The sequence below is a fragment of the Pseudomonas sp. P65(2024) genome (assembly GCF_057480955.1).
The window spans coordinates 165602-254329 of sequence record NZ_JBLIYX010000006.1 but is presented as its reverse complement, the minus strand read 5'-3'; the positions used below and the strand labels follow the sequence as shown (position 1 = coordinate 254329).

83 protein-coding genes and 1 pseudogene (1 of these 84 running past the window's edge) are annotated in these 88728 nt (G+C 64.4%); 66 read left to right on the top strand and 18 right to left on the bottom strand.

The window, feature by feature from the left end:
- Positions 1–830: 830 nt before the first annotated feature.
- Positions 831–1472, bottom strand: coding sequence for a TetR/AcrR family transcriptional regulator (locus AC25MA_RS11915; RefSeq protein ID WP_062361408.1), 642 nt, complete (start codon positions 1470–1472; stop codon positions 831–833).
- 171 nt (positions 1473–1643) lie between these two features.
- Here AC25MA_RS11915 and AC25MA_RS11910 point away from each other — a divergent pair, with 171 nt between their 5' ends.
- Entirely contained in the window at positions 1644–2744 is a 1101-nt protein-coding gene (locus AC25MA_RS11910; protein WP_062361406.1) for an efflux RND transporter periplasmic adaptor subunit, read from the top strand.
- 6 nt (positions 2745–2750) lie between these two features.
- The gene (locus tag AC25MA_RS11905) at positions 2751–5816 is read left to right on the top strand and encodes an efflux RND transporter permease subunit (RefSeq protein ID WP_062361404.1); all 3066 of its coding nucleotides are present in this window, start codon (positions 2751–2753) and stop codon (positions 5814–5816) included.
- 66 nt (positions 5817–5882) lie between these two features.
- Here the strand turns inward: AC25MA_RS11905 and AC25MA_RS11900 are convergent, their stop codons facing one another.
- Together AC25MA_RS11900 and plsB are read right to left on the bottom strand one after the other, a co-directional pair.
- Positions 5883–6572, bottom strand: coding sequence for a DUF4197 domain-containing protein (locus tag AC25MA_RS11900; protein WP_028690693.1), 690 nt, complete (start codon positions 6570–6572; stop codon positions 5883–5885).
- A 65-nt stretch (positions 6573–6637) separates the two neighbouring features.
- Positions 6638–9127: a glycerol-3-phosphate 1-O-acyltransferase PlsB gene (gene plsB, locus AC25MA_RS11895; protein WP_028690692.1), complete on the bottom strand. Its 2490-nt coding sequence runs from the start codon at positions 9125–9127 to the stop codon at positions 6638–6640.
- A 228-nt stretch (positions 9128–9355) separates the two neighbouring features.
- Between plsB and AC25MA_RS11890 the strand changes: the two genes are divergently transcribed.
- On the top strand, positions 9356–9565 hold the full coding sequence (locus AC25MA_RS11890) for a cold-shock protein (protein WP_011535295.1): 210 nt from the start codon (positions 9356–9358) through the stop codon (positions 9563–9565).
- A gap of 64 nt (positions 9566–9629) precedes the next feature.
- Here the strand turns inward: AC25MA_RS11890 and AC25MA_RS11885 are convergent, their stop codons facing one another.
- The 4 genes from AC25MA_RS11885 to AC25MA_RS11870 all read right to left on the bottom strand — a co-directional run bounded on the left by AC25MA_RS11885 (position 9630) and on the right by AC25MA_RS11870 (position 14779).
- A complete protein-coding gene (locus tag AC25MA_RS11885) occupies positions 9630–10007 on the bottom strand; it encodes a hypothetical protein (RefSeq protein ID WP_028690691.1) in 378 nt (125 codons plus the stop codon).
- A 17-nt stretch (positions 10008–10024) separates the two neighbouring features.
- Positions 10025–10837, bottom strand: a complete 813-nt coding sequence (locus AC25MA_RS11880) for a putative RNA methyltransferase (protein WP_028690690.1) — start codon at positions 10835–10837, stop codon at positions 10025–10027.
- The gene (dapE, locus tag AC25MA_RS11875; RefSeq protein ID WP_028690689.1) at positions 10837–11988 is read right to left on the bottom strand and encodes a succinyl-diaminopimelate desuccinylase; all 1152 of its coding nucleotides are present in this window, start codon (positions 11986–11988) and stop codon (positions 10837–10839) included. The genes AC25MA_RS11880 and dapE overlap by 1 nt, the downstream gene beginning before the upstream one ends.
- A gap of 199 nt (positions 11989–12187) precedes the next feature.
- On the bottom strand, positions 12188–14779 hold the full coding sequence (locus AC25MA_RS11870) for a glycosyltransferase (RefSeq protein ID WP_028690688.1): 2592 nt from the start codon (positions 14777–14779) through the stop codon (positions 12188–12190).
- Between the two features lie 287 nt (positions 14780–15066).
- Here AC25MA_RS11870 and tcdA point away from each other — a divergent pair, with 287 nt between their 5' ends.
- The gene (tcdA, locus tag AC25MA_RS11865) at positions 15067–15876 is read left to right on the top strand and encodes a tRNA cyclic N6-threonylcarbamoyladenosine(37) synthase TcdA (RefSeq protein ID WP_062361401.1); all 810 of its coding nucleotides are present in this window, start codon (positions 15067–15069) and stop codon (positions 15874–15876) included.
- A gap of 39 nt (positions 15877–15915) precedes the next feature.
- Here the strand turns inward: tcdA and AC25MA_RS11860 are convergent, their stop codons facing one another.
- From AC25MA_RS11860 to AC25MA_RS11845, 4 genes are all read right to left on the bottom strand, one after another.
- A complete protein-coding gene (locus AC25MA_RS11860; protein ID WP_062361399.1) occupies positions 15916–16326 on the bottom strand; it encodes a SufE family protein in 411 nt (136 codons plus the stop codon).
- The gene (locus tag AC25MA_RS11855) at positions 16323–17528 is read right to left on the bottom strand and encodes a cysteine desulfurase (protein ID WP_186596857.1); all 1206 of its coding nucleotides are present in this window, start codon (positions 17526–17528) and stop codon (positions 16323–16325) included. Before AC25MA_RS11855 ends, AC25MA_RS11860 begins: the two co-directional genes overlap by 4 nt.
- Before the next feature lie 91 nt (positions 17529–17619).
- Positions 17620–18654, bottom strand: a complete 1035-nt coding sequence (gene dapD / locus AC25MA_RS11850) for a 2,3,4,5-tetrahydropyridine-2,6-dicarboxylate N-succinyltransferase (RefSeq protein ID WP_028690684.1) — start codon at positions 18652–18654, stop codon at positions 17620–17622.
- 42 nt (positions 18655–18696) lie between these two features.
- On the bottom strand, positions 18697–19044 hold the full coding sequence (locus AC25MA_RS11845; protein WP_028690683.1) for an ArsC family reductase: 348 nt from the start codon (positions 19042–19044) through the stop codon (positions 18697–18699).
- Between the two features lie 280 nt (positions 19045–19324).
- Between AC25MA_RS11845 and AC25MA_RS11840 the strand changes: the two genes are divergently transcribed.
- Positions 19325–20971, top strand: a complete 1647-nt coding sequence (locus AC25MA_RS11840) for a Na+/H+ antiporter (RefSeq protein WP_028690682.1) — start codon at positions 19325–19327, stop codon at positions 20969–20971.
- Here AC25MA_RS11840 and AC25MA_RS11835 read toward each other — a convergent pair whose 3' ends face one another.
- The 4 genes from AC25MA_RS11835 to map all read right to left on the bottom strand — a co-directional run bounded on the left by AC25MA_RS11835 (position 20972) and on the right by map (position 26555).
- The gene (locus tag AC25MA_RS11835; protein WP_051555671.1) at positions 20972–21709 is read right to left on the bottom strand and encodes a zinc metalloprotease; all 738 of its coding nucleotides are present in this window, start codon (positions 21707–21709) and stop codon (positions 20972–20974) included.
- Positions 21710–21829: 120 nt separating this feature from the next.
- Entirely contained in the window at positions 21830–23023 is a 1194-nt protein-coding gene (gene dapC / locus AC25MA_RS11830) for a succinyldiaminopimelate transaminase (RefSeq protein WP_028690681.1), read from the bottom strand.
- Positions 23024–23044: 21 nt separating this feature from the next.
- On the bottom strand, positions 23045–25747 hold the full coding sequence (locus AC25MA_RS11825; RefSeq protein ID WP_028690680.1) for a [protein-PII] uridylyltransferase: 2703 nt from the start codon (positions 25745–25747) through the stop codon (positions 23045–23047).
- Positions 25748–25772: 25 nt separating this feature from the next.
- Positions 25773–26555: a type I methionyl aminopeptidase gene (gene map / locus AC25MA_RS11820; RefSeq protein WP_028690679.1), complete on the bottom strand. Its 783-nt coding sequence runs from the start codon at positions 26553–26555 to the stop codon at positions 25773–25775.
- 348 nt (positions 26556–26903) lie between these two features.
- Here map and rpsB point away from each other — a divergent pair, with 348 nt between their 5' ends.
- From rpsB to ispD, 23 genes are all read left to right on the top strand, one after another.
- A complete protein-coding gene (rpsB, locus tag AC25MA_RS11815; protein ID WP_028690678.1) occupies positions 26904–27641 on the top strand; it encodes a 30S ribosomal protein S2 in 738 nt (245 codons plus the stop codon).
- Between the two features lie 185 nt (positions 27642–27826).
- On the top strand, positions 27827–28690 hold the full coding sequence (gene tsf, locus AC25MA_RS11810) for a translation elongation factor Ts (protein ID WP_028690677.1): 864 nt from the start codon (positions 27827–27829) through the stop codon (positions 28688–28690).
- A 177-nt stretch (positions 28691–28867) separates the two neighbouring features.
- Positions 28868–29611 carry a UMP kinase gene (gene pyrH / locus AC25MA_RS11805; protein WP_028690676.1) on the top strand — a complete coding sequence of 248 codons (744 nt, stop codon included), beginning with the start codon at positions 28868–28870 and terminating at the stop codon, positions 29609–29611.
- Entirely contained in the window at positions 29608–30165 is a 558-nt protein-coding gene (gene frr / locus AC25MA_RS11800) for a ribosome recycling factor (RefSeq protein WP_028690675.1), read from the top strand. The genes pyrH and frr overlap by 4 nt, the downstream gene beginning before the upstream one ends.
- A 19-nt stretch (positions 30166–30184) precedes the next feature.
- Positions 30185–30940 (top strand): polyprenyl diphosphate synthase, encoded by a 756-nt coding sequence (uppS, locus tag AC25MA_RS11795; RefSeq protein ID WP_028690674.1) that lies wholly within the window; start codon positions 30185–30187, stop codon positions 30938–30940.
- A complete protein-coding gene (locus AC25MA_RS11790) occupies positions 30940–31755 on the top strand; it encodes a phosphatidate cytidylyltransferase (RefSeq protein ID WP_028690673.1) in 816 nt (271 codons plus the stop codon). The genes uppS and AC25MA_RS11790 overlap by 1 nt, the downstream gene beginning before the upstream one ends.
- Positions 31752–32942, top strand: a complete 1191-nt coding sequence (ispC, locus tag AC25MA_RS11785; RefSeq protein ID WP_349738513.1) for a 1-deoxy-D-xylulose-5-phosphate reductoisomerase — start codon at positions 31752–31754, stop codon at positions 32940–32942. The genes AC25MA_RS11790 and ispC overlap by 4 nt, the downstream gene beginning before the upstream one ends.
- A 42-nt stretch (positions 32943–32984) precedes the next feature.
- Entirely contained in the window at positions 32985–34337 is a 1353-nt protein-coding gene (gene rseP / locus AC25MA_RS11780) for a sigma E protease regulator RseP (RefSeq protein ID WP_197865754.1), read from the top strand.
- 76 nt (positions 34338–34413) lie between these two features.
- Positions 34414–36774, top strand: a complete 2361-nt coding sequence (bamA, locus tag AC25MA_RS11775; protein WP_028690670.1) for an outer membrane protein assembly factor BamA — start codon at positions 34414–34416, stop codon at positions 36772–36774.
- Between the two features lie 44 nt (positions 36775–36818).
- On the top strand, positions 36819–37322 hold the full coding sequence (locus AC25MA_RS11770; RefSeq protein ID WP_028690669.1) for an OmpH/Skp family outer membrane protein: 504 nt from the start codon (positions 36819–36821) through the stop codon (positions 37320–37322).
- A 1-nt stretch (position 37323) separates the two neighbouring features.
- On the top strand, positions 37324–38379 hold the full coding sequence (lpxD, locus tag AC25MA_RS11765; RefSeq protein ID WP_028690668.1) for a UDP-3-O-(3-hydroxymyristoyl)glucosamine N-acyltransferase: 1056 nt from the start codon (positions 37324–37326) through the stop codon (positions 38377–38379).
- 112 nt (positions 38380–38491) lie between these two features.
- Positions 38492–38932 (top strand): 3-hydroxyacyl-ACP dehydratase FabZ, encoded by a 441-nt coding sequence (gene fabZ / locus AC25MA_RS11760; RefSeq protein WP_003252314.1) that lies wholly within the window; start codon positions 38492–38494, stop codon positions 38930–38932.
- Positions 38929–39705, top strand: a complete 777-nt coding sequence (gene lpxA, locus AC25MA_RS11755) for an acyl-ACP--UDP-N-acetylglucosamine O-acyltransferase (RefSeq protein ID WP_028690667.1) — start codon at positions 38929–38931, stop codon at positions 39703–39705. The genes fabZ and lpxA overlap by 4 nt, the downstream gene beginning before the upstream one ends.
- A gap of 1 nt (position 39706) precedes the next feature.
- Positions 39707–40834 carry a lipid-A-disaccharide synthase gene (gene lpxB, locus AC25MA_RS11750; protein ID WP_028690666.1) on the top strand — a complete coding sequence of 376 codons (1128 nt, stop codon included), beginning with the start codon at positions 39707–39709 and terminating at the stop codon, positions 40832–40834.
- A gap of 1 nt (position 40835) precedes the next feature.
- Positions 40836–41459: a ribonuclease HII gene (gene rnhB / locus AC25MA_RS11745; RefSeq protein WP_069016708.1), complete on the top strand. Its 624-nt coding sequence runs from the start codon at positions 40836–40838 to the stop codon at positions 41457–41459.
- A 183-nt stretch (positions 41460–41642) separates the two neighbouring features.
- Entirely contained in the window at positions 41643–45167 is a 3525-nt protein-coding gene (gene dnaE / locus AC25MA_RS11740; RefSeq protein WP_062361385.1) for a DNA polymerase III subunit alpha, read from the top strand.
- 105 nt (positions 45168–45272) lie between these two features.
- Complete coding sequence (locus AC25MA_RS11735) at positions 45273–46220, top strand: acetyl-CoA carboxylase carboxyltransferase subunit alpha (RefSeq protein ID WP_028690663.1); 948 nt, start codon at positions 45273–45275, stop codon at positions 46218–46220.
- 157 nt (positions 46221–46377) lie between these two features.
- Entirely contained in the window at positions 46378–47661 is a 1284-nt protein-coding gene (tilS, locus tag AC25MA_RS11730) for a tRNA lysidine(34) synthetase TilS (RefSeq protein ID WP_028690662.1), read from the top strand.
- A 270-nt stretch (positions 47662–47931) separates the two neighbouring features.
- The gene (gene pyrG / locus AC25MA_RS11725; protein WP_028690661.1) at positions 47932–49560 is read left to right on the top strand and encodes a CTP synthase; all 1629 of its coding nucleotides are present in this window, start codon (positions 47932–47934) and stop codon (positions 49558–49560) included.
- Between the two features lie 3 nt (positions 49561–49563).
- Positions 49564–50409 (top strand): 3-deoxy-8-phosphooctulonate synthase, encoded by an 846-nt coding sequence (gene kdsA / locus AC25MA_RS11720; RefSeq protein ID WP_028690660.1) that lies wholly within the window; start codon positions 49564–49566, stop codon positions 50407–50409.
- Between the two features lie 152 nt (positions 50410–50561).
- Complete coding sequence (gene eno, locus AC25MA_RS11715; RefSeq protein ID WP_028690659.1) at positions 50562–51851, top strand: phosphopyruvate hydratase; 1290 nt, start codon at positions 50562–50564, stop codon at positions 51849–51851.
- 157 nt (positions 51852–52008) lie between these two features.
- Positions 52009–52290 (top strand): cell division protein FtsB, encoded by a 282-nt coding sequence (gene ftsB, locus AC25MA_RS11710; RefSeq protein WP_011535259.1) that lies wholly within the window; start codon positions 52009–52011, stop codon positions 52288–52290.
- Positions 52287–52994, top strand: a complete 708-nt coding sequence (ispD, locus tag AC25MA_RS11705) for a 2-C-methyl-D-erythritol 4-phosphate cytidylyltransferase (RefSeq protein ID WP_028690658.1) — start codon at positions 52287–52289, stop codon at positions 52992–52994. Before ftsB ends, ispD begins: the two co-directional genes overlap by 4 nt.
- Here ispD and AC25MA_RS11700 read toward each other — a convergent pair.
- Positions 52933–53901, bottom strand: coding sequence for a LysR substrate-binding domain-containing protein (locus tag AC25MA_RS11700; protein ID WP_028690657.1), 969 nt, complete (start codon positions 53899–53901; stop codon positions 52933–52935). The two genes, ispD and AC25MA_RS11700, sit on opposite strands and share 62 nt — an antisense overlap.
- A 108-nt stretch (positions 53902–54009) precedes the next feature.
- Between AC25MA_RS11700 and AC25MA_RS11695 the strand changes: the two genes are divergently transcribed.
- From AC25MA_RS11695 to rpoS, 8 genes are all read left to right on the top strand, one after another.
- Positions 54010–55122: an S-(hydroxymethyl)glutathione dehydrogenase/class III alcohol dehydrogenase gene (locus AC25MA_RS11695; RefSeq protein ID WP_016712915.1), complete on the top strand. Its 1113-nt coding sequence runs from the start codon at positions 54010–54012 to the stop codon at positions 55120–55122.
- 10 nt (positions 55123–55132) lie between these two features.
- Positions 55133–55981, top strand: coding sequence for an S-formylglutathione hydrolase (fghA, locus tag AC25MA_RS11690; protein ID WP_028690656.1), 849 nt, complete (start codon positions 55133–55135; stop codon positions 55979–55981).
- Positions 55982–56092: 111 nt separating this feature from the next.
- On the top strand, positions 56093–56566 hold the full coding sequence (gene ispF, locus AC25MA_RS11685; protein ID WP_028690655.1) for a 2-C-methyl-D-erythritol 2,4-cyclodiphosphate synthase: 474 nt from the start codon (positions 56093–56095) through the stop codon (positions 56564–56566).
- The gene (truD, locus tag AC25MA_RS11680) at positions 56563–57621 is read left to right on the top strand and encodes a tRNA pseudouridine(13) synthase TruD (protein ID WP_028690654.1); all 1059 of its coding nucleotides are present in this window, start codon (positions 56563–56565) and stop codon (positions 57619–57621) included. The genes ispF and truD overlap by 4 nt, the downstream gene beginning before the upstream one ends.
- On the top strand, positions 57609–58358 hold the full coding sequence (gene surE, locus AC25MA_RS11675) for a 5'/3'-nucleotidase SurE (RefSeq protein ID WP_028690653.1): 750 nt from the start codon (positions 57609–57611) through the stop codon (positions 58356–58358). Before truD ends, surE begins: the two co-directional genes overlap by 13 nt.
- 38 nt (positions 58359–58396) lie before the next feature.
- Complete coding sequence (locus AC25MA_RS11670) at positions 58397–59035, top strand: protein-L-isoaspartate(D-aspartate) O-methyltransferase (RefSeq protein ID WP_162175259.1); 639 nt, start codon at positions 58397–58399, stop codon at positions 59033–59035.
- Between the two features lie 184 nt (positions 59036–59219).
- Positions 59220–60074, top strand: a complete 855-nt coding sequence (locus AC25MA_RS11665; RefSeq protein WP_062361375.1) for a peptidoglycan DD-metalloendopeptidase family protein — start codon at positions 59220–59222, stop codon at positions 60072–60074.
- Between the two features lie 105 nt (positions 60075–60179).
- Positions 60180–61187 carry an RNA polymerase sigma factor RpoS gene (gene rpoS / locus AC25MA_RS11660; protein ID WP_011535249.1) on the top strand — a complete coding sequence of 336 codons (1008 nt, stop codon included), beginning with the start codon at positions 60180–60182 and terminating at the stop codon, positions 61185–61187.
- Between the two features lie 545 nt (positions 61188–61732).
- On the opposite strand, the gene fdxA is transcribed toward rpoS, so the two are convergent.
- Positions 61733–62056, bottom strand: a complete 324-nt coding sequence (fdxA, locus tag AC25MA_RS11655; protein WP_028690650.1) for a ferredoxin FdxA — start codon at positions 62054–62056, stop codon at positions 61733–61735.
- Positions 62057–62196: 140 nt separating this feature from the next.
- Positions 62197–64770: a DNA mismatch repair protein MutS gene (gene mutS / locus AC25MA_RS11650; protein WP_069016707.1), complete on the bottom strand. Its 2574-nt coding sequence runs from the start codon at positions 64768–64770 to the stop codon at positions 62197–62199.
- A 152-nt stretch (positions 64771–64922) separates the two neighbouring features.
- Here mutS and AC25MA_RS11645 point away from each other — a divergent pair, with 152 nt between their 5' ends.
- The 30 genes and pseudogenes from AC25MA_RS11645 to AC25MA_RS11500 all read left to right on the top strand — a co-directional run.
- Positions 64923–65669, top strand: a complete 747-nt coding sequence (locus tag AC25MA_RS11645; protein WP_081791564.1) for a LexA family transcriptional regulator — start codon at positions 64923–64925, stop codon at positions 65667–65669.
- A 463-nt stretch (positions 65670–66132) separates the two neighbouring features.
- A complete protein-coding gene (locus AC25MA_RS11640; protein ID WP_028690647.1) occupies positions 66133–66480 on the top strand; it encodes a phage holin family protein in 348 nt (115 codons plus the stop codon).
- A gap of 25 nt (positions 66481–66505) precedes the next feature.
- Positions 66506–66694: a zinc finger domain-containing protein gene (locus AC25MA_RS11635; RefSeq protein ID WP_028690646.1), complete on the top strand. Its 189-nt coding sequence runs from the start codon at positions 66506–66508 to the stop codon at positions 66692–66694.
- Positions 66695–66704: 10 nt separating this feature from the next.
- Positions 66705–67535, top strand: a complete 831-nt coding sequence (locus AC25MA_RS11630; protein ID WP_486972040.1) for a putidacin L1 family lectin-like bacteriocin — start codon at positions 66705–66707, stop codon at positions 67533–67535.
- Between the two features lie 62 nt (positions 67536–67597).
- Positions 67598–68095 carry a hypothetical protein gene (locus AC25MA_RS11625; RefSeq protein ID WP_028690644.1) on the top strand — a complete coding sequence of 166 codons (498 nt, stop codon included), beginning with the start codon at positions 67598–67600 and terminating at the stop codon, positions 68093–68095.
- On the top strand, positions 68092–68652 hold the full coding sequence (locus tag AC25MA_RS11620) for a phage baseplate assembly protein V (protein ID WP_486972039.1): 561 nt from the start codon (positions 68092–68094) through the stop codon (positions 68650–68652). The genes AC25MA_RS11625 and AC25MA_RS11620 overlap by 4 nt, the downstream gene beginning before the upstream one ends.
- A gap of 248 nt (positions 68653–68900) precedes the next feature.
- Entirely contained in the window at positions 68901–69233 is a 333-nt protein-coding gene (locus tag AC25MA_RS11615; RefSeq protein WP_028690642.1) for a hypothetical protein, read from the top strand.
- 103 nt (positions 69234–69336) lie between these two features.
- The gene (locus AC25MA_RS11610) at positions 69337–69663 is read left to right on the top strand and encodes a GPW/gp25 family protein (RefSeq protein WP_028690641.1); all 327 of its coding nucleotides are present in this window, start codon (positions 69337–69339) and stop codon (positions 69661–69663) included.
- The gene (locus AC25MA_RS11605) at positions 69660–70541 is read left to right on the top strand and encodes a baseplate assembly protein (protein WP_069016704.1); all 882 of its coding nucleotides are present in this window, start codon (positions 69660–69662) and stop codon (positions 70539–70541) included. The genes AC25MA_RS11610 and AC25MA_RS11605 overlap by 4 nt, the downstream gene beginning before the upstream one ends.
- Position 70542: 1 nt before the next feature.
- Positions 70543–71151: a phage tail protein I gene (locus tag AC25MA_RS11600; RefSeq protein WP_028690639.1), complete on the top strand. Its 609-nt coding sequence runs from the start codon at positions 70543–70545 to the stop codon at positions 71149–71151.
- Positions 71144–72196, top strand: a pseudogene (locus AC25MA_RS11595) (phage tail protein); the annotation flags it as partial. The gene AC25MA_RS11600 and the pseudogene AC25MA_RS11595, both read left to right, overlap by 8 nt.
- A 363-nt stretch (positions 72197–72559) precedes the next feature.
- Complete coding sequence (locus tag AC25MA_RS11590; protein ID WP_371349836.1) at positions 72560–73801, top strand: gp53-like domain-containing protein; 1242 nt, start codon at positions 72560–72562, stop codon at positions 73799–73801.
- Between the two features lie 11 nt (positions 73802–73812).
- A complete protein-coding gene (locus tag AC25MA_RS11585) occupies positions 73813–74235 on the top strand; it encodes a tail fiber assembly protein (protein ID WP_186596885.1) in 423 nt (140 codons plus the stop codon).
- 102 nt (positions 74236–74337) lie between these two features.
- Entirely contained in the window at positions 74338–75504 is a 1167-nt protein-coding gene (locus AC25MA_RS11580; protein ID WP_069016700.1) for a phage tail sheath subtilisin-like domain-containing protein, read from the top strand.
- Between the two features lie 13 nt (positions 75505–75517).
- Positions 75518–76027 carry a phage major tail tube protein gene (locus tag AC25MA_RS11575; protein WP_023628885.1) on the top strand — a complete coding sequence of 170 codons (510 nt, stop codon included), beginning with the start codon at positions 75518–75520 and terminating at the stop codon, positions 76025–76027.
- Positions 76028–76039: 12 nt separating this feature from the next.
- Entirely contained in the window at positions 76040–76342 is a 303-nt protein-coding gene (locus AC25MA_RS11570) for a phage tail assembly protein (RefSeq protein ID WP_028690637.1), read from the top strand.
- Positions 76343–76467: 125 nt separating this feature from the next.
- Positions 76468–78756, top strand: a complete 2289-nt coding sequence (locus AC25MA_RS11565) for a hypothetical protein (RefSeq protein WP_028690636.1) — start codon at positions 76468–76470, stop codon at positions 78754–78756.
- Between the two features lie 9 nt (positions 78757–78765).
- Entirely contained in the window at positions 78766–79611 is an 846-nt protein-coding gene (locus AC25MA_RS11560; protein WP_028690635.1) for a phage tail protein, read from the top strand.
- Positions 79586–79792, top strand: coding sequence for a tail protein X (locus AC25MA_RS11555; protein ID WP_028690634.1), 207 nt, complete (start codon positions 79586–79588; stop codon positions 79790–79792). The genes AC25MA_RS11560 and AC25MA_RS11555 overlap by 26 nt, the downstream gene beginning before the upstream one ends.
- 15 nt (positions 79793–79807) lie before the next feature.
- Positions 79808–80842 (top strand): phage late control D family protein, encoded by a 1035-nt coding sequence (locus AC25MA_RS11550; RefSeq protein ID WP_028690633.1) that lies wholly within the window; start codon positions 79808–79810, stop codon positions 80840–80842.
- Positions 80843–81015: 173 nt separating this feature from the next.
- Positions 81016–81603, top strand: coding sequence for a phage tail terminator protein (locus tag AC25MA_RS11545; protein WP_028690632.1), 588 nt, complete (start codon positions 81016–81018; stop codon positions 81601–81603).
- Positions 81600–81782, top strand: a complete 183-nt coding sequence (locus AC25MA_RS11540) for a DUF2635 domain-containing protein (protein WP_028690631.1) — start codon at positions 81600–81602, stop codon at positions 81780–81782. The genes AC25MA_RS11545 and AC25MA_RS11540 overlap by 4 nt, the downstream gene beginning before the upstream one ends.
- Positions 81782–83278: a phage tail sheath subtilisin-like domain-containing protein gene (locus AC25MA_RS11535; RefSeq protein ID WP_486972038.1), complete on the top strand. Its 1497-nt coding sequence runs from the start codon at positions 81782–81784 to the stop codon at positions 83276–83278. Before AC25MA_RS11540 ends, AC25MA_RS11535 begins: the two co-directional genes overlap by 1 nt.
- A gap of 63 nt (positions 83279–83341) precedes the next feature.
- Positions 83342–83689, top strand: a complete 348-nt coding sequence (locus tag AC25MA_RS11530; RefSeq protein ID WP_011535205.1) for a phage tail tube protein — start codon at positions 83342–83344, stop codon at positions 83687–83689.
- The gene (locus AC25MA_RS11525; protein ID WP_028690629.1) at positions 83686–83982 is read left to right on the top strand and encodes a phage tail assembly protein; all 297 of its coding nucleotides are present in this window, start codon (positions 83686–83688) and stop codon (positions 83980–83982) included. Before AC25MA_RS11530 ends, AC25MA_RS11525 begins: the two co-directional genes overlap by 4 nt.
- 130 nt (positions 83983–84112) lie before the next feature.
- Positions 84113–85747 carry a phage tail tape measure protein gene (locus AC25MA_RS11520; RefSeq protein ID WP_486972037.1) on the top strand — a complete coding sequence of 545 codons (1635 nt, stop codon included), beginning with the start codon at positions 84113–84115 and terminating at the stop codon, positions 85745–85747.
- Positions 85737–87038 carry a DNA circularization protein gene (locus AC25MA_RS11515; protein ID WP_486972036.1) on the top strand — a complete coding sequence of 434 codons (1302 nt, stop codon included), beginning with the start codon at positions 85737–85739 and terminating at the stop codon, positions 87036–87038. Before AC25MA_RS11520 ends, AC25MA_RS11515 begins: the two co-directional genes overlap by 11 nt.
- A gap of 3 nt (positions 87039–87041) precedes the next feature.
- On the top strand, positions 87042–88097 hold the full coding sequence (locus tag AC25MA_RS11510; RefSeq protein WP_028690626.1) for a phage baseplate assembly protein: 1056 nt from the start codon (positions 87042–87044) through the stop codon (positions 88095–88097).
- Between the two features lie 24 nt (positions 88098–88121).
- Positions 88122–88622 carry a phage baseplate assembly protein V gene (locus AC25MA_RS11505; protein ID WP_028690625.1) on the top strand — a complete coding sequence of 167 codons (501 nt, stop codon included), beginning with the start codon at positions 88122–88124 and terminating at the stop codon, positions 88620–88622.
- A protein-coding gene (locus AC25MA_RS11500) for a phage GP46 family protein (RefSeq protein ID WP_028690624.1) crosses the window boundary here: on the top strand, positions 88619–88728 show its 5' portion. The gene runs 289 nt beyond the window's last position; only the first 110 of its 399 coding nucleotides appear in the window; its start codon is at positions 88619–88621; its stop codon lies off the right edge, out of view. Before AC25MA_RS11505 ends, AC25MA_RS11500 begins: the two co-directional genes overlap by 4 nt.

The following is an 88728-nucleotide window of genomic DNA, read 5'->3' as shown; positions in this document are numbered from 1 at the left end:
GGGATGCGAGCCCAATAGACGCCGGATAGATTGAAGCAAGCCATCCATTCCATCTGATGAACAGTATTGCAAAAAATGGGGTGACCATAGATTGGTCTTGGCCAAAGTAACCAAAGCCGTTGCGCTCCATTCATCCGGCCCTGCGCTTCGCTCCGGGTTCCCTCACTCCGGCCTTGCTCCCGGGAGGGCCGCGCTGCAGGGCCCATCCTGGGCCCCAGCGCTTGACGGGCATCCATGGCCGTCACCTCCCTCCGCAAGACCTCCGTTCGGCCTCCTGAAGTCGCGAAGTTACGGGCGGCGCCTGGGTTGGCGCAGCTGTCGCTAGTTGCAGCTTAATTAATCTTTCGATCGCATCGCGGGGCAAGCCCGCTCCCACCCAACAGTCGACGTTATATATAATCCTGTAGGAGCGGGCTCGCCCCGCGGAAGGGCTGGAATAGCCAATGCATAATGAACTGTAAAACAACTAACTTCGCATTTCTTGCTCTTGCTCTTGCTCTTGCTTCTAAGCGCGCGATAGTCCAGGCGCCGCCAATTGCGACTTCAGGAGGCCGAGCGGAGTTCTTGCGGAGGGAGGTGACGGCCATGGATGGCCGTCAAGCGCTGCGCCCCAGGATGGGGCGTTCAGCGCGGTCCTCCCGGGAGCAAGAACGGAGCGAGGGAACCCCGAAGCGAAGCGTAGGGGCCGGATGAACGGAGCGGAACGGTTTTGCCTACTTTTGCCAAGAAAAAAGTAGGCCGCCGTAAGGGCGGAAAGGTGACTAAATGTCGTTATCTTCTACGAATGCGCATAAAAAAATCAAAACAATCACCCCGAACCCGAGCCCGAACTACCCCCGAAAAGCCCGAACAAAAACCCCAACAGCCTCCCGCACATGCGCCTCAGCCTCATCCCCACTCAGCGCCTGCGCGCACCCCAGCAACAACCGATAATCCGGCGCCCCCTTCACCAGGCAGAAGAAATGCTCCGCCGCCCGCAACGGGTTGTCGATCCGCAGCAACCCCCGCTGGTCGACACAGTGCAGCAGCGCCGCCATCCCGGCCATCACCCGCTTCGGCCCCGCCTCGTAGAAATACTGCCCAAACCCCGGATCCTGGCTGCCGAGGGCAAAGATCAGGCGACTCAGCTTGACCGCCTCGTCACTGCTGATGAGCGCCTGGAACCCCCGGGCAATGTTCAGCAGCACATCCTCCACCGCCACCCCTTCCGGATACTCGAACATCAAGTCAGGCAACTGGTTCTGGCAGGTGGCCATGACCGCCGCGCCGAACAGCGTCTGCTTGTCGGTGAAATGGCTGTAGACGGTGAGTTTGGAAACACCTGCCGCCGCCGCGACCGCATCCATGCTGGTGTTGGCATAGCCAAGGCTGAGGAACAGGTGCTTGGCGGCTTCGAGAATGGCCTCGCGCTTGGCCAGGTCCTTGGGCCGGCCTGGGCCGATGGGTGCGTCGTTGGACATGAGGGACCGCATTCAATGTGAAAGAGGCACATCTTACCGGGTCGAGAAGGTGTCGGCTGCAGCATCCGTCGCAACACTATTATGGATTTTCTCTAACGCGCCCGCTTCCCCGGCCAGGTTCGCTGACTTAATATACTCGCCAGTATAAATATTCGATGCGCCCTCTGCCAAAGGTCATTCATCATGTTGCGTCGTGCGTTGTCCCTCGCTCTGCCGGCAGCCGCCGTGCTTCTGCTCTCCGCTTGCGGCCAGGAGGCCGCTTCACCTGTCGCGCCGCGCCCGGCGCTGGTGGTCCAGCCGCACCCCGCGCAGGCCTCGGCCGACAGCTATCCAGGCGAGGTGCGCGCGCGCTTTGAACCCGAACTGGCGTTTCGCATTGGCGGCAAGGTCAGCAAGCGCTTGGTGGAAGAGGGGCAGCGGGTCAAGGCCGAGCAGCCGCTGGCCGAACTCGATCCCCAGGACGTGCGCCTGCAACTGGAGGCCAACCGCGCCCAGCTGGCGGCGGCCGAGGCCAACCTGGCGCTGGTGCGCGCCGAGCGCGACCGCTACCAGAAGCTACTGGGCCGGCAGATGGTCAGCCGCTCCCAGTTCGACAACGCCGAGAACCTCTACCGTGCCGGCCAGGCGCGGCTGAAGCAGGCCAAGGCCGAGTTCGAAGTGGCCGGCAACCAGGCCGAGTACGCGGTGCTGCGCGCGCCCCAGGCCGGGGTGATTGCCAAGCGCCAGGTCGAGGTGGGCCAGGTAGTGGCCGCCGGGCAGACCGTGTTCACCCTCGCCGCCGACGGTGAGCGCGAAGTGGCCATCGGCTTGCCCGAGCAGCAGTTCGCCCGCTTTGCCGTCGGCCAGGCGGTGAGCGTGGAACTGTGGTCGCATCCTGACCGGCGTTTCGAGGGACTGATTCGCGAGCTCTCTCCGGCGGCGGACCCACGTTCGCGGACCTTTGCCGCACGCATCGCCTTCACCTCCAATGCCACGCCGGCCGAGCTCGGCCAGAGCGCCCGGGTGTTCATCGATCATGCCGAACGCTCGCCACTGGCGGTGCCGCTCTCGGCGGTGACCGCAGAGGCCGGGCAGGCCTATGTCTGGCGGGTCGGCAAGGATAATCGCCTGGAGCGTGCGCAGGTGCGCCTGGGCGCCTATGGCGCCGACAGCGTGCCGGTGCTCGAAGGACTGCAGCCCGGCGACTGGGTGGTCGCCGCGGGCGGTCATGTTCTGCGCGAAGGGCAACAGGTGCGGCCTGTGGACCGCAGCAATCGTGAAGTGAACCTGGCGGCCAAGGAGTAAGTCCCGATGGGTTTCAACCTTTCCGCCTGGGCGCTGCGCAATCGCCAGATCGTGTTGTTCCTGATGATCCTGCTGGCGGCGATCGGCGCCATGTCTTACACCAAGCTGGGGCAGAGCGAAGATCCACCCTTCACCTTCAAGGCCATGGTCATCCGCACCCTGTGGCCCGGGGCGACCGCCGAGGAAGTGTCGCGCCAGGTCACCGAGCGCATCGAGAAGAAGCTGATGGAGACCGGCGAGTACGAGCGGATCGTCTCGTTCTCGCGGCCCGGTGAGTCCCAGGTCACCTTCATGGCCCGTGACTCGATGCATTCCGCGGATATTCCCGAGCTGTGGTACCAGATCCGCAAGAAAGTCGCGGACATCAAGCACACCCTGCCGCCCGAGGCGCAGGGGCCGTTCTTCAACGACGAGTTCGGCACCACCTTCGGCAACATCTATGCCCTGACCGGCGCCGGCTTCGACTATGCCGTGCTCAAGGACTACGCCGACCGTATCCAGATCCAATTGCAGCGGGTCAAGGACGTGGGCAAGGTCGAGTTGATCGGCCTGCAGGACGAGAAGGTCTGGATCGAACTGTCCAACGTCAAGCTGGCCACCCTGGGCGTGCCGTTGGCCGCCGTGCAGCAGGCGCTGCGCGAGCAGAACGCGGTAAGTACAGCGGGCTTCTTCGAAACCGCAAGCGAGCGCCTGCAACTGCGGGTCAGCGGGCGCTTCGACAGCGTCGAGCAGATTCGCCAGTTCCCCATCCGCGTCGGTGACCGCACCTTCCGCATCAGCGATGTCGCCGACGTGCAGCGCGGTTTCAACGACCCACCCGCGCCGCGCATGCGCTTCATGGGCGAGGATGCCATCGGCCTGGCGGTGTCGATGAAGAACGGCGGTGACATCCTGGTGCTCGGCAAGGCCCTGGAAGCCGAGTTCGCCCGCCTGGCGCAGAGCCTGCCGGCGGGCATGGAGCTGCGCAAGGTGTCCGACCAGCCGGCGGCGGTGAAGGCCGGGGTCGGCGAGTTCGTGCAGGTGCTGATCGAGGCACTGGCGATTGTCCTGCTGGTGAGCTTCTTCTCCCTGGGCCTGCGTACCGGCCTGGTAGTGGCGCTGGCGATCCCACTGGTACTGGCCATGACTTTCGCCGCCATGCACTACTTTGGCATCGGCCTGCACAAGATCTCGCTGGGGGCGCTGGTACTGGCCCTGGGGCTGCTGGTGGACGACGCGATCATCGCGGTGGAGATGATGGCGATCAAGATGGAGCAGGGCTACGACCGGCTCAAGGCGGCGAGCTACGCCTGGACCAGTACCGCGTTCCCGATGCTCACCGGCACCCTGATCACCGCCGCCGGTTTCCTGCCGATCGCCACGGCGGCTTCGAGCACGGGGGAGTACACCCGCTCGATCTTCCAGGTGGTGACCATTGCCCTGCTGACCTCCTGGGTCGCCGCGGTGGTGTTCGTGCCTTACCTGGGCGAGCGCCTGTTGCCGGACCTGGCCAAGCTTCACGCGGCCCGCCATGGCGCCGACGGGCATGCCCCCGACCCCTATGCCACGCCGTTCTACCAGCGCGTCAGGCGGGTGGTGGAGTGGTGCGTGCGGCGGCGCAAGACGGTGATCGTGCTGACCATCGCCGCGTTCGTCGGCAGCATCCTGCTGTTCCGTTTTGTGCCGCAGCAATTCTTCCCGGCCTCCGGCCGGCCGGAGCTGATGGTCGACCTGAAACTGGCCGAAGGCGCTTCGCTGAACAACACCGCCGAACGGGTCAAGCAGCTGGAGGCGCTGCTCAAGCAGCAGGACGGCATCGCCAACTATGTCGCCTACGTCGGCACTGGCTCGCCGCGCTTCTACCTGCCGCTGGACCAGCAACTGCCGGCGGCGAGCTTTGCCCAGTTCGTGGTGTTGGCCAAGTCGCTGGAGGACCGTGAGCGTCTGCGCAGCTGGCTGATCGGCACCCTCGAGCAGCAGTTCCCGGACCTGCGCTCGCGGGTCACGCGCCTGGAGAACGGCCCGCCCGTGGGCTATCCGGTGCAGTTCCGCGTCACCGGCGAGCACATCGAGAAGGTCCGCGCCCTGGCTCGCGAGGTGGCGGCCAAGGTGCGCGAGAACCCCCATGTGGTCAACGTGCACCTGGACTGGGAAGAGCCGAGCAAGGCGGTGTACCTGGATATCGACCAGGACCGTGCCCGGGCGCTGGGAGTGAGCACCGCGCACCTGTCGAGCTTCCTGCAGAGCTCGCTGACTGGCAGCAACGTCAGCCAGTACCGCGAGGACAACGAGCTGATCGAGATCCTCCTGCGCGGCACCCCGGAGGAGCGGCGCGAGTTGGGTAACCTGGGCAGCCTGGCGGTACCCACCGACAACGGCCAGAGCGTGGCCCTGTCGCAGGTGGCGACCCTGGAATACGGCTTCGAGGAAGGCATCATCTGGCACCGTAACCGCTTGCCCACTGTCACCGTGCGCGCCGATATCTACGACAAGGAGCAGCCGGCGACCCTGGTCAAGCAGATCCAGCCGACCCTGGCCCAGATCAAGGACGAGTTGCCCGATGGCTACCTGCTGGAAGTGGGCGGCACAGTGGAGGACTCCGAGCGTGGCCAGCGCTCGGTGAACGCCGGCATGCCCTTGTTCATCGTGGTGGTGCTGAGCCTGCTGATGATCCAGCTGCGCAGTTTCTCGCGGATGTTCATGGTGTTCCTCACCGCGCCCCTGGGGCTGATCGGCGTGACCCTGTTCCTGCTGGTGTTCCGCCAGCCGTTCGGCTTCGTCGCCATGCTCGGGACCATCGCCCTGGCGGGGATGATCATGCGTAACTCGGTGATCCTGGTAGATCAGATTGAACAGGATATCGCCGCCGGGATGGCGCGTTGGCAGGCGATCATCGAGGCCACTGTGCGGCGCTTCCGGCCGATCGTGCTGACCGCGCTGGCGGCGGTGCTGGCGATGATTCCGCTGTCGAGGAGCGTGTTCTACGGGCCGATGGCGGTGGCGATCATGGGTGGGTTGATCGTCGCCACGGTGTTGACCCTGTTGTTCCTGCCGGCGTTGTATGCGGCGTGGTTCAGGGTCAGGAAGGACTGACAACATCGCGGGTCAAGCCCGCTCCCACGGTGGGAGCGGGCTTGACCCGCGATCGGAACCGACGCCTCAGAGTGCGCCGAACACCTTCTTGGCCAGGCTGGTCGCGGCACCGGCCGGGTTCTGGCGAATGCTCTCTTCCTGCTTGGCGATCATCTCGAACAGACCGTCCAGCGCCTTCTCGGTCACGTAGTTCTCGATGTTGGCGCTCTTGGCGTCGACCACGCCCAGGCCTGCGGCCTGCCCGGCGAAGTTGTTGTACTGCTGGGCCAGGCCGACCTTGTCGGTGGCCTGCTTGACGATCGGCAGGAACTTGGCGCGGATCTGCTCGCGGCTGCTCTTGTTCAGGTACTGGGTGGCCGAGTCCTGGCCGCCGCTGAGGATGCCTTTGGCATCGGTCACGGTCATCTTCTTCACCGCGTCCACCAGGATCGCCTGGGCTTGCGGCACAGCGGCCTCGGCGGCCTTGTTCATGCTGGTCTCCAGGGCTTCGACCTGTTCACCCTTGCCGAACATCTTCATGGCCTTGGCGGCCTTGCCGAGGTTGCCCGGCAGCTCGATGCGCACGTCGGGGTTGTTGCTGAAACCGCCGGGGGTGCTCAATTGCTTGACGGCGATCTGCGCGCCTTGGGTGAGGGCGTCCTTCAGGCCGCCGGAGGCGTCGCTCTGGGACAGGTCGCCCAGCGACAGGGCCAGGGCGCTGGCCGACAGCAGCAGGCCGGCGCACAGGGTGGTGAAGCGCAAGGAGGAGCGAATCATGGGGATTTCCTTATGGGCAGAATGGAGCAGGTTCAGCGTATCGGGTAGACCGGGATCGGGCCAGTTCACTCAACCGCCACAGGTTCCGGTGTTTCATCGCGGTGCAAGGCTACCTGGCGGATCGACAGGCGCAGCTCCGCCGACAGTACCCGCTTGGCCACGCCTTCGGCCAGCTCGGCGAGCTTGTCGTGGTAGCCCAGCTTGCCATCGGTGTCCGGCTGCAGCACGCCTTCGCGCACCAGTGTCTGGATGAAGTGGCGGAACAGGGTCTTGTCGAAGAACTCCGGGGCGTTCAGGCCATGCAGGATCGACAGGCGCTGGGCCATCATCACACACAGCTCCTCCAGCTCCTCGGCACTCAGCGTGTGCTGGCCGCTGTTGAGCAGCAACGAGGTGGCCATGTAGAAGCGCTGCAGGGTCTGGGTGATGGTGCGCGCCAGCAGCGTCAGCAGGACGAACTGCCGCGAGCTGGGGGCCGGGCGCATGTAGATGTCCTGCTCCCGGCGTAGCAGCCCCTGCTCGACCAGCGCTGTCAGCCATTGGTCGATCACCTCGTCCAGTTGCTCGGGCGTCCAGCGCAGGAACAGCTCGGCCTGCAGGTACGGATACAACGCTCGCACGTACTGGCCCAGCAGGTCGCGGCTCATGCGCGAGCTGCTGAGGAAGAAGCTCGCCAGCAGCCCCGGTAGGGCGAAGATGTGCAGCACGTTATTGCGGTAGTAGGTCATCAGCACCGCGTTGGCTTCGTCCAGGTAGAGGATCCGGCCCAGCGCATCCTTCTGCTCGGCCAGCAGGTCCATGCCCAGCACGTGGTCGATCAGCGCCTTGCCGTCACCTTCTGGCAGGGTGGTGTGCGGCGAGTAGGGCACCTGGCGCAGCAGGGTCAGGTACAGGTCGAGCACGCGGGTCAGGGCGCGCTCGTCCAGGGCCAGGCGGCTGGTCGACAGCAGGGCCAGAGCCACCAGGTTGACCGGGTTGATCGCCGCAGCTTCGTTCAGGTGACGGGCGACGGTCTCACCCAGGCGGGTGGTGGTGTCGTTGAGCCAGGCCGGTCGGAACTGCGGGCCGAGCGGCTGATCGCGCCAGCCGGGCTGCTGTTCGTCGAGGAAGCTATTGAGGCGGATCGGCTCGCCGAAGTTGACGTAGACCTGGCCGAAGCGCTGCTTGAGCGCGCCGATGACCTTGAAGATGTCGAAGATCGATTCTTTCTTCTTGCTGGCGCCGCGCAGTTCGCCCAGGTAAGTGCGGCCTTCGAGGACCCGCTCGTAGCCGATGTACACCGGGACGAAGACGATCGGCGTGCGCGAGGAGCGCAGGAAGCTGCGCAGGGTGATCGCCAGCATGCCGGTGCGCGGCTGCAGCATGCGCCCGGTGCGCGAACGGCCGCCCTCGACGAAGTACTCCACCGGGAAACCCTTGGTGAACAGGGTGTGCAGGTACTCGTTGAACACCGCGGTGTACAGCGGGTTGCCCTTGAACGTGCGGCGCATGAAGAAGGCGCCGCCGCGGCGCAGCAGGCCGCCGATCACCGGCATGTTGAGGTTGATGCCGGCGGCGATGTGCGGCGGCGTCAGGCCATTGCGGAACAGCAGGTAGGACAGCAGCAGGTAGTCGATGTGGCTGCGGTGGCAGGGCACGTAGATCACCTCGTGACCGGGGGCGATGCCCTGCACCTGCTCAATGTGGTTGACCTTGATGCCGTCGTAGATCTTGTTCCAGAACCAGCTGAGCACCACTTCGAGGAAGCGGATGGCGGTGTAGGTGTAGTCCGAGGCGATCTCGTTGCCGTAGTGCAGCGCCTTGGCCTCGGCCTTGGCGTAGGGGATCTTCTCGCGGTCGGCCTCGTCGCTGATGGCCTGGCGCACCAGCGGGTCGTGCACCAGGCCCTTGACCAGGTTGCGTCGGTGCGAGATGTCGGGGCCGATCACCGCGGTCTTCAGGTTGCGGAAATGCACGCGCATCATGCGCTGGGCCATGCGCACGGTGCGCTCGTGGCCCTTGTTGTGCTGCACCAGTTCGCGCAGGTGGATCGGCGCGGAGAACTGCACCCGGGTCTTGCGCCCCAGGATCAGCACGCTGAGCAGGCGGCGCAGGCGGCCGGTGACGGCCCAGCTGTCGGCGAACAGCAGCTTCCACGGACTCGACTCGCTGGCGGGGGTCTGGCCCCAGAACACGCTGACCGGAATGATTTGCGCGTCTTCCTCGGCGTGCTGGCTGATCGCCGCAACCAGGCGCTCCAGCGTCGGTGGCGCGCCGCGTTTGTCCTGGCGGCCGAGCCAGTCAGGCTCGGGGGTCAGGTAGAAGAACGCCGCAGGCTCCTGCAATGGGCCGACAGCCACCGGCAGCACTGGGCGTGGCAGCCCCGCCTTGGTGCACTCGTGGTCGATCACGGCCAGGTCGGTGAGCGACGGCGAGGAGAGGGCGTAGAACACCGGTCGGCTACGGTCGAGCTTGAGCGTCAGCGAGGATTGGTTGATGGTTTCGGAGCGCACCCACAGGTAGAGAACGCGACGCAGGGCGCCGAAGATGAGGCGGCGCAGGGGAGAACGGGTCATGGGGTGGGGCCCTGGGTGAAAGTTTTCGTGTTTTACAGCCCGTTAGTCTGCCGTATCTGCGTAAGTTCAGCAAAATTCGGCCAAAAATGACCCTGTCATGAATTTTTTTTGTTCCCTGTCATATACTCGGCCTGCCGCTTGCAGGATATTTGTGCAAGCTGCGTCGGCGCGGATGGTGAACCCGCGCCAGCAAGGCGATCTTCAAAATAAAAATCCGGAGTAGTTCAGATGTCGTCTCGTGAGACTGGGAATGTGAAGTGGTTCAACGATGCCAAGGGTTATGGCTTCATTCAGCGCGAAGGTGGTGCGGACGTGTTCGTCCACTATCGGGCTATCCGCGGTGAGGGGCATCGCACCCTGGTCGAAGGGCAGCAGGTCGAGTACGCCCTCGTGCAAGGCCAGAAAGGCCTGCAGGCCGAGGACGTGGTAGGGCTCTGAGCCTCGAGGCTTAACGCTCAAGCTGCAAGTTGACCGTGGAACTTGCAGCCTGATGCGAACGCCTTCAGTGAGTGCGCCAGGTGATTTCCTGTTCACCGTCGGCGCTGATGCGGATCCAACGGTCTGCATCTTCTTCCCCGTCTTCCTCCGTCCAGCTGCCTGGCGCGCAACGCACTTCGACGTTGAGCGCGGCGAATGCCGCCCGGGCGCAGGCGATGTCGTCGGCCCACGGGGTCTGGTCGCTTTCCAGGTACAGGCTGTTCCATTTTCCCACAGCCTTCGGTAACCAAGTGACCGGAATGTTACCGGCCGTGCACTTGAAGGTCTGGCCCTTCTGCTTCCATTCGCTGCACGGCCCCAGGGCCTGGGTGAGCCAGTCGGCGATCTGCTTGTGGTCGACGTCGTCGTCCTTGAGGTAGATCTCGATATCGGGTTGACGCATGGGGGGCTCCAGTGTGCTCAGTCTTGGCGCACGAAATAGTCATAACGCATGGAAACGGTGACCTCGAAGGGTTCGGGCTGGTCGATCACCCGCGCGCGCTTCTCGGCGCTGGCGCGCCAGCCGTGCGGGGTCATGGCCAGCAGGTCGGCGCGGGCCTTGGCGTCGGCCAGGGTCAGGCGGAACTCGAGAATCTCGCCGTGGGCGTGGGCCATGCCTTCGGGGACCAGGGCCAGGTGCTTGTCGTCGGCGTAAGGGCGCACTTCATCGTAGAGCACCTCGCGCAGTTCCATCAGGTGGCCGCTGGTTGGGCCGACCCGCATCAGGCCGCCGCCGGGTGCCAGCAGGCGCTTGGCCTCCTGCCAGTCGAGCGGGCTGAACACGCTGGCGATGAAACCGCAGCTGGCATCGGCCATGGGCACGCGGGCCATGCTGGCGACCATCCAGGTCACCTCGGGGGCGCGGCGGCAGGCGCGCTTGACCGCCTCGCGGGAGATATCCAGGGCGTAGCCGTCGGCCGCCGGCAAGGCCTGGGCGATCTGCGCGGTGTAGTAGCCTTCGCCGCAGCCGATGTCCAGCCAGGCCTGGGGCTGGCGCTCGGCGGCCAGTTGCGCCAGGCGCCGGGCCACCGGCGCATAGTGGCCGGCGTCGAGGAAATCGCGGCGGGCTTCGACCATGGCCTGGTTATCGCCCGGATCGCGGCTGTTCTTGTGCTGCACCGGCAGCAGGTTCAGGTAGCCCTGGCGGGCGCGGTCGAAACGGTGGCCGGCGGGGCAGGCCACGCCATTGTCGAGTCGCGCCAGGGGTGCCTGGCAGAGTGGGCAGGCGAGCATCAGGCGAGCAACCGCACCAGGGTCTGGTAGTAGATTTCGGTCAGCAGGTCGAGGTCGCTGGCCAGGATGCGTTCGTCCACCTGGTGGATGGTGGCGTTGACCGGACCGAGCTCGACCACCTGGGTGCCCATGGTGGCGATGAAGCGGCCGTCGGACGTGCCGCCGCTGGTCGACGGACGGGTCTCGCGACCGGTGACCGCCTTGATGCTCGACGACACCGCATCGAGCAGATCGCCCGGCTCTGTGAGGAACGGCAGGCCCGACAGCGCCCAGTCGATGCTCCATTCCAGCTGATGCCTGTCGAGGATCGCCGCGACGCGCTGCTGCAGGCCCTCGACCGTCGATTCTGTGGAGAAGCGGAAGTTGAACAGCGCGGTCAGCTCGCCCGGGACCACGTTGGTGGCGCCGGTGCCGGAGTTGAGGTTGGAGATCTGGAAGCTGGTCGGCGGGAAGAACGCGTTGCCTTCGTCCCAGTGCTCGGCGGCAAGTTCCGCCAGGGCCGGCGCGGCCAAGTGGATCGGGTTGCGCGCCAGATGCGGATAGGCCACGTGGCCTTGCTTGCCGCGCACGGTCAGCTTGGCGCCAAGCGAGCCGCGACGGCCGTTCTTGACCACGTCACCGAGCAGGGTGGTGCTGGACGGCTCGCCGACGATGCACCAGTCCAGGCGTTCGTTGCGTGCCTTGAGGCGCTCGACCACGGCCTTGGTGCCATGGTGGGCCGGGCCTTCCTCGTCGCTGGTGATCAGGAAGGCGACCTTGCCGCGGTGGTTCGGGTAGTCGTGCACGAAGCGCTCGCTGGCCACCACCATGGATGCCAGGCTGCCCTTCATGTCGGCGGCGCCACGGCCGCAGAGCATGCCGTCGGCATCGATCAGCGCCTCGAACGGCTCATGCTGCCACTGCTGCACCGGGCCGGTGGGGACCACATCGGTGTGGCCGGCGAAGCACAGCACCGGGCCATCCTGGGTGCCATGGGTGGCCCAGAAATTGTCGACGTCCTCGATACGCATTGGCTCGAGCTGGAAGCCGACGGCGCCCAGGCGGTTCATCATCTGGGTCTGGCAGTCGGCATCGACCGGGGTGACCGAGGGGCGACGGATCAGGTCGCAGGCCAGTTGCAGGGTAGGCGAGAGCTCGGCTGGGGCCGTCATTGAGGGACTCCGGGGCATGGCAAGGCGGGAAACTGAGGGGCGTTATCTTATATCAAACTGACGGGCCGATGGGGCCGCTGTGCGGCCCTTTCGCGACACAAGGCCGCTCCCACAGGAGTTGCACAGGCCTTCTGGGCTGCGGTGATCCTGTGGGAGCGGCCTTGTGTCGCGAAAGGGGCGCAACGCGCCCCCGGCGATCTCAAGCCTGTTGTGGCTCTGCAACCTTTTCGGAGGGCTTGGGCAACGACGACAGCAACGCCATCACCAGCGCCGCCAGGTATGGCAACGACTGCACCAGCAGCATCGCTACCCAGAAGCGCATGTCCGAACTCGGCAGCCCCTGTACCAGGTAGATCCCCAGTGCAGCACCCCACAGCAACAACATGATGAACAGTTCTTCGCGGGCCTCGGAGATTGCCACCAGCACACCGTGGCTGTCGGCATTCTTTGGCGTGCGGAAGAACGGCATGCTGCTGGTGAAGAACCCGTACAGCACCGCCTTGGCGATGGTGTGCGACAGCGCCAGCCCCGCCAGCGCGGCGGCGAAGGCATCCTTCAGGTTGACGCCTACCGCGCGGCGGTAGAGGAAGACGATCTTGCCGACCTTGAAGAAGAACAGCGCCAGCGGCGGAATGGCGAACATCATCAGCGGCGGGTCGACCCGGTGCGGCACGATGATCATCGCCGCCGACCACAGCAGCGCGCCGACGGTGAAGAAAATGTTCATGCCATCGGCAATCCAAGGCAGCCAGCCGGCCAGGAAGTGGTAGCGCTGGCCACGGGTCAGCTCGCTGCCCTTGCCACGCAGCAGGGCGCCGGCGTGGTGCTTGATGATCTGGATGGCGCCGTAGGCCCAGCGGAAGCGCTGCTTCTTGAAGTCGATGAAGGTGTCGGGCATCAGGCCCTTGCCGTAGCTGTTGTGGGCGTAGGCCGCCGACAGACCCTTCTCGAACACGCGCAGGCCAAGCTCGGCATCCTCGCAAATGCACCACTCGGCCCAGCCCAGTTCATCGAGCACGCTGCGCCTGGTCATGGTCATGGTGCCGTGCTGGATGATCGCGTCACGGTCGTTGCGGGTGACCATGCCGATATGGAAGAAGCCCTTGTATTCGCTGTAGCACAGCTTCTTGAACGCGCTCTCGTGTTGGTCGCGGTAGTCCTGGGGCGATTGCACCACGGCGATCTTCGGGTCGGCGAAGTGCGGCACCATGTGCTTGAGCCAATTGCGGTCGACACAGTAGTCGGAGTCGATCACCGCGATCACCTCGGCGTCCTTGGCCGTGTGCGGGATCAGGTAGTTCAGCGCGCCGCCCTTGAAGCCGGCCAGCGGCGCGACGTGGAAGAACCTGAAGCGCTCGCCGAGCTTCTCGCAGTGGGCCTTGAGCGGTTCCCACACGGCTGGGTCCTTGGTGTTGTTGTCGATCACCAGCACTTCGTAGTCCGGGTAGTCCAGCGCGGCGAGGGCATCCAGGGTCTGCTTCACCATCTCCGGCGGCTCGTTGTAGCACGGCACGTGCACCGAGACCTTCGGGCGATAGGCGCTGTCGCCCTGCACGGGCAGGAACTCACGGCGGCGCTTGTGGATCCACACTGCCTCGGCCAGTTCGTGGGCCTCGGTCAGCAGCACGATGAACACCCCGAGGGCGCCCAGCGCCAGCAGTACACCGACCGTCAGGCTGAACCAGGTGCTGTACTGCTGGCTGTAGTCGTAGGCGATCCACACCAGCACCGACCCGCACAGGAAGGTGATGAAGGTGAGGAAGGTACGCCCGCGCTGGCGCAGGGCCGAGCCGTCGATCAGCAGGATGGCCAGGGCGATCATCGCCAGCACCACCGAGGCCACGGCCAGGGCGCGCCATTGCGGGATCGCCACGATCGGGCCTTCAAAGTTGAATTTCTGCTGGCGCTCGGCGTTGTACACGCCCCAATAGGCGCCCACCGAGCCTTCGTCGCTGGCCTTCCAAGGCTGGTCGTAGGCCTCGATGACGAAGTAGTTGTAGCCGCGGCGGTTGAGGGTGTTGACCAGGGTGCGCAGGTAGATGGCCTGGTCGGCCTGGGTGGCGTCGGCGCCGCCACGCATGCGGCCGTTGCTCGGCCAGCCGACCTCCGAGAGCAGCAGCGGCTTGCGTGGGAATTGCTTGCGCAACTCGCGGGCGCGGTCGAGGACGAACTGCACCGAGTCCTTCATGGGCACGAACTCCCAGTAGGGCAGGATGTGCGCGGCGATCAGGTCGACGTGTTTCGCCAGCTCCGGGTGCTCCTTCCAGATGTGCCACTGCTCACTGGTGGTCACCGGCACCTTGACCGCGGCACGGACCCGGTCGAGGTAGCCGATCAACTGCTCGGCGCTAACTTCCTCGCGGAACAACGCCTCGTTGCCGACGACCACCCGCACCACGCTGCGCGAAGTGTTGGCCAGGCCGATGGCCTTTTCGATCTCCCGCTCGTTGCGTTCCTGGTCGTTGCTGATCCAGATCCCCAGGGTGATGCGCAGGCCAAGCTCCTCGGCCAGGCGCGGCACCTCGGCCTGGGTACCTTCGACGGTGTAGATGCGGATGTTGTCGGTCAGCTTGTTCAGTTGCTCAAGGTCCTGGCGGATCTCATCCTCGCTGGGGTACTGGCCCTTCTGTGGGCTTTGGCCGAGACGGAAGGGCGAGTAGGAAAAACCGGAAATCTGTTCCGGCCAGGCGGGGGCGGATACCGGGCGGTTGATCAAGGCCCAGAACCCGGTGAACAGCGCGGCGATGGCCAGGACCACTACCAGGTTGAGACCGAATTTGCGTGATGGCATAGGTGTTCGAGGTTCCGAAGAGGGGCGCGAGGCGTAGCCGCTGGGGCGTGGGGCCACGGATTCCGAGGAAGGTAACCCGTTGGATTATCGGCAGGGGATGTAGTTCTCAGTCCGCCTGCCTGCCGTCCAGATATAGTTACTTGATAGGACATTAAAGCAGGCTTGGTAGGACTTTTTCCAACCCGTGGCCGCTCTGGCATGTCCTGGCGGCATGATCGGGTGGCGCGCTTTGCCCGCGAACCCATGGCTTGGCCTATAATGCGCGCCGGTTTTTTCGGGGTATCAGCATGAGCACAGAAGATCCACGCTTTGCCGGCGTCGCCCGGCTCTACGGCGACGACGGTTTGCAACGCTTGCGCCAGGCCCATGTGGCCATCGTCGGCATTGGCGGCGTCGGTTCGTGGGCGGCCGAAGCGCTTGCCCGCAGCGGCGTGGGCGAGATCAGCCTGTTCGATCTGGACGATGTCTGCGTGAGCAACACCAACCGCCAGGCTCACGCCCTCGAAGGCCAGGTCGGCCGGGCCAAGGTCGAGGTGATGGCCGAGCGCCTGCGGGCGATCAACCCGGCCTGCACGGTGCACGCGGTGGCCGATTTCGTCACCCGCGAGACCATGGCCGAGCACATCACCGAGCAGATGGACTGCGTGATCGACTGCATCGACAGCGTGATGGCCAAGGCGGCGCTGATCGCCTGGTGCCGCCGCCGCAAGATTGCCATCGTCACCACCGGTGGCGCCGGCGGGCAGATCGATCCGACCCAGATCCAGATCGGCGACCTCAACAAGACCTTCAACGACCCGTTGGCTTCACGGGTGCGCTCGACCCTGCGCCGGGACTACAATTTCTCGCGCAACACCAGCCGCAACTATGGCGTGCCGTGCGTGTTTTCCAGCGAACAGCTGCGCTACCCCAAGGGCGACGGCAGCGTGTGCCTGCAGAAGAGCTTTGTCGGTGAAGGCGTGCGCCTGGACTGCGCCGGTGGATTCGGCGCGGTGATGATGGTGACCGCGACCTTCGGCATGGTCGCGGCGAGCAAGGCCGTGGAGAAGCTGGTGGCCGGGGCGCGGCGGCCTTCTGAGCGGATCAAGGCCGAATAGGTTATCGCGGGCTTGCCCCGCGATGAATCCAACAGCGATTCAGGCTTGGGTAGCGAGTTCGGCCATCTTCAGCAACACTGCATGCAGCCCATTGCTGCGCGACGGAGACAACTGCCGCTCAAGCCCCAACTGGGTAAACCAGGCGCTCAGGTCGAGCGCTGCCAATCGATCGCTCGCCAAGCCCTGCACCCGCACTAGCAACAGTGCAAGCAAGCCGCGCAACAGCCGTGCATCACTAGCGGCTTTGAAATGCCACTGACCCTTTTCTTGTTGGGCCACCAGCCACACCAGGCTCTCGCAGCCATGCACTCGGTTGGCCTCGATCTTCTCGCTGTCGTCCAGCGGCTCCAGCCGATCACCCCATTGCATCAGCAACCGCGCCCGCTGCTCCCAACCGCGCGCTTGCTCGAAGCTCTCCAGCGCCTGGCTGGCCTCGGCCGACAGGCTCATCGCAGCAGCTCCAGGCCCTGATCGAGTGCGTCGAAGAACCGTTGCAGGTCGTCGCTGTCGCTGTAAAGCCCCAGCGACACGCGGATCGCGCCGTCCAGGCCCAGATGCCTGAGCAGCGGCATGGCGCAATGATGCCCGGCGCGCACGGCGATGCCCTGTTCGGTCAGCAGATGGGCAATATCGGCGTTGTGCACCCCGTCAATGACGAAGCTGGCGAGTGCCGCGTGCGGTGAGCCAAGCAGGCGAACCCCCTCGCGATCGGCCAGGCCGCGCACCAGGTGCTGGTGCAAGGTGGCCTCATGGGCGGCCACGGCATTGGCATCAAGGCTGGCCAGGTAGTCCAGGGTGGCGCCCAGGCCAATGACACCGGCGATCGGCGGCGTGCCGGCCTCGAATCCCAGCGGTGCCGGGCGGAAGCTGGCCTCCTGATAGTCCGCCAACTGCACCATCTCGCCGCCGTACTGCCAGTGGCGCAGCAGTGCCAGCGCCTGCTGGCGACCGTACAGCACGCCGACGCCATCCGGGCCGTACAGCTTGTGGCTGGAGAACACATAGAAGTCGCAGTCCAGCTGCTGCACATCGTGGCGCCCGTGGACCACGCCCTGGGCGCCATCGACCACGCTCAGCACGCCCTGGGCGCGGGCATGGGCCAGCAACGGCGCCAGAGGCTGCCAGGTCCCCAGCACATTGGACAGTTGGCTGATCGCCAGCACGCGGGTGCGCGGGCCGATCAGTTGCAGCGCTTGTTCCAGATCTACCTGCCCCAGATCGTTCACCGGCAGTACTACCAGGCGCAGCTGACGTCGGTGGGCCAACTGTTGCCAGGGCAGGAGATTGGCGTGGTGTTCCAACGCGCTGACGACAATCTCGTCACCGGCCTCGAAGCGGTGCTCCAGGCCATAGGCCAGCAAGTTCAGGGCCGAGGTAGCACCATGGGTGAAGACGATCTGCCGCGCGTCGGCGGCATTGAGCCAGGCAGCGAGCTTGTCGCGAGTGCCCTCGAAGGCTTGGGTGGCCAGGGCGCCGGGCAGGTGCTGGGCGCGGTGCACGTTGGCGGCGCCATGGCCATAGTAATGACCCAGGGCATCCAGCAGAGCCTGGGGCTTCTGGGTGGTGGCGGCGCTGTCCAGGTAGGTCTGGTGCTGCCGTTGCAGGGCGCCGATGGCGGGGAAATCGGCACGCCAGGGGGAGGGCTGGAACATGTTAGCGGGGCCTGGAAAGAAAAATCGGGTCTGCCCACAGGCAAAACCTGGGAGCAGACCCGATCTTATCACTTCAAACCCAGGCGGGTTCTCAGTTGTGCGCGTGCAGCGCCTCGTTCAGCTCGATGGCCGACTTGTGAGTCTTGCACTCCACCGCGCCATTGAGCGAGTTGCGACGGAACAGCAGGTCGGTCTGGCCGGCCAGGTCGCGGGCCTTGACCACCTTGACCAGCTGGTTGTTCTCGTCCAGCAGGTTCACCTTGGTCCCGGCGGTGATGTACAGGCCGGCCTCGACGGTGTTGCGGTCGCCCAGCGGGATGCCGATGCCGGCGTTGGCGCCAATCAGGCAGCCTTCGCCGACCTTGATGACGATGTTGCCGCCACCGGACAGGGTGCCCATGGTCGAGCAGCCGCCGCCCAGGTCCGAACCCTTGCCGACGAATACGCCGGCGGAGACGCGGCCTTCGATCATGCCCGGGCCTTCGGTGCCGGCGTTAAAGTTGACGAAACCTTCGTGCATGATGGTGGTGCCTTCGCCGATGTAGGCGCCCAGGCGCACGCGGGCGGTGTCGGCGATACGCACGCCGGCCGGCACGACGTAGTCGGTCATCTTCGGGAACTTGTCCACCGAGAACACTTCCAGCAGTTCGCCTTTCAGGCGCGCTTCCAGTTGCAACTCGGCCAGTTCGGCCAGGTCGACCGCGCCCTGGTTGGTCCAGGCGACGTTCGGCAGCAGCGGGAAGATGCCGGCCAGCGACACGCCGTGCGGCTTGACCAGGCGGTGCGACAGCAGGTGCAGCTTGAGGTAGGCCTCTGGGGTGGAGGTCAGCGCGCCGTCTTCGGCCAGCAGGGTGGCGACCAGCGGCTTGTGGCTTTCGGCCAGGCGGGTCAGCAGGGCGGCCTGGGCGGCATCGACGCCCTTGAGTGCGTCGGCCAGTTGGGCGGCCTGGGCGGTGGTGAAGGCGATGGCCTGGTTGCCCCCTTCGTAGCCCAGCACTGGTGCGACGGCTGCGACCAGCTCGGCGGATGGCTTGAGCACGGGTTGTGCGTAGAAGACTTCCAGCCAGGTGCCCTGGCGGTTCTGGGTGCCGACACCGAAGGCCAGGCTGAACAGCGATTGAGACATGCGATTACCTCGTACGAAAAGGGGATGGAGCGTAATGCGGGATCAGGCCAGCGCCGCGGCGTACAGGTCAGGCTTGAAGCCGACCAGGGTACGCTCGCCGAGGTCGAGCACCGGGCGTTTGATCATCGACGGTTGGGCGAGCATCAGTTCGACGGCCTTGGCCTGGTCGAGGTCGGCCTTGCTGGCGTCGTCGAGCTTGCGGAAGGTGGTCCCGGCGCGGTTCAGCACGACTTCCCAGCCATGTTCGTCGCACCAGCGGTTCAAGCTGTCGCGGTCGATGCCCTGGGTCTTGTAGTCGTGGAAGTCGTAGCCGATGGCCTTGTCTTCAAGCCAGGTGCGGGCCTTTTTCATGGTGTCGCAGGCTTTGATGCCGTAGAGAGTGTAAGCCATTGAATGCCTGGGGCTGCCTGGTCGGGTCAGGCGTCCCCGATGCTCCTTGAAGATTGGGTGGGCCGATTATGCGGTATCGATGGGGCTGGCGCCACGGCTGCGGGCTGGAAGGCGTCGCCGATGTGTTTCACCGCTTCTCGCGTAGCATTGTGTTACACATTCCCGGCCAGGCTGCGACTATCGTGCAGCGGTCCACGATAGCGAGTCCCCGCTAACATATTGTTTCAATGGCGAAGTTTCGACTCGCTGTGGTTTCTCCGATCAAACAGGAAGCTTGCCGATGCAGTCAGCCTATACCGTTCTAATCCTGCTGATGCTGGTGAGCGTGTCGAAACTGGTCGGGCGGGTGCTGCCACTGCCCCTGCCGCTGGTGCAGATTGGCGCCGGCGCCTTGCTGGCCTGGCCGACCCTGGGCCTGCACGTGGCGCTGGACCCGGAGCTGTTCCTTTTCCTGTTCCTGCCGCCGCTGTTGTTCGCCGACGGCTGGCGCATGCCCAAGCGCGAACTGTGGCGTATCCGCGGGCCTGTGGTGGCGCTGGCGGTGGGGCTGGTGCTGTTCACCGTGGTCGGCGCCGGCTACTTCATCCACTGGCTGTTGCCGAGCATTCCGCTGGCGGTGGCCTTCGCCCTGGCGGCGGTGCTGTCGCCCACCGACGCCGTGGCCGTCTCGGCCATCACCCAGGACCGCCTGCCGACACCGCTGATGCACATGCTTCAGGGCGAGGCGCTGATGAATGACGCCTCGGGCCTGGTGACCTTCAAGTTCGCCCTGGTGGCGGCGATCACCGGAGTGTTCTCGTTGACCGAGGCCAGCCTGACCTTCATCCTGGTCGCCCTCGGCGGCCTGGCGGTGGGGGTGGCGCTGAGCTGGCTGGTCGGGCGCCTGCGTATGTGGATGATCACCCGCGGCTGGGACGACCCGGCGACTCACGTGGTATTCATGCTGCTGCTGCCCTTTGCCGCCTACGTACTGGCTGAACGGCTCGGCGTATCCGGCATTCTCTCGGCGGTGGCTGCCGGGATGATGCAGAGCTGGCTGGACCTGCTGCCCCGGCAGACCAGCACGCGCCTGCTCAATCGCAGTGTCTGGTCGCTGCTGGAGTTTGCCTTCAACGGCCTGATCTTCCTGCTGCTGGGGCTGCAATTGCCGGACATCATCAAGGCAGTGGTGACCGACGAAGCCGCAGCCTGGACGACCCTGGCCTGGCGCTGCCTGGATGTGGTGGCGATCTTCGCTGCGCTGGTGCTGTTGCGGTTCATCTGGGTGCAGAGCATCTGGCGGGCTATCGGCGTGGTCAGACGCTGGCGCGGCAAGCCTGCGCTGGTGCTGATGCCGACCGCGCGCTCCTGCTGGTTGCTGACCCTGGGCGGCGTACGTGGTGCTGTGACCCTGGCGGGCGTGATGTCGGTGCCGCTGCTGATCGGCGCGGGCAAGGCGTTTCCCGAGCGCGACCTGCTCATCTTCATCGCCGCCGGAGTGATTTTGCTGTCGCTGGTCAGCGCCTGTATTGCCTTGCCTCTCTTGCTGCGCGGGGTAACCAAGAGCCCGGACGAGCGCTTGCACCAGGAGGTGCAGGAGGCCTGGCGGCGCACCGCCGAGGCGGCGATCCATGCGCTTGAGGCCGAGGAGGTGATCGATGCAAACGCGCCGCAGGATGCCGCCCAGGCGACCCTGGCCACCGAGCTCAAGGCGCGGCTGATGGCCGAATACCGCGATGAGCTGGACAGCTACAACGACAGTGCCGAGGCCCGGGCGTTGGCCGAGCAGATGGATCTGCTCGAACGTCGTTTACGCCTGCGGGCCCTGCGTGCGCAGCGGCTGGAGTTGTACGAGTTGCATCGCCAGCACCTGGTCGGGGACGAAGTGGTGCGTCAGGTGCTAGGCGAGCTGGACCTGAGCGAGGCCAACCTCGGGCAGGTCCGCTAGTTATTGGCATGAAGCCGGATAGACCAGGCGCATGAAGCGCTTGTCCTTTTTGCTGATTTTCAGGTTATGGCTGCGCTTGAACGCGTGGCGCGTGAGTTTCTGCCTGATGGGGTAGTGCATGATCGACCGCCTGTCATAGGGCAGGATGAGCAGGTCGCCGTTGTCGGGCAAGGGCAGGAACTGAGTGGCAAGGTCCTCTTCGATCAGGTCGTCGAGGTCATTCGGGTTGTTGGCCTCGTCGGCCAGGACCACGGCCAGCATTTGGCGCACCGCGTCAAGGTCCCAGGGTATGTTGGCCCTTGGGTGTTGGTGCTCATGCTCCATCCCCAATGCGTGTCCGAACTCATGCAGTACGAACGGCTCGAACAGCGGGTCCGACAGCTTGACCCCCAATGCCATGGTGGCACCGCCCACGTCCAAGGCCTGGTTGCCCAGGAAACTGAAATTCACGCCTTCCTGCACATCGGTCTGGATGCGGATCTCGGCTTTGTCGACATCGTTGTCCAGGAGCTCGAAGTTCAGGTTGGCATATTTCAGCCATTGGCACGCGGTGTCGAAAATCGATTTCTTGAGCCAGGGGCATGGCGTGCCGATGAACGAGATCCTGAGTGTCTGGCCGGGGCGCCAGAATACAGAGTGATCGGCCACCGAGCGTTTCTTGCGCGGCTTTATCGCCTGGGGCAGATGCAGCTTCTGGCGTAGACGGTAGATCGCGTTTGCCACGAGAGTATCGGACATGGTTGTGCACCTTCAGGGGTTGATAGGTGCCAACTATCGGTCGCCAGTGTTCTGCACCAGCGGTACTTAATGCTTGTCTCGATAGAGATTGCGCCCCCCTGTGAGGAGGGGCGCCTGCCATCAGCGGCCCAGGAACGCGCGAATCCGCTCGGCCGCCTCGATGCATTCGGCCAGCGGCGCGACCAGGGCCATGCGCACGCGCCCGGCGCCCGGATTGACTCCGTCTACTTCGCGGGACAGGTACGAACCCGGCACCACGGTCACATGCTCGGCCTCGAACAGGTCGCGGGTGAAGTCGGCATCGCTGCCCGGTACCTTGGCCCACAGGTAGAAACTGCCGTCCGGGCGTTGCACGTCGAGCACCGGCTGCAGGATGTCGAGCACGGCGTCGTACTTGGCGCGGTACTGGTCGCGGTTTTCGCGTACATGGGCCTCGTCCTGCCAGGCGGCGATGCTGGCCAGCTGGGTCTGCACCGGCATGGCGCAGCCGTGGTAGGTGCGGTACAGCAGGAACGGCTTGATGATTTCGGCGTCGCCGGCGACGAAGCCCGAGCGCAAGCCCGGCAAGTTGGAGCGCTTGGACAGGCTATGGAACACCACGCAGCGCTTGAAGTCATTTCGGCCCAGTGCCGCGCAGGCGCTGAGCAAGCCCGGTGGTGGCGTTTCCTCGTCGAAGTACAGCTCGCTGTAGCACTCGTCGGCGGCGATCACGAAGTCGTGCTCGTCGGCCAGGGCGATCAGCTTTTTCAGGGTGTCCATCGGCACCAGGGCGCCAGTGGGGTTGCCCGGGGAGCACAGGAACAGGATCTGGCAACGTTTCCAGACGTCGGCCGGCACGGCGTCGAAATCCGGGTTGAAACCGTTGTTTTCCAGGCAGGGCAGGTAGTGCGGCGTGGCGCCGGCCAGCAGGGCCGCGCCTTCGTAGATCTGGTAGAACGGGTTGGGGCTGACCACCAGGCCGTCCGCGGAGCGATCGACCACGGCCTGGGTGAAGGCGAACAGCGCCTCACGGGTGCCGTTGACCGGCAGGATATGGCGGTCGGCGTCCAGCCAGCCGGCCGGCACGCCGAAGCGCCGCTCGCACCACTGGCCGATGGCCTGGCGCAGGGCCGGCAGGCCCAGGGTGCTGGGGTAGACCGCCAGCTTGTCGAGGTTGTCGGTCATGGCCTTGGCGACGAAGGCCGGCGATTCGTGCTTCGGCTCGCCGATCGACAGGGCGATCGGGCGTTTGTCCGCCGCCGGTTTCACGCTCCCCAGCAGGGCACGCAGTTTCTCGAACGGGTAGGGCTGGAGCTGGGTCAGTGCTGGGTTCATTGGCGCAAGGTCTCGTTATCGTCAAAAGGTCATGCGGGTGGGGCTGGCATCGCTGGCCTGGCCGGCCTGCAGCTGCCGGACGATGGCCTCCTGCAGGCGGCTGCACAGCTGCGGGTCGGACAGCGGCTGGTTGTCGGCGTCGGTGATGAAGAACACGTCCTCCACGCGCTCGCCTAGGGTGGCGATCTTGGCGTTCTGCAGCGAGATGTCGAACTCCAGGAAGATCCGCCCGATCCGTGCCAGCAGGCCGGGGCGGTCCGGGGCGGTGATCTCGAGGATGGTCACTGGCCGTTGGGCGTCGTTGAGGATGGTCACCTGCGGCGGGAAGTCAAAGTGCTTGAGCTGGCGCGGCACCCGGCGCTGGATGATCGTCGGGTAGTCTTCGGGGGTGCGAAGCGCTTCGGTCAAGCCGTCGCGGATCTGCCTGACCCGCTGCGGATTGTCGCCGATCGAGCCGCCGTCGTTATCGAGCACAATGTAGGTGTCGAGGGTGAACTGGCTGCTCGAGGTGATGATCCGGGCGTCGTGGATGTTCAGGTTGAGCTGGGCCATGGCGGCCACGGTCACGGCGAAGAAATCGTGCTGGTCGGGGGCATAGATGAAGATCTGCGTGCCGCCCTCGAACTCGCGCTGGGTGGTTTCCTTGATCAGTACCAGCGGCCCGCCGTCGGCCGGCTGCTGGAGGATCGCGTCGCTGTGCCAGGCCACGTCGGCGGCGGTGTGTTTGAGGAAGTAGTCGTCACCCAGTTGCGACCAGAGCTGTTCGACGTCGTCCGGGTCGGTCCCTTCGCGCACCAGGATGTCGAGTGCGGCGCTCTGGGTCTGGCGGATCTGCTCCTCGCGGTCCAGCGGGTTTTCCAGGCCCCGGCGCAAGGCGCGCTTGGTCTCGGTGTAGAGCTGGCGCAAGAGGCTCGCCCGCCAGGAGTTCCACAGGCTGGGGTTGGTGGCGTTGATGTCGGCCACGGTCAGCACGTAGAGGTAGTCCAGGCGCGTCTCGTCGCCCACGTGCAGGGCGAAGTCGTTGATCACCTGAGGGTCGGAAAGGTCCTTGCGTTGCGCAGTGGTAGACATCACCAGGTGGTTCTGCACCAGCCAGACGATCAGCCGGCTGTCCCAGGCCGGTAGCTGGTGGCGCGCGCAGAAGGCCTGTGCGTCCACTGCGCCCAGCTCGGAGTGATCGCCCTGGCGACCCTTGCCGATGTCGTGGTAGAGGCCGGCCAGGTAGATCAGCTCGGGCTTGGGCAGGCGGCCCATGAGCTTGCTGGCCAGCGGAAATTTCTCGGAAACCGGGGTGTACTGCAGCTTGCGCAAGTGCTTGATCAGGTTGAGGGTGTGCGCATCGACCGTGTAGATGTGGAACAGGTCGTGCTGCATCTGCCCGACGATCAGGCCGAACTCCGGCAGGTAGCGGCCGAGGATGCCGTAGCGGTTCATCCGCCGCAGGTTGCGGTGGATGCCGATTTCGCACTTGAACAGCTCGATGAACAGGCTGGTGTTGCGGATATCGTTGCGGAACTTGTCGTCGATCAGGTGGCGATGCTCGCGCAGCAAGCGCACGGTGTCGGCGCGCACGCCCTTGATCTCGGGGTGCTGGGCCATCAGCACGAAGATCTCCAGCATGGCAAAGGGGGTGCGCCGGAAAACGTTCGGGTTGACCGCTTCTATATAGCCGTCGTGCAGGCGGAAGCGCGCGTTCAGCGGCTGGGTGGCGCCGCTGTCGTCATCGGCGAGGATCACTTCCTCGAAATGCTGGATGATCAGGTCGCACAGCTGGCTGATGCTCATTACCACCCGGTAGTACTGCTGCATGAACTGTTCGATGGCGCGCTTGGGGTTGTCGTCGGTGTAGCCCAGCAGCGCGGCGATGCTGCGCTGGTGGTCGAACAGCAGGCGGTCCTCGGCTCGCCCGGCGAGCATGTGCAGGGCATAGCGCACGCGCCAGAGGAAGGCCTGCGACGAAGCCAGCAGTTCGTTCTCGCTTTCCAGCAGGAAATCCTCGCCGGCCAGGGCATGCAGGTTTAGGGTGCCGTACTGGCGCCGGGCCACCCAGAGCACCGTTTGAATGTCGCGCAGGCCGCCCGGCCCGCCCTTGACGTTGGGCTCGAGGTTGTACTCGGTGTCGTTGTATTTGTGGTGGCGGGCCTTGAGCTCGGCGCGTTTGGCCAGGAAGAACTCCTTGCTCGGCCACATGTGCGCGGTGCTGGTGGCATCGAGCATGCGTTGGCGCAGCGACTCGGGGCCGGCGATGGTGCGGCTTTCCATCAGGTTGGTGATGACCGTGAGGTCGGCCCGGGCCTGCTCGGCGCATTCGTCGACGGTGCGCACGCTCTGGCCGACTTCCAGGCCGATATCCCACAGCAGCGTGAGGAAGCGCTCGATGGCGTCGCGGTACTGCTCGTGCTCGGCGGCGTCGAGCAGGATCAGCAGGTCGATGTCCGAGAACGGGTGCAACTCGCCGCGGCCATAGCCGCCCACCGCCACCAGGGCGATGCCGTCCGGCGTGCCCCAGCTGAACTGGTGCCAGGCCTGTTGCAGGATGTTGTCGACGAACCAGGCACGATCCTCGATTAGCCGGCGGATCTCGCGGCCTTCACGGAAACGCTTGTCGAGCACCTCGCCGGCCATGCGGATGGCTTTCTTGAAAGCGGCGATAGGGCTTGCCTTGAGGGCCAGTTCCGCCTGGAACTGGCCGCGGTCGAACAGCTCGGGATCCACCTGTGGCATCGAGTCGCGTTCCTGTTAGTCAGTGTCAGGCCGAGGTGCGCGCAATGGTGTCGTCCTTGCGCAGGGTGAAGATCTCGTAGCCGTTGGCGGTCACTACCAGGGTGTGTTCCCACTGGGCCGAGAGCTTGCGGTCCTTGGTGATGGCGGTCCAGCCGTCGCCAAGCACCTTGGTGTCGGCCTTGCCCTGGTTGATCATCGGCTCGATCGTGAAGGTCATGCCTTCCTTGAGCTCCATGCCAGTGCCGGCGCGGCCGTAATGGAGGATCTGCGGCTCTTCGTGGAACACCTTGCCGATGCCGTGACCGCAGAACTCGCGAACCACCGAAAAACCGTTCTTCTCGGCGTGCTTCTGGATCACCTCGCCAATGTCGCCAAGACGGCAGCCGGGCTTGACCAGCTCGATGGCCTTGTACAGGCACTCCTGAGTGACCTTGGACAGGCGCTCGGCCCATGGCGCGACGGTGCCGACATGGAACATGCGGCTGGTGTCGCCGTGATAGCCGTCCTTGATCACGGTCACGTCGATGTTGATGGTGTCGCCGTCCTTTAGCGCCTTGTCATTGGGAATGCCGTGGCAGACCACATGGTTGATCGAGGTGCAGATCGACTTGGGGAAACCCTTGTAGTTGAGAGGCGCGGGGATCGCCTGCTGGACGTTGACGATATAGTCGTGGCACAGGCGGTCGAGTTCCTCGGTGGTGACGCCGGGCTTGACGTGCTCCTCGATCATTTCCAGCACTTCGGCGGCCAGGCGGCCAGCGATGCGCATCTTCTCGATGTCTTCTGCGGTCTTGATGGTGACGGTCATGAACAGGCTCTCTACGGCGCCCTGTGTGGCGCGAACAAACGGGAAAGACCGGATTCTACCAGAGCGCGGCGGCGATCTGTCGGGAGAGTCCCGTGGATCCGGAGGTCTATTGAAGGCATTCTGGCCGCAAAGCGCGGGGCCTGCAAAAGCCGCTGACGGACGAAGCATGATCCGGGTTCCGTTCGCGCTCGGCCTGTGGTATAAAATGCGCCGCTTTCGGGGGATGTCCTCCGTCAGCTCAAACCCACACACGTGTCGACACGATGGCCTGGGTGCCCGGTTTCCCTGGAAACACGGGTTGGTCATTGGGATACGTGGAGGCCCAACCCGACTTATCAAGGAACTATCATGTCCCAAGTCAACATGCGCGATATGCTGAAGGCCGGTGTGCACTTCGGCCACCAGACCCGTTACTGGAACCCGAAAATGGGCAAGTACATTTTCGGCGCGCGTAACAAGATCCATATCATCAACCTGGAAAAAACCCTGCCAATGTTCAACGAAGCTCTGTCCTTCGTAGAGCGCCTGGCCCAGGGCAAGAACAAGATCATGTTCGTCGGCACCAAGCGTTCCGCCGGCAAGATCGTCGCCGAGCAAGCTGCTCGTTGCGGTTCGCCATACGTTGATCACCGTTGGTTGGGCGGCATGCTGACCAACTACAAGACCATTCGCGCCTCGATCAAGCGTCTGCGCGACCTGGAAACCCAGGCCGAAGACGGCACCTTTGCCAAGCTGACCAAGAAAGAAGCCCTGATGCGTTCGCGCGATCTGGAAAAGCTGGATCGCAGCCTGGGTGGTATCAAGGACATGGGCGGCCTGCCTGATGCCCTGTTCGTGATCGACGTCGACCACGAGCGCATTGCCATCACCGAAGCCAACAAGCTGGGCATCCCGGTCATCGGCGTTGTCGATACCAACAGCAGCCCGGAAGGTGTTGACTACATCATCCCAGGTAACGATGACGCCATCCGCGCCATCGAGCTGTACATGACTTCGATGGCTGACGCCGTCATCCGCGGTCGCAACAACGTTGCCGGCGGCACTGAAGTCTACGCTGAAGAAGCGGCTGCACCTGCTGCCGAGTAATTGACGCCTGGCGTCGACTTGGCACGCAAAAAGGGGGCTTGGCCCCCTTTTTGCCACCTTGAAATCCTGCTGTCAGCAACGGCCTTGCATCATGGGCGAGCTGATATAAAGGCAGCGATTTGCAGAATTTAACGCCCGTGACGAGCGGGTGGAATGGTTGAAAAACTTTCCAAGAGGATTTTGAAATGGCAGCAATTACTGCGGCGCTGGTCAAAGAACTGCGCGAGCGTACCGGCGAAGGCATGATGGATTGCAAGAAGGCCCTGGAAAAGGCCGGCGGCGACATCGAAAAAGCCATTGACGACATGCGTGCCTCGGGCGCCATCAAGGCCGCCAAAAAGGCTGGCAACGTCGCTGCTGAAGGCGCTATCGCGGTCAAGACCGACGGTAAATCCGCCGTTCTGCTGGAAGTGAACTCGCAGACCGACTTCCTGGCCCTGCAGGACGACTTCAAGAACTTCGTTGCCGAAAGCCTCGAAGAAGCCTTCGCTCAGAAGCTGACCGACGCAGCTCCGCTGATCGCCTCGCGTGAAGCCGCTCGTGAAGCCCTGGTTGCCAAGTGCGGCGAGAACGTCAACATCCGTCGCCTGGTGCGCGTTGAGGGCGACGTTGTCGGCGCTTACCTGCACGGCAACAAGATCGGTGCCGTTGTTGTCCTGAAAGGCGGCGACGTCGACCTGGCCAAGAACATCGCCATGCACGTTGCAGCCTCGAACCCAGAGTTCCTGGACGCGTCGGAAATCTCCGCCGAGGCCATCGAGCGCGAGAAGAACGTCTTCCTGCAGCTGAATGCCGACAAGATCGCCGGCAAGCCGGAGAACATCGTTGAGAACATGATCAACGGTCGTATTTCCAAGTTCAAAGCCGAAGCCTCGCTGAAAGAGCAAGCCTTCGTCATGGATCCGGAAGTCAAAGTTGGCGCGCTGGCCAAGAAAGCCGGTGCTGAAATCGTTTCCTTCACCTACTTCAAGGTCGGCGAAGGCATCGAGAAGCCGGTTGACGACTTCGCTGCCGAAGTTGCCGCCCAGGTAGCTGCCGCCAAGCAGTAAGACGGATTCGTCTGTCGCCCCGAAGAGGCTGCCCGCTTACGCGCGCAGCCTCTTTGTCAAAGCGGGAGCGGTTCACGAGACCGTTGCTCGCTGACGCATCAAGTGCGTCACGCTAGAGTTACGCGCAGGCTGAAACAGCCCGCCAGATTTTTACAAACGCCGCAGGAGAGATTCGCAATGGCTCAGCAGGGCAGTGGTCATCAGGCTCGCTATAAACGCATTCTACTCAAACTTAGCGGCGAGGCCCTGATGGGCTCGGAAGAGTTCGGGATCGACCCCAAGGTCCTGGATCGCATGGCGCTGGAAGTCGGCCAGCTGGTCGGCATCGGCGTTCAGGTCGGCCTGGTGATCGGTGGCGGCAACCTGTTCCGTGGCGCGGCGCTCAGTGCGGCCGGCATGGACCGCGTTACCGGCGACCACATGGGCATGCTGGCCACCGTGATGAACGGCCTGGCCATGCGCGACGCGCTGGAGCGGGCGAACATCACCGCCATCGTCATGTCGGCTATCTCCATGGTGGGTGTGACCGATCACTACGATCGCCGCAAGGCCATGCGCCACCTGAATTCCAAGGAAGTCGTAATCTTCGCTGCCGGTACCGGCAACCCGTTCTTCACCACCGACTCCGCGGCTTGCCTGCGCGCCATCGAAATCGATGCCGACGTGGTATTGAAGGCAACCAAGGTCGATGGTGTATACACTGCAGATCCATTCAAGGACCCGCATGCCGAGAAGTTCGATCATCTGTCCTACGATGAAGTGCTGGATCGCAAGCTGGGCGTAATGGACCTGACGGCAATCTGCCTTTGCCGCGATCACAAGATGCCGCTGCGCGTCTTCAACATGAACAAGCCCGGCGCCCTGCTCAATATTGTGCATGGTGGTGCGGAAGGAACTCTGATCGAGGAAGTTCAAAAATGATCAACGACATCAAGAAAGACGCCCAGGAGCGCATGGGCAAGTCCCTCGAGGCCTTGGCCCGCAACCTGGCGGCGATCCGCACCGGTCGCGCCCACCCGAGCATCCTGGATAGCGTCAAGGTGCCGGCCTGGGGCAGCGACATGCCGCTGAACCAGGTAGCCGCGATCACCGTCGAGGACGCCCGTACCCTGAAGATCGTCGCCCACGACAAGAACCTCAGCGCCGCCATCGAAAAGGCCATCCTGACCTCCGACCTGGGCCTGAACCCGTCCAGCGCCGGCACCACCATTCGTGTGCCGATGCCGGCCCTGACCGAAGAAACCCGCAAGGGCTACACCAAGCAGGCCAGCGGCGTTGCCGAGGACGCCAAGGTTGCAGTGCGCAACGTGCGTCGCGATGCCCTCGCCGATCTGAAGAAGCTGACCAAGGACAAGGAAATCAGCGAAGACGAAGAGCGCCGCGCGGCTGACGAGATCCAGAAGCTGACCGACAAGTTCGTTGCTGAGGTCGATGCTGCCTTCAAGGCCAAGGAAAAGGACCTGATGGCCGTTTGAGGCCAGGGTTGCTCTCTTAATGGAAAAGACCAAGTCAGCGGCACCGGGCTCGGTGCCGCGTCACGTCGCGATCATCATGGACGGCAACAACCGCTGGGCGAAGAAGCGTCTTCTGCCCGGCGTCGCCGGCCACAAGGCCGGCGTGGATGCCGTTCGCGCGGTGATCGAAGTCTGCGCCGAGGCCAAGGTCGAGGTGCTCACGCTCTTCGCCTTCTCCAGCGAAAACTGGCAGCGTCCGGCCGAGGAGGTCGGTGCGCTGATGGAGCTGTTCTTCTCGGCATTGCGTCGGGAGGCCAAGCGCCTGAACGACAATAACATCAGCCTGCGCATCATCGGTGATCGCTCGCGCTTCCACCCTGAGCTCCAGGCGGCGATGCGCGAAGCCGAAGCGGCGACGGTGGGTAGCAACCGTTTCATCCTGCAGATCGCCGCCAACTATGGCGGCCAATGGGACATCGCCCAGGCCGCGCAACGCCTGGCGCGAGAAGTCCAGGCCGGTCATCTTCGCCCCGAGGACATCACCCCGGATCTGCTGCAGACCTGCCTGGCTACCGGTGACCTGCCGTTGCCCGACCTGTGCATCCGAACCGGTGGCGAGCACCGCATCAGCAACTTCCTGTTGTGGCAGCTGGCCTACGCCGAGCTGTACTTCTCCGACCTTTATTGGCCGGACTTCAAACACGAGGCCATGCGCAACGCGCTGGCCGATTTCGCTTCACGCCAGCGACGCTTCGGTAAGACCAGCGAGCAGGTCGAAGCCGGAGCCCGTGCTTAATGCTTAAACAACGCATCATTACCGCGCTGATCCTGCTGCCGATCGCGTTGGGTGGTTTCTTCCTGCTCAACGGTGGGGATTTCGCCCTGTTCATCGGCTGCGTGGTAACGCTCGGCGCCTGGGAGTGGGCGCGTCTGGCCGGCCTGGTGGCGCAGCCGCTGCGCATTGCCTACGCCGCCGTGGTGGCCGGTGGCTTGATGCTGCTCTACCTGATGCCCGACCTCGCGCCTTGGGTGCTGGGTGCATCGGTGATCTGGTGGGCCCTGGCCACCTGGCTGGTGCTGACCTACCCGCGCAGCGGCGAGCTGTGGAGCAGTGCCGCCTGTCGCCTGCTGATCGGCCTGCTGGTGCTGCTGCCTGCCTGGCAGGGGTTGGTGCTGCTCAAGCACTGGCCATTGGGCAACTGGCTGATCCTGTCGGTCATGGTCCTGGTCTGGGCTGCCGATATTGGCGCTTACTTCTCCGGTCGGGCCTTCGGCAAGCGCAAGCTGGCGCCGCAGGTCAGCCCGGGCAAGAGCTGGGAGGGCGTCTATGGCGGTCTTGCGGTCAGTCTGCTGATCACCCTGACCGTGGGCTTTGCCCGTGACTGGAGTATCGGCCAGGTGCTACTGGGGCTCTTGGGCGCCGGGGTGGTGGTGATGTCTTCGGTAGTCGGTGACTTGACCGAAAGCATGTTCAAGCGCCGTGAAGGCATCAAGGACAGCAGCAATCTGCTGCCGGGTCATGGCGGCGTGCTCGATCGCATCGACAGCCTGACTGCGGCGATTCCGATGTTTGCCGTGCTGTTGTGGGCGGCTGAGTGGGGTGTGATGTGAGTGCTGTGCAACGCATAACCGTGCTGGGAGCCACTGGCTCCATCGGCCTTAGCACGCTGGACGTCATTGCCCGGCACCCTGATCGTTACCAGGTGTTCGCCCTGAGCGGCTATTCGCGCATCGATGAGCTGCTCACCCTGTGCAAGCGTCATCGTCCGGCGTTTGCCGTGGTGCCGAGCGCCGAGGCGGCCACGCGCCTGCGTCAGGGGCTGGGCGCGGCGGGCTGCGCCACCGAGGTGCTCGAGGGTGAGGCCGGATTGTGCCAGGTGGCCGCTGCGTCAGAGGTGGACACCGTGATGGCGGCCATCGTTGGCGCCGCCGGCCTGCGCCCGACCCTGGCCGCGGTCGAGGCGGGCAAGAAGGTGTTGCTCGCCAACAAGGAGGCCCTGGTGATGTCCGGGGCCCTGTTCATGGATGCGGTGCGCCGCAGCGGTTCGGTGTTGCTGCCGATCGACAGTGAGCACAACGCGATCTTCCAGTGCATGCCCGGCGACTACGCCCGTGGCCTCGGTGCTGTCGGTGTGCGCCGGATCCTGCTGACCGCCTCAGGCGGGCCGTTCCGCGAAACCCCTGCCGAAGTGTTGCTGGATGTAACCCCGGAGCAGGCCTGCGCGCACCCGAACTGGTCCATGGGTCGCAAGATCTCGGTCGATTCGGCCAGCATGCTGAACAAAGGCCTGGAACTGATCGAGGCCTGCTGGCTGTTCGATGCCAAGCCGTCCCAAATTGAAGTGGTGGTACACCCGCAAAGCGTCATCCATTCGCTGGTGGATTACGTCGATGGCTCGGTGCTTGCCCAGCTGGGTAACCCGGACATGCGCACGCCAATCTCCAACGCCCTGGCCTGGCCAGAGCGTATCGATTCGGGCGTCGCGCCGCTGGACTTGTTCGCCATCGCCCGTCTGGATTTCCAGGCGCCCGACGAACAGCGCTTCCCATGCCTGCGCCTGGCGCGTCAGGCTGCCGAGGCGGGCAACAGTGCGCCGACGGTGCTCAACGCCGCCAACGAAGTGGCCGTCGAGGCGTTTCTCCAGCGGCGTATCCGCTTCCCGGAGATCGCGGGTATGATCGAACAGGTGCTCGACCAGGAGCCCGTGGTGGCATTGCCCACCCTCGAGGCGGTGTTCGCCGCCGACCAGCGTGCCCGGGAGCTGTCCCGGGAGTGGCTGCGACGCCACGGCCGCTGAAGCCTGCGGCCGACTCCGCCGAATGTCACCCGGAGATTGGACATGACTGCGCTCTACATGATTGTCGGCACCCTGATTGCACTGGGTGTGCTGGTTACCTTCCACGAGTTTGGCCACTTCTGGGTGGCGCGGCGTTGCGGGGTCAAGGTCCTGCGTTTCTCGGTGGGTTTCGGCACGCCGCTGGTGCGCTGGCATGATCGCCACGGTACCGAGTTCGTCGTCGCCGCTATTCCGCTGGGCGGTTACGTCAAGATGCTCGACGAGCGCGAGGGCGAGGTTCCTCCGGCGCTGGTCGAGCAGTCGTTCAATCGCAAGTCGGTTCGCCAGCGTATTGCCATCGTGGCCGCCGGTCCCATCGCCAACTTCCTGCTGGCCATCCTGTTCTTCTGGGTTGTGGCCATGCTGGGTTCGCAGCAGGTACGTCCGGTCATCGGCGGCGTCGAGGCTGGCAGCCTGGCGGCCAGCGCCGGTCTGAGCGTTGGCCAGGAAATCGTTTCCATCGATGGCGAACCGACCAATGGCTGGTCGGCGGTCAATCTGCAACTGGTACGCCGTTTAGGCGAGACCGGCACGTTGCGGATCGGGGTGCTCGATGAGGGCGCGACGGCCGAGCGCCAATTGAATGTTTCCCTGAATCAATGGCTCAAGGGCGTTGACGAACCCGAGCCGATCCAGTCCCTAGGCCTGCGCCCATGGCGTCCGGCTGTGGTGCCGGTACTGGCAGAGATCGATCCGAAAGGGCCGGCGGCCGCGGCCGGGCTCAAGACCGGTGACAAGCTGCTGGCGCTCGACGGCGTGGAGCTGACCGATTGGCAGCAGGTGGTCGACGCAGTCCGTGCCCGTCCCGAGAAAAAGGTCAGCCTGCGCATCGAGCGTGACGGCGCGCCACTCGAGGTTGCCGTCACCCTGGCGCGCAAAGGCGAGGGCCAGGCTTCTGGCGGCTATCTGGGCGCCGGGGTCAAGGCCGCCGAGTGGCCGGCGAAGATGCTCCGCGAAGTCAGCTATGGGCCGCTGGAGGCGGTGGGCGAGGGACTTTCCCGCACCTGGAACATGAGCGTCCTTACCCTCGAATCGCTGAAGAAAATGCTGTTCGGGGAGCTCTCGGTAAAAAACTTGAGTGGACCGATAACCATTGCTAAAGTGGCGGGCGCTTCAGCCCAGTCGGGCGTTGGGGATTTCCTGAATTTCCTGGCCTACCTGAGCATAAGCCTGGGGGTTCTGAACCTGCTGCCCATCCCGGTACTGGATGGGGGGCATTTGCTGTTCTACCTGATCGAGTGGGCGCGCGGTCGTCCGCTCTCGGATCGGGTGCAAGGTTGGGGGGTCCAGATCGGTATCAGTTTGGTCGTCGGGGTGATGTTGCTCGCCCTGATCAACGATCTGGGTCGACTATAAAAGCTTCGCTCAATCGCGAAAACCTGCCGCCTTGTCGCGGCAGGTTGTTTATTGCCAGTTGGAATAAAAGGACTTCATGAAACGTCTGCTGCTAACTGCGGTGCTCTCCGCACTGATGATCGCTGAAGTTCACGCCGAGTCCTTCACCATCTCCGATATTCGTGTCAACGGCCTGCAGCGGGTGTCCGCCGGCAGCGTGTTCGGCGCGTTGCCGCTGAACGTCGGTGACCAGGTCGACGACCGCCGTCTGGTCGAATCGACCCGCTCGCTGTTCAAGACCGGCTTCTTCCAGGACATTCAGCTGAACCGCGACGGCAATGTCCTGATCATCAACGTGGTCGAGCGCCCCTCGGTGTCGAGCATCGAGATCGAAGGCAACAAGGCGATCAGCACCGAAGACCTGATGAAGGGCCTGAAGCAGTCGGGCCTGGCCGAAGGTGAAATCTTCCAGCGCGCGACGCTGGAAGGCGTGCGTAACGAACTGCAGCGCCAGTACGTTGCCCAGGGCCGCTACTCCGCCGAGGTCGACGCCGAGGTCGTTCCGCAACCGCGCAACCGCGTCGGCCTGAAGATCAAGATCAACGAAGGCACCGTGGCCGCGATCCAGCACATCAACGTGGTGGGTAACACGGTCTTCGACGACGAGACCCTCGGCCAGTTGTTCGAGCTCAAGACCACCAACTGGCTGTCGTTCTTCAAGAACGACGACAAGTACGCCCGGGAAAAGCTCTCCGGTGACCTGGAGCGGCTGCGTTCCTACTACCTGGACCGCGGCTACATCAACATGGACATCGCGTCCACCCAGGTGTCGATCACCCCGGACAAGAAGCACGTCTACATCACCGTCAACATCAACGAGGGCGAGAAGTACACCGTACGCGACGTGAAGCTGTCCGGTGACCTGAAAGTGCCGGAAGACCAGGTCAAGTCGCTGCTGCTGGTGCAGCCGGGCCAGGTGTTCTCGCGCAAGGTGATGACCACCACCTCCGACCTCATCACCCGTCGTCTGGGCAACGAAGGCTACACCTTCGCCAACGTCAACGGCGTGCCGCAGCCGAACGACCAGGATCACACCGTCGACATCATGTTCGTCGTCGATCCGGGCAAGCGTGCCTACGTCAACCGCATCAACTATCGCGGCAACACCAAGACCGAAGACGAAGTGCTGCGCCGCGAAATGCGTCAGATGGAAGGTGGCTGGGCTTCGACCTACCTGATCGACCAGTCCAAGACCCGCCTCGAGCGCCTGGGCTTCTTCAAGGAAGTCAACGTCGAGACGCCGCCGGTACCGGGTACCGACGACCAGGTCGACGTCAACTACAGCGTCGAAGAGCAGGCCTCCGGCTCGATCACTGCCAGCGTCGGTTTCGCCCAGAGCGCCGGCCTGATCCTGGGCGGCTCGATCAGCCAGAACAACTTCCTCGGTACTGGTAACAAGGTCTCCATTGGCCTGACCCGCTCCGAGTACCAGACCCGCTACAACTTCGGCTATGTCGATCCCTACTTCACCGCCGATGGCGTGAGCCTGGGCTACAACGCCTTCTACCGCAGCACCGACTACGACGACCTCGACGTCGACGTGGCCAGCTATGCGGTGGACAGCCTCGGTGCCGGTGTCAGCCTCGGCTACCCGATCAGCGAGACCTCGCGCCTGACCTACGGCCTGACCGTGCAGCAGGACAAGATCAAGACCGGCCGTTACACCGTCGATGAGATCTTCAAGTTCCTTCAGGACGAAGGCGACAACTTCCTGAACTTCAAGGCCTCGATCGGCTGGTCCGAGTCGACCCTGAACAAAGGCGTGCTGGCTACCCGTGGTCACTCCCAGAGCCTGACGCTGGAAACCACCGTGCCGGGCAGCGACCTGTCGTTCTACAAGCTCGACTACCGTGGCCAGCTGTTCAAGCCGATCAATAACGACTACACCCTGCGCCTGCACACCGAACTGGGCTATGGTGATGGTTTCGGCTCGACCTCCGGCCTGCCGTTCTATGAAAACTACTATGCGGGCGGCTTCAACTCCGTGCGCGGCTTCAAGGACAGCACCCTGGGCCCACGCAGTACTCCGAGCCGTGGCGCTGCGGTAACCGGCAACCAGGGCACCATCGCCGACCCGGACCAGGATCCGCTGCCGTTCGGTGGTAACGTCCTCGTCCAAGGTGGCGTGGAGCTGCTGTTCCCGCTGCCGTTCGTCAAGGATCAGCGTTCGCTGCGCACGTCCGTGTTCTGGGATGTGGGTAACGTGTTCGACACCAACTGCGGCTCGAAGCCCGATTGCACCAAGGTCGGCTTCTCGGACATGGCCAGCTCGGTCGGTCTGGGCGTGACCTGGATCACCGCGCTGGGCCCGTTGAGCTTCAGCCTGGCGATGCCGATCAAGAAACCGGACGACGCCGACACGCAAGTGTTCCAATTCTCTCTGGGCCAGACCTTCTGAGGTCGGCCCTTGCATAACGACAACGGATTATCCAGGAGTGCATCGTGCGTAAGTTGACCCAACTGGCCTTCGTAGCCGCGGCGCTGGTCGCCACCCCGGCTTTCGCCGAAATGAAAGTTGCCGTGCTAAACTATCAGATGGCTCTGCTGGAATCCGACGCGGCCAAGAAGTACGCGGTGGACGCCGAGAAGAAGTTCGGCCCGCAACTGACCAAGCTCAAGGGCCTGGAAAGCAGCGCCAAGGGTATCCAGGACCGCCTGATCAAGGGCGGCGACAAGATGCCTCAGCCTGAGCGTGAACGCCTGGAGCTCGAGTTCAAGCAAAAAGCCCGCGACTTCCAGTTCCAGTCCAAGGAACTCAACGAAGCCAAGGCCGTGGCCGACCGCGACATGCTCAAGCAGCTCAAGCCGAAGCTCGACGGTGCTGTCGAGGAAGTGATCAAGAAGGGCGGTTTCGACCTGGTTCTGGAGCGTGGCGCGGTCATCGATGTCAAGCCTCAGTACGACATCACCCGTCAGGTCATCGAGCGCATGAACCAAGCCCGTTGATATGACTGTGACCATGACGCTCGGCCAGCTGGCCGAAGCCCTCGGGGCCGAACTCAGAGGCCCCGAGGCGCTGCAGATCACCGGGCTGGCCACCTTGCAGGAGGCCGGTTGCGGGCAGTTGAGCTTCCTGGCCAACAAGCAGTATCGCAAGTTCCTGGACGATTCCTCGGCCAGTGCGGTACTGCTCAAGGCCGAGGACGCCGAAGGTTTTGCCGGCAACGCCTTGATCGTTCCCGACCCTTACCTGGCCTATGCGCGCATTTCGCACTTGTTCGATCCGAAGCCCAAGGCTGTGGCGGGAATCCATCCCAGCGCCGTGGTGGCCGAGGATGCCCAGGTCGATGCCAGCGCCAGCATCGGCCCGTTCGCGGTGATCGAAAGCGGCGCGTGCATCGGCGCCAATGTGACGGTCGGCGCGCACTGCTTCGTCGGTGCCCGCTGTGTCATCGGCGAGGGTGGCTGGCTGGCTGCGCGTGTCACGCTGTATCACGACGTGACCATTGGTAAGCGCGTGGTCATCCAGTCTGGCGCGGTGATCGGTGGCGAGGGCTTCGGCTTTGCCAACGAGAAGGGCATCTGGCGCAAGATCGCGCAGATCGGCGGCGTCACCCTGGGTGATGATGTGGAGATCGGCGTGAACACCGCGGTAGACCGTGGTGCGCTGTCGGACACCCGCATCGGCGATGGCGTCAAGCTCGACAACCAGATCCAGATCGCCCACAACGTGCAGGTCGGCGACCACACGGCGATGGCGGCCTGCGTCGGGATTTCCGGCAGTACCCGCATCGGCAAGCATTGCATGATTGCCGGTGGTGTCGGGATGGTCGGCCACATCGACGTCTGCGACAATGTCTTCGTTTCCGGCATGACCATGGTGACCCGTTCGATTACCGAGCCGGGTGGCTATTCTTCCGGTACGGCCATGCAACCCTTGGCCGAGTGGCGCAAGAGCGCCGCTCGCATTCGCCAGCTGGACGAGATGTCCAAGCGTCTCCAGCAGCTGGAAAAGCGTGTCGACACCGTGACCTCAGGTGGCCAGCCGACATCAGAAGGCTGATACCATTTACTGAGCGAGCGTTACAGTCGCTAGCTGGCTCCTCTTTGGATCTGCAAAAGGAGCGTGTGGTCAGCACCTGCGCTCCCTATTCTTATACAGGCTTCCCCCCGAAATGATGGACATCAACGAGATTCGCGAATACCTGCCTCACCGTTACCCGTTCCTGCTCGTGGACCGTGTGACGGATCTGGACTTCGAGGCTCAAAGCATTCGTGCCTACAAGAATGTCAGCATCAACGAGCCGTTCTTCAATGGCCACTTCCCGGCGCATCCGATCATGCCGGGCGTGCTGATCATCGAGGCGATGGCCCAGGCGGCCGGGATTCTCGGATTCAAGATGCTCGACGCCAAGCCGGCGGACGGCACCCTCTACTACTTCGTCGGCTCCGATAAGCTGCGTTTCCGCCAGCCGGTGCTGCCGGGCGACCAACTGGTGCTGGAAGCCAAGTTCCTCAGCCGCAAGAGCATGATCTGGAAGTTCGAGTGCCGCGCCCTGGTGGACGGCAAGCCGGTCTGCTCGGCCGAGATCACCTGCGCGGAACGCTCCCTATGAGTTCGATTGACCCACGGGCGATCATCGACCCCTCGGCCAAGTTGGCCGAGGGCGTCGAGGTCGGCCCCTGGTCGATCGTAGGCCCCGATGTGGAAATCGGGGAGGGTACCGTCATCGGTCCGCATGTGGTGCTAAAGGGGCCGACCCGTATCGGCAAGCACAACCGCATCTATCAGTTTTCCTCGATCGGCGAAGACACCCCTGACCTGAAGTACAAGGGTGAGCCGACGCGCCTGGTGATCGGTGACCACAACGTGATCCGCGAGGGTGTCACCATCCACCGCGGCACCGTGCAGGACCGTTCGGAAACCACCCTGGGCGATCACAACCTGATCATGGCCTATGCCCACATCGGCCACGACAGCGTCATCGGCAACCACTGCATCCTGGTCAACAACACCGCGCTGGCGGGCCATGTGCATGTCGGCGACTGGGCCATCCTGTCCGGTTACACGCTGGTGCACCAGTACTGCCATATCGGCGCCCATGCGTTTTCCGGCATGGGCACCGCGATCGGCAAGGACGTACCGGCCTATGTCACCGTGTTCGGCAGCCCGGCCGAGGCGCGCAGCATGAACTTCGAAGGCCTGCGTCGTCGCGGTTTCAGCGACGAAGTGCTGCACGCCCTGCGTCGCGCCTACAAGATCGTCTACCGCCAGGGCCTGACCGTCGAAGAGGCGCTCAAGGAGCTGGATGAGCTGGTCACGCAGTTCCCTGAAGTCGATCTGTTCCGTCAATCGATCGCCAATTCCGCACGCGGCATCACCCGCTGATATGGCCCAGCTCTGCGTGGCGCTGGTCGCCGGCGAGGCCAGCGGGGACATTCTCGGTTCCGGCCTGATGCGCGCTATCAAGGCACGTCATCCCGATGTGCGGTTCATCGGTGTTGGCGGTCCCTTGATGGAAGCCGAGGGCATGACCTCCTACTTTCCGATGGAACGCCTGGCCGTCATGGGCCTGGTCGAGGTGCTCGGGCGCCTGCGCGAGCTGCTCAAGCGGCGCAAGGAACTGATCCACACACTGATCGGCGAAAAGCCCGACGTGTTCATCGGTATCGATGCCCCCGATTTCACCCTCAATATCGAACTCAAGCTGCGTCAGGCCGGAATCAAGACGGTGCATTACGTCAGCCCGTCGGTCTGGGCCTGGCGGCAGAAGCGCGTGCTGAAAATTCGCGAGGGCTGCGACCTGATGCTCACCCTGCTGCCGTTCGAGGCGCGCTTCTATGAAGAGCAGGGCGTGCCGGTGCGTTTCGTTGGCCATCCGCTGGCGGACACGATTCCCCTGGAGGCCGACCGTGGCGCGGCGCGTGCCGAACTGGGCCTGGCCGAAGGCCCGGTGATCGCGTTGATGCCTGGCAGCCGGGGCGGTGAGGTAGGGCGCCTGGGAGCTTTGTTCCTCGATGCCGCCCAGCGCTTGCGCGAGCTGGTGCCCGGCGTGCGCTTCGTGCTGCCGTGCGCGAATGCCGCCCGGCGCGCTCAGGTCGAGCAGATGCTCGAAGGGCGCGAACTGCCACTGACCTTGCTGGATGGCCGCTCGCACCAGGCGCTGGCCGCCTGTGACGCGGTGCTGATCGCCTCCGGCACCGCCACCCTGGAAGCGATGCTGTACAAGCGACCGATGGTGGTGGCCTACCGCTTGGCGCCGCTGACCTACTGGATCCTCAAGCGCATGGTCAAGAGCCCGTACGTGTCGCTGCCCAACCTGCTGGCCCAGCGCCTGCTGGTACCGGAGCTGTTGCAGGACGCCGCTACCAGCGAAGCCCTGGCACAGACCCTGGCGCCGCTGGTCAAGGACGGCTCGCAGCAGACCGACAGCTTCGACCAGATCCACCGCACCTTGCGCCGCGACGCCTCCAATCAGGCGGCCGACGCGGTGCTCGCCCTGTTGAAGGACCGCTGAGATGCAGATGGGACTGGATTTCAACCTGGTTGAAGAGCTGGTAGCCGGCGTCGATGAAGTGGGCCGTGGCCCGCTGTGCGGCGCGGTGGTCACCGCGGCGGTCATTCTCGACCCGCGCCGACCGATCCTCGGCCTGAACGACTCGAAAAAGCTCACCGAGGCCAAGCGCGACGCGCTGTTCGACGAGATCTGCGAGAAGGCGCTGAGTTTCTGCATCGCTCGCGCCGAGGTCGAGGAAATCGACCGACTGAACATCCTCCATGCGACCATGCTGGCCATGCAGCGTGCGGTCGAAGGGTTGCACATCACACCGAAAATGGCGCTGATCGACGGCAACCGTTGCCCGAAGCTTTCGGTACCGGCTGCGCCTGTGGTCAAGGGTGACTCGCAGGTGCCGGCGATCGCCGCTGCATCGATCCTGGCGAAGGTCACCCGCGACCGCGAGATGAGCGCGTTCGAGCTGATCTACCCGGGTTATGGGATCGGCGGGCACAAGGGGTATCCGACTCCAGTGCACCTTGAGGCCCTGGCCCGGCTTGGGCCGACGCCCATTCATCGGCGTTCGTTCGCGCCGGTTCGGGCCGCATGGGAAGCCCGTGAAGGCATTTCCACTTCGCTGATCTGATCGGCGCCACTCATCGCGGGGCAAGCCCGCTCCCACGCCAAGCCTGCACTGGAATCGGCTGCGTGGGAGCGGGCTTGCCCCGCGATGCATTCTGCAACCAACCGCTGACCTCCAGGCGAGGCAAGCGAAGAGCAATACGCTACAATCCCGCCCTTGTCGTTCAGCACTGCTACAGGATCCTCCATGTCGGTCTCCTTCGTTCACCTTCGCGTGCACTCCGAATTCTCCCTGGTCGACGGCCTGGTGCGGATCAAGCCGCTGGCCAAGGCCCTGGCCGGGATGAACATGCCGGCGGTGGCAATCACCGACCAGAGCAACATGTGCTCGCTGGTGAAGTTCTACAAGACCGCCATGGGCGCCGGCATCAAGCCGATCTGCGGCGCCGACCTGTGGCTGGCCGGGGCCGATTCCGAGGCGCCGCTGTCGCGCATCTGCTTCCTGGCCATGAATCCCAAGGGCTATCGCAACCTCACCGAGCTGATCTCCCGAGGCTGGACCGACGGCCAGCGCAACGGCCTGGTGATCATCCAGCGCGACTGGATTGCCCCGGCCAGCGAGGGGCTGATCGCCCTGTCGGCAGGCAAGGAAGGCGATATTGGCGTGGCCCTGATGGCCGGTCGCCAGGACGAAGCCGAAGCCCTGCTCGGCGACTGGATGGGCATGTTCCCGGACCGCTTCTATGTCGAGTTGCAGCGTACCAATCGCGCCGGTGACGAAGAGTACGTGCACGCCGCCGTGGCCCTGGCCGACAAGCTCGGCGCCCCGCTGGTTGCGACCAACGACGTGCGCTTCATCAAACAGTCGGATTTCGACGCCCACGAGACCCGCGTGTGCATTGGCGAGGGCTGGACCCTCGACGACCCGCGCCGCCCGCGCGGCTACAGTGACCAGCAGTACCTCAAGTCGCCCGAAGAGATGGCCGAGCTGTTCAGCGACCTGCCGGACGCCATCGCCAACACCGTGGAGATCGCCAAGCGCTGCAACATCACCGTGCAGCTGGGCAAATACTTCCTCCCCGATTTCCCGACGCCCAACGGCATGGGCATCGACGACTACCTGCGTCACGTCTCCCACGAAGGCCTGGAGGAGCGCCTGGCGGTGCTTTGGCCGAAAGAGACCACGCCCAATTACGAAGAGAAGCGCCAGGTCTACCTGGACCGCCTGAAGTTCGAGCTGGACATCATCATCCAGATGGGCTTCCCCGGTTACTTCCTGATCGTTATGGACTTCATCAAGTGGGCGAAGAACAACGACGTGCCGGTTGGCCCGGGCCGGGGCTCGGGTGCCGGCTCGCTGGTGGCCTATGTACTGAAGATCACCGACCTCGACCCGCTGGCCTATGACCTGCTGTTCGAGCGCTTCCTGAACCCAGAACGTATTTCCATGCCTGACTTCGACGTCGACTTCTGCATGGATGGCCGTGACCGGGTGATCGACTACGTGGCCGAAGCCTACGGCCGCAACGCGGTGAGCCAGATCATCACCTTCGGCACCATGGCCGCCAAGGCGGTGGTGCGCGACGTGGCGCGGGTGCAAGGCAAGTCCTACGGCTTGGCCGACCGCCTGTCGAAGATGATCCCGTTCGAAGTGGGCATGACCCTGGAGAAGGCCTACGAGCAGGAAGAGATCCTGCGCGACTTCCTCAAGGGCGACGAGGATGCCCGCGAGATCTGGGACATGGCGCTCAAGCTCGAAGGTGTCACCCGCGGTACCGGCAAGCACGCCGGTGGCGTGGTGATCGCGCCGACCAAGCTCACTGACTTCTCACCGATTGCCTGTGACGAAGAGGGCGGTGGCCTGGTGACCCAGTTCGACAAGGACGACGTCGAGGCTGCGGGCCTGGTGAAGTTCGACTTCCTCGGCCTGCGGACCCTGACCATCATCAAGTGGGCGATGGAGATCATCAACCGCGAGCAGGCCAAGAAGAACCTGCCCGACGTCAACATCGACTTCATCCCGCTGGACGACCGCAAGACTTACGAGCTGCTGCAGAAAGCCGAAACCACGGCGGTGTTCCAGCTCGAATCCCGGGGCATGAAGGAGCTGATCAAGAAGCTCAAGCCCGACTGCCTGGAAGACCTCATCGCACTGGTGGCGCTGTTCCGTCCGGGCCCGTTGCAATCGGGCATGGTGGACGACTTCATCAACCGCAAGCACGGCCGGGCGGAACTGGCCTACCCGCACTCCGACTACCAGTACGAAGGTCTGAAACCGGTACTCGCGCCTACCTACGGCATCATCCTGTACCAGGAACAGGTGATGCAGATCGCCCAGGTGATGGCCGGCTACACCCTCGGTGGCGCCGACATGCTGCGCCGGGCCATGGGTAAGAAAAAGCCCGAGGAAATGGCCAAGCAGCGCGGTGGTTTTATCGAAGGCTGCGTGGCCAACAACATCGATGCGGACCTGGCCGGTAACATTTTCGACCTGGTAGAGAAATTCGCCGGCTACGGCTTCAACAAATCCCACTCCGCCGCCTACGGCCTGGTGTCGTACCAGACCGCCTGGCTGAAAACCCACTACCCGGCGCCGTTCATGGCCGCGGTGCTGTCGGCGGATATGCACAACACCGACAAGGTGGTGGTGCTGGTCGAGGAAGTGCGCAGCATGAAGCTGCGCCTGGACGCGCCGGACGTGAACTTCTCGGACTTCAAGTTCACCGTCAACAACGATGGCCGTATCGTCTATGGCCTGGGCGCGATCAAGGGCGTCGGCGAGGGGCCGGTGGAGGCAATCGTCGAGGCCCGCGCCCAGGGCGGCCCGTTCAAGGACCTGTTCGACTTCTGCGAGCGTATCGACCTCAAGCGGGTCAACAAGCGGACCCTCGACGCGCTGATCCGCAGTGGTGCGCTGGACCGCCTGGGGCCGCATTTCCATGACGAGATCAAGGCCTATCAGGCCAACATCGACATCAACCGTGCAACCTTGCTGTCGGCGCTGGGCGAGGCAGTCAAGGCTGCCGAGCAGGCCGCCCATACTGCGGACAGTGGTCACGTCGACCTGTTCGGCGGCATGTTCGACGAGGCGGATGTCGACGTCTACGCCAACCACCGCAAGGTGCGCGAGCTGACGCTCAAGGAACGCCTCAAGGGTGAAAAGGACACCCTTGGCCTGTACCTGACCGGCCACCCGATCGACGAATACGAGACCGAGATCCGCCGCTTCGCCCGCCAGCGCATCGTCGACCTCAAACCGGCCCGCGACACCCAGACCATCGCCGGCATGATCATTGCCCTGCGGGTGATGAAGAACAAAAAGGGTGACAAGATGGGCTTCGTCACCTTGGATGACCGTTCCGGGCGCATCGAGGCCTCGCTGTTCGCCGATGCCTTCATGGGCGCCCAGGCCCTGCTGCAGACCGACGCCATGGTGGTGGTGGAGGGGGAGGTGAGCAACGACGACTTCTCCGGCGGCCTGCGCCTGCGGGTCAAGACCGTGATGACCATGGAGGATGCCCGGACCAAGCTGGCCGAGAGCCTGCGCCTGAAGGTTGGTCACGACGCGCTCAAGGGCGATCGTCTGAAATGGCTGGGCGAGCTGATCACCCGGCACCGTGGTGGTTGCCCGATCACCCTGGAGTACACCGGCAGCGACGCCAAGGCCATGCTGCAGTTTGGCGACCAGTGGTCGATCGACCCGGCCGATGGGCTGATTCAGGCACTGCGTGACCAGTTCGGGCGTGAGAACGTCTTCCTGCAATACCGTTGAAACGACGCATTTTAATCTCGACCTTTATGCGCCTGATCCCTTAAGGTAAGGCGCCAAACGGATCAACCGGCCGGCCGCCTGGCCGTAGACCCAAGACGGAAGCCTATGAACCCGAATTTCCTCGATTTCGAACAGCCGATTGCCGACCTGCAAGCCAAGATCGAAGAGCTGCGCCTGGTGGGCAACGACAACTCGCTGAACATCAGCGATGAAATTGCCCGTCTGCAGGACAAGAGCAGCACCCTGACCGAGAGCATCTTCGGCAACCTGACCAGCTGGCAGATCGCCCGTCTGGCCCGTCACCCGCGCCGCCCGTACACCCTCGATTACATCGACCACATCTTCACCGAGTTCGAGGAGCTGCACGGCGACCGTCACTTTGCCGACGACGCCGCGATCGTCGGTGGCACCGCGCGCCTGAACGACAAGCCGGTCATGGTCATCGGTCACCAGAAGGGCCGTGAGGTGCGCGAAAAGGTACGCCGCAACTTCGGCATGCCGCGCCCTGAAGGCTACCGCAAGGCCTGTCGCCTGATGGAAATGGCTGAGCGTTTCAAGATGCCGATCCTGACCTTCATCGACACCCCGGGTGCCTACCCGGGCATCGACGCCGAAGAGCGCAACCAGAGCGAGGCCATTGCCTGGAACCTGCGCGTGATGGCGCGCCTGAAGACGCCGATCATCGCCACCGTGATTGGTGAGGGTGGTTCCGGCGGCGCACTGGCCATCGGCGTGTGCGACCAGCTGAACATGCTGCAGTACTCCACCTACTCGGTGATCTCGCCGGAAGGTTGCGCCTCGATCCTGTGGAAGACCGCCGACCGCGCGGCCGATGCCGCCGAGGCCATGGGCGTGACCGCCGAGCGCCTGAAGAGCCTGAATATCGTCGACAAGGTCATCCCCGAGCCGCTGGGCGGCGCCCACCGCGATCCGGCGAAGATGGCGGCCAATGTTCGCGCCGATCTGATCGAACAGCTGGACATGCTCGGCAAGCTCGACAACGACGCGCTGCTCAAGCGCCGTTACGATCGCCTGATGAGCTACGGCCTCTGATGGATTCCGGGGGGCCGCTTCGCGGCCCTTTCGCGACACAAGGCCGCTCCCACAGGATTGCGCAGTATTCGAAACTGACGCCATCTTGTGGGAGCGGCCTTGTGTCGCGAAAGGGGCGCAAGGCGCCCCCGGCGATCTCAAGTCCTGTGAGGCCCTGATGCTCAACCTCACCCCCTGGCTCAACGCCCCCGCCTGGTACGTCGCCTTCTCCGGTGGCCTGGACTCCACCGTCCTCCTGCACCAGCTCGCCGACTACACCCGCAACCACCCCGCGCCCCCTCTGCGCGCCATCCATGTCCATCACGGCCTGCAAGCCGCCGCCGATGCCTGGCCCGATCACTGCCGAGCGGTGTGTGCTGCACTGGGTGTCGAACTCGATGTGCTTCCTGTCCAGGTTGCCCCCGGTGCCAGCCTCGAACAGGCGGCCCGCAACGCCCGCTACGACGCCTTCGAAAAACGGCTGGGCCTAGGCGAAGTGCTGTTCACCGGCCAGCACCGTGACGATCAGGCCGAGACCCTGCTGTTTCGCTTGCTGCGCGGCGCCGGCCTGCGTGGCTTGTCCGCCATGCCGCAACAGCGGCCGCTAGGGCAGGGCAGCCTGGTGCGCCCATTGCTGGGGCTGTCGCGCCAGCAACTGCAGACCTACGCCGACATGCACGGGCTAGTATGGGTCGACGACCCTTCCAATAGCGATACAGCCTTTGCCCGCAACTTCCTGCGCGGCGAGGTCTTCCCAATCCTGCGCCAGCGCTGGCCACAGGCCGAAGCCAATCTGGCACGCAGTGCCGAACACCTGGGCGAGGCGATGGGCCTGCTGGACGAACTGGCCGCCAGCGACCTGGCGATCGCCTGTGACAATGCGCCGCTGCCCTGGCTGGAGCTGTATTCGCTCAGCCTCGAGGTGCTCGCCGCGATGTCCCCAGCGCGCCAGCGCAATGCCCTGCAGTTCTGGCTCAGCCAGCGCACCCGCCTGCCCGACAGCCGCCACTGGGCCGGTTGGAACGATCTGCGCGACGCGGCGGCCGATGCCTGCCCGGTCTGGCGCCTGACCGATGGCGAACTGCATCGCAGCCATGGACGTATCTGGTGGCTAAATGGCGTTTGGCTGGCTGCGGTGTCGGGTAATTACCCCTGGCTGGACAGCGGGCAACCGTTGCGCCTGCCGGGTAATGGCAGTGTCCGCCTGATGTCGGCCCCGTTGGGTGAAGGCCTGCACATCCGCTACCGCCAGGGCGGCGAGATCATGCAACTGCCTGGTCGCGGTCGGCGCGATCTCAAGCGCCTGCTCAACGAGCTGCAGGTCCCGCACTTCGTGCGCCCGCGACTGCCGCTGCTGTATCGCGGCGAGCAGTTGCTCGCGGTGGCCAACCTGCCCGAGCTGGCGCAGGCGGATTGTCAGTTGCACTGGCAGCCGCCGACGAACGTGCAAGGTTTGAGCTGAAGGGTACATTCGGGTAGACTACCCTCCCTTCTTGATACAGCTTCTGTGGGTTGCGCAAAATCACAGAGGTTGCCGATTACCAAGCAGTTTTTTGCTGGGCTGATTTCTTAAAATGACGAGCGAGCTCCATGCCGGGGACACCCCTGGTCTGTACAGACGCGGCAGTTTTTCGAGATGCACTGTGATTGACGCAGGTGATCGGGGGCTTCGGCCTTCCTTCGCTTTCTCCGGCGGCCCATGCCGCCTTAACGCAGACTTCTAGGGTTTTTCATGACGCGCTACATATTCGTCACGGGCGGTGTTGTTTCTTCATTGGGGAAAGGCATTGCCTCGGCTTCCCTGGCGGCCATCCTGGAAGCGCGGGGGCTCAAAGTCACCATGCTCAAGCTGGACCCGTACATCAACGTCGACCCGGGCACCATGAGCCCGTTCCAGCACGGTGAAGTATTCGTCACCCACGACGGCGCCGAGACCGACCTTGACCTGGGCCACTACGAGCGGTTCATCCGCACCACGATGACCCAGAACAACAACTTCACCACCGGCCGCATCTACGAGCACGTGCTGCGCAAGGAACGCCGTGGTGATTACCTGGGCGCGACCATCCAGGTCATTCCGCACATCACCGACGAGATCAAGCGCCGCATCATCAAGGGCGCCGGCGATGCCGACGTCGCGCTGGTCGAGATCGGCGGCACCGTGGGCGACATCGAGTCGCAACCGTTCCTCGAGGCGATCCGCCAGCTGCGCGTCGAAGTGGGCTCCAAGCGCGCCATGCTGATGCACCTGACCCTGGTCCCGTACATCGCCACTGCCGGCGAGACCAAGACCAAGCCGACCCAGCACTCGGTCAAGGAGTTGCGCTCCATCGGCCTGCAGCCCGATGTGCTGATCTGCCGCTCCGACCACCCGGTCGATGCCTCGTCGCGTCGCAAGATCGCGCTGTTCACCAACGTCGAAGAACGTGCGGTGATCTCGCTGGAAGACGTCGACACCATCTACAAGATCCCAGGCGTACTGCACGCCCAGGGCCTGGACGACTTCGTCGTCGAGCGCTTCGGCTTGCAGTGCAACAGCGCCGACCTGTCCGAGTGGGACAAGGTCGTCGATGCCAAGCTCAACCCTGAGCAGGAAGTGACCATCGCGATGGTCGGCAAGTACATGGAGCTGCTGGACGCGTACAAGTCGCTGATCGAAGCGATGAGCCACGCCGGCATCACCAACCGCACCAAGGTCAACCTGCGTTACATCGACTCCGAGGACATCGAGAACCAGGGCACCAGCCTGCTCGAAGGCGCCGATGCCATTCTGGTCCCGGGCGGTTTCGGCCTGCGCGGCGTCGAAGGCAAGATCACCGCGGTGCAATATGCCCGTGAGAACAAGGTCCCGTACCTGGGCATCTGCCTGGGCATGCAGGTGGCCGTGATCGAGTTCGCCCGCAACGTGATGGGTTGGAAAGACGCCAACTCCACCGAGTTCGACCGCAACAGCGGCCACCCGGTTGTCGGCCTGATCACCGAATGGGCCGATGCCACCGGCGCGGTCGAGACCCGTACCGAAGCCTCCGACCTGGGCGGCACCATGCGCCTGGGCGCCCAGGACTGCCAGCTGGCGGCCGGCTCCAAGGTTCACGACTGCTACGGCAAGGACGTGATCACCGAGCGCCACCGTCACCGTTACGAAGTCAACAACGTCCTGCTGCCGCAACTGGTCGACGCCGGCCTGGTGGTTTCCGGCCGTTCCGAGGACGGCGCGCTGGTCGAAGTGGTCGAGTCCAAGGACCACCCTTGGTTCGTTGCTTGCCAGTTCCACCCGGAGTTCACCTCGACCCCGCGTGACGGCCACCCGCTGTTCAGCGGCTTCGTCAAGGCGGCCCTGGCACAGAAGAACAAGGCCTGATCCATGACTCAGAAGATCATTCGCGTCGGTAACATCGAGATCGCCAACGACAAGCCGTTCGTCCTGTTCGGCGGCATGAACGTCCTGGAGTCCCGTGACCTGGCCCTGAAGGTCTGCGAGGAGTACGTGCGGGTGACCGAGAAGCTCGGCATCCCGTACGTGTTCAAGGCCAGCTTCGACAAGGCCAACCGTTCGTCGGTCAACTCGTACCGCGGCCCCGGCATGGAAGAAGGCCTGAAGATCTTCGAGGAGATCAAGCAGACCTTCAATGTGCCGGTGATCACCGACGTGCACGAGCCCTACCAGTGCGAGCCGGTGGCCAAGGTGTGCGACATCATCCAGCTGCCGGCCTTCCTGTCGCGCCAGACCGACCTGGTCGTGGCGATGGCCAAGACCGGTGCCGTGATCAACATCAAGAAGGCGCAGTTCCTCGCGCCCCACGAGATGAAGCACATCCTCGCCAAGTGCGTCGAGGCAGGCAACGACCAGCTCATCCTCTGTGAGCGCGGTTCGAGCTTCGGCTACAACAACCTGGTCGTGGACATGCTCGGCTTCGGCATCATGAAGCAGTTCGAGTACCCGGTGTTCTTCGATGTGACCCATTCGTTGCAAACCCCAGGTGGTCGCGCCGACTCCGCCGGCGGCCGCCGCGCCCAGGTCACCGACCTGGCCAAGGCTGGCATGAGCCAGGGCTTGGCGGGCCTGTTCCTCGAGGCCCACCCGGATCCGGACAACGCCAAGTGCGACGGTCCGTGTGCCCTGCGCCTGGATAAGTTGGAGCCGTTCCTGGCCCAGCTCAAGCAATTGGACGACCTGGTGAAAAGTTTTCCGACGGTAGAAACCGCGTAAAGCTCGTTTCTCGGGTAAAGTACCGCCCGTTCCACCCCTGACCTTTCGGTCAGGGGCTCCCTTCGCCAGGCCTGCCCGTGCCATGTCGCCTGGTGAACGGCAAGAATTCCCAAAGCTGCGTTGTTTTCGTCAATTCTGGAGTGCTTACAACAATGGCAAAGATCGTCGACATCAAAGGTCGTGAAGTTCTCGATTCGCGTGGCAACCCCACTGTGGAAGCCGATGTACTGCTCGACAACGGCATCATCGGCAGCGCCTGCGCGCCGTCGGGTGCTTCCACTGGCTCGCGCGAAGCGCTGGAGCTGCGTGATGGCGACAAGAGCCGTTACCTGGGCAAGGGCGTGCTGAAGGCCGTCGGCAACATCAACGGCCCGATCCGTGACCTGCTGCTGGGCAAGGACCCGGCCGACCAGAAAGCCCTGGACCGTGCCATGATCGAGCTGGACGGTACCGAGAACAAGGCCAAGCTGGGCGCCAACGCCATCCTGGCAGTATCCCTGGCCGCCGCCAAGGCCGCCGCTCAGGACCTGGACCTGCCGCTGTACGCCCACATCGCCAACCTCAATGGCACCCCGGGCCAGTACTCCATGCCGGTGCCGATGATGAACATCATCAACGGCGGCGAGCACGCCGACAACAACGTCGACATCCAGGAGTTCATGGTGCAGCCGGTTGGCGCCAAGACCTTCTCCGATGGCCTGCGCATGGGCACCGAGATCTTCCACCACCTCAAGGCTGTACTGAAGGCCCGTGGCCTGAACACCGCCGTCGGTGACGAAGGTGGCTTCGCGCCGAACCTGGCTTCCAACGAAGACGCCCTGGCAGCCATTGCCGAAGCCGTCGAAAAGGCCGGCTACAAGCTGGGCACCGACGTGACCCTGGCCCTGGACTGCGCGGCTTCCGAATTCTATGAAGACGGCAAGTACAACCTGTCCGGTGAAGGCAAGTCGTTCGACGCCGAAGGCTTCGCCGAGTACCTGAAGGGCCTGACCGAGCGTTTCCCGATCATCTCGATCGAAGACGGCCTGGACGAGTCCGACTGGGCCGGTTGGAAGATCCTGACCGACAAGATCGGTGCCAAGGTGCAACTGGTTGGCGACGACCTGTTCGTGACCAACACCAAGATCCTCAAGGAAGGCATCGAGAAGGGCATCGGCAACTCGATCCTGATCAAGTTCAACCAGATCGGCTCGCTGACCGAGACCCTGGAAGCCATCCAGATGGCCAAGGCCGCCGGCTACACCGCGGTGATCTCGCACCGTTCCGGTGAAACCGAGGATTCGACCATCGCCGACCTGGCCGTGGGTACCGCAGCCGGTCAGATCAAGACCGGTTCGCTGTGCCGTTCCGACCGCGTCAGCAAGTACAACCAACTGCTGCGCATCGAAGAGCAACTGGGCGCCAAGGCTGTATATCGCGGTCGTGCCGAGTTTCGCGGCTGAGCAAGAGATGGTAAAAAGGCAGCAGCCGGGGCCGGCTGAACGTTCGTACTGATCGTTCGGTCGTTTCCACGGGTTTCTGTCGACGAAGCCTGGCCTCGGCCAGGCTTCGTGCTATCGGAAGCTCGCTGCGGCGGCCTTTTTTACCCTGGATATCTTCATGCGCAGTCCCTATTGGTTGTTCCTCGTCCTGCTCCTGCTGCTCGGCGGCCTGCAATATCGCCTTTGGGTAGGCAATGGCAGCCTGGCGCAAGTGACCGAACTCAAGCAGCAGATCGCCGACCAGCATGCGGAAAACGAGCGCCTGCTGGAGCGCAATCGCGTGCTCGACGCTGAAGTCCTGGAATTGAAGAAAGGTATGGAGACCGTGGAAGAACGGGCTCGTCATGAACTGGGGATGGTCAAGGAGGGCGAAACCCTCTACCAGCTGCCGCAGAAATGACACATGAACTGCCGGCCTTCTGGGCCGTGATTCCCGCCGCGGGCGTTGGTGCCCGCATGGCTGCCGACCGTCCCAAGCAGTACCTGCAACTGGGCGGGCAGACGATTCTCGAGCACAGCCTCGACTGTTTCCTCGACCATCCCATGCTCAAGGGCGTGGTGGTCAGCATTGCCGAACAAGACCCTTACTGGCCCGGCCTGCGCTGCGCCAGCGATCCACGCATCCAGCGCGCCCCGGGCGGTCGCGAGCGCGCCGATTCGGTGCTCAATGCGCTGTTGCTGCTGCACGCACAGGGTGCATCGGATGACGACTGGGTGCTGGTGCACGACGCCGCGCGGCCGAACCTGGCGCGCAGCGATCTGGACAAATTGCTGTCAGCCCTGGCTGAAGATCCCGTCGGCGGATTGCTCGCCGTTCCCGCCCGGGACACGCTCAAGCGTGCCGACGGCGAGGGCAGGGTGGCGGCCACGGTCGATCGCAGCACCGTCTGGCAGGCGTACACCCCGCAGATGTTCCGCCTTGGCATGCTGCATCGGGCGCTGGCCGAGTGCCTGGTATCCGATGTGGCGGTCACCGACGAGTCGTCGGCCATCGAATGGGCCGGTAATGCGCCGCGCCTGGTCGAAGGGCGCAGCGACAACATCAAGGTGACCCGTCCGGAAGACCTGGAGTGGCTGCGCCAGCGCTGGGCCGGGCGCCGCTGAGCGCCTGCGGGGGAGTGGTGCGATACTCCGGCAACTGTGCCAACCCTTCCTTCAGGTAGTCGACCAACCTGCGCACCTTCGGCGACAGATGCCGTTGCTGTGGATACAACGCCCACACCGCCGTATTCGGCGGCTGATGGCCCTCCAGCAACGACACCAGCGCGCCGCTGTGCAAATGCTCGAGCACGTAGTAGTCCGGCAACTGGCACAGCCCCATGCCTTGCAGCGCCGCGTCCAGCACCGCCTGGCCGCTGTTGCAGCGCCAGTTGCCCTGCACCCGCTGGCTGATCTCGCGTCCCTCCTGCTGCAGCGCCCACAGGTCCGAACTGCCCACCAGGCAGTTGTGCCGCGCCAGCTCCGACAGACTGTGCGGTCGACCATAGCGCTCCAGGTAGGCCGGCGACGCGCACAGGTACATGCGCCGAGGCGCCAGGCGCGTGGCCACCAGCCGCGAATCCTGCAGCCGTCCCAGGCGGATCGCCAGGTCCATGCCTTCGTGCAGCAGGTCGAGGGTACGGTTGCTCAGTTCCACCTCGACCCGCAACTGTGGGTACTGCGCCATGAAGCGTGTCACCAAGGGCACGATGAAGCGTTCGCCATAGGCCACCGCGCAGGTCATGCGCAGCAGGCCCTTGGGCTCGCTGGCCAGGTCGCCCATGGCCCGCAGCGCCTCCTCGCGGCCGTCCTGCAGGCGCTGGCAGTGCTGGAGAAAGGTCTGCCCGGCTTCGCTCAGGGTCACCCGCCGGGTGCTGCGGTACAGCAAACGTGTCTGCAGGCGTTCCTCCAGGCGGGCGATCTGCCGGCTGATGTGCGAGGACGACACCCCAAGTCGTTCGGCGGCGGCGGTGAACTGACCTGATTCGGCCACCGCGACGAACTCGTCGATGCCTTCCCAGCGGCTGCTCATGGATTATCCCTGTGTAGCAATAATGTTTTGTGAGTGGCTGGATTATTCATCAAAAGGCGGTGAATTACACTGCAAGCCAGCAACCCATACCTGTTCTGGAGACCTTTGATGATCAAGTCCCGCGCCGCCGTCGCCTTCGAGGCCAAGAAACCCCTGGAAATCGTCGAAGTGGACGTGGCCATGCCCAAGGCCGGCGAAGTGCTGCTGCGCGTTGTCGCCTCCGGTGTCTGCCACACCGACGCCTATACCCTGTCCGGCGCCGATCCGGAGGGCATCTTCCCGTCGATCCTTGGCCATGAGGGTGGTGCGATTGTCGAAGCCGTAGGCGAAGGCGTCACCTCGGTGGCGGTTGGTGACCATGTGATCCCGCTGTACACCCCGGAATGCGGCAAGTGCAAGTTCTGCCTGTCGGGCAAGACCAACCTGTGCCAGGCCATCCGCGCCACCCAAGGCAAAGGCCTGATGCCCGACGGCACCACCCGCTTCAGCTACAAGGGTCAGCAGCTGTTCCACTACATGGGCACCTCGACCTTCTCCGAGTACACCGTGCTGCCGGAAATCTCCGTGGCCAAGATCCAGAAGGAAGCTCCGCTGGAAAAGGTCTGCCTGCTCGGTTGCGGCGTGACCACCGGCATCGGCGCGGTACTCAACACCGCCAAGGTCAAGCCGGGTGACACCGTGGCCATCTTCGGCCTCGGCGGCATCGGCCTGTCGGCGGTGATCGGCGCGGTCAAGGCCAAGGCTTCGCGCATCATCGCCATCGACATCAACCCGGCCAAGTTCGAGATCGCCCGCCAACTGGGCGCCACCGACTGCATCAACCCGAAAGACTACGATCGCCCGATCCAGGAAGTGATCGTCGACCTCACCGACGGCGGCGTCGATTTCTCCTTCGAGTGCATCGGCAACGTGCAACTGATGCGCGCGGCGCTGGAGTGCTGCCACAAGGGCTGGGGCGAGTCGGTGATCATCGGCGTCGCCGGTGCCGGCCAGGAAATCGCCACCCGTCCGTTCCAGCTGGTCACCGGCCGCGTCTGGCGTGGTTCGGCCTTCGGCGGCGTGCGGGGTCGCAGCGAGCTGCCGAGCTACGTCGAGATGTCCGAGAAGGGCGAGATTCCGCTGGACACCTTCATCACCCACACCATGGGCCTGGAGGACATCAACAAGGCCTTCGACCTGATGCACGAAGGCAAGAGCATCCGCAGCGTGATCCACTTCTGAGGGCCTCGCCATGACCCTGGAAAATCTCTCCTGCCAGAAAAGCTTCGGCGGCTGGCACAAGCGTTACCGGCACAGCTCCAAGGTGCTCGGCTGCGACATGGTGTTCGCCGTGTACCTGCCGCCCCAGGCCGAGCAGGGCGAGAAGCTGCCGGTATTGTACTGGCTCAGCGGCCTGACCTGCACCGACGAGAACTTCATGCAGAAGGCCGGTGCCCAGCGCCTGGCCGCGGAACTCGGGCTGATCATCGTTGCCCCGGATACCAGCCCGCGTGGCGAGCAGGTGCCGGGCGACCCGGACGGCGCCTGGGACTTCGGCCTGGGCGCAGGGTTCTACCTCAATGCCACCCAGCAGCCCTGGGCCCAGCATTACCGGATGCACGACTACGTGGTGGAGGAGTTGCCGGCCCTGATCGAGGCGCACTTCCCGGCGTCGGACCAGCGCAGCATCAGCGGCCATTCCATGGGTGGGCATGGCGCGCTGGTCTGCGCCCTGCGCAACCCAGGGCGCTACCGTTCGGTGTCGGCGTTTTCGCCCATCAGCAATCCGATGGATTGCCCGTGGGGCGAGAAGGCGTTTTCCCGCTACCTGGGGGAGGACCGTGCGCGTTGGCGGGAGTGGGACGCCAGCGTGTTGCTGGCCGAGGCAGGGGAGTGCCCGCCGTTGCTGGTGGACCAGGGCGATCGCGATGACTTCCTCGAGAAGCAGCTCAAGCCGCAGGCGCTGGAGCAGGCGGCGCGCAAGGGTGGTCATGCGCTGACCCTGCGCCTGCAGCCGGGCTATGACCACAGCTACTACTTCATCGCCAGCTTCATCGATGAGCACCTGCGTCATCATGCGGTGGCGTTGGGCAGGGTCTGACACCGCCTGCAATTTCTGGGAGAGCTGGCTTGCCGGCGATGGGCTGCGAAGCAGCCCCATTACCTCAAAAGCAGGTAGAATCACGCCCTGACTCAATCAGGGCGTTTTTCTATGCGTATTGGCCACGGCTACGATGTCCACCGTTTCTGCGACGGTGATTTCATTACCTTGGGCGGGGTGCGTATCCCCCACAAGTTCGGCCTGCTGGCCCACTCCGACGGTGACGTGCTGCTGCACGCCCTGAGCGATGCCCTGCTCGGCGCTGCGGCGTTGGGCGACATCGGCAAGCATTTCCCTGACACCGACCCGCAGTTCAAGGGTGCCGACAGTCGCGTGCTGCTGCGCCACGTGGTCGCCGTCGTGCGCGACAAGGGCTGGAAGGTCGGCAACGTCGACGCCACCATCGTCGCCCAGGCGCCGAAGATGGCCCCGCATATCGAGACCATGCGCCAGCAGATCGCCGCAGACCTGCAGGTCGAACTCGACCAGGTCAACGTCAAGGCCACCACCGAAGAAAAGCTGGGCTTCACCGGCCGCGAGGAGGGCATCGCCGTTCACGCGGTCGCCCTGCTACTGCCAGCATGACCGAACTGGAACTGCTGGGGCCGCGGGCCTCGGGCGAAGCCTTGGGCACCGCCGTGCTCAAGGCGGTGGCCGAAGACTTCCAGGTCGATGAAGTCCTCGATATCCCGCTGTCGGGCCAGGGCGAACACCTGTGGCTGTGGGTCGAGAAGCGCGACCTCAACACCGAGGAAGCGGCCCGCCGCCTGGCCCGCGCCGCCGGTGTGCCGGTGCGCGCCATCAGCTATGCCGGCCTGAAGGACCGCCAAGCCTTGACACGCCAGTGGTTCAGCCTGCACCTGCCGGGCAAGGCCGACCCCGACCTGTCCCGCGCCGAGGACGACACCCTGCGGGTGCTCAAGCAGGTGCGCCATCAGCGCAAGCTGCAGCGTGGGGCGCATTCGGCCAATGGTTTCACCTTGCGCCTGACCGCGCTGCAGGCCGACCGCCCGGCCCTCGATGCCCGCCTGGAGCAACTCAAGCAGCAGGGTGTGCCTAATTACTTCGGCAGCCAGCGTTTCGGTCATGCCGGCGGCAACGTGCATGATGCCCAGGACTGGGCTGCACGCCAGGCATTGCCCGAGCAGCGCAACGTGCGCTCGCGGCTGTTGTCGGCCGGGCGCAGCTACCTGTTCAACCAGGTGCTGGCCGCCCGGGTGGCCGATGGCACCTGGCAGCGTGCCCAGGTCGGCGACCTGCTCGCGTTCACCGACAGTCGCAGTTTCTTCCCGGCAGGAGAGGGCGAGTGCAGCGATCCGCGCCTGGCCATTCTTGACTTGCATCCCACCGGCCCGCTGTGGGGCGAAGGGCAATCGCCTTGTGCCGGCGCGACCCAGGTGCTCGAGAGCGAAGTCGCCGCGCGTCATCCTGCGTTGTGCCAATGGCTGGCGCGAGCGGGCATGGATCACGAACGGCGCATCCTGCGGCTCCCTATTGGGCGTCTGTCGTGGCATTATCCCGAGCCTGATATCCTGCAACTGGAATTCGTCCTTCCGGCCGGATGCTTCGCCACCGTGGTGGTGCGCGAACTCGTCGATCTGGTGCCGGCAGGGCAGACGGACAGCCCATGCGTATTCTGATTTCGAATGACGACGGTGTTACCGCACCCGGCATCGCCGCGCTGCATGAAGCGCTGGCGGATTACGCCGAGTGCGTGGTGATTGCCCCGGATCAAGACAAGAGCGGCGCCGGCAGTTCGCTGACGCTTGATCGGCCGCTGCACCCGCAGACCCTGGCCAACGGTTTCATCAGCCTCAACGGCACGCCCACTGACTGCGTGCATCTGGGGCTCAACGGCCTGCTGCCGGAAACCCCCGACATGGTGGTGTCCGGCATCAACCTGGGCGCCAACCTGGGTGACGACGTGCTGTATTCCGGCACGGTCGCCGCCGCCCTGGAAGGGCGTTTCCTCGGCGGTACCTCGCTGGCCTTTTCGCTCCTGTCGCGCCTGCCCGACAACCTGCCGACTGCCGCCTATATCGCCCGGCGCCTGGTCGAGGCGCAGTCGCGCCTGGAGCTGCCACCGCGCACCGTGCTCAACGTCAATATCCCCAACCTGCCGCTGGAGCACATCCGTGGCATCCAGCTCACCCGCCTGGGACATCGGGCGCGTGCCGCGGCGCCGACCAAGGTGGTCAACCCGCGGGGCAAGGAAGGCTACTGGATCGCCGTGGCCGGCGATGCCGAGGACGGCGGGCCGGGTACCGATTTCCATGCAGTGATGCAAGGCTACGTGTCGATCACGCCGTTGCAGCTGGATCGCACCTTCAACGATGCCTTCGAGCGCCTCGACGGCTGGCTGGAGGGCGTGCTCTGATGCGCGAACAGGACGATCTGCAGCGTCGCGGCATCGGCATGACTTCCCAGCGTACCCGGGAGCGGCTGATCCAGCGCCTCTACGAAGAAGGCGTGTCGAACGCCAAGGTGCTCGAGGCCATTCGCCGCACTCCGCGCCACCTGTTCGTCGATGAAGCCCTGGCCCATCGGGCCTACGAGGACACGGCGCTGCCGATCGGCCATAACCAGACGATCTCCCAGCCGTTCATGGTCGCGCACATGAGCGAGCTGTTGCTGGAAGCCGGGCCCCTGGACAAGGTGCTGGAGATTGGCACCGGTTCGGGCTACCAGACGGCGATCCTGGCCCAACTGGTGGAACGGGTGTTTTCGGTTGAGCGGATCAAGGTCCTGCAGGATCGGGCCAAGGAGCGTCTGGTCGAGCTCAACCTGCGCAACGTGGTGTTCCGCTGGGGCGACGGCTGCGAAGGTTGGCCGGCGCTGGCGCCGTACAACGGCATCATCGTCACCGCGGTTGCGCCCGAGGTGCCCCAGGCACTGCTCGACCAGCTGGCACCGGGCGGGCGCATGGTGATCCCGGTCGGTCCGGCGGGGGAAACCCAGCAACTGATGCTGATCGTGCGTGAAGAACATGGTTTCTCGCGCCGGGTGCTCGGGGCCGTGCGCTTCGTGCCCCTGCTCAACGGCCCGCTGGCCTGAGTGGCGCAACGGAATATTTGCGTCGGCGACGAATTCTTGCGTCGGGCCCCTGTCTATCTGGCGTGGCGATATTCGTACACCGATCAGGCCAATTGCGAGTCACCCCTGGCAGGGTGGCTCGGTTATAATTGAAACAATATTGCATTTTGTATCGTCATTATTTGACAGCATGAGGGGAGCGCGGGTGGGTCACACAGGCATGCGGCAGCGCAAGGAACGGTCGGTATTGAAGCTTCTGGTGATTGCGCTGGCCATGGGTACCCTGTTGGCTGGCTGTTCCAGCACCAGCTCCAACGGCGCCCGCGTGGTCGATCGCAACAACACCGCGCCCAAGCGCCCGACAGTCACCTCGGGGCAGTACATCGTCAAGCCTGGGGATACGCTGTTCTCCATCGCCTTCCGCTATGGCTGGGACTACAAGGAGCTGGCGGCGCGCAACAACATTCCCGCCCCCTACACCATTCGCCCGGGTCAGCCGATTCGTTTCAGCAGCGGCGCCGGGGGTAGCACCACGATTGTCAGCAGCCCTTCTTCGTCGAGCAAGACCACCGTCATCCGCCGACCGGTCGCGACCACCGTACCGGCGACCGGTAATGGCAAAAGTGCCACTACTGCCTCTTCCACCACCTCGCAAACGGTTGCCCAGGTGCCCGCCGCAGAGCGCGCCGTGGGCGGTTGGACGTGGCCGGCGAACGGCGTGCTGATTGGTAAATTCGCTTCAAACGGTAGTTTGAATAAAGGCGTTGATATCGCCGGTGATTTGGGACAGCCTGTTTTTGCTGCGTCTGATGGAGCGGTGGTCTACGCCGGCAGTGGCTTGAGGGGCTATGGCGAGCTCATCATCATCAAACACAGCGATACCTACGTCAGTGCCTACGGTCACAACCGCAGGCTTTTGGTTCGGGAGGGGCAGCAGGTCAAGGCAGGGCAGACGATCGCAGAAATGGGGTCCACGGGCACTGATCGGGTGAAGCTGCATTTCGAGATTCGCCGCCAGGGCAAACCCGTCGATCCTCTCCAGTTCCTGCCACGCCGTTGATCAATGTCCCAGCCTGTTCCTTGGATGTAGAGGGGACAGGCTCCAGCGCTGCCATGGAAGGGTGACGCTCGAGTCTGAGTTCGAACTCAGCAAAGGACTATAACAATGGCTCTCAGCAAAGAAGTGCCGGAGTTTGACATCGACGATGACCTGCTTCTGATGGAGACAGGCATCGTTTTGGAAACGGATGTGGTGTCAGACGAACCTGCTGTACCTTCGGTTCGGACCAAGTCGAAACAGGGCGCGTCGCTCAAGCAGCACAAGTACATCGACTACAGTCGCGCACTTGATGCCACTCAACTGTATCTCAATGAAATCGGCTTCTCGCCCCTGCTTTCGCCAGAGGAAGAAGTGCATTTCGCGCGCCTGTCGCAAAAAGGCGACCCGGCCGGTCGCAAGCGCATGATCGAAAGCAACCTGCGCCTGGTGGTCAAGATCGCCCGCCGTTACGTCAATCGCGGCCTGTCGTTGCTCGACCTGATCGAGGAAGGCAACCTGGGCCTGATCCGTGCGGTGGAGAAATTCGACCCCGAGCGGGGCTTCCGTTTCTCGACCTACGCGACTTGGTGGATCCGCCAGACCATCGAGCGGGCGATCATGAACCAGACCCGCACCATTCGCCTGCCCATCCACGTGGTCAAGGAGCTCAACGTCTACCTGCGCGCTGCCCGTGAGCTGACGCAAAAGCTCGACCACGAGCCGTCGCCGGAAGAAATCGCCAGTCTGCTGGAGAAGCCGGTGGCCGAGGTCAAGCGCATGCTTGGCCTGAACGAGCGGGTGTCGTCGGTGGATGTCTCGCTCGGGCCTGACTCCGACAAGACGCTGCTCGACACGCTTACCGATGATCGCCCCACCGATCCGTGCGAACTGCTGCAGGACGACGACCTGTCGCAGAGCATCGACCAATGGCTGGGCGAGCTGACCGACAAGCAGCGCGAGGTGGTGGTGCGGCGTTTCGGCCTGCGTGGGCATGAAAGCAGCACCCTCGAGGATGTCGGCCTGGAGATCGGCCTGACCCGCGAGCGTGTGCGGCAGATCCAGGTTGAAGGCCTCAAGCGCCTGCGCGAGATCCTCGAGAAGAATGGCCTGTCCAGCGAGTCGCTGTTCCAGTAGTCACTGACGTGCGCCAGGCAAACGCCCCGACTTGTTCGGGGCGTTTGCGTTTTTTGCGCAGGCGCCAATCTGGTTGACTGACCTGACATCATTGAGGGGCCTTACTCACAACCCCATAGCCTGTCACCTGCGAAGTATTTATTTCTCCACCCTCGTAGCATCGCGTGTAAGCATTCGCTTACTCGTCATGTAAGCGATCGCTGTAGGGATCAGTAAATCAATGTCGTTTCCAGTGGCGTACTTTTTCTAACTATATGAAATATATAGGTTTTATAAATATCAAAAGATGTGTCGTCTGAATCATCCTGAGATATTCGTCGCTTGTTCCGTACCGGGGAATCGCTAGTATTCGAACTGTGTCAAGGGACAGACACAGGCCTTCAAGGATGACGGCCAGGGACATCGCGGGACGCGATTCATCAGTGGATGATGATTGGGACATACAGGGACTACGGAAAAAAATGTGGGCGGGTCAAACCGCCCCTTTTTTTTGCCTGTCGGAAATGAAAAAAGGCCCTTTCGGGCCTTTTCGCAACTGAACGCGATCAGCGCTCCAGATCGGCAATCTTGCCAGTCTTGCCGTCCCACGCTTCGGCGTCCGGCAGGGCGTCTTTCTTCTCGGTGATGTTCGGCCAGATCTCCGCCAGCTCGGCGTTCAGCTCGATGAAGTTCTCCATGCCGGACGGCACTTCGTCTTCCGAGAAAATCGCCTGAGCCGGGCACTCCGGCTCGCACAGCGCACAGTCAATGCACTCGTCCGGGTGAATCACCAGGAAGTTCGGGCCTTCGTAGAAGCAGTCCACCGGACAGACTTCCACGCAGTCGGTGTACTTGCATTTGATGCAGTTGTCGGTGACGACGAAGGTCATTTCTAATTCTCTCCTCAGGCGACGGCAGCTTGCCCTTCCTTACCAGGGCAGCGCGGTTCACGGTGCTGGCTGCAGGCCAGGCTAATAACCTGCAGTGCTCGCAAACCGCGCCGGATTCTACCAGCTTGCGCGGTGGGCCGTTATAACAGGTTTTTCAGTTGATATAGCATTTCGATAGCTTGGCGCGGCGTCATGTCGTCCAGGTCCAGCTTGCCCAGCTTCTCGATGGCCGGGTGTGGCAGGCTGGCGAACAGGTCGCTCTGGTGCGGCACGTGAGGCATGTTGTCGCGGGCCGGCATGACTGGCGCCTCGTGGGGCAGGCTGGCAGTCTCCAGCCGGCCCAGATGCTCGCGGGCGCGCTGGATCACCGCCGCCGGCACGCCCGCCAGTTGTGCCACGGCCAGGCCGTAGCTCTGGCTCGCCGGCCCCGGCAGGACGTGGTGCAGGAACACGATGCGTTCGTTGTGTTCGGTGGCGTTCAGGTGCACGTTGGCCACCAGTGGTTCGCTGTCCGGCAACACGGTGAGTTCGAAGTAGTGGGTGGCAAACAGCGTGTAGGCGCGCAGCTGGGCCAGGCGCTCGGCGGCGGCCCAGGCCAGCGACAGGCCATCGAAGGTGCTGGTGCCGCGGCCGACCTCGTCCATCAGCACCAGGCTGCGGTCGGTGGCATTGTGCAGGATGTTGGCAGTCTCGCTCATCTCGACCATGAAGGTCGAACGCCCGCCGGCAAGGTCGTCGCTGGAGCCGATACGGGTGAAAATGCGGTCGACCGGCGACAGTTCGCAGGCGGCGGCCGGGACGAAGCTGCCGATATGGGCCATCAGCACGATCAGGGCGGTCTGGCGCATGTAGGTGGACTTACCGCCCATGTTCGGGCCGGTGATGATCAGCATGCGCGTGCCGTTGTCCAGCCCGAGGTCGTTGGCCACGAACGGCGTGGTCAGCACCTGCTCGACCACCGGGTGACGACCCTGCTCGATGCGCAGGCACGGCTCGTCGACGAAGCTTGGGCAGTTCAGGTCCAGGTTCAGGGCGCGCTCGGCCAGGTTGCTCAGCACATCCAGTTCGGCCAGCGCGGCGGCGCTGTCCTGCAACGGCGCCAGGTGCTCGATCAGGGTTTCGAGCAGGGCGTCGTAGAGCATCTTCTCGCGGGCCAGGGCGCGGCTCTTGGCCGACAGCGCTTTGTCCTCGAACGCCTTGAGCTCGGGGGTGATGAAGCGTTCGGCCCCTTTGAGCGTCTGCCGGCGGATGTAGTCGACCGGCGCCTGCTCGGCCTGCTTGGTCGGCAGCTCGATGAAGTAGCCGTGCACGCGGTTGTAGCCGACCTTGAGGTTGGCCAGGCCCGTGCGGGCCTTCTCGCGGGCTTCCAGGTCGATCAGGAACTGGCCGGCGTTCTCGCTGATCGCCAGCAGCTCGTCCAGCTCGCTGTCGTAGCCGGTCTTGAGCACGCCACCGTCGCGGATCACCGCCGGCGGGTTGTCGATGATCGCCCGCTCCAGCAGGCCGGCCAGCTCCGGGTAGGTGCCGGTGATCGCGGCCAGCCGCGCCAGGTGCGGCGCTTCCAGCTCGGCCATGGCGTTCTGCAGCTCCGGCAGGGCGCCGAGGGCATCGCGCAGGCGTGCCAGGTCACGGGGACGGGCATTGCGCAGGCCGATTCGCGCCAGGATCCGCTCGATGTCGCCGATTTCCTTGAGCTGCGGTTGCAGCTTCTCGAAACGGTAGCCGTCGAGCAGGCATCGGATCGAATCCTGACGGGCCTTTAGCACCTTCAGATCGCGCAGCGGACGGTTCAGCCAGCGGGTCAGCAGTCGGCTGGCCATGGCGGTCTGGCAACGGTCGATGACCGATTGCAGGGTGTTGTCACGGCCACCGGCCAGGTTGATGTCCAGCTCCAGGTTGCGGCGGCTGGCGGCATCGAGGATGACCGTGTCGTCCATGCGCTCGTGGCGCAGGCTGCGCAAGTGGGGCAGGGCGGTGCGCTGGGTTTCCTTGGCGTAGGTCAGCAGGCAGCCGGCGGCGCCGATGGCCAGGGTCAGCTTGTCGCAGCCAAAGCCCTTGAGGTCCTGTGTGGCGAACTGCTGGCAGAGGCTTTTACGCGCCGTGTCGCGGTCGAAGTCCCACGGTGCGCGGCGGCGGGCGCCGGGGCGCTTCTCGGCCGGCAAGCCCTGCGGCCAGTCGTCGGGGATCAGCAGTTCCACCGGGTTGATACGCTCGAGTTCGGCCAGCAGGTTCTCCCAGCCCTTGATCTCCTGCACGGTGAAGTTGCCGCTGGTGATGTCCAGCACCGCCAGGCCGAACAGCCGCTCGTCACCCAGCAGGGCGGCGATCAAGTTGTCGCGGCGCTCATCGAGCAAGGCCTCGTCGCTGATCGTGCCCGGGGTGATGATGCGCACCACCTGGCGCTCCACCGGGCCCTTGCTGGTGGCCGGGTCGCCGATCTGTTCGCAGATCACCACCGATTCGCCGAGCTTCACCAGCTTGGCCAGGTAGCCTTCCAGCGAGTGGAACGGAATCCCGCACATGGGAATCGACTGGCCCGCGGACTGACCGCGGGCGGTCAGGGTGATATCCAGCAGTTTCGCGGCTTTCTTCGCATCTTCGTAGAAGATCTCGTAGAAATCGCCCATGCGGTAGAACATCAGCTGGTCCGGGTGCTGGTTTTTCAGCTTCCAGTACTGCTGCATCATCGGGGTGTGTGCGGAGAGATCAGACATTCAGGGCCTTACAGCGGGTGGTCTGGTGGCAAATTTCGAAACCGCTAATGGTACAGGCTTTTTCCGGTCGACGCAGGTCGGATGGGGTGGGGCAAATCTGCGCAGGTTGCCTGTTACAGGGCCCATTGCATTTTCGCTTCCACGGTTGCATTATGCGCATTATGCAAAAACGCAACGTAGCCTCCGTACTCAGAGAACTGCTCGCCCGCCACGGCCTGTCCCCTACAGAGCTGCATCGGCGCACGGGTGTGCCTCAATCCACCCTGTCGCGGATCCTCAGCGAGAAGATCGTCGATCCTTCGGACAAGCACGTCTCGAAGATCGCCGAGTACTTCGGCGTGAGCACCGACCAGTTGCGCGGCCGTGTCGAACTGGGCGAATCCCGTGACGCGGTCCCGCTCGCCCAGGGCCACGCGGCCCTGAGCGATATCAGCCTGTGGGACGATGAAACCCCCGTCGAGGACGACGAGGTCTCCGTTCCTTTTCTTCGTGAGGTCGAGTTGGCAGCAGGATCAGGAAGATTCGTCATCGAGGAAAGCGAGAACGCTCGCTTGCGCTTCGGCAAACGCAGCCTGCGCCACAATGGCGTGCAGTTCGACAACGCCAAGTGCGTGACGGTACGTGGCAACAGCATGCTGCCGGTGCTGCGCGATGGCGCCACGGTCGGAGTCAATACCGGTAAAAGCACCATCGGCGATATCATCGACGGTGACCTTTATGCCATCAACCACAATGGCCAGCTGCGGGTGAAACAAGTGTACCGCCTGCCCACCGGCATCCGCCTGCGCAGCTTCAACCGCGATGAGCACCCCGACGAGGACTACAGCTTCCAGCAGATGCAGGAAGAACAGATCAGCCTCCTCGGTCACGTTTTCTGGTGGGGCATGTACGCCCGTTGATCCCCGCGCCTCGATAGAAACCCGCCTCGGCGGGTTTTTTTTCGTCCTCAGAAACCCCCTACATCCACGTCGGATCAGGCCTCCATGCATAGGAGCAAAAGCTGATGCATAAAAATTTGAATTTGTGCATTGACTGCATATGCATGAATGCATAAAATGTACCCCAAGCCGGACGCAAACCGGTTGAGATACAGGCAGCGATGAACAGGCCTCGACTGTTCAGAGGGTTGGCAACTGGCCCGGGTGTGCAGCGTAAAGCACCACGATCAGTTATCCGGCGGGCAGGCGGCCGCGGTCGGAGTCACCAATTTGAAGCGCAACCGTACGGCGTCACCAGCCGTGGCCGACGGTTACACCGCGCATTACTGAAAAGCCTGCATAGCGGGCTTTTTGGAATGCCGAGTCAAGCCAATCACGATCCGCCGGCCTGTCGCCGGCGGGCAAACACACAGGAGACAGGAACGTGACGAACGAGCAACAGACGTTGCTGGAGATGCCGCTCTGGCTGGTGATCCTCCTGGCATTGCTGGGCGGACTTTCCGGCGAGATGTGGCGCGCCGACAAGGCCGGCGCCCGCGGCTGGGGGCTGCTCAGGCGGCTGGCGCTGCGCTCGGGGGCCTGCATGGTCTGCGGGGTGTCGACGGTCATGCTGCTGTACGCCAGCGGCATGTCGATCTGGAGTGCCAGCGCTTTTGGCTGCCTTACCGCCATGGCCGGCGCCGACGTGGCCATCGGCCTTTACGAGCGCTGGGCCGCTCGGCGGCTGGGGTTGGACGAACAGCCCGCGGCTGTACGCCAGGACGAAGAATGAACGTGGCAACAAGGAAGAAAAGCGAATGTTCAACGAGTTTCGCTGCGGTAAATGCAACCGCTTGCTGGCCCGCATCGGCGGGGCGGCGGTGGTCCAGATCAAGTGCTCGCGTTGCGCGACCTTGAACCACATGAAGGCCACGGGCCTCGACAACGTGCCGACGAGCGATCAGGACGGGCCGCAGAGTCCAGCTCCCCTTCAATCGATCCAGTAGGAGAAACACCATGGCAGGTCGTACCCGCATTCCTTTCAACGGCGTCGGCACTTCGGTGCTGCCCGCTTACCAGACCCTGTCGGCGGGCCAGTACCTGCTGTCGCCCAATCAGCGCTTCAAGCTGCTGCTGCAGGGCGATGGCAATTTGGTGATCCAGGACAACGGCGCCACCGTCTGGGTCGCCAATGAACAGCAACCTTTCAGCTCGACTATTCCCTTGCGCAACAAGAAGGCCCCGCTGGCCTTCTACGTTCAGTACGGCGCGTTCCTCGACGACTACTCGCGACGCCGGGTGTGGCTGACTGACAACAGCACCTTCACCAGCAACGACCAGTGGAACCGTACCCACCTGGTGCTGCAAGACGACGGCAATATCGTGCTGGTCGACTCGCTGGCGCTGTGGAACGGCACGCCGGCCATCCCGTTGGTGCCTGGCGCGATCGACTCGCTGCTGCTGGCACCTGGCTCCGAGCTGGTACAGGGCGTGGTGTACGGCGCGGGCGCCAGCAAGCTGGTGTTCCAGGGTGACGGTAATCTCGTGGCCTATGGCCCGAACGGCGCGGCCACCTGGAACGCCGGCACTCAAGGCAAGGGCGCCATGCGCGCGGTGTTCCAGGGTGACGGCAACCTGGTGGTCTACGGTGCCGGCAATGCGGTGCTGTGGCACTCGCATACCGGCGGCCATGCCAGCGCTGTGCTGCGCCTGCAGGCCAACGGCAGCATCGCCATCCTCGACGAGAAACCGGTATGGGCGCGCTTCGGCTTCCAGCCGACCTATCGCCATATCCGCAAGATCAACCCTGACCAGAAGCCGATCGACATCTGGACCTGGCACTTCTGAGTCGAGCGCCGGGCCTTAACGGGCCCGGCCTTCGTCGAACCGAGCGTTCAAGGAGCACAAGCATGAGCGAACTGGCCCAGTTGTACGCGGCCGTCACCTCCACCCTGCGGGCGACGTTGCCGGCCTTCGCCACGGTCGCCACGGAGGGCGACGTCACGCTCGAACCAGCCTTGCCGGCCTTGGTCCATGGCGTGTTGCGCATGCGTGGCGACGAGGCGCTGCGGGACGGTCGCTCATTGCTGATGGCGACCTTCGAGGCCCGCGTCACCGCCCAGGGCACCCCCGCGCAGGCACGGACGCAGGCCGGCGTGCTGGCGGCGCAGCTGATCGATGTGCTGCGCCAGCAGTCCTGGGGGCTTGATTACGTCGAGGGCGCACGGGACATCCTCGCCGAAGCCGAGGGTACTTCCTGGCGGGTGCAATGGGAGCAACCGGTCCTGCTGGGCAGTGTCCAGTGGCCCTGGCCCGACCAGCCGGCGGGCAGCCTGATGCTGGGCTTCGCGCCGGACACCGGGCCCGGCAACCAGGACAAGTACCTGTCACCGGAGGACCTGGCATGAGCTACGCCAGCGCCATGCACGATCGCATGCTGGCCAGCCTGGTGATTCCCTGCCGGGTAGTGGCGGTGGACCTGGCCGCGGCCCGGGTACGGGTGTCCGACGGCGGCGGCTGGACCAGCGCCTGGGTGCGCTGGCATGCCCAGGCTGCCGGCAAGGCCCGCCATTGGCGGGCACCGAGCCTGGACGAGCAGGGCGTGTTGATCAGCCCCAGCGGCGAACCGGCCTTGGGCACCTTCGTCCCGGGGTTGTACGGCAATGCCGGGGCGGCGCCGGACAACCGCGACCATGTCGAGGTCTGGCGCTTCGACGATGGCGGCTCACTGGCCTACGACTGGCAGGCCAAACGTTATGACATCCAACTGCCCAGCGGCCAGGCCACGGTCAAGGTCGGCGCCAGTACCCTGGTGGTCAGCGACAACGCCATCACTCTCGACGCCGCGTCGATCACCCTGACCGGCAAGGTTGCCATCAACGGCCCGCTGACGGTCAGCGGCGACATCAACGGCGGTGGCCGGATCATCGACACGGCCGGCAACACCGCCAACCACAAGCACTGAACCAAGGCCTGTACGAAATGTGTCTGCGCGAAGGCCAGACAAGGCGAAACGGGGGGAGGAACGGCCGGGGTCGCGCCCGACTGTACTGGAGTACATGAGCATTCCGAGCCCCGTTTCAACGCAGTATGGGCGAGTGCAGATACATTTCGTACAGAGCCCAAGGCCTTGAGCCCAGCAAGATCGCCATTGAGCGACATGAGCGCGGCATGTGCCGCGCCCCATCATTTCGACTCAAAAGGTAAAGCAACATGGAAGCAGTAAAAGTCGGCAAGCATTTCTTCAACGCCCACCCAACCGCCGTCAGCCAGGTCTTCAGCGCCGCGGACAACAAGGATGGCGTGTACCTGCGCACTGCCACCCTGTGCACCGGCGGCGGCATCCTCAACCTGTACACCGGCCCGAAGGCGCCGGCCTACCTCGGTGACATGAGCGTCCACGCCATCATGGGCGGGATCAACGGCGGCATTGATTCGCAGTACACCCTGCCTTATCAGCTGTTCATCCCGGCGGGTTACGGCCTGTGGACCGTCGCCAACAACGCCACGGCGGCCATCGCCCTGACCTACGACTTCGTCTCCTGAAACGGCTGTCCGGCTTTTCCGGGCAACCCTTTCCTGCCTGCCAGGTGATAACCATGCGCTATCCGAACAGGCTACCTGGAGCCTCAATTCCAGGAGGTGCCCCATGATCGGCATGGACCGCCGCACCGGCCAGCCCCTGTCGGGCGTGGCCCACCTGCGTCAATCCATCGAGGACATTCTCACCACGCCGTTGGGCAGCCGGCGCATGCGTCCGGAGTACGGCAGCCAGCTGCGCCGTTACGTCGACCTGCCGGTCAACGAAGGCTGGAAGAGTGCGGTGCAGGCCGAGGTGGCCAGGGCCCTGGGGCGCTGGGAGCCGCGGCTGAAGCTGGAGCGGGTCAAGGTCGTCGCGGTGCTCGATGGCCAGGTCAGCCTGGCCTTGAGCGGTCGTTACCTGGGGGATGACGCCCTGGTGGAGGTGACGGTATGAGCCAGGTCGACCTGTCGAAACTGCCCGCTCCGCAACTGCTTGAAGACCTCGATTTCGAGGCGCTGTACCAGGAGGACCTGGCCAGCTTCCGTGCCCAGCTGGGCGACGGCTGGACCGCCAATCTTGAAAGCGACCCTGTGACCAAGCTGCTCGAGGTCGGCGCGTACCGCAAACTGCTCAACCGGGCACGGATCAATGACGCGGCCAAGGCGCTGCTACTGGCCTATGCCCAGGGCAGCGATCTGGATCAGCTGGCGGCCAACGTCAGCCTGCAACGCCTGGTGATCCAGGCGGCGGACCCGGGCACGATTCCACCGACCGAGGCCGTGCTCGAATCCGACGACGCCCTGCGCGAACGGGTGCAACTGGTCTACGAAGGGCTGACCACCGCCGGTCCGCGTAACAGCTACATCCTCCATGCCCGCAACGCTTCGGGGCGGGTCGCCGACGCGACCGCCGAAAGCCCGTCGCCGGCGGTGGTGGACGTTACTGTGCTTAGCCTGGACAACGACGGCGTGGCCAGCCCCGAGCTGCTGGCGCAGGTAAACGCCTACCTCAACGACGACGATATTCGCCCGGTCGCCGACCGGGTCAATGTGCGCAGCGCCGAGGTGCTGCCGTACCGCGTCGAGGCAGTGCTGCACATGGCCGACAACGGCCCGGAGTTCGAGGCGATCCTCAGCGAATGCCGGCGCCGTCTCCAGGCCTGGGTCAATCCACGCCGACGCCTGGGCGTCGAGGTCGCCCGCTCCGGGATCGATGCGCAGTTGCACATTGATGGCGTAAGCCGTGTCGAGCTGGTCGGTTGGAGCGACATTCGCCCGAGCAAGGCCCAGGCCGCCTGGTGCACCGGCATCGTACTGCGGCGGGGAGGTTGATATGCAGAGTCTTCTGCCGCTCAACCGCACGCCGCTGGAGCGGGCCATCGAGGTGGCGGCCGACGAGGACCTCAAGGTCACGTTGCGCACCCTCTACAACCCCGACACCTGCCCGGCGCACCTGCTCTACCAGCTGGCCTGGGCCTGGTCGGTGGACCGCTGGGACGACAGCTGGAGCGAGGCGATCAAGCGCTCGGTGATCCGCTCGGCGTTCTTCGTCCATGCCCACAAGGGCACCCTCGGCGCTCTCCGGCGGGTGGTCGAGCCATTCGGCTACCTCATCGAGGTGCAGGAATGGTGGCAGACCCAGCCTGCCGGCGTACCGGGCACGTTTGCCCTGAAGGTCGGGGTGACCGACACCGGCATCAGCGAGGAAACCTACAACGAACTGTCGTCGCTGATCGACGACGCCCGGCCGGTCAGCCGCCACATGACCGGTCTGGCGATCAGTCTCGAAAGCCGTGGCGGTCTCTATTTCGGCTGCGCGCTGCAGGACGGCGACGAACTCGACGTCTACCCGCCGGCACCTCCTGACCTGATCGTCAGTGGCGCCATTGGTCGCGGCGGCCGGGAACACACAATCGATACCTTGGACATTGCACATGGTTGACCAGAATTCCCAGTTCTACGCCATCCTCACCAACGTGGGCGCGGCGAAACAGGCCAACGCGGATGCCTTGGGCATCCCGTGGAAAATCACCCAGATGGGCGTGGGCGATGCCAACGGCACCGACCCCACCCCTAACGCCACCCAGACCAGCCTGATCAACGAATGGCGCCGGGCGCCGCTGAACCAGTTGAAGGTGGACGACAAGAACAGCGCGATCATCGTCGCCGAGCAGGTCATCCCGGCGGATGTCGGCGGCAAGTGGATCCGCGAGATCGCGCTGTACGACGCCGATGGCGACATGGTCGCCGTAGCCAACTGCGCGCCGACCTATAAACCGTTGCTCAGCCAGGGCTCGGGGCGCACCCAGGTGGTGCGCATGAACCTGATCGTCAGCAGTGCCAGTAATGTGCAGTTGAAGATCGATCCGGCGGTGGTGCTGGCCACTCGCGAGTGGGTCACCGAGGAACTGGCGCGGCAGGATTTCAAGCATTCGGTGCAGGTGGCGACCACTGCCGCCATTACCTTGAGTGGACTGCAAACCATCGATGGGGTTGCATTGCAGGCGGGCACCCGGGTGTTGGTCAAGGATCAGGCGGCGGCCAAGGACAATGGTCTCTACCTAGTGGCCGCAGGCGCATGGACTCGCTGCAGTGATGCCGACAGCGATGCCAAGGTCACGCCTGGCCTGCTGGTGCTGGTCGAGAAGGGCGCGGCCAACGCTGATAGTGCCTGGCAGTTGGTCAGCGAAGGACCGATCAACCTGGGTGTCAGTGCCCAGGATTATGAAATGGCTTTTGGCCGTAGCGGAGTGACGGCTGGAACCTACCGTAGTGTCACGGTAGACAAGTATGGGCGAGTGAATGCCGCGTCCAACCCGACCACGGCAGCTGGATACGGATTGACGGATGTCTATACCAAGGGCCAGGTGGACACTGCACTGGCGCTCAAAGCGCCGCTTGCGAGCCCTGCATTGTCCGGCGTCCCGACTGCCCCTACCCCTACCAAGGGCACCAACACTACTCAGGTGGCCACTACCGCCTTTGTCTTGGGTGAGATACTGGGGCTGGTCGACTCCGCACCGGGCGCCCTCGACACGCTGAAGGAACTGGCAGCCGCGCTGGGCAACGATCCGAATTTCTCCGCCACGGTGCTCAAGGAGCTGGCGAAGAAAGCACCGCTGGAAAGCCCGGTATTTACTGGTACGCCCAAGGCGCCGTCGCCTGGCCCACTGGATGCCAGCCAGAACCTGGCGACCACGGACTTTGTGTATTCTGCGTTGCACGGCTCAGTTTCGGTGGACGTGGCTGGTGCAGGCGATTTCATCTTGGCCGACGATCAGGCGAGCAAAGGGATCATCTATTTGGTGGGCGCTTTGACCGGAGACCGTACGATCATCCTGCCAAGAGTAATGAGGCGTTATACGCTCCGCAATGCCACCTCTGGCGCGTTCAAACTCATGGTGAAAATGAGTGTAGGGGAGGGTGTTGAGATTACGCAGGGCAGGGTCTCGAATGTTTTCACCGGCAGTTCGAATACCTTTCTCGACCAGACCGATTTTATCAGTCCGGCGCTAACCGGTACGCCGATCGCTCCCAATGCAAACGTTGGCACTAGCACAGCCCAAATCGCTACAACAAAGCACGTTCGAGATACGTTGAACGCCTATGGGCTGGGGGCGACAAACACCGGTGCTGTTGGTAATTCTGGCCAACTGCCGACCTTGGCGTCGGGGCATTACTATTACCCCGCCGATTTCTCGCCTTATGGGGCCTATGCATTCGTGCAGCGTACTACCTATGCGGGTAATCGCGGTTTCGAGCTGGCAAACATTCCATACACCGATCGCTTTTGGGGCCGTGGCAGCAATGGCGACGGCACTTGGCGGCTTCCTGTCGAGCTGGCCCCGCTGGTTGGGCCTGCATTCGGTGGTACGCCGACAGCCCCGACGGCCCCGAAAGGTACAAACACAGCTCAGCTTGCCACCACGGGGTTTGTTCAGGTCGAGCTGGCCAACCGTCTGGTAGCTGGTGGTGGTGCCGTTACTCGGCAACAGCCGGTCCTGGCCTCGCCATTCCCCGGTGCATCTTATGATTCGAGCGCCCTTGTGCTCCGGGAAGCAAATGAGGCCGGCGGGGCCGATGATCGAGAGATTTTCGCGCCTGGACTCGGCTTTCATTGGTTTGGGCGAGTCGCTGGGAAACTCATCATGGACTCGGTGGGCAGACTGAAGTGGAACGGCAATCCGTTGCTGTTTGGAGCAGTTGCGAGTCAAGTTGAGGTAGACACCGGCAGCACTGATGTCAACGTCGTCACGCCTGCGAAGATGCGGCTCGGCTTCACCTTCATCAAGGCTGGTAGCGGTGGCAGTAATGCGATCAAGTTTCCTACCTGGTTAGGTGGGTTCATGGTTCAGTGGGGCGTCCACACAGCCAGTAGCGCAGACGCGGAAACGACGGTCACTTTCCCACTTGAGTTCAGTGTTGTTCCGGGCCTAGCCAGTATCCTCACTCACGATGGGGCGTTGGCTCAATCAACGATCGTTTCGCAAAGCCGATTGCTTACGACGACAGGCTTCCAGTCCCGGCGCGAGGATATCGTCAGCACGACGTCGCTGGTTGCACAGGTCCGCTGGATTGCGGTTGGTTTCTAAGGGAGGGAATCATGGAAATGTGGGCAAAATGGGTTGAGTACGACAGGCGGTTTAGCTTTTCACTGGATGACAACGGAGGGGCGTCAATCAGTGCTGAGCGTCATGGGGAACTGTTACGTGCAGAGGCCACCGGTCAGGTGCTGGTCCCAGGCGAAGGCGGCGTCCCGACAATCGTTGACCCTGTGCTGACGGAGGATGCTGTACGGGAAATTGGACGGCGTTGGCGCACTGCTGAGCTGAACTGCCATGAGTGGGTAGTCACGCGCCACCGCGATGAGATGGAACTGGGGCTGACACCGACGCTATCTGATGAGCAGTACACTGCGCTGCTGGTCTATCGCCAAGCGCTGCGTGACTGGCCGGCGGCCGATGCGTTCCCTGTCGTGACTGATCGTCCCGCAGCGCCGCCGTGGCTCGTTGAACTGACTGAATAACGCCCCGCATTGTCGGGGCTTTTCTTTGTGTGCGTTTCGGTACTCGCCGACGACACCTATTCAGGCCTCGCGATGCGAGGCCTTTTCATATCTGGAGATTTTATGAGTGGATTCTTCCACGGCGTCACCGTGACCAACGTCGACACCGGCGCCCGCAGCATCGCGCTGCCGTCGTCCTCGATCATCGGCCTGGTCGACACCTTCACCGAAGGCCCGGGCGTCACCGCCAAGGCCAATGACCTTATCCTGATCACCAGCGAGCGCGAAGCGGTCGCGGCGTTCGGCCAGGATGCGGCGATCACCAAGGCCTGCCGCGCGATCTACAGCCGCGCCAAGGCGGTCATCGTCGCCTGCGGCGTGGCCAAGCTCGAAGATGCCGCCGAGCAGACCTCGGCGATCATCGGCAACGTGCTGGCCGACGGCAAGCGCACCGGCCTGCAGGCGCTGCTCGACGGCAAGAGCCGCTTCAACGCCCAGCCGCGCCTGCTGGTCACCCCCAAGCACAGCGCCACCCAGGCCGTCGGCACCGCCCTGGTGGCCCTGGCCGACAAGCTGCGCGCCATCGCCATCATCGACGGCCCCAACACCACCGATGAAGCGGCCATTGCCTACGCCAAGAACTTCGGTGCCAAGCGCGCCTTCCTGGTCGATCCGGGCGTGCGCTACTGGGACAACGCCGAAGAGGCCACCGTCGACGCGCCGGGGTCGGCCTGGGTCGCCGGCCTGTTCGCCTTCACCGACCGCGAGTACGGCTTCTGGGCTTCGCCTTCGAACAAGGAGTTCGTCGGCATCACCGGCACCACCCGCGCCGTGGAGTTCCTCGATGGCGACGACACCTGCCGCGCCAACCTGCTGAACAACGCCAACATCGCCACCATCATCCGCGACGACGGCTTCCGCCTGTGGGGCAACCGCACCCTGTCGAGCGACCCGAAATGGGCCTTCGTCACCCGCGTGCGGACCATGGACATCGTGATGGACGCGATCCTCTACGGCCACAAGTGGGCCGTCGACCGCTCCATCACCGCCACCTACGTCAAGGACGTCACCGAAGGCCTGCAGGCCTTCATGCGCGACCTGAAGAACCAGGGCGCGATCATCAACTTCGAGGTCTTCGCCGATCCGGAACTGAACACCGCCAGCCAACTGGAGCAGGGCAAGGTGTACTGGAACATCCGCTTCACCGATGTGCCGCCTGCCGAAAACCCCAATTTCCGCGTCGAAGTCACCAACCAGTGGCTGACCGAAGTCCTCGATTCCGCCGCTTAAGGAGCGCATCCGCATGGCAATGATTCCCGAAACACTGGCCAACCTGAACCTGTTCGTCGATGGCGTCAGCTTCCAGGGCGACGTGCCCAGCCTGACCCTGCCCAAGCTTACCCTGAAGATGGAAGAGCACCGCCCCGGCGGCATGGACATGCCGGTCGAGATGGACCAGGGCATGGAGAAGCAGGAAGCCGCCTTCACCACCACCGGCGTGCGCCGCGAGTCGCTGAAGTTCTTCGGCCTGGCCGACGGCACCGCCTTCAACGGCACCTTCCGCGGCGCCTTCAAGGGCCTGAAGGGCAAGATCAACCCGGTCATCGTCACCCTACGCGGCTCGCTGAAAGAGATCGACATGGGGGACTGGAAGTCCGGCGACAAGGCCGAGATCAAGCACAGCGTCGCCGTCACCTACTACAAGCTCGAAGTCGATGGCCGCCTGGTCTACGAAATCGACGCCCTGGGCATGAAGCGGGTGATCGACGGCGTCGACCAACTGGCCGCCCAGCGCGCCGCCCTGGGTCTTTAAGGAGAACGCTCGATGGCTCAAGCAAAAAAATTGCCGCAATGGCTGACCGTCGACGCCGAGCGCGTGACCGTGCGCCTGTCGCGCCCCAGCGAGGCCAACGGTGTGCAGGTCGACAGCCTGTCGCTGCGCGCACCGACCGTGCGTGACATCCGCAATGCCCAGGCCGGTGGCGTGGGCGATGACGAGCAGCGCGAACTGAACCTGTTCGCCTCGCTCGCCGAGGTTGGCGTCAAGGACCTCGAGGGCCTGGCCCTGAAGGACTACAGCCGCCTGCAGACTGGCTATTTTCGCCTGGTGCAGGACGACGAGGTTTGACCCTGCCCGGCAGAAGGCCGCCGCCAGGCGGCTGGCCAAGGAGCTGAACTTTTCCGCCAGCGAAATCATGACCATGTCGTACAGCGACATGGTCTGGTGGCTGGCGGAGTGACAAGGAGCAAGCCATGGCGAACACACAGGTGTTCACCCTCGGCGTCACCAGCGACCAGGCATTGGGCAGGTCCGTCGACAGCTTGCGTGGCCAGGTCGAGCGCCTGCGCAGGCAAGCGGACGGTACCCGGCTCGGGCGGTTGATCGGCGAGGTCATCCGCCTGGGGCTCGAGCTGGACAAGGTGGGCCAGGCCGAAAGGCAGCTGGATAACGACCAGGCATGGACACATAAGGCGCAGATCGACCGATTACGCCGTGAGGGGAACGAGGTCGAGCGCTTGCGCAGGCTTTACCTGTCACTTGGGCGCAAGCCGCTGGAACTGCGTGCGATGGCGGTGGCCTCGAGCGCGCCCACCGCCAAGGAGTCACCAGCCCCGACGTTGGAGCTGCGCAAGGCGGCCTTGCTGGAGGGGACGAGTCCCGCGCCACGGCCGGCCCGGGGTGATCCGCCCGAGGCGCGCAGCGCGGAGCAGGGGCGTGTGCCTCTGGAGTCGGCGAATGCGGGTTTGGCGGTGCTCAAGGCTGGAGCGGTCGGTGCCGGTACTGTCGCTGTAGCCGCTGGCACTGCCTGGGGAGCACGTTCGTATTATCAAAGCCGAACGTCCGAAAGACAAAGCGAGATCACCAAGGGCTTGAAGGAGAACGGTGGCAAGGCTGCCGCCAAGGGCCTCACCAAGCTTGGCTTGGTCATGCTCAAGGACAAGGGCGAGGACAAGGCCGAGGCCGCAGGCGCAGCGCTTGGAGGCGTACTCGGCAACCTGGGAGCGGAGCTCCTGGGCGGCCTGACCAAGAACAAGCAGATCCAGAAGTACGGTGGTGAGATCGGCGAAATGATCGGCGAAGGTGTCGGCGGATTTTTTGGCAAAAAAGTCTTCGGCTGGTTCTCCGATACGCCCGCCGCCAACGATGCACCAGGCAAGGACAAGGCCGCGGCTGACGCTTCAGCTCAACGTTCTGTCGATGCACCCGAGGGGACCGCCACGCCGTCAGAGCAGACCCAAAGCGCCGCACCCGAGAGCGCTGCTGCAACGCAAGAACGCCCCCCCGAAGGGCCCGCCAATGGCGCTCGGGAGATCGTGAAGGGCGGATTGATCGCGGCAGGCGCACTGGGCGGTACCGCGTTTGCCGCCTGGGGCGCGCGGACCTACCAAGGGCAATCTCCCGACCGACGCAGCGAGATCACCAGCGGTCTCAGGGAGAACGGTGGCAAGGCCGCCGCCAAGGGCGTCACAAAGCTTGGCCTGGCCGTGCTCAAGGACAAGAGCGAGGACCAGGCCGAGGCGGTAGGCGCCGCTTTTGGCAGTGTACTGGGAAGCTTTGGGGCGGAACTGCTCGGAGGTGTGACCAAGAACAAGCGGATCCAGAAGTACGGCGGTGAGATTGGCGAAATGATCGGTGAAGGTCTCGGCGGCCTGGCTGGCAAGACGCTCCATGGATTGTTCTCCGACAAGCCCACCGCCAACGACGCTCCTGCCGACAAGGCAAAGACTCCTGCCGCTCGCATGCCGAAAGCGGGTGACGATGCCGAGGAGCCGGAGGAAGAGGAGGAGGAAGAAGAGGTCGACGAAGCCGAGGACGAGGCGGCCTTCTTCGAGGCCCAGGAAGCTGTCCAGGACAGACCGCCAGCCGCCGCATCGGCAGCCAGCGCAGCCGGACTCGCCAGTACTGCATTCACGGGCCAGGTGGGCAGGGCGGTGGCCGGCAATGCCGGCGCCTCGGTGGCAAGGCGAGTGTTCAGGCGCATTCCTGGTGCCAACTTGCTCGACACCGGCCTGCAACTTGCCGAGACCTACAACAGCGACGCCCCCCCCGAGCAGAAACTCGAGGGATATGGCACCGCCGTCGGTGGCCTCGGAGGCGGTTTGGCCGGTGCTGCGGCAGGTGCCGCCATCGGTTCGGTGGTGCCGGTGATCGGCACCGCGATCGGCGGCCTGATCGGTGGCGTGCTGGGCAGCATGGGTGGTGAAAGCATCGGTGGCTGGCTGGGCAAGGCGCTAGGTTCGGGCAAGGAAGAGCTCGCCGCCAAGCCGGGCCTGGGTGAGGCAGCACGGGTAATGGATAGCCCTGCGCCACAGCCGCCGCTACCCGCGCCACCGGTAGCGACGGCCACGCCAGCGGTCCCGCCCGCGCCGATCAACCAGCAATTCACCTTCACCGCCAACATGCCGGTCACGTTCAGCAACAGCCTCGATGACCCTTCGGTGTTGCAACAGCTGGAGGCCATCGCCCGTCGCCAGCTCGAGGAACTCATGCGCCAGGCCCGTTCCGCGCAGTTGGCCGACACCCCACATATCGCACTTTAAGGAGGATCCATGACCTATCTGGAGCAGCTGCAAGCCACGCTGCACGCCCTGGTCAAGGCGGGAGAGGCAGGGCGTCGGCGTGCCGACGCCATGCTCGATCCGATGAACGACGCGATCGTCCATATACAGGGCGCGGTGGGTGAGCTGGAAGGCTTGCCGGTGGTCGGCCCGATCATCGGGGCCAAGCTGCAGCGCACCATGCGCGCAATCACCAACGCCCAGGCCCGGGTTGCCAAGGTGGTGGCCAAGTACGACCAGGCGGTGGCGGTGGTGCGCCAGGTGCGTGATCGCATCGACGGCTTCGCCGCCCATGCCGCCAAGGCCGGTGCGGCGATTCGCCGTGTGGTGGGGGAGGTGCGCTCGACCGTCAATGGCGTGCTGTCGACGCTGGGTTTCGCGCCCGAGGCGACGCCGGCCGCCGAAGCGGTCAAGCCGTTCCCGCACTTGCTGGTGCTGCAACCGCTCAAGGCGGGCGCGGCGCCGTACTACTTCAACCTGGACACCGCCGCCTTCGACCAGCTGCGCCGACAGACGCGCTTTCGCTGGGCCGGGCAGGAGCGCCTGAGCCGCGCGAACGCCCAGCAGGCGGTCAGCCTGGGCGAGGAGAGCATCAACATCCGTGGCGCGATCTTCCCCGGGTTCAAGGGCGGCCTGGGCCAGTTGCAGACGCTGCGCAGCATCGGCCGCCAGCTGCTGCCGCTGTCATTGACCACCGGTTACGGCGAGGTGCTCGGCACCTGGTGCCTGACCAGCATCGAGGAGGAGCAGAGCGTCCTGCTGGCCGGCGGCATTCCGCGCAAACAAGGGTTTTCACTGGAGTTCGTGAGCTATGGCCAAGACCTGCACAACGTCTGAGGGCGACCTGCTCGATACGCTCTGCCAGCACTACTACGGCCACTTGGCCGGTACGGTCGAGGCCGTGCTGGATGCCAACCAGGGGCTGGCGGACGAGGCGCAGCCGTTTCGCGCCGGGGTGAGGATCCTGTTGCCGGAACTGCCGATGACGACGAGCGATACCGTGCAACTGTGGGACTGATCTGGAGCCTCAATCGTGCAACCCCAATTTCGTATCACCGCCGATGGCAACGATATTACCACCCTGATCAACGACCGTTTGCTGCTGCTGCGCACCACCGACAAGCCGGGCCTGGAGTCCGATGAGTTCGAACTGCGCCTCGATGCGCGGGACGGCGTCCTGGCCTTGCCAGCCAGGGGCGCAATGCTCGAAGTGCACCTGGGTTACGCCGGGCAGCCATTGAACCGCCTGGGCCGCTACACCGTGGACGAGGTCGAGCTGTCCGGACCGCCGGACACCCTGGTGATCCGCGGCAAGGCCAGCGACCTGCGTGGCAGCGGCAAGACCATCCGCAGCGGCAGCTGGGAGAACGCGACGCTGCAGCGCATCGTCGCCGAGATCGGTGCCCGCAATGGCTGGCAGGCGGTGTGCCCGGTGGCCGTGCAGGTGCCGCGGGTCGACCAGTACAGCGAGTCGGACTTCAACTTCATCACCCGCCTGGCGCGCCTGCACGACTGCACCGCCAAGCTCGCCAACGGTCAGCTGCTGGTGCTGCCGCGCCAGGGCGGTCAGAGTGCCAGCGGCAAGCCCCTAGGGGTGATCGGCATTGCCCGCAACGAGGTCAGCCAGTGGCAGTTTCGCCTGGCTGACAAGAGTACCCACAAGGCCGTCAGGACCCGCCACCAGGACAGCGCCAGCGGGCGCCTGCAGGCGGTGGAACTGGTCAATGACGATGCGCCGGACGGCCTGCAGCCGGTCTACACCGACCGCCACCTGTACCCCAACCGCGCGGCGGCGGAGCAGGCAGCCCGCGCCCGGCTGGCCAGCTTCAACCGCGACACCGCCAGCGTGCGCCTGGACATGCCCGGGCGCACCGACCTGTTCGCCGAGCGCGGCATCGAGATCAGCGGCTTTCTCGCCGGGCTCGACGGACCCTACCTGGTGGAGTCGGTCGAGCAGGTGTTCACCAGCAGCGGTTGGCGCACCACGGTGCAGTGCAATGGTGGCAAGCAAGGCAAGGCCAAGGTCAAGGGGCCGGCACCGCGCCGAGCAGGCGCGGTGAAAGCCTAGCGCGCCTTTCACTGGTGCGGGCAAGGCATGACGCGTTGAGCGTAGCAGCGGGCTTGCCCCCCGAACACCGGCAAGTCTGGTGCCATGCACCGCGACGACGGCGTCGCGGGCCAAGCCCGCTCCGATGCTGCGCCTGAGTCTTGTTGCGCAGCCCATCCGAATCCGGAGCCTCCATGAAACCCAGTCTACTCAGCGCCCAACTGGCGCTTTGCCCAAGCTTGGGCGACACCGCCGTGGTCGGCCTCGACCTGGCGGCGATCGACAACCTCGCACCAAAACCCCAGCCGACCGCCTGCCTGCTGCTGACTGGCGAAGAGGCCGACCGCAACGACCTGCAGAACGCCACGCGGCAGAACCTGCGCGAGCGCTTCGAGGTGCTGTTGCTGCTCGACAGCAGCGCGCAGGGAACCGCCTCGGCCCTCGAACGGCTCGACAACCTGCGCGCCGAGCTGTGGTTGGCGCTGGTCGGTTGGAGACCCGCCCCCGGCCGCGAGCCGGTGGAATACGCCGGTGGCGAATTGCTGCGCTGCGACACGCGCCGTGTGCTGTATCGCCATCGTTTCATCGCCCCGCTGCAGCTCGGCCGCAGTCGGGCCAGCGAGCCCGCCGAGACCTGGCATGAACGCCAGCTCGACCAGCTGCCGCCGTTGTCCGGCGTCACCGTACGGGTCGACGCCATCGATCCGGCGGACCCGAACCTGCGTCAGCCAGGCCCCGACGGGCGCATCGAAATGACTTTCCAAGGAACCTTCAACCCATGACAGCACGCATCACCGTGATCCCGGCCACTGGCCGGGCGGTGCCGGATCCGCAATCCGGCGACCTGCTGCCCGCCGAGGGCCGCGATGTGCCGGACACCGTCTGGTGGCGCCGCCGCCTGGCGGATGGCGATGTGATCCTCAAGGCCGCCGAGGCGGTCAAATCTCAGGGAGCGAAATAATGTCGGTCGGATTCAGCAACATCCCCGCGGACATCCGTGTTCCGCTGTTCTACGCCGAGATGGACAACTCGGTGGCCAACAGTGCCTCTTCCAACCTGCGTCGGCTCATCGTCGCCCAGGTCAACGATAACGTCGGCGCCGAGCAGGCCGGCAAGTTAGTACTTGTACCAAGCCTGGCGGTGGCCAAGCAGATCGGCGGCCAGGGTTCGATGCTGGCGGCCATGTACGAGACCTGGCGCAAGGCCGACCCGCTGGGCGAGATCTGGTGCCTGCCGCTGCGCAACAGCGAAGGTGCGGTGGCCAAGGCCGAGGTCAAGGTCGAAGGCAGTGCCACCGAGGCGGGACTGGTCAACCTCTACGTGGGCGGCGTTCGGATCCAGGCCGGTGTGCTCCTGGGCAGCACCGCCGCCCAGGTGGCCAGCGCCCTGGCGCTGAAGATCAACGCCAGCCCCGATCTACCGGTGACCGCCTTGGCCAGCGCCGGCGTGCTGAGCCTGAGCTGCAAGTGGACCGGAGACAGCGGTAACGACATCGCCCTGCAGCTCAACCGTCTTGGCCTGAGCAACGGCGAGCAGACCCCGGCCGGCCTGGTGTTGACCGTCACCGTATTCGCCGGCGGCGCCGGCGTGCCAGATCAGGTCCAGGCCCTGGCAGCAGTGGGTGACGAGCCCTTCGAGTTTATCTGCCTGCCGTGGTCCGACAGCGCCAGCCTGGATGCCTGGAAACTGGCAATGGACGACAGCGCCGGTCGTTGGTCCTGGAGCCGTCAGTTGTATGGCCATGTCTATGGCGCCAAGCGGGGCACCGTCGGTACCCTGGTGGCCGCCGGCCAACTGCGCAACGACCAGCACGCCAGCCTACTGGCGGTCGAGCGCGGCGCGCCGCAACCGGTTTGGTTGCACGCGGCCAGTTTTGCCGCACGCTCGGCGGCGTTCATCAGTGCCGACGCCAGCCGCCCGACCCAGAGCGGCACCCTGCCAGGCCTGGAGCCGGCGCAGGCCAGCGAGCGCTTCAGCTTGAGCGAGCGCCAGTCGCTGCTCAGCTACGGCATCGCCACGGCGTACTACGAAGGTGGCTCGCTGCGCATCCAGCGGGCGATCACCACCTACCAGAAGAATGCCTACGGTCAGCCGGACAACTCCTATCTGGACAGCGAGACCCTGCATCAGTCGGCCTTCATCATCCGCCGCCTGCAGGGCGTGATCACCAGCAAGTACGGCCGTCACAAGCTGGCCAGCGACGGCACCCGCTTCGGCGCCGGCCAGCCGATCGTCACCCCGAGCACCCTGCGTGGCGAGTTGATCGCCCAGTACGCCAGGCTCGAACAGGAAGGGCAGGTGGAAAACGCCGAGCTGTTCGCCGAGCACCTGGTGGTGGAGCGTTCGAGCACCGACCCGAGCCGGGTCAACGTGCTGTTCCCGCCGGATTACGTCAATGGCCTGCGCGTGTTCGCGCTGCTCAACCAGTTCCGCCTGCAGTACGAAGACGCCGCCTGAGCCGCGTCCACCACCACCCAACCCGGCCCGCCCTGAGCGGGCCCGTTTTTATGGAGAGATGCCATGGGGCAGAAAATTGCGGGCACCTGCTACGTCAAGGTCGACGGTGCCCAACTGACCATCAAGGGCGGCTGCGAGGCACCACTGATGGAAGTGAACCGCACCACTCTGGTGCCTGGGTACTACAAGGAAGAGGAGCGACGCCCGTCGCTGAAGGTCACCGCGCTGCATACACCTGACTTCCCGCTGAAGAAGCTGGTCAACGGTACCGATATGACCATCACCTGCGAGTTCAGCAACGGCCGCGTCTATGTGCTGGCCGGTGCCTACCTGGTGGGCGAGCCGGTGAGCAAGGGCGACGACGCCGAAGTGGCTCTGGAGTTCGATGGCATCAAGGGGAGCTGGCAATGACCCAGGTACTCAAGCTCAGCGTGCCGCTGGAGGCTCACGGCGAAGTGCTCCAGGAGCTGGCCCTGCGCCGGCCGACGGTGCAGGAAGTGCGCGCCATCAAGGCGCTGCCGTACCGCATCGACAAGAGCGAGGAGGTCAGCCTGGACATGGATGTGGCGGCCAAGTACATCGCCGTCTGTGCCGGCATTCCGCCGTCGTCGGTCAACCAGATGGACCTGGCCGACCTCAACACCGCCAGCTGGGTCGTCGCCGGTTTTTTCATGAGTGCGGCGTCACCAGCATCGGCGCTCTGATCGCCATCGCCTACGACCTGGCCTGGTTCTGGCGGGTGGACCCCGAACGGATTCTGGCCAGGCCCCTGGACGTGCTGCGGGAATCCCTGGAGCACGCGCAACGGATCAATGCGATGCAGCAGGTACCATGATGGCAGATCAACTACAGCTCAATTCGCTGGTGCTCGACGCCCGGCGCCTGGCGGTCAACCTGGTGCAGGTCAACCAGCAGGTCAGCCAGGTGGTGGCCCAGACACCCAAGGTCGAGGGGCTTTCCGATGCCCTGGAGAAGAGCAAGCTCGGCGAGCTGGACATTGGCGCCTTGCTCAAGGGGGAGGGCCTTGCGGCACCGTTCGTCAGTGGCATCAAGGCTGCCCTGGCGTTCGAGCAGCACATGCACGACCTGCAACTCGGGCCGGTCAAGGATGACCCGTTGGAGAACACCGGTCTGCAACGGGACGCGCTGGCGCAAATGCTGCCCGAGGCTGGCGTGCGGCAAGGCCAGGAAAGCCTCGAGCAGCTGCAAGGGGCGATCAAGGGCGTGACCCTGGCCTTCGGCCTGGCGTTGCTGCCGGCCTTCACGGCGGTGGCCCAGGCTTTGAAACCGCTGATCCAGGGCGTGGCCAGCCTGATCGTGGCCCACCCGCAACTGGTCGAGGGCGTTGCCGCTGCAGCGGCAGCCTTCACCGGCCTGCGAGTAGCGGCAACTTTGGCGCTGCTGGCATTCAATGCCACGCCCATCGGCCTGGTGGTCTCCGCCGTGGCCCTGGCGGTGGGGCTGATCGTGGCGTACTGGGAGCCGATCTCGGGCTTCTTCGCGGCAGTCGGCGAGCGTGTCGGCGCGGTTTTCCAGGCTATGGGGGCGGCGTTCGAGGCGCTTTTGCAATGGGACCCAATGGCGACGCTGCAGAGTGGCTGGAGCGCGCTGAGCGGTTTCTTCAGCGAACTCTGGGCGTCGACCCTGACGGGCCTGCAAAGCGCCTGGGGCATGCTCAAGGCGGTGCTGGCCTGGAGCCCGGTGGCACTGCTGTACAACAACTGGGGGAGTGTCGCGGGCTGGTTCGCCGATCTCGCAGGCCGGGTACAGTGGGCGTTCGCGCTGGCTTGGCAGGGGCTGCAGGCCGTGCTGGCCTGGAATCCACTGGTGCTGCTGTACGACAACTGGGGCGCCATCGTTGGCTGGCTGGGTGATCTGGCGGGCCAGGCCCTCGGTGTGCTGGCGCAAGGTTGGTCGACAATCGCCGGGCTATTCGAATGGTCGCCTCTAGCGGTGCTGAGCACGGCCTGGGGGACGGTCAGCGGTTTCTTCGGCGAACTGTGGGGCCAGTTGCTGGAGGGCATGGCGCCGATTCAGGATGCGCTGGCCAATCTGTTCACCGGCTCTCCACTGGAATGGCTGCAGCAATGGACTCCGGTGGCGGCCTGGCTGGGCGACTGGTGGGCGAAGCTTGCACCGATTGTCGAGCCGATCCGGGCGTTCTTCAGCGGCGCGTTTTCCGCCGTCTTCGATACTTTCGGCAAGCCGGGAGGCGACCAGCAGCCCGTAGCAGCGCCCGTCGGCGCTACACCTCTCAGCAGTCCGCTGGCTGGCGAAGGTGGCAGCGGACTGGTGCAGCAGACCGCCGAAGCCCGGCGGACATACCTCGACGGCAGCCTGCTGCTGCGTTTCGAGAACCCGCCCCCCGGCCTAGCGCTGGTCACCAGCCAGAGCAATCAACCCGGGCTGAACATCCGCTCCAACGTGGGCGTGCGTTCCCTGTCGCAAGGAGGTACCTATGAATCGTGACTGGACCGAGAGCCTGCTGCCGGCGAGCTTCGCTGGGGTCAAGTTCTGGGTCGAAAAGGCCAGCGTGCCGGTGGGGCGCAAGGGTGCATTGCACGAATACCCGCAGCGCGATCAGGCGTACTTCGAGAGTCTTGGCCGCCAGGCCCAGGTGCACGAGCTGACCGGCTTCATCGTCGGCGCGGACTGCTTCGCCCAACGTGACCGCCTGCTCGCCGCGCTGGCCAAGGGTAGCGGCGAATTGCTGCACCCCTGGTTGGGGCGGTTGCAGGTCAAAGTGGGCGAATGCACCCTGAGCCATGAGCGCAAGGCGGGCGGGATGGCCAGCCTGGTCATGAAGTTTCACCCGAATACGCCGCTCACCTACCCGAGTGCCCAGGTCAACACCCGGCGCCAGCTGGAGCAGGCCTCGCAGTCGTTGCTTGAAGTCGCCTTGGCGCGGTTTCAGGCGGCCATGACCCAGGTCGATCGGGCGCGGGTCAACCTGCAGGCCCTGCGCAATCGCCTTTCCGGTTTCTACAACCTGGTCAACCAGCAGCTCAAGCCGCTGCTGGTGACGCTCGGCAGCCTCGGCGCGCTGGTGGATTCGCTGGTCAATGCGCCAGGGGTACTGGGCGCGTTGCTAGGTAACTATTTCAGCGACCTGCAAGGCAGCCTGGGCAGCTTCGGCGGTGCCTCCTCCGATGCGCCGGGCAGCCCAGCTGCCGCCTTGAACCAGGCGCTGGGTCGTGGTTATCGCGGCGTGCTGGCCAGCGCCACGCAACAGGCCGAAGCGGCGGCCGCGCTAGACACTCCGCCGCCGGGTGGCGGCAAGGATACCCAGCTCACCGCCCAGGCTTTGGGCGATTTGCTACAGGCGGCGATACTTGTGCAACTGGCGTTGCTGTTGGCGCGCATGCCGGTGAGCCCGCGCAGCGAATCCCTGCGCGAGACGCCGCCGCTGGCCGTGCAGCGCGTGCGACCGGTCGAGCGCGCTCAGGTGCCGGTGGCCGACGATGTGCGGGCCTTGCGCGAGCTGCTCGACGAGGTGATCTGGCAGGCCGCGCTCAAGGCCGACGCGGTCGACTACCAGGCCTTGAGCGACCTGCGTCGGCAACTGGATGCGCACCTGGACGCCGTGGCGGCCTCGGGCGTAAGTCTGGTCACGGTGCGGCCCGAGCAGCCGCTGCCGGCGCTGGTGCTGGCCTATCGGCGTTTCGCTGACGCCACCCGGGCCGGCGAGATCGTCCAGCGCAATCGGGTGCGTCACCCAGGCTTCGTGCCGTCGCAGCCGTTGCAGATGGCGAGGGACTGAACCATGGGCGATCCTCGCAATGCCGTGACCCTCAGCGTCAACGGCCTGGACTACGGCGGCTGGACCAGCGTCAGCATCAGCGCCGGCTTCGAGCAGCAGGCGCGTAGCTTCAAGCTCGGCATCACCTGGCAATGGCCGGGGCAGGGCGCGGCGGTGCGCATCATGGCGGGCGACCGCTGCGAGTTGCGCATCGGGTCCGACCTGGTGTTGACCGGCTGGGTCTCGGCCACACCGATCAACCATGCCCACCAGCAGACAGGCTTGACGGTGCAGGGTGAGTCGCTGACCGTTGATCTGGTCGAGTGCTCGGCGATCAACCAGCCGGGCCAATGGCGCCAACAGCGCCTGGAGCAGATCGCCCAGGCGCTAGCCGCTCCCTACGGCGTGCGTGTGCGCAGTGAACTGGGATCACTCAAGCCGATCGCTCATCACGCCATCCAACCGGGCGAGACGGTGTTCCAATCACTGGATCGCCTGCTGACCGTGCAGACAGCCTATTCCACCGACGACGCCGAAGGACGGCTGGTACTGATTCGTCCGGGCAGCGGTGGGCAAGCCTGCGATGCCCTTGAGGTGGGCCGCAACGTGCTATCAGGCGGCGCCGCGCTCAGCCAGCAGAAGCGTTTCGCCGAATACCGTGTATGCGCCCAGCGCAAGGGCAAGGATGGCGAGGAAGCGCGCAAGGCCTGCGAGGTTCAGGCCACGGCCTTCGACCCAGCGGTGCGCCGACGGGTGCTGCTGATCAACGAAAGCCGTGCGATGAGCGAGACCGACGCCCAGCACCGCGTCGACTGGGAAGCCCGCAGCCGCGAGGCACAGACCTGGCAGGCGACCTACAAGGTGCAGGGCTGGCGGCAGTCCAACGGCGAGCTGTGGCGGCAGAACACCCTGGTGTGGGTCGTCGACCCGATTATTGGACTCCAGCGCTGGATGCTGATCGCCAAGGTCACCTACGACCTCGATGCCAATGGCTCGCTGACCACCCTCGAGGTAGCACCGCCGGCCAAGTTCGAACTCAACCCGACCGATCCGCAGCGGCCCGAGGCCGCAGCCGGCTGATCGGTCCCGACAGAGCACATCCCCATGAATCTATTAACGCGCATGCTGGCGCGCGGCAGCCTAGTGCTCGCCCATTCCGCCGGCAAGTTGCAACGCCTGCAGATGCGCCTGCTGGCGGGGGAGCTGCAGGACGACCTGGAGCACCTCGAGCCTTACGGCCTCACCAGCCATCCCCATCCTGGCGCCGAGGGGGTGGTTGCCTTCATTGGTGGCGACCGCTCCCACGGCGTGGTCCTGACCCTGAGCGACCGTCGTTACCGACTGCAGGCCTTGGCCCCAGGTGAGGTGGCGCTGTACACCGACGAAGGCGACCGCCTGCATTTCAAGCGCGGGCGGATCATCGATATCGACACCGCGACCCTGAACATCCGCGCCAGCACGGCGGTGAACATCGATTCGCCGCTGCTCAGCCACAGTGGCCGCATCGTCTCCAAGGGCGATCAGGTGGCCGCCGGCATCAGTCAGGTCCAGCACGTGCATGGCGGCGTGCAGGGCGGCAACGGCCAGACCGGGAGGCCGGCATGAGCCTGACTGCCATGACCCGGACGGGCCTGGAGCGCGCCGTACTGATCAGCCTGTTCAGTTGGCGCCGGGCGGCGCCGGACGACCCGCTCGACGACGAGCAGCGTCA

What these genes read in the sequence shown, in the direction of transcription:
- AC25MA_RS11510 (WP_028690626.1), top strand. Translation starts at nt 87,042, where the DNA reads ATGGGCGATCCTCGCAATGCCGTGACCCTCAGCGTCAACGGCCTGGAC.
- tilS (WP_028690662.1), top strand. Translation starts at nt 46,378, where the DNA reads ATGCTCAACCTCACCCCCTGGCTCAACGCCCCCGCCTGGTACGTCGCC.
- rseP (WP_197865754.1), top strand. Translation starts at nt 32,985, where the DNA reads ATGACTGCGCTCTACATGATTGTCGGCACCCTGATTGCACTGGGTGTG.
- AC25MA_RS11635 (WP_028690646.1), top strand. Translation starts at nt 66,506, where the DNA reads ATGTTCAACGAGTTTCGCTGCGGTAAATGCAACCGCTTGCTGGCCCGC.
- kdsA (WP_028690660.1), top strand. Translation starts at nt 49,564, where the DNA reads ATGACTCAGAAGATCATTCGCGTCGGTAACATCGAGATCGCCAACGAC.
- AC25MA_RS11645 (WP_081791564.1), top strand. Translation starts at nt 64,923, where the DNA reads ATGCGCATTATGCAAAAACGCAACGTAGCCTCCGTACTCAGAGAACTG.
- AC25MA_RS11915 (WP_062361408.1), bottom strand. Translation starts at nt 1,472, where the DNA reads ATGCGGTCCCTCATGTCCAACGACGCACCCATCGGCCCAGGCCGGCCC.
- AC25MA_RS11905 (WP_062361404.1), top strand. Translation starts at nt 2,751, where the DNA reads ATGGGTTTCAACCTTTCCGCCTGGGCGCTGCGCAATCGCCAGATCGTG.
- AC25MA_RS11840 (WP_028690682.1), top strand. Translation starts at nt 19,325, where the DNA reads ATGCAGTCAGCCTATACCGTTCTAATCCTGCTGATGCTGGTGAGCGTG.
- uppS (WP_028690674.1), top strand. Translation starts at nt 30,185, where the DNA reads ATGGAAAAGACCAAGTCAGCGGCACCGGGCTCGGTGCCGCGTCACGTC.
- dapC (WP_028690681.1), bottom strand. Translation starts at nt 23,023, where the DNA reads ATGAACCCAGCACTGACCCAGCTCCAGCCCTACCCGTTCGAGAAACTG.
- AC25MA_RS11610 (WP_028690641.1), top strand. Translation starts at nt 69,337, where the DNA reads ATGATCGGCATGGACCGCCGCACCGGCCAGCCCCTGTCGGGCGTGGCC.
- AC25MA_RS11695 (WP_016712915.1), top strand. Translation starts at nt 54,010, where the DNA reads ATGATCAAGTCCCGCGCCGCCGTCGCCTTCGAGGCCAAGAAACCCCTG.
- AC25MA_RS11540 (WP_028690631.1), top strand. Translation starts at nt 81,600, where the DNA reads ATGACAGCACGCATCACCGTGATCCCGGCCACTGGCCGGGCGGTGCCG.
- AC25MA_RS11565 (WP_028690636.1), top strand. Translation starts at nt 76,468, where the DNA reads ATGGCGAACACACAGGTGTTCACCCTCGGCGTCACCAGCGACCAGGCA.
- AC25MA_RS11515 (WP_486972036.1), top strand. Translation starts at nt 85,737, where the DNA reads ATGAATCGTGACTGGACCGAGAGCCTGCTGCCGGCGAGCTTCGCTGGG.
- lpxD (WP_028690668.1), top strand. Translation starts at nt 37,324, where the DNA reads ATGACTGTGACCATGACGCTCGGCCAGCTGGCCGAAGCCCTCGGGGCC.
- lpxB (WP_028690666.1), top strand. Translation starts at nt 39,707, where the DNA reads ATGGCCCAGCTCTGCGTGGCGCTGGTCGCCGGCGAGGCCAGCGGGGAC.
- lpxA (WP_028690667.1), top strand. Translation starts at nt 38,929, where the DNA reads ATGAGTTCGATTGACCCACGGGCGATCATCGACCCCTCGGCCAAGTTG.
- AC25MA_RS11670 (WP_162175259.1), top strand. Translation starts at nt 58,397, where the DNA reads ATGACTTCCCAGCGTACCCGGGAGCGGCTGATCCAGCGCCTCTACGAA.
- AC25MA_RS11560 (WP_028690635.1), top strand. Translation starts at nt 78,766, where the DNA reads ATGACCTATCTGGAGCAGCTGCAAGCCACGCTGCACGCCCTGGTCAAG.
- AC25MA_RS11535 (WP_486972038.1), top strand. Translation starts at nt 81,782, where the DNA reads ATGTCGGTCGGATTCAGCAACATCCCCGCGGACATCCGTGTTCCGCTG.
- pyrG (WP_028690661.1), top strand. Translation starts at nt 47,932, where the DNA reads ATGACGCGCTACATATTCGTCACGGGCGGTGTTGTTTCTTCATTGGGG.
- dnaE (WP_062361385.1), top strand. Translation starts at nt 41,643, where the DNA reads ATGTCGGTCTCCTTCGTTCACCTTCGCGTGCACTCCGAATTCTCCCTG.
- AC25MA_RS11835 (WP_051555671.1), bottom strand. Translation starts at nt 21,709, where the DNA reads ATGTCCGATACTCTCGTGGCAAACGCGATCTACCGTCTACGCCAGAAG.
- AC25MA_RS11860 (WP_062361399.1), bottom strand. Translation starts at nt 16,326, where the DNA reads ATGAGCCTGTCGGCCGAGGCCAGCCAGGCGCTGGAGAGCTTCGAGCAA.
- AC25MA_RS11605 (WP_069016704.1), top strand. Translation starts at nt 69,660, where the DNA reads ATGAGCCAGGTCGACCTGTCGAAACTGCCCGCTCCGCAACTGCTTGAA.
- AC25MA_RS11505 (WP_028690625.1), top strand. Translation starts at nt 88,122, where the DNA reads ATGAATCTATTAACGCGCATGCTGGCGCGCGGCAGCCTAGTGCTCGCC.
- AC25MA_RS11855 (WP_186596857.1), bottom strand. Translation starts at nt 17,528, where the DNA reads ATGTTCCAGCCCTCCCCCTGGCGTGCCGATTTCCCCGCCATCGGCGCC.
- AC25MA_RS11825 (WP_028690680.1), bottom strand. Translation starts at nt 25,747, where the DNA reads ATGCCACAGGTGGATCCCGAGCTGTTCGACCGCGGCCAGTTCCAGGCG.
- AC25MA_RS11615 (WP_028690642.1), top strand. Translation starts at nt 68,901, where the DNA reads ATGGAAGCAGTAAAAGTCGGCAAGCATTTCTTCAACGCCCACCCAACC.
- AC25MA_RS11575 (WP_023628885.1), top strand. Translation starts at nt 75,518, where the DNA reads ATGGCAATGATTCCCGAAACACTGGCCAACCTGAACCTGTTCGTCGAT.
- truD (WP_028690654.1), top strand. Translation starts at nt 56,563, where the DNA reads ATGACCGAACTGGAACTGCTGGGGCCGCGGGCCTCGGGCGAAGCCTTG.
- rpoS (WP_011535249.1), top strand. Translation starts at nt 60,180, where the DNA reads ATGGCTCTCAGCAAAGAAGTGCCGGAGTTTGACATCGACGATGACCTG.
- AC25MA_RS11600 (WP_028690639.1), top strand. Translation starts at nt 70,543, where the DNA reads ATGCAGAGTCTTCTGCCGCTCAACCGCACGCCGCTGGAGCGGGCCATC.
- AC25MA_RS11525 (WP_028690629.1), top strand. Translation starts at nt 83,686, where the DNA reads ATGACCCAGGTACTCAAGCTCAGCGTGCCGCTGGAGGCTCACGGCGAA.
- AC25MA_RS11885 (WP_028690691.1), bottom strand. Translation starts at nt 10,007, where the DNA reads ATGCGTCAACCCGATATCGAGATCTACCTCAAGGACGACGACGTCGAC.
- fghA (WP_028690656.1), top strand. Translation starts at nt 55,133, where the DNA reads ATGACCCTGGAAAATCTCTCCTGCCAGAAAAGCTTCGGCGGCTGGCAC.
- fabZ (WP_003252314.1), top strand. Translation starts at nt 38,492, where the DNA reads ATGATGGACATCAACGAGATTCGCGAATACCTGCCTCACCGTTACCCG.
- AC25MA_RS11580 (WP_069016700.1), top strand. Translation starts at nt 74,338, where the DNA reads ATGAGTGGATTCTTCCACGGCGTCACCGTGACCAACGTCGACACCGGC.
- AC25MA_RS11570 (WP_028690637.1), top strand. Translation starts at nt 76,040, where the DNA reads ATGGCTCAAGCAAAAAAATTGCCGCAATGGCTGACCGTCGACGCCGAG.
- dapD (WP_028690684.1), bottom strand. Translation starts at nt 18,654, where the DNA reads ATGTCTCAATCGCTGTTCAGCCTGGCCTTCGGTGTCGGCACCCAGAAC.
- tcdA (WP_062361401.1), top strand. Translation starts at nt 15,067, where the DNA reads ATGAGCACAGAAGATCCACGCTTTGCCGGCGTCGCCCGGCTCTACGGC.
- dapE (WP_028690689.1), bottom strand. Translation starts at nt 11,988, where the DNA reads ATGACGGCCCCAGCCGAGCTCTCGCCTACCCTGCAACTGGCCTGCGAC.
- bamA (WP_028690670.1), top strand. Translation starts at nt 34,414, where the DNA reads ATGAAACGTCTGCTGCTAACTGCGGTGCTCTCCGCACTGATGATCGCT.
- map (WP_028690679.1), bottom strand. Translation starts at nt 26,555, where the DNA reads ATGACCGTCACCATCAAGACCGCAGAAGACATCGAGAAGATGCGCATC.
- fdxA (WP_028690650.1), bottom strand. Translation starts at nt 62,056, where the DNA reads ATGACCTTCGTCGTCACCGACAACTGCATCAAATGCAAGTACACCGAC.
- AC25MA_RS11590 (WP_371349836.1), top strand. Translation starts at nt 72,560, where the DNA reads ATGAGGCGTTATACGCTCCGCAATGCCACCTCTGGCGCGTTCAAACTC.
- rnhB (WP_069016708.1), top strand. Translation starts at nt 40,836, where the DNA reads ATGCAGATGGGACTGGATTTCAACCTGGTTGAAGAGCTGGTAGCCGGC.
- eno (WP_028690659.1), top strand. Translation starts at nt 50,562, where the DNA reads ATGGCAAAGATCGTCGACATCAAAGGTCGTGAAGTTCTCGATTCGCGT.
- AC25MA_RS11900 (WP_028690693.1), bottom strand. Translation starts at nt 6,572, where the DNA reads ATGATTCGCTCCTCCTTGCGCTTCACCACCCTGTGCGCCGGCCTGCTG.
- AC25MA_RS11845 (WP_028690683.1), bottom strand. Translation starts at nt 19,044, where the DNA reads ATGGCTTACACTCTCTACGGCATCAAAGCCTGCGACACCATGAAAAAG.
- ftsB (WP_011535259.1), top strand. Translation starts at nt 52,009, where the DNA reads ATGCGCAGTCCCTATTGGTTGTTCCTCGTCCTGCTCCTGCTGCTCGGC.
- tsf (WP_028690677.1), top strand. Translation starts at nt 27,827, where the DNA reads ATGGCAGCAATTACTGCGGCGCTGGTCAAAGAACTGCGCGAGCGTACC.
- ispF (WP_028690655.1), top strand. Translation starts at nt 56,093, where the DNA reads ATGCGTATTGGCCACGGCTACGATGTCCACCGTTTCTGCGACGGTGAT.
- AC25MA_RS11700 (WP_028690657.1), bottom strand. Translation starts at nt 53,901, where the DNA reads ATGAGCAGCCGCTGGGAAGGCATCGACGAGTTCGTCGCGGTGGCCGAA.
- plsB (WP_028690692.1), bottom strand. Translation starts at nt 9,127, where the DNA reads ATGACCCGTTCTCCCCTGCGCCGCCTCATCTTCGGCGCCCTGCGTCGC.
- pyrH (WP_028690676.1), top strand. Translation starts at nt 28,868, where the DNA reads ATGGCTCAGCAGGGCAGTGGTCATCAGGCTCGCTATAAACGCATTCTA.
- frr (WP_028690675.1), top strand. Translation starts at nt 29,608, where the DNA reads ATGATCAACGACATCAAGAAAGACGCCCAGGAGCGCATGGGCAAGTCC.
- AC25MA_RS11910 (WP_062361406.1), top strand. Translation starts at nt 1,644, where the DNA reads ATGTTGCGTCGTGCGTTGTCCCTCGCTCTGCCGGCAGCCGCCGTGCTT.
- AC25MA_RS11585 (WP_186596885.1), top strand. Translation starts at nt 73,813, where the DNA reads ATGGAAATGTGGGCAAAATGGGTTGAGTACGACAGGCGGTTTAGCTTT.
- AC25MA_RS11520 (WP_486972037.1), top strand. Translation starts at nt 84,113, where the DNA reads ATGGCAGATCAACTACAGCTCAATTCGCTGGTGCTCGACGCCCGGCGC.
- AC25MA_RS11870 (WP_028690688.1), bottom strand. Translation starts at nt 14,779, where the DNA reads ATGCCATCACGCAAATTCGGTCTCAACCTGGTAGTGGTCCTGGCCATC.
- AC25MA_RS11545 (WP_028690632.1), top strand. Translation starts at nt 81,016, where the DNA reads ATGAAACCCAGTCTACTCAGCGCCCAACTGGCGCTTTGCCCAAGCTTG.
- AC25MA_RS11620 (WP_486972039.1), top strand. Translation starts at nt 68,092, where the DNA reads ATGAGCTACGCCAGCGCCATGCACGATCGCATGCTGGCCAGCCTGGTG.
- rpsB (WP_028690678.1), top strand. Translation starts at nt 26,904, where the DNA reads ATGTCCCAAGTCAACATGCGCGATATGCTGAAGGCCGGTGTGCACTTC.
- surE (WP_028690653.1), top strand. Translation starts at nt 57,609, where the DNA reads ATGCGTATTCTGATTTCGAATGACGACGGTGTTACCGCACCCGGCATC.
- AC25MA_RS11880 (WP_028690690.1), bottom strand. Translation starts at nt 10,837, where the DNA reads ATGCTCGCCTGCCCACTCTGCCAGGCACCCCTGGCGCGACTCGACAAT.
- AC25MA_RS11555 (WP_028690634.1), top strand. Translation starts at nt 79,586, where the DNA reads ATGGCCAAGACCTGCACAACGTCTGAGGGCGACCTGCTCGATACGCTC.
- mutS (WP_069016707.1), bottom strand. Translation starts at nt 64,770, where the DNA reads ATGTCTGATCTCTCCGCACACACCCCGATGATGCAGCAGTACTGGAAG.
- ispD (WP_028690658.1), top strand. Translation starts at nt 52,287, where the DNA reads ATGACACATGAACTGCCGGCCTTCTGGGCCGTGATTCCCGCCGCGGGC.
- AC25MA_RS11735 (WP_028690663.1), top strand. Translation starts at nt 45,273, where the DNA reads ATGAACCCGAATTTCCTCGATTTCGAACAGCCGATTGCCGACCTGCAA.
- AC25MA_RS11625 (WP_028690644.1), top strand. Translation starts at nt 67,598, where the DNA reads ATGAGCGAACTGGCCCAGTTGTACGCGGCCGTCACCTCCACCCTGCGG.
- AC25MA_RS11630 (WP_486972040.1), top strand. Translation starts at nt 66,705, where the DNA reads ATGGCAGGTCGTACCCGCATTCCTTTCAACGGCGTCGGCACTTCGGTG.
- AC25MA_RS11790 (WP_028690673.1), top strand. Translation starts at nt 30,940, where the DNA reads ATGCTTAAACAACGCATCATTACCGCGCTGATCCTGCTGCCGATCGCG.
- AC25MA_RS11530 (WP_011535205.1), top strand. Translation starts at nt 83,342, where the DNA reads ATGGGGCAGAAAATTGCGGGCACCTGCTACGTCAAGGTCGACGGTGCC.
- AC25MA_RS11890 (WP_011535295.1), top strand. Translation starts at nt 9,356, where the DNA reads ATGTCGTCTCGTGAGACTGGGAATGTGAAGTGGTTCAACGATGCCAAG.